Origin of the sequence: Acinetobacter larvae, assembly GCF_001704115.1 — a bacterium.
Taxonomy (GTDB): domain Bacteria; phylum Pseudomonadota; class Gammaproteobacteria; order Pseudomonadales; family Moraxellaceae; genus Acinetobacter; species Acinetobacter larvae.
In genome coordinates this window covers 461,372-576,714 of record NZ_CP016895.1, presented here as the reverse complement: position 1 = coordinate 576,714, position 115,343 = coordinate 461,372, and the positions used below count along the sequence as shown (strand labels likewise).

Genomic DNA, 115,343 nt, shown 5'->3' with positions numbered 1-115,343 from the left:
ACCCGACTTATGCTGAGCTTAATTTTAAAAGTCATGTCAGTGCTCCGGCAGAACAACAATTTGATAATATTGACCGTAAGCTAAAACGTTTTATGGGCGTTTGTGCCATGTACGCCTACAATGCCGCAGTGGATGCCATTGCACACGCGGGTTTAAGCGTAGAAGATTTAGCCAATAACCCACGTTATGGGATCGCAGGTGGTTCGGGTGGAAACTCTACGGCATCTGTGGCTGAAATGGTCAAACTGCTCGAAGAAAAAGGTGCACGTAAAATCGGTCCATTCTTTGTACCGCGTAATATGTCAAATACCATTACCGCCAACCTTGGGGTAGCTTTTAAATTACAAGGTGTTGCGCATTCGATTACCAGTGCATGTGCCACCTCTGCCGACGCCATTGGCTATGCTTACAATCTCATTCAATTGGGTAAACAAGACCTGATGTTGGCTGGTGGAGGTGAAGAAGATCACTGGTCACAAAGCTTATTATTTGATGCTATGGGCGCACTGAGTTCCAAATACAATGACACGCCAGAGCAAGCTTCACGCCCATATTCTAAAGACCGTGACGGTTTTGTCATTGCAGGTGGCGGTGGTTTTGTGGTGCTTGAATCCTTAGAACATGCACAAGCACGTGGTGCCAATATCCTCGCTGAAGTTGTGGGCTATGCCGCCAATAGCGATGGCGCAGATATGGTGGCTCCGAGTGGTGAAGGTGCAACACGCTGTATTTTGATGGCTTTAGAAGAAGCCAAACAACACGGCGTCGATAAAATCGACTACGTTAATACCCATGGGACCTCAACCCCAGCGGGCGACGTCACCGAATTAAAAGCCATGGGGCGTGCTTTTGGTGAAGGTCAAGTTCCGGCACTCAGTTCAACCAAGTCCATGACCGGTCACAGCCTTGGTGCTGCGGGCGTCCAAGAAGCCATTTATAGTATTTTAATGATGCAAAATGACTTTATCGCACCCAATATTAATGTCACAGAATTGGATGAAGGTACCCAAGGCTATGATATCGTACTTGAAAAACGTGACGTAAAACTGAATACTGTGATGAGTAACAGTTTTGGTTTTGGTGGGGTTAATGCCTGCCTAGTTTTCAAGAAATGGGGCTAAGCCTCTAAGTAGGATTTTTCATGGATGCACCTTCAGATGCTTTTTTATGGGTAAAAGCATTACATATTATTGCTGTGGTCTGTTGGTTTGCGGCATTGTTTTATTTACCGCGTTTATATGTTTATCATGCCATGAGCGACGATGCCGTTAGTCATCAACGCTTTGAGGTCATGGAACGTAAACTCTACCGTGGCATAATGTGGCCATCCATGATAGCCACCCTGATTACGGCGCATTATTTGGTGGCTTGGGGTGATCCACTCTACCATTACCATGAGGCGCCGTGGTTTTATATTAAAGTTGCTCTTGTTGGTTTATTGGTGCTTTACCACTTTGTCTGTGGTTATTATCGTAAAAAACTCATCAATAATGCCCACTATAAATCGCATAAGTTTTGGCGCTTCTTTAATGAAATGCCGACGCTAATTTTATTAGCAGTGGTGATTTTGGTGGTCGTCAAACCCAATTTCTAAGCAAGCACCATACGCAACGAAAAAGCCAGTGTATTTTGCACTGGCTTTTTTATATAAAGATGTTTTATCTGGAGATGTTTCTATCAAGTCTATCTCAAGATACGACTGCTTTTTACCTGACTTCGATGCTGAAATCTTAGCCGCAGGCGTTGCGATTGCTTATGTTCAATCTTTTGTTGATGTTTAATCTTTGCTCAGCCAGCGTTGTCGGATCTGACCATTCAAAGGTCGTGCATAATACCGCTCAATCACAGCACTCAATAGGAAAGTCGCAATAAAATAAAGCAATAACAACCATAGTTTTTCCTGTGGCAATGTTGTTTTTGGCACATAAAAGACTTTGAAGATGCCCAAAATGAGCAAATGAAATAAATACATTTCATAACTACGTTGACCAATCCATACCAAAATACGCTGCACCAGATGCGGCTGTTGTGGATTTTTTGCCAATGATGCTGCATAAACCATGACCGCAGCCGCTAAAGCAAATAACGTCATACTCCAAGTACTCACCGCTTTAATCGGTGCATAAAAATACACGCCGAGCATGATCATCACGGCTAAGCCTTGTAGATAAAACGGCAGCTGCGTGCTGCGAGGTCTCGCCTGTGCCCACAGCGCAGTTAAACAACCGATAGCAATGGCATCGAAGCTAGCAAAATAATGATAGAGATAAGCGCCATTTTCATCACCAAAATGCAGCGCACGAAAATAAGGTGCATAACAAATCACCGCCAAGAGTACTAGGGCTAAGGCTTTGACACGCGGCAGCAAAACACAAAGTATAGGAAAAATCAGATAAAAAACTTCTTCAACCGATAATGACCACAGTACCCCAAACGCATAGTTGACCCAGCCAAACTGGATAATCAACAGATTCATCCAGAAACTCAGTGCTGCAAAAACTGTCAGCCCATAAGAGACCGCTATATCATTTGGCGCTTGATTCATAAACGGTTTGAGTTCTAGGGCAGCTAAGCCACTGACCATCAGCACCAAAAGCAATAGACACGGTACGATCCTTGCGATGCGCCGAATATAGAAATTTTTAACTTGAATATTGGCCAATTGACCCTGACTACGCTGAAGACTGTGCTGGGTAATTAAAAAACCAGAAATCACAAAAAATAGTGTGACACCATAATTCCCATTACGTGCCAAGAGCGTACTCAGACTTTCCCCAAAAAGCTCTACCCCTAAAAAGGTATCGTGCAATTTATAGGGAATATTAAAGTGATGGAGCAATACCAATAGAATGGCGATGGCTCGAAGGATGTCAATGCGATAACTGCGCACGTTTTTATTCCATGTTCATTCTTTTCGTCTGGAGCTTATACAGACAAATCAAAGAGATCATGGATTCCATGCGAAAAATCACTCGAGGGTGTAAGTAAATATGTCAATATGGCTATTGTTGAGCTACCCCATCTAAGAAGATGAGGCAATTTTACCCGTTTGATTGATTTTTAAATCTGGCATTTGACCTATAGCGAAACTCATGCAGTTAAGCCTGCCATGACATCACATAATTCGGCAAAACGATCAATGCGATAACGTGGCGCAGCTTGAGTCAACTCTGCCTCACTGCCAAAACCATAATTGACCGCAATAGTATCAATCCCATGGGCGCGTGCAGCAAAAATATCGTGCTCACGATCACCGACCATAAGGCATTCTGCTGGGTTTAATTGTTCTTGTTGTAAAATATAGTCGATTAACTCGGCTTTATGACTTCGCAGCCCAGAGAGCTCACTGCCATAAGCTTGCGTGAAATATTGCAGTAAATGAAAATGATCTAAAATCTGTTTTGCATAAATGATCGGCTTTGCTGTTGCTAAAAACAGCTGATAACCCGATTGCTGCAATTGTGCCAGAGTCACTGCGACATCGGCATAGACTTCATTCTCATATAAACCAATACTGGCAAAACGTTCGCGATAGCCCAGCAAAGCCTGCTCGGCTAAGTCATCCTGCTCAGCGACACCTAAAATCTTGGCCAAAGAAGCTTTTAAAGGCGGACCGATAATCCAATCTAAATCTTCTTGGTCATCAACCACATGCCCTACTTTCGCCAAACCATAACGTGCAGAACCAGTAATTCCCGTTTGGGGATTCGTTAAAGTTCCATCTAAATCTATCAGAATATTCTTAATCACACATGACCCAATCACAGCAAATAGCTGATTTAAAATACGTTATGCCCAATACTCAGCTGCAATGCAGCATGTCGATCACACGGCTTGCCGTCTAATCTTTCTGTTATCTGCGCTAGCATCTGCCACTTAGAACAACAAAATCATCACACCGCATAGGCTGACTCTTGTGCATAAGCCTAGATGAATGCACGCAGTTTCGCTACACTGCATCATAGTTTAACTTTCTCATTGAGTCATATAAGGATATCACGGTGCGTGCTACAGTACTTTGTTTTTCTGGTTTAGACCCTTCTGGTGGTGCAGGCATACAGGCTGATATAGAAGCCATTGGGCAAAGTGGCGCACATGCTGCGATTGCTTGCACGGCATTAACGATTCAGAATTCGCAACAAGTGTTTGGTTTTGAAGCAACATCCAAGGAACTCTTATTGGCGCAGGCCAATGCAGTGGTCGCAGACCTCCCGATCCGTTGTGTCAAATCAGGCATGTTAGGCACCACCGATAATATTGCCGCGCTTGCACATTTCTTGCATGAACATCCAGATTATCAATTTGTTTTAGACCCTGTGCTGGTCGCCAACAGTGGTGGCAGCCTCGGCAATATGGCAACCTTGGTCACTGCTTTTCAAGCATTGATTCCATTAGCCACCATCATCACCCCCAACACGGTTGAGCTGCGAGCCTTAGCGGGTGAACAAGATCTACAGCTTGCCACACAACGCTTATTTGACTTAGGCGCCAAAACAATTCTGGTCAAAGGTGGGCATGAAGATACCCCTAACTACATTTTAAATCAGCTTTATGTTGCTGGTGAATTGGTCAGCGAAAGTCGTTGCCCGCGCTTGGCAGGTGAATATCACGGCTCAGGCTGTTCATTGGCTAGCTTTATTGCTGGTCGATTAGCCCAAGATGATACTTTGGAAGCTGCAGTGCATCATGCAGAGACATGGCTCTTTCAGGTGTTACAGAATGCCGAAACACCCGTTAAAAATGGTCAAAAAATTCCCAAACGGTTTTGATGTATTGTTATAAATTATAAAAATAAATCGGTAATAGCTTTGAACAACATTGTTAAGTATCAATATTCACTGCTATTACCGATTTAACAATCAAAATTATATTTAAAAATAGAAATAAAACCATGAATCATCAAATTGTAGTTGTTGCTTTTGAAGACATCAGTCCATTTCACTTATCTATACCTAGCATTATTTTTATGCACCCCATCCTACAATCTCAACCCAAACATTATGAACTTAAAATCTGTAGTCAATATAAAGGGCTTATTGAAACAAATGCAGGCTTCGCAATTCATATAGATCATGATTATCAAATTTTAGCTCATGCAGATACCATTATTATTCCAGCGTGGTCAAATCAGAATATTCACCCCTCTCCTGCATTAATTGACCAATTACAACAAGCAAAACAAAAAGGAAATCGAATCATAGGCTTATGCCTAGGCACATTGGTTCTAGCCAAAGCTGGTTTATTAGAACACTGTAAAGCCACTACACATTGGGCTTATTTAGATCAATTACAACGAGATTTCCCCAATATCTTATTGCAAACAGATTGTTTATATATTCAAGAACAAAATATTATTACTTCCGCGGGTACCGCCGCCGCCATGGATTGTTGTCTTCATATTGTAGCTCTTGATCATGGGTTAGAGATCGCCAATCAGATTGCACAGCATTTGGTTATTGGCCCTCATCGCATGGGAATGCAAAGTCAAAAAGTGCCTAAACCGTTAAGTAAACAAAAAAATATCGATCAAATCTCGCGTACTATGCAATGGATGTTGTCTAACTTGAACCAGCCACAGTCACTTGAACAACTTGCCAATTACGCACACATGAGTATTAGAAGTTTTACCCGTAATTTTCAAAAACGAACAGGCTGTACAGTTCATCAATGGTTATTACAACAACGCATCCAACATGCTCGCTATTTACTGGAAACACAAAAACATTGGCCTATTGATTATATTGCTGAACAATCGGGTTTTAGCTCAACCATCAACTTTAGACAGCAATTTAGTCGTTACATGGGATTAGCCCCGAGCTTATACCGCAAGCAATTCCACCCCGAATCCTCAACACAGGAATAATCATTCTAATGGCAATAAATTGACCAGATTACATCGTAATCTCGCCCTATTAGCACTCTTGGTCATACCATAATCTATTTAAGCTAATAGACTCACTCAGCCAATAAGTAAAAATCATGTTATATCCTACTATTAGAGCATTATCAGCTGCACCATCTACCAAACAACTTACCCCCCAAAAAACGGCATTACTGGTCATCGACTTTCAAAATGAATATTTTTCTGGTCAACTACCCATACCAGATGGTGCTGTTGCATTAAGCAAGAGTAAGCAAATCATAGCCTTTGCAGACCAACATCAGATCCCCGTCATTCATATCCAGCATCTCAATAAACCGGATAGTTTAATATTTGCTGAAAACCATCATAACTCAGAATTTCACCCTCAAATTCAACCTCATCCCCAGCATCATGTGATTCAAAAAAACATGGTCAGTGTTTTTGCAGGCTCAAATATTAATGCTATTTTAAAAAAATATGCGATCGAACAACTGATCATTACAGGCTTAATGACACACATGTGTGTAACAGCTGCAGCACGTGATGCTGTAGTTTATGGCTATAAAGTGATTGTTGTTGAAGATGCTTGTGCAACACGTCATCTTCCAGATAGTCAGCAAAAAATTATTACACATCATGAACTACACCGTTCAGCGATTGCTGCATTACAAGATGCTTTTGCTGAAATTATGTCTTGCCAACAGCTTATTGACTTACCCATCCAATCTTCAATTTAATTTACGCACATGATCATTAAGCAATAATAAAAAACCTAGGATAAACCCTAGGTTTTTTTAACTTATATGGTCATTTTGCTGCGTTTGTGACGATTGATTTGATACACGCGAAGCGATTTAGCCTAGCTTAAAACTTAGTTCGCCTCAGCATGAGGGTTCATCACCCGCTCAGCAAGGCGGCGTGATTGATTTAAAATAAAAATCTCATGCCTAAACCAGTAAACCAATTGCTTTCAGATTTTTGCTCAACATGCGTTTGCTCTGCCTGTTGTTGCAACTGCTGCTGATAACGATAACCAAACTCCCAGTAAGGCATAAACATTTTGTTGATTTCATAGCGCGTTTGCACGCCCAAGGTAAATTCACTTAAGCCACGATCCAGTGCATGACGTGATGCATCATGCAAAATCACATTCGCCTCTACATAAGGCTGTACAATGAAGCGCTGTGTTAATAACAGATCACGTTCAAATTCGACTGCAACTTGTAGCTGTTTGCCCATATAAAGATGTGCTTTGGTTTCAAAGAAATATGGTGCTAAGCCATTGATACCGATAACAGCATCATAACGATCTGAGGCATTGGGCTGATCCGCTTGATGCCGATAGCGCATCCCCGCTTGCACATCCCAAAAAGTTGTCATATTACGGCTATATAATGCACTCAGACTCTTTTCACTAGGCTCTGATTGTGTTTTCTCGACACTGGCATCCAAATACAGCTTATGTTGATCTGTGCCAATACGGCTTTCTAAACGTCCTTGCAATGTATCATGATCATGTTGCTGAGTTTGCCAGCCTAAGTGCACATCGGTACGTTGATAGACTTCACCACCATGTAAATGTGCATCGCCAGCTGTCGCTGCATGCACGGGGATCGCAGCCAACATCAACACCATAGACATCACCAGCAGCACTATAGCCGCTGCAATACGCCATACATTAGCCCCATAAAGATTTGACAAATAAATACTTTGCCAATGCATGCCTTGCAAACGAATGCTTGTCAAACCAATGCTTTTTAAATGAATCCTATTCATGTGCATGCTGTGCCTCCACCGTTGTGCTGTGCTGAACAGCATGATTGTTCTGGGTTTGCTCATGAACATGGGCAACCACCAATTTATTCATCATGCCAGCAGTCATGTGATAGAGCAGATGACAATGAATTGCCCATTCACCCAATTCATTGGCGGTCAATAACACACTGACGCTTTGTCCAGGTGCAACAATCAAGGTGTGTTTATTGGGCATATAGGCAGCAGATTGACCATTTTCCAACTGCATAAACATGCCATGTAAATGCATCGGATGTGCCATCATACTGTCATTGATAAACTTCAACCGCACGCGTTCACCATAACCAACTTGCAGTGGTGTGGCTTCATGGTGGGTTTTACCATTTAAGGTCCAGATATACCGTTCCATATTGCCATCTAGACGAATTTCCAGCTCACGTGTCGCAGGTCTTTGATCAGGCTGTGGCGTAACGGCCTTTAGGTCCTGATATTGCAATGCGCGATGCCCCGCAGGCGTTGCGGCATTGCCCCACCCCTCAACCGTAGCAGGCTTTATGCTTTGGTGTGGCACAGTTGGCAATTGATCTGACATCGTCAGCACATCAGTAGCAACCATGTTATGTACTGTGCTCTGTGCATCACCAGAATGCGCTTGAGCTTGCATCTGCGACATCGATGAATGATCATGGCTTGAATCGGGCTCGGTATGCAACATCGATGAATGATCATGACTTGAATCGGACTCGATATGCGACATCGATGAATGATCATGACTTGAATCGGACTCGATATGCGGCATCGATGAATGGTTTGTGGCATGTGATCCTTCAGTCTGACCATGTGATGATGTTGGCTGATGTTGCTCGCTATGCGTCTGATCATGTCCATGCATTTCGCCATGCCCCATATCTTGCATGGTCAATAGCGCACGTGGACGCGCTTGCGGTACCGCAAAGGCAACTGGCGCTGCTTGTGCATTTTGTAGACGTGCTAAGGCAAAACCACTACGGTCTATAGACTCTGCCTCTATTTGGTAAGCATCTGCGCTGGGCTCAACCAACACATCATAGGTTTCTGCAGTACCAATACGAAATTCATCAACCGTGACAGGCTGTACGGCTTGCCCATCTGCCGCAACAACCGTCATCTTTAAACCAGGAATACGAACATCAAAAAAAGACATCGCTGAGGCATTGATAAAACGTAAGCGCACTGTTTGTTGTGGCTGAAATAGCCCTGTCCAAGGTTGCGTATTGGGTTGACCATTGAGCAAAAAAGCATAACCGGTAACATCGGATAAATCCGTTCGTAGCATGCGCATTTGATTCCACATTTTGCGCTGTTGCCATGTTGTTTGCCAGCCATCTTGCTGACTTTGACGCCAGACATCACTGAAGGTTTCACGTTGATTCTGATAATAATCGGCTGATTTTTTTAGGTTACGCATAATCTGTTCACCACGACTCGGGTGAAAATCAGATAGCATCATCACATAGTCCTGATCCGCAGCAACTGGCTGTTGAAAATGACCTTTGGGGTAAATCACCAAGGGACCATATAAACCATCTTGTTCTTGGGCACGGGAATGTGCGTGATACCAATAACTGCCACTTTGTCTGATCTTAAAACGATAACTAAAATGCCCATCTGCTGGAATCGCTTGAAAACCATTTAGACCAGGAACACCATCCATAAGGCCGGGCAATAACAAACCATGCCAATGCACAGAACTGTCTTGCTTTTTGAGTTTATTGTGGACATGAATAACTGCTTCATCCCCCTCCTCAAACGCCAGTAAGGGTGCTGTAAACTGATCATTTACCACAATACGTGAAAACGTTTTATCGCCAATGCGTACAGGCTTTTCAGCAATACTTAAATGATATTCGCGCACAGCAGCAACTGCACTTTGTAGCATGATAAAGCTGAGTAACGTTAGCGTTAGCAGCCCTCGAAAAATAGACATAACTGACCTCGAAATTTAAAAAAAGATTGTTTTTAAATCGATGTTATGCCCGAGGCGGTTTTAAAATTTGCTGCCAAAAAGCCAATTGATAATGAGAGATAGGACGCGCATGACGCTGCGCTTCTGGATGTTCCCAAGCCGGCATAGCCCAGCTCTGGGGTGTTGTGCTCACGGCATAAAGCATCTGGCAACCCAGTATGCTGCACTGACTACAGACATCATGCAGGGTGCTGCTCTGTGTATGTGCGCCATCCATACAGTGTGCATGGGCTGGCGTGTCACTTTGCTCGTGATGTGTAGCCTGTGCATGTGCCGCCGAAGATGTGGTAGTCGCTATAACTGTTGGATCAGTAACATCTGTTGCACCCATTTCAGCTTGTGCTTGCGGGGCAGAATTATACTGGCAGATTGTTATCGCCAACTGCGCATAAGCCGCTAAAGTCGATGCTGCTTGCTTCGTAACATTTTGCGTTGACGACACATGATCTGACATGGTCGTCACAGACCTTTGCATCGGCATAAGATGTGCAGCCATCGTTGATGCAGGCAGCACGCTCCAGCTCATACAAATGAGCAGAAGCAATAAGCGTAATGCAAAACAATAACGACTTTTAAACACATCCAATCCTAAGGACTTATTGAGCAGCTTTAAGCTTTAAAGCTGCATGTTAATGATTTATAAACAACTTATACTCAAGCTTATAAACAGAGTTGTCAACAAGGTTATAAACAGAGTTTTCAACAAAGTTATCCACAATACAAATCAATACATTATATTGATCGGTATCGGAGATTTACACGAAATCGTCACGCAGCATTTGCATTAAAGCTCGCGACTACCAACTTTTGCCAATTCATCACGCATCTGTTGAATGGCTACGGCATAATCTGCTTGATTAAAAATTGCAGAACCTGCCACGAACATATCGGCACCTGCCTCAGCAATAGCACGAATGTTACTTGGACCAACACCACCATCAACTTCTAAACGGATATCACGCCCTGACGCATCAATGATTTGACGTGCTTGACGTAATTTATTGAGCGTAGATGGAATAAATTTCTGTCCACCAAAGCCCGGGTTTACGCTCATCAATAACACTTGATCAACTTTATCCAGTACATAATCTAAATAATGTAAAGGCGTGGCGGGGTTAAATACTAAACCAGCTTTGGCACCGCCGTCGCGAATCAACTGTAAAGAACGATCGATATGCGCCGAAGCCTCTGGGTGGAAAGTAATAATATCCGCACCAGCCTCAAGAAAATCGCCAATTAAGCGATCGACTGGGCTGACCATCAAATGCACATCAATCGGTGCTTTAATCCCATATTTTTTCAATGCCTTGCACACCCCTGCTCCAAACGTTAGATTGGGAACATAGTGGTTGTCCATGACATCAAAATGCACGACATCGGCACCTGCGGCAAGTACATTGGCAACGTCTTCACCCAAACGGGCGAAATCAGCAGAAAGGATCGATGGTGCGATAAGATAAGGCTGGGTCATAATTTACCTGGGCTGGATGGATTACACCAGCCGATTATAACAAAATGTCACAGTAATGTCGGCTTTACTGCGCGCTGCTTTGGTGCTGTTGTTGTGCCTCAAAGTCTCGTACCCGCTGGATTCGGTCCGCCGTTGCTGGATGAGAAGACATCAAGTCCATCAGTGGATTATTGACTTTATTTTCACCAGCTTGATCACTTAAACGTTGCAGCATATTGGCATAATGCTCAACAGGCAGCTTTTGTTTAGCCATCAAATCTAAGGCATAATCATCCGCTGCTTGTTCAAAGTCACGTGAATAGTTCGCTCCAACCAAAGCAACAGGCACACTGTTGAGTAAGTCAGATGAATCGCCTGTCATCGCAATATAAATTAAGCTAAACCCAAAACTGGCTAAGGCTTGCTGTAAGCTATGACGCTCTTTTAAATGACCTTGTTCATGTGCCAAGACACCTAAGATTTCTTGGTCACTATGTGCCAGCTCAACCAATTCATCGGTCATAATAATCGTATTGTTAGGAATCGCCAATGCATTGGCACCCAACTGTTGCCCGCGTCTAAATAACAACCGTGCTGGGCGATCTTCTGCAATATATTGCTTATAAAGCTGTTGTAAATGCTGTTGTTGTTGTGGATCTAACTGCGACGGCTTGGTCAGGGTCATTACCAACTCTTCCGATTGATTGCCAATCCGTTGTAAGGTGTTTTCCGGTAAATTATAAGCCACCGTTTTTGCCATCCACGGCACACCCCATTTTAAAAATACCGCACAGAAGATAACCACCACAAAAAAGCTCATGACAATCATGCTGGGAGTTCGTTCTAACTTCCAGATTTTATGATGTAAACCGAGGTTTTTAATCGGTAACCATGTCGGAATATCTGTACTTAAAAATTCGATACGGGCATCATTATCCAGCTCAATCACTGGATGTCTCTGCCCTAAAGCACCGATAAAAGTCATTTGCTTGCGATGAAAACGAACAGTTTTGGGTTCCCGATCCTGATAACGCACCATGATGTGTTCTCGGTCAAGCTCTAACAACTGCGCTTGATGCGGCTTGGAAATTAAACCATCGTAAAATATCACGTCAATCGACTGCATGTATTCAGACCTTTTATCGGTAATTTAGTGTTATGTCTAATATAAAAATAATGATCAGTAGAAGACTTTCACATCGCCTAAGATCTCAAAATCTACAGTGAAATATCAAAGTCAAAGATATCACTGATTTCTTCCGCAATCGCACTCGGGGCAGATTGTAGTAAGTTCAACATTTGATCAGGATCATCATTGAGCTGCAAACTTAGCGATTCTACTTTATATCGATATAAACGTACCATTGCCCAAGGCGTCAATAATCCCAAACTCACAATTTGCAGAACAGTATTACTCAAAATAATCCAGATAAATACTGACTGTTTGCAACTGGTCTTAAATTGGCTATCACCAACTGTGACATTATTCCACGTGGTTATAAAAATACGTGCTTGCACCCATGGTGCAAAAATAAGTAACAAACCAAAGTAGACGACAAAAATCATCATGAACAATGGCAACAATACCGACGGATCAGGCACGGTTCCATTATCATTAATTTGATATATTTGCCCAATAACCGAAGAGAGTATAGGCAACATGCTAAATAATGCGACGATTATGACGCAAAATAAGACCAAGACGGGGACATATACCGCCCCCATATAATTGCCCCAAGTGGCATGTAACTTAAAGCGCAGTTGTCCTGCATAAAGATGATCAAAAGTGTAGCGGTAATATAACCACAGCCCAACCGGTGAAAAAATGCCCAAAGTAAAGATATAAATCAATAAGGCTTTGATTAATTCAATATAGGCTTTACCCGTGGTACCTGAAAAATAAAAACGGCTGTTGGCAAATTTACTATTACGTGCAGTAAAGCTTAGGGTACAGCGAATTAACCAAGGAATCGCAATATAAATAAGGACTAACCCAACCCAGGCAAAACGTGGATCCCAATTGCCAAGTATGGCAAAGACTGCCCATAAACCAATCGCAATTAAACGACCATAAAAGATTTTGACTGGATCGCCGGTAAAGTCAAAACGGCGCTGAGCAAAATCGGTATTTTGATAAAAATAGCGCAGTCGACGGACTTTAGCCCACGGCGCATACAATGTTGCAGTCACTAAGGTCAGGAGGATATTGACAATCCAGATACCGAAGTATTCACCCGCTTTACCATAAAATTTAAATGGCAATATTTTGGTCTCGAAAGGAGCAGGTGCTTGTGGTGGAAAATTAGGTATATTCGATTCACTTTCTCTAGAAAAAGGATCGTTAGAATTAGACTGTTGCATTATGTTCTCTTGTTTTAGTTCAATTTTACTGAGAAAGCTTACAGTAAATTGATGATATGTCATGAAGATTAAAATAAAATTCTATACTGATTTTAGCCATTAAGATTTAAGCACTTAATTTGAAACCAAACACAAAATTTAGGAAATAATAACTTATTTTAGACTAAATAAACATAAACCCCATGACAGGCTGTACATGGGGTTTATAACAAATAGACATTATTCCTGTTCTAAATTCCTGTTCTAACTCGCATTAAAAACGCGCGTTAAAAAACAAAAATTAAAATACGCCAGCCGCCGTAGGATGATCCTGTTGTTGAGGCGCGCTATTTACATGCGCTGTTGCTGCTTGTGGAAATAAATGCTGTTCTAATTGCGGTAGCATTAATTCCATATTTTTCCCAATCACCCATTGTGGTTCAGAATGGGTTAAACCTTGGTTATCTTCCCATTTCTGAATGGTATGCTGTGCTTGTTCAAAAGCGGCTTTTAAACTATTTTGGTCACGCATCGCTTGTTCAAAGAAAGCACGACCAAAATAGGTCGCATCGGCATCGCTATTACAACCAAAAGAATCACGATCTGCCGCAGATGCCGTAATAACCAAGGTATCGGGTGATTGTAATGCGGGTACAAAACTTCCTGAATAACACGCCGAAATCACGATGACTTTCCAACGCACGCCAGATTGATCCAATGCGCTACGTAACCATTTGGGATCGACATTGTCTAAATCGATCGGATCATTGCTTAATTCAAATTGATTGCGTACACCATGTGAGCTCATATATAAAAATAATACGTCACTTTCTGGATTCATTTGCTGACCAATACGTTTTAATGCCATAGCAATACTGGTTTTTGAAGCAATAGGGGTTTTTTCTAATGTTTCAGGATTATTAATCAATGCCAAAGAACGTCCAAAAGTGGCAAAACGCGTATCAAACTGTTCTTTGATGCGCTCGATTTCTAATTTAAATACATCTTGATAATTGGCACCGGCCACCCCCAAAAAATACCACTTGGTTTGTGCGAACTCACCCAATTCAATTTTTGCCAAAGTCTGATTAAGCAACTGGCTCTGTGCATAAAATGCCTGTTCAGAAATACTCGGCGGGCTTTCTGTGGTTTTCCAGATGGGTTGGTCTCTTGCTGAAATTTGCCAGACAATTAAAACAAATAAAGTGGCCAACATAATCAGCCCGCGTTCCCACCATGGCCAATGCAACTCACGCGCAAAAACCCAAACCACAGCTAAGCTTTGCCATACAAATAATACCGCAAAGACAATCGGCAAATAGTCATAGACCCAGTCTGGTAATAAATCTTGTAATAACAAGTACTGTATTAAACTCTGTAAGACTGCAATATGGGTATCTAATACCAACCATAAAACTGCAGGCACTAACATCAAACGGGTATTATCAATCCTTTGCGATAAGAAAATCCCAACGATCAGTGCAATAAAAGGCCATAACGCATAGCTGACCAAACCCTGTGAGTTAAACTGCCCTGCACCACCACTCGATAACCAGCTAAACAGTGTATTGGCACTGCCACCTAAAATACCCCAAAAGATTAACTGTAAAATCGAAGGTCTCACGATCTGTAAAGATTTACGCGAACCCAAAAATAACCACATGCCTGCACGTTGGTTGCTTTTAAAATCGTGCCAAAAATTAATGGAGGGTTTGAAGTCTATCATAGAGATTCTAGTATGGCAGGTGATCCAATCAATGTAAGACGTACACCGATTCTCAGAGTTTAAGCTTAGATCTTATAGATCATTGAGCAAATGTCTAAACGGCATCCAATCATAATCTACAAGCGCTACTATATACCAAATACAACGGTTTTAAATCATAATGCTCAATTCATTCAAAGTTTTAACTTGAACTAAAATAAGCATCAAAACGACAAGCATCACCTAACCATTGATGATCAGCGGCTTGATTGGCTAAAAATACTGCATGACGTGGTCGTTTCACCACCACACGTGTCGCAATCTGCTGCGCTGCTGGCAACAATGCATCACCCAAATCCATGCCCTCTTCTCCCTGCAATAACAGGTGTAAGAGCTGCATTTGTTTTTTGACTTGTGCTTGCTTCTTCGCCGCTTGCTGATTTTGATCACGCTGTGGAAACATCGGGTCAAGGTAGATCACATCATAGTGTTGCCCTAAGGTCAAACTTTGTGTCATATAATCTTGGGCATCGACATGTTGCAGCTGAATACGTTCGGCGGCACGACACAAAAACGGATCTTGTAAAGCGCGTTGTTGGTTATCTTCGAGTAGGCTAAATAAAATCGGATGGCGCTCTAATAAAGTCACCTCAGCACCCAACTGTGCCATCAATAAAGCATCATGACCTAAGCCTGCCGTGGCATCTAACAGCTTCGGTTGCTCGGCAAGTTGGCAAGCACGTGCAATCATTTCGCTCTTTAAACTGGCGCGTTTTAAACGAGCACGCTCAGCAAACCAATCCGGTTGCATTTTCATACCTTGGGCACATAGCCACAGCCCTTGTGCATCACAACATAAGGCCAAATCTGCGTGCTGGCGTAAAAAGCGTGCATTGAGTTGTTCAACCTCAAGCCATTCGACCTGAACACCTCGACTGCGCAAACGTTGCTGATAAAGCTGTGCCGCTACGGCATCTGCGGCAGTGCTATATAAACGCCAAGCACTTACCATAATTTATAGCCGGTCAATGCAAAGAACAAAATAATCAAACCTGAAATAATGCGATACCAAGCAAAGACCATAAAATCACGCTTGGCGACATAGGCGACTAAAACACGTATCAGGAATAAGGCTGAAACAAAAGATACCAATGTACCAAAGCCCAATACCCACCAATCTTGTGCCCCACTAAACACATGATAATTTCGGTAAAGATCGAGTAAGCCTGCGCCAATAATCACAGGAATACCCAAGAAAAAAGAAAACTCAGTTGCTGCTTTACGTGATACGCCGAGCATCATGGCACCAATAATGGTCGCACCAGAACGCGAGGTGCCAGGAATCAATGCCAGTACTTGTATTAAACCAATGTAAAACGCTTCTTTAAAAGAGATATTGTCTACTTCAGCAGCATTCACTTTAGGCGGGTTTTTCTCGACCCACCAAATAATCAAACCACCGATAATCAAACCCATTGCGACAGAAATATCGTTAAATAAATAATCTTTTACTTCTTGACCAAAACTCAGCCCCACCAACATAATCGGAATCGAAGCCAATATCAGACTCAACCCAAGATGCCGACCTTTCTTTTCCCCTGTAACGAGTCCGGTTGCGGCACCCCATAACTTGTTCCAGTATTCATAAATGACCGCGGCAATGGCACCCATTTGAATCGCCACCACAAACACATCACTTTTTTGTTTGGTCCAGAAATCCATTAGTTCTGACGCTAAAATTAAATGTCCGGTACTGGAAATCGGCAAGAATTCGGTAATTCCTTCGACAATTCCCATGATGGCTGCTTGCAGCAGTAGAATAAAGTCCATGCGCGATCCTAATTCAAATTTTATACTGAGGATTTATGTTGTTCAGAAAGCTTTTTCCACGCATTATCACGAAGATAGACAGGTAAAGCCTGCTCAGCACTTAGCCAGTGTTGTTGCGCAGCTTGTGCCATTGCAAGAGAGGCAATATCTTGTGCATCTGCATAAATATGTTGGTATTGTGAGTTACTTAAGTCATGATCCGCCAATAGCGTGATACCGCTCCCCACCGGGGTATACCGTTGATAAGCTGCAGCAGATTGGTAATCTAATAATTTTTCTTCATCCAACAATTGCATCATGCCTTTGGTATCACAGGCATAACTGGCAATATAAACTTCTTTCATGCGTGCATCGCTGATCACTGTAACCTGATCTAGCCCAAACTTCCGATAAGCTGCCTGTGCGGTGGCTTGTAAGGTTGATACAGGAATCACCGGCAAGTCATTGGCCCAAGCCAAAGCTTGGGTCACGGCAGCATTGATGCGCACACCACTAAAAGAGCCAGGACCTCGACTAAAGGCAATTGCAGTCAGCTCAGACAACGCCCATTGCGTTTGTGCTAAGCCCTGATCAATCAACGGTAAAATCGTCTGCGTTTGCGCCTTAGGTCGATCATCTTTTTCAAAATACTGGATCTGCTGCTCATCAATGAGTGCAACAGAACACTGTTCGTTGGCGCTTTCCAATGCCAGCAATTTCATGCACAACCTACGTACGTTCAAAAATATGCTTATTCTACTCCACTCATATTCATCCTGCGAGGGATTCTCTTGGGAAAATCGTTTTAGCGCTTTTTCAACAAGATATCTAAGAATCACGCGCCAAAGAATAAAATCATACTGAGGATTCAAGCGAATCAAAAAGCATTATTCAAAATAATAGGGCTGTAAATCGGTAAAGTTTTGATAATGGCTCGCATAATGCATGGCACTCAGGGTCAGTGCTTGTTCTGCTTGGGCATCGAGCTGGCGAATAACCTTGGCAGGTGATCCGACCACCAGAGAGTTATCGGGAATCACTTTACCTTCTGGCACCAATGCATTGGCACCGACTATACAGTTTTTACCAATCACCGCACCATTCAGAATAACCGCATTGATGCCAATCAAGCTATTGTCCCCAATCTGACAACCATGCAAGGTCGCCTGATGTCCCACCGTCACATAATTGCCAATATGCAACTCAATGCCAGCATCGGTATGCAAGACAGCATTTTCTTGAATATTACTAAAGTTACCAATGCGGATCACACTGTTATCACCACGAACCACCGCACCAAACCAGATACTGACTTTTTCCCCCAATTCAACCTGACCAATCACCGTCGCATTTTCAGCAACCCAACCATCCCATGGTTCAGACATTGCTTTAGGCACATGACCTTTATATTGATACATCATTATTGCGTTTCCTTTTAATGCACGCACTAAGCTGCTCATGCTAACTTCGCATGCTATTCAACAGCAGAGCGCTAAAGATTTAGGATATAACAATGATTTGCGATTATTTTCAAGTCTACTCAGGCACAGAATCAGCCTACAGGCAAGCATGCTCAGTTGACATAGCATTTATTTAGTATGTTTATTTAGTACGTTCATGCAGCGGTGGATTCAATAAAAAGGGCCACTGTTTTTCAATGTCTAAGCCATAGTGAAATAAGGACATTAAAATACGTGCGGTCAGCCCCCACACCACTTCATTTTCAATCTGTATACTGGGAAAATACAGCAAGCGATCAGCAAAACGTACTTCATGTGGCATCGGTTGCGCTTGTAATAAATCATGCAAAGAAGCAAAGAAAATCCGATCAATTTCTGTCGGTTGCGGCATGAGCTCTAAACTGGGAGGAATCAGCCCCACGATGGGCTTGACCAATAGACCACTTTTGGCCTTTTGCATGGGTAAATCACCCAACAAACGCACTGCGAAGGGATCTAATGCTGTTTCTTCCCACGCTTCACGCAAAGCTACACTAACATTACTGGTATCTGTCGGGTCGCGTTTCCCCCCAGGAAAAGCAACTTCACCTGCATGCTGATTGAGTGATAAGGAACGGCGTGTCAAGAGTACCTTGGGATCTGTTTCATCGGTAATCGCGAGCAATACAGAGGCTTGCGCTTCTGCCGTCCGTTTGGCAAAACGTAAACGTTGTTGCAACATTTCTGTATAAGGCAGCCGATCCTTCATCGCTTAAAACAACTCCAAGATTGCTAATATTTTTATCATATATGAAATCGTCACAAAGGGGCGAGAAAAGATGTCAAAGCTTGAATTTTCAGTTATGCTGACAACTTTATAATCGTTTATAAAGACTATGCATTTTTGTACTGTATGTGGACAAACTACACAAGAGAAAATACCTTTGGGAGACTCCAAATTACGTCAGGTTTGTGAGGCATGTGGTCATATCCACTATATCAACCCAAAGGTCATTTGCGGTGCTTTAGCCCTCTGGGAAGATAAGGTGTTACTCTGTCGCCGTGCCATTGAACCACGCTATGGGCTTTGGACCTTACCTGCTGGTTATATGGAACTCAATGAAACCATGGAGCAAGGTGCAGCACGGGAAACACGCGAAGAGGCTGCAGCTGAAATTGATATACAGCAACTCTACTGCATGTATAACATTCCGCGTATTGGCCAAATCTATGTATTATTTAAAGCACAACTCCAACATGGTCAGTTTGGTGCCGGGGAAGAAACCATCGAGTCACGTTTATTTAGCGAGCAAGATATCCCTTGGGCAGATTTAGCTTTTCCTAGCGTCGAACAAACCTTAAGACATTATTTTCATGATCGGAAACAACAAAGCTTTCCGCTTCATCTTGAAACTTTGGGTACGCGTTTGGATCATACCGGTTAAAAGCCCACAGATCCTACGCCTTCCCCGCGCGGCTTAATCTGCGACGCTATACTCGACCTGACCGAATATTCAGCGTAGCCCTAAGCGCCCTCAGGGATAAAAATATGACTGGCAAAAAACGCCGCATTCCCCGTGATTACATTGGCGTCTTCACGGATTGACATACCACAAGCCACATCACCAATCACCCAACTGCCCAAAGTCGGTCGTGTTCCAGCAAAAATAGGGAGGTCATACCATTCATGATAGATATATCCCCATTGATGGTATTCATCCACCACATGACTGCCCTGCCCTAAATGGCTCTGCCCAGTGCTGGCATCATAGCAATAAATATTGGAACCTTCGCGACCATGCACTGCTTTTTTACACCAGCGCCCCTGTAATTGGGTCACTTCAGTCTCGGCATAGGCAGCCAATAAATATGGATGCTGTGGGAACATCTGCCACATTTTTACCAGCATGGCTTTATTGGACAACAAGGCCTTCCACGGTGGTTCAAACCAGATATTGTCTAAACGCTGAATCTCAGCTCCTTCACGGGTTTTAAAGATCCATTCCCATGGATATAACTTGAAAATATGGTTAATTTTTTGGAAGTCCAAATCGACCAAGAAGTCTTGCCCACGATACTGCGCATGACCAATATCTTCCATTAAAATATCTTTGACCTGCATACCCGCCCGATAGGCAGTGTCCATCAAATAAGCCAAATTGCACCAGTCTTCACTGCGAAAAGCATCAGCCTGTGCAAAATGAATCAGGCTCTGCGGCTGAAAGTATTTTTGCCATGTTGCAATCAATTGCTCATCGATGAAATTATATTGAATGCGCTGCTGATCAGGAATATTTTCCGACTGCTGAATAAAATCCCATTGCGCAATCGAAGCCTCAAGCAAAGCAACTGGGGTATCACCATTGTATTCCAACATTTTAATAGCATGTTGTTCTGGTCGATACACCAAATCAAAACGCCCAAGCAAAGAGCGATCAGCGCGACGCCAAGATTGTTCTATACTGCTTTTGGCATAATCTTCTAATTGAAAATAGTCTGGATAATCACCACTTTGTACGATTTCATCGACCATGGCCACGGCCATCTCATGTAATTCCTGTGTGGCAGCCTGAATGTAATCAACCTCAGCTTCCTCAAAGATATAGCAAATACCCTCTTGCCAATACGGCTGCCCGCCCTCGCCTGAGGGTAAATCATAGTGTTCAAAACCAATCTGTCGTAGCTGTTGAATATAATCAGCACGCGGCTCAAATGCAGAACGAATCAAGCCTAACCCCCAAAAGAATGTGCTGAACCATGCGACCCAGTAAAGCCCCCACGATGGACGCTATATGCATCGGTATCTTTGCCTAAATGGGGAACATAACCCTGTGTAGCACTATCCGATTGACTGTAATGTTCGGCATCAACCACCACGGTTGCTAATTTTCTCTGCAAAATACTCGATGCCAAACTTTCTGTTTTGGTAATATTGCTCGGATAATGTGATAGCCAAACATAGAGTGGCATCGAGCGATGCTCAGTCTTGGGATCATTGATATAAGCCTGTAACAACGAATCAGCCGCAATTTTAACTGCTGCTAAATCATTCCAATAACTGTGGGCAAACAGCAGAACAACTTGTTTTTTATAACGCTGCTCTGGAGTATAATGCTGCTGAGCCGTTTGACTGGTCGACTGGGTATTATTGTTCATTTGCTGTGCAATGGCTTCGTTATAAAAAGCACTTTGTTTTAAAATATAATCATGCCACTGTTGCTTAGTGCCCTTAAAATTTAAACGCACTGCATCTTCATATGAAAAATCTAATAACAATGCATCTTTGTCGAGAACCCCCTCAGGAGAGGGCCAGTGTAAAGGAAATGTCAGAGCCTGATGACTTTGACGGAGTTGCAACAATGCATATCTTAACCAAGTTTGATTGGTCAATGCTTGTAGCAATTTGGCTTGATGTGATTCAAGTCTGGCATAGCTGTTATACGATATATTCTGATCAGCTAGCGCAAGCAATGTCTGCCAATCCGTCCTTCTAACCTGTGCATTAAATTGCAATCTGACTTTGTCATAACTATCACGAAATATGGTCTCTTCATACAAATCTTGATGATTTAAATAGAGCAGAAAATCCTTATTGCTTCGTAATTGTTGGCGATCTTCTGCCTCTTTTGAACATGCCTGTAACATCAATAAGGGCAGCACTAAATATATTTTTTTACTTTTATTAAACTTCATCGTGGAAATAACTATTGCTAGGTCGGCTATTATATAGTGCGTGATATTAACTGAATTTTTATTTTAATTAAATATTTAGCATATTGTTGCCCGAATAGGCACCTGATTGGGCAAGCACATCGACCAATACGCATACGCATCCTCCACACCGACCAGCTGTCATTTGTTTTGCCGGATCGGTCTTGTTAGAATTGCCGACAGATGATGGCGTCTATCTACAAATTACGGTTGCGCCTGAGCATTGATCTCCCTTAGCCACGTTAGTATCTCATCCCCCATGTCCGAATCTGTGCTGTTTCAACGTTCTCTGACTTGCACTGCTCCAGCAGCCGAGTTATTAAAACAACTTTCTGACTGGACAGGTTGTGTTTATCTACAAGACCAACAGCACCCTGTACTGGCCTTTTTGCCAGAAAGTTATTGTGTTGTACAACAACAAAAACTACGTTTTTTTCAGCAGCAACAGCATAATCATTATATTGAATATACCCCAGCACAAAGCCTCAAGACATGGATGCAATTTCAGTCACAGCAACATGCAGCAACACCGCCGCTAAGCTTTTGCGGTGGTTATATTGGTTTTATCGACTTTAATTATGCAGCACAGCAATTTGTAGCCTCTCAGACGGCACCTCAACCACAGCTCTACTTCGGTAAATATCACAGCTACCTCAAATGGCAACATCATCACTGGGTGTTTTATAGTCAGTCTAAAGATGCAGAACAGCTTTATCAGCAACTGTTGCAACGCTTCGCCACCACAGCACGCGTTACCACACTGCAACTGGCTCAGCCCATGCAGCCGGATTGGCAAAAAGTACAATATCAACGTGCTTTTGACCGAATTCAAGACTATATCAAAGCCGGCGACTGTTATCAGATTAATCTGACGCAACGTTTTAGCAGCCAAGCCCAAGGCACTTTACTCACTGCCGCACATGCACTGTGGCAACTCACTGCTGCTCCTTATGCCGGTTATTTAAAACTTGGGGAATTTGAATTACTCAGCTGCTCGCCAGAATTATTTTTTCAGTTCGAAGCAGATCATCTACTGCGGACCAAACCCATCAAAGGTACCATGCCACGCTATGCGGACCCCGTACAAGACCAAGCATCCAGACAGCGCTTACAAGATTCAGCCAAAGATCAAGCCGAAAACCTGATGATCGTCGATTTACTCCGCAATGACCTCAGTGTCTATGCCGAGATTGGCAGCGTCAAAACCCCTAAACTTTTTCAAATTGAATCTTTTAATCAAGTGCATCATTTGGTCAGTGAAATACAGGCCACACTACGTCCTGAAATTAATCCCCTAGATGTGTTATTACAAGGACTGCCCGGCGGCTCTATTACTGGTGCACCGAAAATCCGCGCCATGCAAATTATTGAAGAACTCGAAATCGCGCCACGCGGTGGTTATTGTGGGACCTTAGGCTATTTTAATGAGGATGGCACTGGGGTTTGGAATATTTTGATTCGTACTGTACAGAAATACCAAGACCAACTACAGGTCTGGGCGGGTGGCGGTATTACCATTGCCTCTGAATGTGACGCAGAATATCAAGAATGTCTAGATAAAGTGAATGCAATTTTAGCCACCTTAAATCATTATCATAGCGGTGCTACACCGCCATAAAGATCGCGCATTATTCTGCTCTAAAAACGTGAACCGATTAGATAGACAAATTAAATCAGAAAATTCGCTTAGACCCTCAGGCGAAGACCAGATAATGTGAATAATCTTTTTGATTAAGCAACAACATGTATTATTGGAATCAAACCAATTTCGAAGGTCTACAACGTATTGCCGAGTATTACCAAGAGCATCCGGACTTTAAATTATTTGCCGCATATTGTTATTATCGGGAAAAAGGTCTACGTAAAATAGCATTAGAAAAAATCCAAGCATTTATTCAGCACTGCCAAACCGCCAGCATGGCACAACAACTGCATATCGCCCTACAGTTACTCAACTTAATAGCACAGCATCCCAATATTCACCAACTCATGTCGCAGCCATTACAGCAATATTTGCTCAACCTCATGCAACAAGCGATCCAACAATATCCCCATACTGCCTGTTATTACCAATGGCTGGGCTACTTAACACATGATCTTGCTTTATATCAAAAAGCCTACGCTTTAGACCCACAAAATCAAAACTGCCTAGAAAAAATTATCCAGTTTTATATACAACAAATCGACTGGCAAACGCATCATCTTTGTGAATCATTTTTCATTGGTGAACTCAAACATTGCTTAGACAAACTACAGCAACTCAAGCAGTATATTGCTCAATTCAGCCAACAATCGGATAGACGATATTATCAACAACAATATCAATATTACCAAGCACTCATCACAGCATGGCAGCATTATCAGCATCTTGATTTAAATTGCAGTTTCCCGACCTGGTGTGAACAACAACAGTTACATTTTAATTATGATCAAGCGCTGTATTATAGCCGCCCGTAAATGCCTGAAGGGTTACGCCAAAAGGTTACGATGAATGTTGGAAGATCATATCGCGGATTATATAATGCTATGTTTATACAGAATGCTTTACAAGCGCTCAAATTCAGCTCAAATAGACAAATATTACGATCGGTATAATCAGAAAAAATACGCCCCAAAACACACGTTCCCTAGACCATTTCTTGGCATCAAATCTAAAATTTTTGCGATCTAAATAGTTTTCATGCCAGAGTAAAGTACAAATATGTGCACGAGGATTTTTAATGCTGAGCTGTTGTAAAAATGCACTGCATAACTGATGCCGGTTTTTCAATGTGAATATTTTGCGAAAATTTATATCTATGCTAAAAAGTCGTTGCAACTTTTTTTCTAAGCCAGCATCGGCATAATACAATGTCACATCATAGCCCCCTTTATGACTATATAATGACACATAAGAAATATCGGCATAGTCGATGTATTTAATCTGCTCGTTGCTATACACAATCGCCAATGAATCTTCAGCAACGACGTAGTTTTTAACCTGTTGCTTGGCTTTTTGAGTACCGCTAAATTGCCAATATAAAATAGCAATCGGTATAACAACAATAGCCACGGCATAGATCAACCAGAAATAATCTAACCCCGCTTGTGGATTAAACCAAGATATTCTATGCCAGAACGACGCGTCATACACCAATACGGCTGGAAATATCGATAGAACATAAAGTATAACAACAGCAATCGAATATTTAATGAGACATCCTGAAATATAAGCAGGTTGCCCCATGAGAGGTAGAGGATGTTGTTGTTCAATCTGAATTTTAGTCGCTGCAGTAGCCTGTTCAATGGCAGCCATTTCTTGCAACCGCTGCTGATGTTGTTTGAGCTTTAATAAATACTCATAACGCTCTGCATCAAATGGCTTTTTACCGCGCTTCCTAAGTTTAGCCATATTCAAGGAAAAAATAATTCATGAGCAAAGATTATACCTAAGCTATGCTCTGGCTTCATCTCTGTAAGACAATAATCCTACAACAGCATAAATCCAGACATTATGGAATAGCACTCGAAGTACAATACAAATTTCCCATATACTATTTATAAGTCACCATAATCGTCGCTGTAGAGGTTATTTTACCTGCTTGGGTGGGAGTAGAGTCTAACTTATAATATTTAGCATAATAATTACGCCGTGCAGTCGGGTTTACGCCCATCGTGGTTTTACCAAAATCTTGCTCTAGACCAAAACGAACGGGTTGATTGGTGGTGTCTTCATACATTTGTATCGCAACATTTTTAGATGCTTGGCTACTGGCAGTATTCACCAAAATACCGTTTTTTGCATTTGCGCTTTGCGCATCAACATCACTATTATCGACAACAATACTATTTAAGCCAATATTCGCAAGACTCTCACCACAAGTTGCAACTATGGTAAAATTCGTTTTTGCAGCAGTATCACCTTGATTATTTAAGGTGGCAACCGAGATGGTCGGTAAAGTCACGACAGGATTATTTACCGTACAAGTCTTCTCTACTACTGGATTCACGATTAAACGAATTTCGGCTCTTTGTGTCGTCGATGTTGTATAACTATTATCCTGTCCTACTAATTTTTTGGTCCAACTAACATCCAGAGTTCCAATAATAACTGGTACTTCAATCGGATCTATAGGCGCCTTCTCAAAAGCAACTGCTAGGTCATATATGCGTAACCCTTGCGTATATGTATTCTCACCTAAAATACTGCCATTTTGATTCCCGAGCTCATAGGGTCCCTTAGCACTATTATTATTGTCACTATATCTAAAATAGATATAAGCATACTTATTCACAAAAGCATCGGCAGTTCCCACTATTTTATAGAACTTTTTACCATTAAATGTTTTACTTTGACTGTTAATATTACTGTTCGAAAAGGATTTGAATGTTGGCGTTTTAGTTCGAGACTGTGAGTCAAAATCATCACATTTAATCAACTGAGAGCTTTGAATATAACCTTGACCTTGAATAACCACATTGGTTGTTGGATCACTACTGGTCATATCTCGCTTTACATCTTTCTCATGACTGGTATTGGCTGGATGTAATTGACTCGCTACATTACCGCCATTATTACAATTCTGTGCTGCCAACACGTCTGCAGAACCCAATAATACGGTATAACAAAATATATGTTTCATTAGGTTCATTGCTTGCACTCCACATCAATAATTTGAAACTTTTTCGATGATGTTTTTTGATTGCTCAACACGTTCTTAGGAATATCAATCCAACATGTTGTCCGTTGTTGTGCGCCCCACTGCACCGCTAAGCGTTCTTGTAATAAGGCTGCATTTTCTATAAAGAGTTGATTCGATTGACCAAAAGTACCTATTACTGCATCGTCTTGCTGCCGAACTTGTAGACCAATCGGAATCTGTTGCTGACTTGGCGTATGCACGTTAAATAAAATATTGGAGGTTTTTTCTGTCTCGAAGTGAACTAGCGTCGCACTATAACGGCGTGGTACAACTTCTGATTGATTGACTTTTAGATTGACATCAACCGGTAGATTTTTACTGTCTATCGTAATTTCATTCACTTCATATGGGCTTAAACTCGAGTAAATCGCATTACCAAAACGATCTACCTTACCCCCCCAAGCATTATTGACAGCAGCACCTTTAGCATTTTTGGCATGGATAATCGTATAGGTATCATTAATATAATTTGCTGCAGTAATACCATAGCGGTGAGCAACCAATGCACCACGCGCACTTAAACTATATTGATGATAATTTTCACCCACACTCAGCACTGAACCCAATTGTGCTTGTGGCAAGTTATAACCCAGACTGGCGGAAACAACTGCATTATGCCCGGCATTATTATTCCAAGAATTATTGCTTGTTAAACTATAGTTCGCCTGTTGATTTTCTCCTAGCGTGCCAGATACCCCAATCATGGCACTGGTCGGATGACCCGAACTATCGGTATGCTGTATATTAGAGTTTAAATTCATAGGTCTACGGCTATTTGACCAATCTAAAGGTAGACTTAAGCTTAAATACACTCTATTTTCAGAAGGTACACGATCTAAATAATTAAAGATCTTGGAAAATCCGACTGAATAATTTAACTTGCCAATACGATTTGAATAACCAAAGCTGTATTGTTTATACTCTTTTTGCGTATTCCAATAACTGTTACGTGACAAAGACAGGCTCAATGAACCCCAATCTGCATTATTAAAACTCTGATAAATAGACGCATTAAATGTATTTTTTAAACGATATGTCTGAAATAGATAATCTACTTCTGCTTCAGTTAATTCATCATAATTACGTAAGGACATGACATTCGCTAAAGACATAAAGTCTTTGGTTTGATATCCCCCACTGATACTAATATTGGTATTGGATGGTGCATAGTTGTATTGATAAGAAACTTGGTATTTTTCACCAAGATATTTCTGGTCTAAAAGCCCGGCATCAGCATATTCAGCATCAAGATTGATGCCCCCCAAAAAGGTATTGCTACCGACCCCAAACAAATAACTCTTAAAAGGCTGACTTGCATTAAGCCCACCATATAGACTGATGTAGTTAGATAAACCATATTCAAAACTGAATTGACCAATATAATCATTTGTTGTTTTACGATTAATCTTATATTGACCAGAAGCTGCACTAAAATTTAACTGCCCAACACGGACAAGATTCATATTGGTCTGTAGGGGTACAATAAAACTATGTTTCTCCCCACCATTTTCTGTCACTTGTACTGTTAAGTCGCCATTATTACCTAAAGCGGTTAAATCATTAATTTCAAACTGTCCCGCAGGAACAGTACGTTCATAAACTTTACGACCATTTTGAAAAACTGACACCAAAGCATTGGTATTTGCTACACCTTGAATGAGCGGAGCATAACTACGCTGTGACATTGGACGCATGCTCATATCAGTTGCAACTTGAATCCCGCGTATAGATGCTGAATCGATCTTATAGGTTTGTGTATTAAAATCACCGAGCATCAAACGGGCATTGAGTGGCGTAATATCCGTTGATAATACGTTTAAATAGGAATGATAATGCGATAAATCAGTACCGCTTGAATCAAAATTACCAGCATGGCGATAGTTAAAACCTAAGAAATTTATACCACCATTTAAACTTAAATAGTTACTATCTGTCTTCTTTTGATCATCATGTTTGTAATTATAATGGTTAAAATCGTAGGATAAATATGCAGAGCTAACCCCTTGATCAAATCGAGCAGGATTAATATATCCCTTTGGTCTTTGCTTTAAAATAGACAAAGGTAGAGATAAGTGCAAACTTAATACACTTTGATCAAAATCATAAAATGCATCCGGACTTAGCGCCTTTATACTTAAGCAGTCTTGTTGTGCTAGGTTATTTTGAATGTGTTCTTTTAAGTCTAATTGCTTTAATAAGGCAGGGTCGATACACAATTCCACCTGCTGACTGTCTTCAGCATGTTGAAACTTTACCCATTGCCGACCAATTGATTTATCATTCACTGCCGCAATAACAGAATATTCACCAGCAGCAATAAAATCAGAGCGGTTAAACTGGTTTAAATCGATATCCTGACTAGCACCACCAAATAGCGCCCGTGAATCGAAAGAATAAAGCGGCGTATCTTGAATATTAAGTGCTTGAGTTTTCTCTAAATCATTTTCTATAGCGGAAACATGATTATCCGCAAAAATAGTTTGCACCCATAAGCTCGTTATCACGCTTAATAAACATTTTTTCATTCGTCAAACGCTTCTTCTATATTGGTGGTAAAAGCATTACTAGAACCATAATCATTAATAAGCTCATATTTGACTTGATATGGTTTAAACGTCAATTTAGGTTTAATCACTTCATCAGAGAATGGCGCAACCATTAAAGGTTCGCTATAGCGTAAATTATCTTGTTCTGGATTCAGCGATAAGTTCATAAAACTTATATAATAAGGAGACGGGTTGCTAATCTTTATAGATTGATCAGAGTTTAGATACTTAAAACTTAAAGCAGTAAAAGCTTTATCTTGTGTCATATTTAACTTGATAGGTCGATAAAACAATTTAATGCGGGAGCGAATAGAAATATTCAGTTTATTTTTTTCTGAACTATCTGTTGATGTCGGTGGAATATCTAAAATATTAAACCAATATAAGGTTTCACGGTCTTTGGGCAGATGACTGGTATCTTTCGCCAATAAACGAATCATTTGTCCTTTTTGCGGCTGTATTGTTGTTAAAGCGGGCACCAAAATAAAAGGGATTTTATCTGCAGATGGTATAACTTTTGGATCACCATCATCTAACCAAGATTGAATGAGTGCTGGAGTCTTCGCTGGGTTATTCAGCTGCACCGTCACACTATCTTGATTAGAGGGGAAAATAATACGTGTACCCGTAATGGTGACATCGGAATAAACATTTTGTGTCGCCAATATCATCAAAGTAACAGCCAACAACCCCGTACGCATATTAAAATCCCCTACCAACAAAATACAAACTAATTAATTAAAAATCAAAAATTTATAAGACATATTATTTGTAGATCAATTACTTATAAATAATGCTATAACTTAAAGTTCCAGCAACTTTACCTGCTTTCGCCTCATTACTTTTAGCAAAGTATTGGGCATAATATTTATAGTTATATTCATGATTATCCGCATCACCTGTTGCGGTAGATGACAGTTGTGTTGCTGGGTTATCGGTTAAATTAATGACGGTCTGTGCATTATTTAAAATTTGAATATCAATAGCATCTTTGGTAGCTGCTTCGGTATTAATCACACGACCTTCACTATTTACTTTGGCAACCTCTGGTTCAAAATACGGCGTTGCAATTTTTCCATCTACAGCACAATCGGTGTCATTGCTTCCTTTTAAACTAATTGTAAATCCTGTTAAACCACCAGTTGCTTGTGCTTTTGATAATGCCGCAACATTCAAAGTTGGTAACACCACCGTTGCAGTACTGTTGCCAGAACCATTAACTGCATCACCCTCAAGTTTGGGCACACAAGTACCGGAAACCAACTCGCCATTAAAGCTAATTGTGCCATCAACAGCAAATGCTGCTGAAGATAACATTAATAATGATACCAGCGCCAAACCACTTGATTTTTTCATAAAAATCTCCAAAAGATTGAACTCACTTTAAAAAAAATAAACTTACATCTATTAAAACAATGCAAATAGTTTCACTAAATATGAAATATCCATTAAATATTACATGCATTTCAAATTACAAAAAATGGTGAAAATCACGAAATTATTCAATATAGTTACATGTATTTCTTATATTTTTGATAAAACTCAATAATAAAACTAAGAAAATATCCCTTAAAAACAAGGGATGTTAATAAAAATTATTTAAATACAGCAACTTAAATAAATACAAAAATAAATAAAATAACAGTGGAATGCAAACAAACATTACGAATAATTGAATTAAACTAAATTATTGTTTTTTATATTGTTATATTGCTTTTTGTTAATACTTATTAATAGTAGATTTGTTATTTATTTCTCAAACAAAGCCCTAAAATAAAATCCCAGCACATTTTTATTAAATTTTAATAAAGAGTCATATGAGGCATCCCACAATCCTGCTTCTAAATTGAAGGACTCAAAACAACATGAGAAATATTATAAATAAATACAATTACTTAAAAATAAGACGGATTTCAAATGGGCTTTAATTCCATGTATAAACAATTATTGCAACCTAATAACAATGCACCATCGAGGAGCTCGTCATCGCTATAACGAAAAAAATATATACTCTTCTTCAACTGGGTTTTTAGCAGTTTAGAATTCGCTTAAGATTGAGTAATTTTTAATAAAATGAATGACTTTTAACAATGCACAATCGCTATCCATGCTGGCCGCCCTTACAAGCTGAGTACCATCCACTCTGTCAAACAGTAGTCGCTATGCTGCAGCGTGATTTTACAGAGCAGTTACATAGTATCTATTTATATGGTAGCGTCGCACAGGCGCAAGCATGTATAGGTCAGTCAGATATTGATTTTTGCGTGATATTCCATAAACCATTATCCAATATGGAAATAGAAAAACTAAAGCATCTACAAACAGTTCTAGAACAGAAGTTTAAGCTGCTTAGCAAAATTGATATCGATATAGGTGATCTACACACGATCGCTCGCCCAGATCAACAACGGCGCTGGCAGTTTTGGCTACAGCATTTATGTAGACCATTATTTGGACCAAACCTGATGGAAGAATTCGCGCCAATTGCAGTAAATTATCAGCTGGTTTGGGAAATAAATGATGGCTATCAAGAAGATCTAAGCCATTATTTTGAAAAATTATCTGAGGGTATAATTGCCACAACTGATCTGATTAAAAATTATAAATCACTGATTAAACGGTTAATTCGTCTACTTCCTTTGAGCTGACCAACACTTCAACAATGGCCGATGTCGTTGACAGATACCTTAGCACATAGTGCTGACTTATATCCTGAACTACAAAGAGACTTGGATTTTCTAGCGCAGCAATACTCTGTCGATATCACGACCCAAGCTGCCCCAGACTTTAGCCTTACAATACAACAACTGCAACATATTGCAGCACGACTGTAACAATACATTCAAAGGCTGTATCTGCTCCACAGCCCTTATTTTAAAGATTGATCCATGCTGTGCTACGGCTTTAAACTTAATAGCATTTTAAAGCCGTATAGCACAACCATATTTAGCACGATTCAGCATTTAGCACGGCTTAGAAACGATATCCAATGCCCAAATAACTAATAATTGGATCTACATCTAATTTGGTTGAAGAACGAATAAGGCGTTGCGAATTATTGGCATTTACGACATCAATCTGAACTGTTGTACTGAGCTTGGCATAACTGACCGATGCAACAGAAAACCATTGCTCATTGAAATCATAAGTAAAACCTAAACTAATAATAGGCGCAATACTGTCCTCAGACTTTACTTTAACCACAGGTTTTGCATTTGAGCTTTTTTGATCCATCGCCGCACCGGCTTTATCCGTCATAATGTTTTGAATCATATGACCGGCTGCAACCAAGTCATGCCGCGTTTGTTGATGCAACTTAATATGACTAAAATAGGCATACATTAATCCAGCGCCTAAATACGGTCTAAATTTATTAACACCGCGTTGACCAAATTGATATTGGAATTCTAAAGTTGGTGTCCAGGCACGTGCACTAGATACCGTTGCTGGACGTGCCAGATTGGTAATCGGCACGGTATCTTTGATTGGCACATTATGCCCAATATATTCTGCCACACTGCGATTATCGATAATCCCCCAGCCAATCATATTGGCACGAATTGTGCCTTTGCCTCTTACATTAACTTTTGGCGGAATGCCACCTACAAATTTTAAAGACACTTTATCATTTAAATAATAGTTAAAATTCATACCGATGGTATTGGCATTTTTCGCTTCTAAACCGGTATCTTTTTGCCGCCAATATTCTAGCCCACCTACTTGAGCACTGCCGGTCGCTTCTGCTCTTAAATTACCATTACTGTCTTCCAGCCCAGTAAAACGTGCTGCTGACATTGTGGCTGGCGGCTCAGCAACAAAAATACTTTGGATAAAAGGTTTATATGGAGAACCGTCAGGGTCTAAATAAGCCGGATCGATAGAACGTAAAAAAGAGGATGTTGAAATCTGCCCGACTTTCCCAACACGTCCTTCATTCACAAGTGTATTTATCGCCATCGGATTGCTATTTCCTTGTGGGCGGATATGAAACCAACCTGCAGATATTGAGAATTTTTTAAAATCATCTGCATAACAGAGCATACTGGGCATGCTGAACAATATGACTGAAAGTAGTTGTTTAATGCATTTATTATTCATAGGTTTTCCTTTTTATATAATGCTTGATCCATCGCGATTGCGTGTTGTTGTTCTAAATCCAAAGTCATTTTTATTGTTTATCGATGCCCTGTGCATAGCGCGATCATTTTATATTTTCTTTATAAAATATATTTAAAGCATGCACAAAATTTTTTAAATATTTTATCTACATCAATAAAATCAAGCATTTCTTAGTATTTAAAGCAACTTTCGCAAGACTTATACTAACAGCATAATGTAGAAAAATTAAATATTAAACATAATTTTTTCACCGCTGTAGCAAAAATTTCGGATGCAGTTATATGAAGTGGAAGTCTTGAGCTTTGAATTTAAAAAGAAGGTGCATAGACAATCAAGCGACGATGCTTTTCCAAGTCAAAAGTAAGAGACGTATACGCATATTGCTCGACCTGATTGCAATAACGTAAGCGGCGCTGTCCTGTACAGGGTTGATAGATATCGTGCTGAGCCCAAAGCTGTCGAAATGTTGCTGAACGTTGATTTAAGCTTGCAATCATATGTTGTATCTGAGCATGCTGCTTCACGCGAACAAAATCACGACGAAAACTCGATAACAATTGCTCAGCATCTTGTGACCAATCAAACAAACGCTCTTGATACAATGGATTATCAAACAATTGCCATAGAAAATTTCTTTCTGCCAGTGTTGTACTCGAAAATTGAAAATACTGATCTGCCTTTGCGTTAAATGCCAAAACATCCCAATGTAAATTCAAGACATAGCATAGATAGTTTGCTGGAAGGTCCAATAACATACGCTGAATCAGATGTGGAACATCGTGTTCTGTATCCCCTGTTTCTAAGGGTACACGCATCTGGGTCAATAAATACAAATGTTCTCTTTCTGCATAATTCATTTGTAATACTTGCGCCAGACGGTCGAGTAACTGACTAGAAACACCAATATCCCGCCCCTGTTCCAGCCAAGTATACCAACTAACGCCGACACCAGCTAAAGCTGCAACTTCCTCACGGCGTAAACCTGGGGCTCTACGTCTGGCATGTCGAGCAATACCAAATGCTTCAGGGCAAAGACTGGCACGCTTTCTTTGTAAAAAATCAGCCAATTCAGGGCGTACACGTTGTCGCCGATTTTGCATACTATGACTACTTGTACCTGTATAAACTACAAAATTGTAGCAGTTTCCAAGGAAATTTATAGTCAGTACTCGACATTGATTTGAGTGAAATAAATAGCATGACACGACAACAATTTTATGCCTTGAGCGTGCTGATATTGGCTGGCTTTGTGACAATTTTTGATCTCTTCGTCGTGAATGTTGGCATTGTTCGTATTGAAAAAGACCTATCTGCCAACCTCACCGAAATAACACTTATTATTGTGCTGTATGAATTGGGATTTGGTCTATTGTTAATTACAGGCGGGCGTCTAGGAGATATTTATGGGCGTCGCCAATTGTATCAAGTTGGCATGCTTTGCTTTACAGTAAGTTCATTCGCCTGTGCCTTGGCTCCCAATACGCTGACATTGATCATCGCACGCTTGATACAAGGTCTGTCTGCTGCACTTTTATTTCCACAAGTATATGCCAGCATCCGTTTAAATTTTAATGCACAACAAGCCAAATTTGCATTTTCTTGTCTTGGTATGAGCTTAGGTTTAGCTGCCATAGCAGGTCAAGTATTCGGTGGCTGGATCATTCAACTCGACCTATGGGGATTGAGCTGGCGTAATATTTTCTTGGTGAATATTCCAATTGGCATCATTGCACTCTATGGCTCCAAACACTTATTGTCCCACCCCTTAGAACAAAAACTCGGCTTAGATCTGATAGGCGTAATCATTTCAGCACTGGCGTTGATCTTTATTTTAATACCTATTCTCATGCTTCCCGCCATAGGCTGGTCTATGTTGAGTTATGGCAGCATCACTATCGGTGCTGGCATGCTCTGGATATTTTATGTATATGAAAAAAAATTATTGCAGCAGGCACGCACCCCACTCCTTGATGTCAACTTACTCAAGAATAAATCTTTTATATGTGGTGGATTGATTGTACTTGCGGTGTATTCCACATCAAGTGCTTTTCCTATGGCAATGACTATTTTATTCCAGTCGGGTTTTGCATTAAATCCCTTACAATCTGGGCTACTATTTATGCCTGCCAGTATTGGTTTTATTTTAGCATCTTGGCTCACACCACGTTGGCAGCAAAGTTTTGGACAAAAGGTTTTATTGATTGGCGCACTGCTCTACCTATTGAGTTATGTGGCCTTAATTTTCTGTAACCAACAATTTAATTTGCAACAACATATCATTTTATTATTGCCACTGATGTTGAATCTAGGCTTTAGCCAAGGCATGATCATGACTCCACTGTTGAATTGGACGCTCAGTTTTATATGCCCGCAATATGTGGGTATGGCATCTGGGGTACTGGCGACCTTACAACAAATCGGTGCGGCATTCGGTGCAGCAATGGTTGGAAGTTTGTTATATCGGCACTTACAAACCCTGCCCCAAACAAGTCAGACACAGCCCAATTTAGAACACATCCGCGAAGCATTTAACCACGCCTTATCCTTCAATATCGGCATCATGCTTGTAGCATGTATAGTGTTACTCTATTTAATCTGGCACCAATTTAATCTGGCAGCAGCATCGGATTAATTGGTACGCCTAAATAAAGTAAGCGCTATTCTGTTATAGACCTAGCCTTTCCCAGCAAGAAATACTCAATAGCCGAATAGCCCTATTCTCTCCCCTGATTCATCCACTTTAAATGGCAAGCGCAGCATATTTATGATGCGCTCTGCTCTACTGCTACGCTTGCCATACCGACTAAATCATTGCCTGATAGCATTATGGCGTCGTTTTTGCGGCACGTGTATTGGGTAGGAATAAGGTCAACAAGCCCAATAAAGGCAAATAAGAACATAGTTGAAAGACCCATTGAATACCACGGACATCGGCTAAATAACCTAAACTTGCAGCAGCAATACCACTAATGCCAAACATTAAACCGAACATCAAGCCTGCAACCATACCCACTCGTCCGGGCATCGCTTCTTGGGCATAGACCACCATCGCAGAAAAGGCAGAAGACATCACTAAGCCTGCAATAATTGCCAGTACACAAGTCCACAATAAATCTGCATAAGGCATGAGCAATGCAAAGGGTGCCATCGCTAAAAAAGAAACCCAAATCACTGCTTTACGACCAATACGATCACCAATCGGACCACCAACAAAAGTGCCTAAAGCCACCGCAGCCAAAAATGCAAACAAATACAGCTGAGCTTGCTGAATACTGACATGAAACTTATCGATGAGATAAAAAGTATAGTAATTACTGAGGCTGGCAATATAGGTGAACTTTGCTAACATCAAAGCACAAATAACGCTTATGGCACGAACCAAGGTTATCCCTTCTAATTTGACCAAGCCGACTGCAACAGCCGTTTTTTGGGCTTGGGCGGCAGCATGTCGAATCGTCCAGCGACTCACCCGATACAATACCCATACCCCAATTAAGGCAAATAAAACCAACCATGCCGCTGCTGCCTGCCCGTTGGGAACAATAATCGCCGCGGCTAAAAGTGGTCCTATGGCACTTCCTGTATTGCCTCCGACTTGAAAGGTCGATTGTGCTGTTCCAAAACGCCCGCCTGATGCCATCCGTGCCACACGCGATGCTTCTGGGTGAAAGGTCGAAGAACCCACCCCAATAAATGCAGCTGAAACCAATAGCATATAGAAGCTCTGTGCCAAAGCCAGCAATACAATGCCCAATAATGTCACCGCCATTCCCAAGGGCAATAAATAAGGCTTCGGATATTTGTCTGTATATAAACCAATCCAAGGTTGTAATAACGAAGCAGTTAACTGATACACCAGTGAGATCAGTCCAATCTGCGCAAAACTTAATGCAAAGTTAGCACGTAACATCGGATAAATTGCGGGCAAGGAAGCTTGTATTAAGTCATTGAGCAAATGAGCAAATGCTACCGCAAACAGCATCGGCAGTACCATTGTGCTGACCTTGGCTGGTGTGTTTATTGACGTCGACTGCTTTGCATTACTTGGCGATTCCATTATGAAAACCTCAAACTAATCCATAGGAGTGTGCTATTGTAATTTGTCATATACAGCATAATGTTCCATAAATCATTGTATAAGTGACAATCTCTGCTTATAAAAACCTGAGCCCCTTGTTTATGTATGAACAGCGCATCCAGCCTACGCAGCTTCTCATTCCGCTAGAAACTCAGCATGCCTATCAGAGTGTGATTGCTCCACATTGCCATGGTCACGCGCAATTACTTTATCCCTCTGCGGGCAGTATTCGGGTACACACACCTGCGCATGTTTGGATTGTGCCAACCAAATGCGCATTATGGATTCCAGCCCATATTGAACATAGCGTGGTAGCTCTTAGCCAAGTGACGCTCAGCACGGCGCTGGTCACAGCCTCCGTTGCACAAGCCTTGGGATCACAATGTTTCTTATTACAAGTCAGTAATCTACTCCGTGAACTTTTGCTGCGTTTTAACCAATGGGAACAACTCAGTCATCAAAGCCCACAAACAGCGATGGAATTGGGACATGCCTTGCAACAACTTATCTTATATGAGATCCAGAATGCCGATAACTTTCCATTTGAGATTCCATGGCCCACAGATAAGCGATTATTGACAATTTGTACGCAATTATTAGAACAACCACAGCAATTAAAAGACTTGAACCGCCTAAGTGACCAAGTCGGTGCCAGCCCACGTACGCTGATTCGACTCTTTCAACGAGAAACTGGACTATCTTATCGCACATGGGTACAACATCTGCATATTGCACTGGCTATTGCCAAATTAGCACGTGGTAAATCTGTTGCCGACATTGCACAAAGTCTTGGCTATCAGAATGTCTGCGCCTTTAGCAGCATGTTTAAACGCCACATCGGCAAAACACCACAACAGTATAAAAATGAAAAACATGCTGAACATATGCTGCCGAAACCGCCACTGAGGCGCTAGGGTTTGTCATTGAATAGCTGATATAAGATCATTTCTATAACATCATTTTCGCCGCTTGATTAAAAGCAAGGCATTGAAAGTGATCGCTATATTATGATAATACTGTATTGTTACAGTGATTTCTCCCACATCACCACAACATAAAATCTCTACTCCTACCGCAAATCAAACGCCATCTTCTACTGAGGACTAAGTTATTTTGTTTCAAAATTAAGGATTTAAATATGTTGCAGGCTATACCTTCAATAACGCAAATGGATTGGAATGCGGTTTACCAACAGCACATCATCGAATCTGGTGAGCCATTGGTCAATTTGAATGATATGCAAAATTGCCGTATTCAGGTGTCGGCAATTTACCATCAACAAGGTATTCCTTTTGCACAGCCACACTGCTATGCACGTCAATCTGTGGCAGCACGACTTCAAGATGCCAGTACATATTTGCCCGCAGGTTATCATCTACTGATTCTGGATGCATGGCGCCCTTATCTGCTGCAAAAGCAGTTAATCGAATGCTTTCGCCATGACATCATGCAAAAAAATCCCGCAATGAGTGCCGAACAATTGGCAGAAGTTTTGGCACTGTTCGTGGCTGAACCCAGTGAAGATCCCTTAAAACCGAGTCCGCACTTAACAGGTGGATCGGTTGATCTGACTTTATGTGATGAACACGGCACAGCCTTAGATATGGGAACAGCCTTCGACGAAGCCAGTGAATACAGTTGGACAGCAAGCTTTGAACAGACCCAGACCGATCCCACCGTACAACATAACCGCCGCGTGCTCTATTGGGCAATGCGACACGCAGGCTTTACCAACCTACCCACGGAATGGTGGCATTACGATTTTGGTAATCAACTGTGGTGCTACTTTAGCCAGCAAGCACAAGCAATCTACTCAAAAACATCTGTCTAGGAAGGACTGTCGAGAAATCATATGCAAAATTCGTTAAAACGATCATTGAGCTTTAGCGCCTTGGTCATGCTCGGTGCTGCCGGTGTTATTGGTTCAGGCTGGATTTATACCACCAGTAATTTTTTTGCCCAATATGGTGCTGGTGGTGTGGTACTGGGCATGGTGTTGGCAGCCTGTTTGGCGGCATGTATTGCCTTATCTTATGCAGAATTGGCAGCACAATTCCCCAGAGCTGGTGGTGAAATTCTTTATAGCTTTATTGCCTATAACAAAACCTTAGCCTTTATTGTGGGCTGGCTACTGATTGGCGCGTTTATCAGCAGCACGGCTTTTTATATGGCGGCCTTTGGTGGGCTGATTAGCACCGGTATTCCAAGCCTAAAGCCTTTGATGGAAAGCATTCCACTCTATAGCATCAGTGGCAGTCAGGTCTATTTATGGGGCTTGCTGGCAGGTCTAATTTTGGTCATGGTATTTTTTATCCTCAATACCCGTGGTGTTGATGTGGGCGCACGGGCACAAAAACTCTTATTTTTAGTCAAAGTATTATTGGGGGTTGCTTTGGCCGCCGCGGGTATTGTATTGGGGAAATGGGCAAATTTTTGGCCAGCCTTTGCCATACCCGCCGAGCAAAACATGGCAGTACAAGGCACCTTACATACCTTTAAGTTTGTTATCCCAGCACTGACCTTTCTAACAGGTTTTAGTTTGGTTTCCCTTCTCGCCGAAGAAGCGAATATTTCTGCACAAAAAATTGGCAAAGCGGTGGTAGTAACGATTTTCTTAGCGGGTGCTTATTATGTATTGGTCCTACTCGGCACAGCCATGATTATTCCTTGGCAGCAATCTGCTCAGTTAGAATTTGGTGCGATTGCAACCTTCACACATGCAGGCTATCCAGCCTTAGGCTATGCCGCGATGGGCATTGCTTTTTTAGGCATGGCAACGGGATCGTTAGGAATGGCTATCGGCTGTTCGCGTATTATTTTTGCCATGGGTCGCGGCGGGTTACTTCCAGCGTTCTTAGGGCGGCTCAATCATAAAGGTGTTCCCCTCAATGCATTGCTAATGACATTTATCATGACCATTGCTTTGGGCTGGCTCGGCAAAGGCGCCATGATTTGGTTTCTTGACACTGGTGGTATTTATGTTGGGCTATCTTGGGTGGTCACCGTCTTTTGCATGTATAAAATCAGACGGAAATTCCCCAATAACCCTCGTCCCTACCAAACGAAATATGGTTTTTTACCAATCCTTGGTGCCCTAGGTGCATTGGGTATTATTTTAATGACGCTAATCCCTGGTACGTCTTTGTCATTATTGGCGCCCGAATATGTCATTTTGGTGTGCTGGATTTTATTGGGTGCATTTATTTATTGCTTACAGGTCCGTCGTCATGGTTTATCGGATCAAGAGATGCTTAATCAGATGTTAGGTGAGCAAGATCAAGATCATCAGCACTAAAGAACATCTTGATTAACAGTACCACAATCGCTTTATTTAAAAATTTAAATAGCTCATCATCTCTGCCAAATCTGGCTATAGATTTAGCAGAGATGATGTCTATATTGATCTATAGAATAACCTGAGTTCAACATAAATAATATATGCTCATTGCAGAAGGGCAAATAGCGTGTTTATTGTTCGAAAAAATTATCCGGTAATTCAGTTGTGGGGATTAAACCCAATTCAACCAAGGCTAAAGCGTTTTCTTGTATTTTTTTCTTCAAAGATGCTGTTTCGATAAACCAATTTTCATCAAAAACAAGAATTGAACCCTGATTATATTGATTAGTGATATTAATTTGTTGATAAAGATAAGCGAGCTCGTTAGCTTCTATTTTTTGGGGGATATAGCAAATTGGCGTCGTTACAAGTCGATGCGGAAATATATTAGTATCCGCTATAAAATCACTACTCACATATATATATTGAACCCTAAGATAATCTAATATTATTCTAAAAATTTGTACTACTTCTTGCCAATCAATTACTTTTTCAAAGGTCATTCTAATATCGAACGTAGTAAAAATAATACTTGCGAAATTAGAATTATCCTCTCCATTCCATAAGGAAAAAGATTGAAAAATATCCTTCTTCCTTAAATTTAAAAGATAATGATCAGCTTTTTGTGATGGAAAAGGATATTCAAAAAGTGTTTTTTTGTTGGTTGGGTTATTTACATACCATTTTGAAAATACTGGATTAACTAACACTAAATTTTCTATGATTCTTTTTAGAAGAAATAATTGTTCGTTTATATTCTTTTCTTCGCAAGGAAGTCTTTTATAAAATCGTGTATTAAGGAAAAACTCACTCATACTAAGAGCCCTATTGTATTAAAGTGCTATATGCTGCCAAGCTTTTACAAATGAAAAATAAGATCTATAGAATTCCATCATACACAAAAGACAGAACATGTTTTGCAATAAGAGAATGGCGGTGCATGGAGTATGCTATGCTGCATGATCAAGCTCTAAACTCGGCTTTCAATATTCTTGCATTTGCACATCAGCGTCTTGTAAGAGAAATCTTCCTCCATTCGGTCAGAGAAGATGTAAAATAAACACTTGTACAATCTTGCACAATAATATCTATACAGTGGAATAACTTATATGCCTAAGCTCATTCTAAAACACACTTGCCTGCCCCTACTCATTGCAATCAGCCTTGTCATCAGTGGCTGTCAAAGCCATAAATCACTGGGCGAAAATACCCGTACAACCACGCAAAAAATTAAATCACTCATTGGTCTGGGACCCAAAGATAAAATTCCTGAGATTGATAAAAAAGGTGTGGTGGATATTGCCAAAAGTACACAACAGCAAATCCAAGAGTTGCTCATCAATATGCCAACAGGTCAATGGGTATATATTGAAAATGATTTACAAGGCTTATATGACCTACAAAATAAAAATGCCCAGTCTTTTATTTTATCGCTACGGCTAAACTGTAAAATTACCACGCAACGACCAAGTTTTAGCATTCAAAATGCAGACAATCAAGTGGTCTTAAAAGCTTATGATGACAGCGCTGGTGCTATTCAGTTTTTACTGGACAATAAAAACTATGGGAATCCATTTGATCAGCATAATACGAAAAAGCTAGACAGCTTTAAACAAAATATTCTCCAAGCCAAAAACATTAAAATCTTTAATGCTGGAAAGCTATATAGCTTTGATAACCAAAAAAGTGAATTACTCAATAAAGCTGTCAGCTGCAATCCAAACACCTAGTCTTGCACCTGTCGATGCATTGTGACACCAACCCAAACGCCAGCATGTGCTGTTACTGATCAGCAGCAGCACAAGGTCGATTGGTCACATTTTAGACTATTTCATGCTGCACATTACAGCTGTTGCGCCAGAAATTTTTCAATAAATTTAGCAACTTGTGGTGCATGGCGTTGTGCCAGATCATGTTCTCCACCCGCAATAACCTGTAACTGTGCATTCGGCAATTGCTGGCGCAAATAGACTCCCACAGCCACAGGGCTAATCGGATCTTGATCGCCCCATAACAGCAATACTGGGCATTGTACTTGTGACAAATATGGCTCAATGACAGCATGTCGAGCCGTCACAAACCAATCTGGTAAATCCCAATCCTGTTGGTATTGGTCACGCCAATCTGCCACCTGAAAGGGCGTCAAATCAATACCTCCAGAGGTCGCAACCAAAACCAATGCGCGGATTTTACTGGGTTGTTGTCGTGCCATCTCTACAGCAAATATCCCACCCATTGACTGCGCCACTAACACACAGGGTGCTGTGATTTGCGCAGAGACATAACGTCCCAGACTAGCAAAATCATAAACTTGAGGATGTTGTGGACAAGCAGCAAAACCAGGATAAGCAATCACCTGCTGATCCTGATAAGCAGAAAGCTGCTGCATGGCTGCATGCCAAAACTGGGTTTGTCCTGACGCACCGGGCAAATAACGTAATGCGATCTTAGACATCATTCAGCCAACAGTGCATTTTTTTGCATCGCCGTTTGAAATGCTGGACGGGCGGCAAGTCGTTTTAAATACTGCACCAGCGTTGGATACGCGGCTAAGCTATGCTCTGGCAACATCTGCAAAGCAAAAGCCAATTGAATATCTGCAAAACTAAATTGCCCCGCGGCATACTCATGTTCTGCAAAATAATCTGCTATATAGCTTAAATGTTCAGCAAGGCGTGGTGAAATATAGCCAGCTGCAATTGCAGCAGAAAACTCTTGTGCTGCGGCTTGTTCTGAAAAGCGCGGATGCTTGGCAATAGATCGTGTCACCAATCCCATCACCAATAACGGCATCAAAGAGGCTTCACTATAATGCATCCAATATTGATATTGTTGTAACGCCGCTGCATCGGTTGGCTTAAACTGCTGTTGCAGATCATATTGACCTTGTAAATAGTCTAAGATGCATGCCGACTCTACTAGGGTTTGTTCACCATCAGTCAAGATCGGCGCTTTACCTAAAGGATGAATCTTTTTGAGCTGATCAGGCGCTGCAAAACTGGGTAAACGTTGATATTGTAGCAACTCATAAGCTAAGCCGAGTTCTTCTAAAGCCCATATAATCCGTATAGAACGCGATTGCTGTAAATGATGTAAAACGATCATAAAATATTCCCTGCACTGTGCGGCATTTTCAAGATTGAATTTAGCTTTGCTCTAGCAGTATAGGCAAAAAGGACGCCTTAGCGTCCTCCTTTTAAATTAAATCTTTAACTGCTCTAAAACAGCGCTTTTTGAAAACCCGGGCTGCCGCGCGCTAAGCGCTTGTCGTAGCACTTAATAAAATCTGGGCAAAAAGCAGTGCTTTTTGAAAGCCCGATTTTACTCCCATTCAATGGTTGCTGGTGGTTTAGATGAGATATCATAAACGACGCGAGAGACATCTTTGATTTCATTCATGATTCGGTTTGACGTTTTTTCAACTAAATCATAAGGAAGATGCGCAAAACGTGCGGTCATAAAGTCTACTGTTTCCACGGCGCGTAATGCGATGACCCAAGCATAACGACGACCATCCCCCACAACACCAACTGATTTCACAGGTTGGAACACGGCAAAGGCTTGCGCCGTTTTTTCATACCAGCCACTGGCATGAAGTTCTTGCATAAAGATATCGTCCGCTAGACGTAAAATGTCAGCATATTCTTTTTTCACTTCACCCAAAATACGCACACCTAAACCAGGACCTGGGAATGGATGACGATAGATCATGCTATGCGGCAAACCTAAAGTTGTCCCCAATTTACGCACTTCGTCTTTGAACAAATCACGTAATGGCTCAACCAATTCAAAAGCAAGGTCTTCTGGTAAACCACCTACGTTATGGTGAGATTTGATGACATGCGCTTTGCCTTGCTTACTCGCAGCGGATTCAATCACATCAGGGTAGATCGTGCCTTGTGCTAAGAATTTTACGCCATCTAATTTACGCGCTTCTTCCGCAAAAACTTCAATGAACTCACGACCAATAATTTTACGTTTTTGCTCAGGATCAGTCACCCCTGCCAAAGCATTGAGGAAACGCGCTTCAGCATCGGCACGAATAACACGAATTCCCATGTTTTGAGCAAACATTTTCATGACTTGATCGCCTTCATTTAGACGTAACAAACCATTGTCTACAAATACACAGGTCAACTGGTCGCCAATTGCCTTATGCAATAACGCCGCAACCACCGATGAATCAACACCACCCGATAGTCCTAACAATACTTTTTCAGTACCAATTTGCTGACGTAATTGTTCAATACGCAGTTCAATAATATGTTCCGCAGTCCATAGTCCACCACAACCACAAATTTTGTGTACAAAGTTCGATAACAATGCTGCACCTTGTGTGGTATGTGTTACTTCTGGATGGAACTGTACGCCATAAAAACCACGTTTTTCATCAGAAACTGCTGCAAATGGACAACTTGCTGTGCTCGCAGTCACCTGGAAACCTTCTGGAATGGCAGCGACTTTGTCACCATGACTCATCCAGACATGCAGCTGATTTTCTTGGTCCTGTAAATCACCAAGTAATGCATCACGTCGTAAAATATCTACTTCGGCATAACCAAACTCGTGCACAATGCCTGCTTCAACCTTACCACCCAGTTGTTCTGACATGGTTTGCAAACCATAGCAAATTCCCAGCACAGGAACACCGAGCTCAAATACAACTTGTGGCGCACGAGGGCTGCCCTCTGCATGTACACTTTCTGGACCGCCAGACAAGATAATGCCTTTCGGTTGAAATGCGCGAATGTCTTCTTCAGACATATCATACGCATACATTTCGGAGTAAACACCGGCCTCACGCACACGTCGTGCAATAAGCTGGCTGTATTGAGAGCCGAAATCTAAAATGAGGATGCGGTCTTCAGTGATTTGAGTATTGGTAGTCATGACAAACACTATGTATGGCAAACGAAATAAGCGCTGCATTCTAGCATTTTTCTTGCAGAAGCGCACATGATTCCAGCGTTAATCTGTCCAAAACACCTGAAAATCCATTGCAAACTAAATTTAGCATCAGGCAGCAGCAATGCTGCCATCAACGATGAAACAGCATGGCTTGCAATGCCAAGTTAATTTGACTTTTCCAAGAAATGGTCAAGACTTATGCGACCTGCACCATAGAGCGCAATAAAAAGTAGACCACCAGCCATGCTCAAATTTTTCATAAAGTTAATGGCATCATCATGTCCCTCATGAAAAATCAAGGCGGTCAGTACACTAAAAACCGCTAGACCCAAAGCCGCGAGTCGTGTTTGTAAACCCAATAATATTGCGAGTCCACCGCCGAACTCCACAAAAATAGTGAGCGGCAATAAACTCCCCGCAACGCCCATATTTTGCATATAGAGAACGGTATCGGCATAGCTGGTGATTTTGCCCCAGCCCGCTACTATAAAAATATATACCACCAAAATACGCCCTAAAAGGCTAATCAAACTGTTGATGGCGGTATGGTCTAAAGTTTTTTTAATGTATACATTAGGATTTAGCATTTTTAATGTCTCGTCAAAGAATTTGCTTATCTTATTTATAAAAACCCACTGTGAAAATCGCAGTGATCAACACTCAACGTCGCAAAAATAAAACGATTCAGCATTTATTTTATTGCATTTGCATACTGACATTGCCGCAACAGACTGCTAGGATTTGAGCACCTTCTTGTATAGTTTTGGCCTGATGGACTTAATCAATTTTATTTTGCATGTTGATGAGCATTTATTAGAGTTTATTCGAAATTATGGCGTTTGGATCTACGCTATTTTGTTTCTGATTATTTTTGTAGAAACTGGCTTGGTGGTTATGCCTTTCTTACCTGGGGATAGCTTACTCTTCGCTGCAGGAGCATTGGCAGCATCAACCGGTATGATCAATCCATGGTTACTGATCTTATTATTATTTACGGCTGCGGTATTGGGCGATACATTGAATTACCATATTGGCAAATATATTGGACCACGGGTATTTGAAATAGAGTCCAGATTTATTAATAAACAGCACCTCATCAAAACGCAAGATTTTTTCGAACGTCATGGTGGTAAAACTATTATCTTCGCACGCTTTCTTCCATTCGCTCGTACCTTCGCGCCCTTTGTCGCAGGGGCCGGTAGTATGCATTATTCTTATTTTATTCTCTTCAATATCATTGGTGGTTTCTGCTGGGTCAGTTCTTTTATTGTCTTGGGCTATCTCTTTGGCAATGTGCCCATGGTTAAAGACAATTTCACCCACTTAATTTTTGGCATTATTATACTCAGCGCATTACCGGCTGTCGTAGAGTTTATACGGTATAAATTTTTTAAAAAGTCGAAAATCCATTAAACGCCAATACAAACTAAAATAGACGAATAAAAGTCGGGAAAATACACAGCATCAGCAGCATTGCCGATCCCTTATAGAGTCGATCGGTAAGCTTGCTTGAATAACTCTCTTCCAATGCGGCTCGACCAAAATGCAGCCAAAATAAACCGCTTGGAATGGCGCAGGCGCAGAAAGCCAGCATGACCATAAAATAACTTTGAAAAGAGTTCCATGTTTCTAAAGGTAAAATACCCGTGGCAAGTAAAACCGTCTTTGGGTTTTTTAGAATAGACAGAAAGTATTGTTGCGCTTTAATCTGCGGTTGTTGACGGCGATACTGTAAAAGATCTCGATTACGCCAGAAAGAAAATGCAGCCCATAAGACGTATGCCGCACTGACAATATGTAAAATCGAATTTAACATTGGCCAAACAGGTGAGCTTAAATGCATCATTAATGCCCATAAGCCAATCCCATAGACATAGCCTATGATTTCTATGGATAGAAATTTTAATGTTACTGCACGCCCCTGATGATATGCTGCGCTAGCCAATAATGCGTTACTGGGTCCTGGAATGATCAGTACTGCCAATACCGCAAAAATAAATAGCCAACTTTCAATCATCTTGTGCCCTGTTGCCGATTAGGTCGCGCCACCTTATCGGAACTGCACGGCAATTGACAAGATTTATCTTGCTCTCAATCGATCAACAGCCAGCATAAAACGCGGGAGAATCAAAACAAGATATTGATTATAATAAATATTTAAAGGAAATATTTTGATATAAAATCACTCAGACCACAGATTTAGATAATGTGACTTACAACACATTTTAAATGTGCCCCCCAATATAAATATCACTTAACCTTGAAGATGCTCAGCTCAATATAACAGTTGACGGTAAAAGAATAGTCGCCATTCAACTAAGCAAAAGATAAACCGAGCAAAAGATAAACTGGGCAGAAACAATCGAGCAAAAAACAACTGAGTAAAAGTTCAAAAAGCGAATATTTTTAAAAGCCTTGCTGCTATTGCAAGGCTATACCATGCAGCAGCTCAATTATTTTGCTTTTGCCGTGGAACGTTTCGGAACATAGGCACAATTTTTAAATTGCGCGGCTTGGCTAATAGCATCTTGCTGACCATAGAGACGTGATAATTCAGTCTTTTTGCTATTAGACGACTGCCCCATACTGACTGACACAGATGGACCAATCCCCCAGCCCCAGCCACCACTGCCCCAACCTCCGCTTAAACCAACGCCGACACCAACACCCTTACTTTTTGGTGTCTGTACACCACCATCGATATATTGTTGAATACGCGTAAATTCACTGCTTAACTGTGAACAATCATAATTTTGATATTGGCTGGGTGATACATAAGTCGGTTTCACCGCATTACTAGCACAGCCAGTCACCAATACAACGCTACAAATAACAAGAATACTTTGTTTTAATTTCATAATGAGTCTCACGGGGTAAATGATGCTGCTGGCTGTTCTATTTCTTGCCACAGTGCTTGAAAGGCTTGGGTAAGCTTATGCTCTTTGGCAAAATGAATCAGCGGTGCATTCTGTTGATGAGATTGTTTCATAATCACCGATGACGCTAGCTTTTGCGTCAATACCGGTAGACCTTGTGCAGATAATTCAGCAACCACTTCACGCGGTAACTTTGCCTGTGGCTGATACTGATTGACAATAATCCCTTCGATTTCTAAATCTTGATTATGATCATCTTGGGTTTCTAAAATATTTTCAATTAAACTATGTAAAGCACGTTGTGAAAAAACATCACAATCAAAAGGAATTAATACCCGATCTGCTGCGATTAAGGCAGATAAAGTAAAGAAGTTAAAGGCTGGCGGTGTATCAATATAAATACGCTGATAATCATTTGCCAGCGCTTGGATTGCATCACGCAGTTTATATATCTTATGCTTGGATTCCAATGCATGCGCCAGCTCACCTAAAATCGGACTCGCAGGCAATACCTCTAAATCCGGATACGCGGACTGATGAACATAAGCCAATAAACCTTTGCTACGACTTTTTAAAATAGAGCCTAACGCGTTACCCAATAATCCCTTGGACTGTTGATTCCCCAAAACCTCATCAAAAAAATCTTTAATATTCGGTTCCAATGCCGGCTTCTGCGCAGTATAAGTTGCATCATCACCTAAAATATATTGACTGGCATTGGCTTGTGGGTCCAAATCAATCAACAAGGTTTTTAGCCCCTGCGCAGCACTAATGGCTGCCAAATTGACAGTGATGCTTGATTTTCCCACACCACCTTTTTGATTAAAAATAACGCGTGTCAGCATGCTCTTCCTCTTTATTTTAATTCGTTATAGATCACTACACGATCATGACAGCAATATCTGCTTATGCAAAGACTGGCTTAATAACAACCAAGGCAATAATGGCACAAAATGCGACCGCCCCCAATGTTACCCCAGCACGGCGTTGCGCCAAGAGAATAGAGTCACCGGCTCGATAAGCCTTAATCTGTGTAGACAACAACACCAAAAATAAAATGATTTTGGCATAAAACCAAGGCTGAACTTGAAATTGCTTCATCACCAATAAGATGACGCCTGTCAGAATGATCAAGGTATAACCCAAATGCTGTAAGCCAATCACCCATTTGGGTGAAGAAAAGCTAGCTTGCCGGGTTTGTGCGCCAACAAAAAGCGGCAAAGCACGTATAACAAAGACCAACAACGCCAAAGTTACCGCACTCATATGAATGATTTTAGTCAACAAATGTGTATCCATAGCCTTTTCTATCCCGTACTTTTAGGTGCGTGCGCACATTGTGGGCTATCTGGCGCCTGACCTTGCCATTCCTCTGGCGTATAGGCATGAATCGCCAAGGCATGGATTTTTGCCGGTGCGACCAAATCTGCAGCAGCGGCATAAATCATTTGATGGCGTTGTACCAAACGTAACCCAGCAAACTTATCACTGACCAAAACAACTTTAAAATGTGATTCCTTTCCAGGGAAATAGCCACCATGTCCAGCAGATTCATTGATCACTTGTAAATGTTGCGCTTGTAGTGGCTGTAAGGCTGCGATCAGCTGTTGCTCAATCTGCATCGTTCGCTCCTCAATTGGCTAAAAATAATCTGAGTATAACGATTATTGACCCAGAACCCTATGTAAGATCGATATATTTCATCAAGTCACACCGCATATCGATGCTCAGATCGAGCTTGTGATGACAGATTGAATGGTTTTTTACTAGTAATGCTTTTATTTTATCCAAACAGCAAAACAATTCTAAAAAAATAGTTGACCTAATTGCTGAATAAGGTAATATACGCGGCATGCGGGAATAGCTCAGTTGGTAGAGCATAACCTTGCCAAGGTTGGGGTCGGGAGTTCGAGTCTCCTTTCCCGCTCCAGATTCAAGAAAAGCCTCAAGTGAAAACTTGAGGCTTTTTTATTTTATATATCGTAATAAATACTCAGATCATTAAAAGATTTATCTATAGCCATGCCAAACATGTGCTATAGATAAATCCCCAATTCATTAAAATTTAAAATTTACCCCAACGCTATAACGTCGCCCATCTAGAATATAGCTATAACCATCATCTGTGGTTACTTCTTTATTGGCAAGGTTATAAACCCCAGCAGTGAATTTTAAATTGTCGCTATATTTATAAACCGCACCTAGATCAATAAAAGTATAGGCTGGATCTTTCTCATCTGCATTACTACTACCACCGGCGGTTTTACCACGATAGTTGACTTGAGACCACAACAATACTTGATCTGTTACATCCCAATCCAATCCAGCATTAAACATATGCTTTGGAATATCATTTAATGGATTGCCTTTATTGGCACCAGATTTTTGCTCACTATCGGTATAGGTATATGACTGTCTATATTTGAGGTGATCTAAAACTTGATAATCGGTAGTTAGTTCGATCCCTTTGATTTCAGCTTTATCAATATTAATGACATTCTTCCAACCGTTGGCATTATAAGGAAGGTATGGGTTTTTCACGTAAAAATCACTTCCTTCAATTTTACTACCATCGAGTACAGCCGAACTACTGATCTTATCTTTAAAGTCCGTACGGAATGCCGTTAAACTTCCCTCCAAGCCGAGCTCTGGATCGGAATAAGCCAAGCCCAACTCATAGTTTAAACTGGTTTCAGGCTCAAGATCAGGATTACCAATTGAACCACCACCTCTAGAGACAGAGCCAAAATCAGGTGCACCTTGACGTAGCGTTGGTGCTTTATACCCTGCCGTGATTCCCCCTTTTAAATTCAGACCATCCATTAATTTGTATACGGCATAGGCCTTAGGACTAAATTGCCCACCAAAGTCTTCATTATCATCATAACGACCACTTAGGGTTAAAGCCAAATCATGGCTAATATCCCACGTATCTTCAGCAAATAATGACCATTGATAACGGTCAAGCGTTGAAATATCGCCTCCCGCCAAACCATTGGTCGCACCATCTTTCAGCTCTTCTTTTTTATAATTGACACCAACCGTTAACGCGTGTTTATCAAAGAAGTATGAGCCTTGGCTATTGGCGGTGATGGTTTGATTTTCGATGCCATACCCCTTACTCCCCACACGAGATGGGTTTTTATCTTTATCATATTGAATATAAGACTCGATCAATAAACGGTCTTTTTTATATTGATGGGTCAAACTGTAGTTATATTTTTCAAGTTCTGAGCTAGATGGCTCAGTGGTATCAGCAACACTTTTACCTGGTGATGTATTTCGTTCTTGATTTCTATAGTCATACCCAAACTTAAAAGTATTCAGGTCATCTGGCGTATAAACAAACTTAGTGCTCAGCGTTTTTCTTTTAAATTCTGGATCACTCCCCGACTTGGTCGCGCCACCACCGTTATAATCACTTTCATCTTGGTTTAAAAAGCCTGCGGCCAATTGGAAAGATAATAATTTGCTGACCAGCGGTGCATTTAAATACAGATTGGTATGGGTACTGTCGTTATTGACCTTATTGGATGAGTCGGCTTTAATATATTCAAAATTCACACTCGTCGTTAATTGATCAGCATGTTTTTTGGTAATAATATTAATCACCCCACCCATTGCATCTGAACCATATAATGCAGAGGCTGGACCACGAATTACTTCTATACGCTCAATCGCTTCCATCGGTGGTAAAAAGTTAATCGGTGCACCGCCATAACTCCCATTCGGGCTAAAAGCATCATTGCCCTGCATCGGTTTACCATCGATTAAATACAAGGTATAAGATGAACTCATACCGCGAATCATCACCGACTGATTACTACCACCACCGGTCACATAAACCCCAGGAACATTCTTTAAGGCATCGGTAATGTCGGTATAAGATTTTTTCTCGAGTTCTTCAGCAGTAATCACCGAAATTGAAGCCGCAGCATCAGCGATATTCTGTTCATAACCCGTCGCTGTAATCACGATCGTTTCGAGTTTTTTTATATTTTCGTCAGCTTGCTCCTGCGCAGCAAAAATCGCTGTACTTCCCCCAGCAAGCGCCAACAAAATAGACGCCGATAGCGAATTTTTAATCAAGTTTAACTTCATGATATATCCATAATAACAGTTGCATTTAAACGAGCGTTTTCATTAGCTATGCCAGTTGAAATCACAAAGTAGCTCAAAAAAATTATTTTTAATTGCTTATCCCTGCAAAGAAGCCTTTTAAACCGTCGTGTTCTGCAGATTTATTGTACAAAAATTGAATCTTTTTACTGTGATTAATCAATTTTTTAAATACAGTAAACACTAAGACGCTTCATTGTGGTCAAAACTTATGACTAAAAAATGCTGTGTAGTTTGGGCTCCTCATCCTGTACGGCAAGCTCTATCAAAAATGACCGACTTATTTTTAAGACTTATTTTTACAACTTAACCTTAACACTTGATTTTAAATTGATTATTTATATTTAAATCACTTTTATAAATCAAAACAACAAACATTAACGGTTCAAAACGCTTGGAGTTTTCTATGCTAAAAAACGCAATCAATCTCAAAATTCTATTTTGGGCGACTCTTGTTGCAGGCGCGATCAGTTCTTTGGTGAAATGGGGCAGCGAAGTCAACTTCCCGCCACGTACTGCACAAGACATTTCCCCGCCGGCAGCACATATAGAGCAATGGTTTGGCTCATTTGGCTTTCATGCACATTCTTGGGATTATCTCTATCAAGGCATTAATGTATCGGGCGTGGTCACTACATATCACTGGTTATTTAGTTTTGCCTTTGCCTTTGTTTATATTTTTATTTCAGCTTTTTATCCCCAAATTCGCACGTGGTATGGTGCCCTGTACGGTATTTTAATCACCGTTATTATGCATGGTCTGCTCATCCCGTTATTGGGCTTTCGCCCTTTGGCCTATGCCGATGGTCAAACCGGATGGTTATGGAACTTAAATGCTTATGAGCTATTTAGTGAGGTTTTTGGACATTTATTTTGGGCATTTTCTATTGAAATTTGCTTAATCGCAATCTTGGCTATTTTTCTACGTCCAATTCATGGAAAATGGACAAGGTAAATAGATAGCAGCTATTGGGCAATCAAGTCTAGCGTCGCAAAATAAGCTTCTCAAAACCAGTTGCTCGACCAAAGCGTAAATCTGTAGATCTTAAACTGCTGCATAATCAACTACCGACTTTGCGTTATCTCAAAGCCGGTAGCGCAATACAACAATCAATCCCACGTGGTCCAGCATCTTTCAGCTGTCTATTATTTACCGCCAACAACTCGACCAATAACAGTCGCCTCACACACGCAATGAAGTTCTGCTGGTTACTTTGCCGCTTGCACATCAAGAACACAGTATAGACAGCATCTTAATACTCGACCTGATTTGACTATGCTCTTTTTAACGGACCTCTTTTAAACTGAACTCTTTTTAACTAAGCTCTTTTTAACTAAGCTCCTTTAAATTGGGCTCTTTTAAACTAAGCTCTATTTCACTCACTTCGATTGAACCAAGCCCTTTTTAATGAGGCTCTATTTAACCAAGCGCAACTTCATCAAATATGAGACAAATGCTTTTAAAAATCTATTTGCACAGCGAGTTTATAGCTACGTGGCGTACCACTCACCGAGCTAAAACCATTCCAAACACCTGCCCAATGCTTTTTATCAAAAAGATTATCGACGCCTCCTCTTAATGTTACGGCATGTTTTGCAATCATCGTTGTATAACGCGCACTCATATCAACTTCGCTCCATGATGGTATTTTCTGCTGGTTGGCATCATCGGCATACATTGTGCCGGTATAAACCGTATTCGCCCCAAGCGTTAAACCATTTAGATAGGGCACATCCCACTCTAAGCCCAGATTAGATTGCCAATGTGGAATACCCATTGCATCATTACCATCATATGCACCAGCAGCAGTTTTACGCTGTACCGCATCTAGATATGCAACCCCGCCCAATAAACGGACATGCTCAAGCACTTCACCAGCCGTGGTCCATTCCACACCACGGTTACGTTGTTTGCCATCATCACGGTATCGATTACTGCTTAAATCTTTAATGAGGCTGGGTCGTATAATTTGATAGAAACTCAAGGTATTTCTAAATGTGCCAATATCCCATTTACTGCCGATCTCATATTGTTTAGATTTATAGGGCGCAAAAACTTCATTATAGTTACTGGCAGTGGTATCGGAGACACGAGCGCCTTCTGATAAGCCCTCAATATAATTAACATAAAAAGAAAGCTGTTCACCCCAAGGTTTCATTACAATGCCAAGTGCTGGGGTCACAGCAGTCTCATCATATCGATTACGATTAGCCGCAAAATTATCTGATTGCACCCGTTGATAACGCAGCCCCAAAATCAATTGATATTGATCTTCCCGCAAGGACAAGGTATCTGCCAATGCTAAACTCGATAATGTCGTTTCAGAGCTTTTCGGTACTGAACTGGGACGAGCCGCAATTTGTCCTGCAACAGGACGATAAATATTAGAATCCCAAGGTGCGCTGGCATTCATCGCACTATAACTTTCTTGCTCAATCATATTACCGCTGAAGACCCATTGATGCTGTACCGCACCATATTTAAATTTACCGCGTATACCCGTTTCAGCAGCAAGCACATTGGTATCATTCGCCGTCATGCGTGACATGGCTTTATAATCTCCGTTCGGTTGTGCATTCATGCCTAAAGAGTTATTGGCAATTGCACCATAACCTTTCTGTCTTTTACTACCTGCAGTGAAATAAGCCGTCCAAGCAGGCAAAAACTCATATTGCACATTTGCAATAATCCCTTGCGTTTCCGTATGTGCATAATTGCCAGGCTGTGTATTAATACTAGAATCTGGGGCTTTCGGCAGATTGGATGATGCAAAGCTCAGCATCAAAGGTAAACCACCATCGACTTTTTCATGGATATCGTATATATCCAGACTGGCATTTAAACGATCTCCCTTATAATCCAAAGCAATTGCCCCCAAACGGCGATCTTGATCTTGACCATCGATGATTAAATCACCCTGCGATTTTAAGGCATTGACCCGTATTCCAAATTGTTGCTGCTCACCAAAACGTCGTCCAATATCGACATGTAAACCAATATGGCGATCTGAAGCATAACTGGTCGTTAAACGGGTCATATCCTCGCGGGTCGCACGCTTTGGGACGACATTAATCACGCCACCCACCGCACCACCTAAAGACATACCATTTAATAAAGCACTGCTGCCACGAAATACTTCGACACGCTCTAAAAACTCAGTGGGCATGCGATTATGCGGTACTAAACCAAATAATCCATTCCAAGCCAATTCATGACTCTGGGTATAAAAACCTCGAATATTAAAATATTCACCAAGACCATTGGCAGAAAATAAAGTCCGTACCGAAGGCTCGCTTTTTAAAGCCGCCGCAACAGATGTCGCTTGTTGATTTTCGATATATGCAGCGCTATAACCTGTCACGCTAAAAGGAATATCTAATGTGTCCTTTTCACCTAACATGCCCGCTTGGTTTGTTTGAGTAATCTGCCCCTGAGCCAGTTTATCCGCAGCATCTGCCGTTAATATTATCGCGGGTAACTGTGGTGCTGGTGTAACATCAGCGCTTGGATCAGCAGGATCATGCGCAATATTCTGTACGGCAAATACATGCATGCCCTGTAGAAAAAATACAGCAATACATGCCGAAATTATGCTCTTTTTAATGTGCAATCCACTGCTCATTTCTCGCCCTATAATGAAATTAAAATACAAAGTAGCTGCATATTATCAAGAATCATTCTCAAGCAATAAAATTATCAGCAATATGTTTATATAATAAGGAAAGCACTTGTTTTATATATAAAAAAATAGATAAAACCTCAATAAAAGCTATAATATTGATTGACAGCGTAGATATTTTTATATTAATAATTAATTAGTTATATTTAACTTAAGCAATAAAATATGTAGTAGCTCACAATACTACAAATAGACTTCGATCAATTCAAATAGAAAATAGGATTGAAGTACCCAATAACTGAAAAGATGAAGATAAACGCATGGAAATAACTCCTGTTACCAACACAAAAAGCAGTTTAATGTTTTGTTTACCCTCCGCGGGTGGCAGTGCGTCTATGTATCGAAACTGGCAACATCATCCAGCAGCAACACCGTTCGAGATTATCCCCTTAGAATATCCCGGACATGGTTTAAAGATCACACAGCAATTGATTTATCATCCAGAACACTTGGCTGAACATTTATGTCAAGAAATTTTAAATTATGCGATTGCTGATGATTTTATACTGTTCGGACACAGTGTCGGCGCATCCTTATTATGGAGAATCGAAGCCAAATTACGCCATGAGCCGATCTATCAAAAACTACGTTTACTGGTTATAAGTAGCCGCCCTGCGCCCTATTATCTCAAGCAGATGCAGAAATATACCGACCTAGATGATCAGCAATTACTGAGAGTGCTGCAACACTATAATCACTTTCCTGATGAAATACGCAGCAATCCCAGTGCTCTGGCATTTTTTCTTAAAATCATACGCAATGACCTTCACCTCAGCGATGCAATGCTAAATGACGAAATCAGCATTAGTTCAAAAGCTGTGATGAGCGTTTATGGTCAACAAGATCCGTTTATTCCACAGCCTGCGATGATGCAAGACTGGCAAGCGTATTCAACACAATGGCGGCAATGTCATATACTCACAGGGGATCATTTTTATTTTCTAGAACCCGATAACCTAAACCAGCTGTTGTCTGTTATTACTGAGCAGCTACAACAAATCACCTCTTAAAGCTGACATATTTTCCAAAATATATTTTTTTCATACTCGCTACTGATCTATTTCCTTGACTCACTCTATTTATATATACAACAGCAATGACAAAACAACCGATCTATTTCGAACCCGCACAATATAAACAAATCAATGACCAAGGCATTATTCTGCACTATGTAGCCCTGCAGCATAATGAAAATATTGCGCTCCATAAGCTTTATCAGAATTTGAATATTAATATGCCGAATAACATTCAAAAATCGGCGACTAAACGCCAATGTGAATTTTTAATTGGTCGTATAGCAGCAAAATATAGCTTAAGTCATTTAAATTACCGACAGGATTTCACCATTTATAAAGGCAAAGGGGGTGAACCTTTATGGCCAGAACATATTATTGGTAGTATTAGTCATGCCATGTACAACAGCACATCTGGTGTTGCAATTGCCTATACCACAAGAGATAAGCGAAAAATTGTTGGGCTTGATATCGAAATCAAAAACCATAATGGCGTATTCCTCAGCAATAAACTCACCTTGAATCAGTTTTTAAATAAACTAGAAATAAAATATGTAAAAGATTTTATTACACAAGAATCTCATATTTATCTTCTACTGTTCTCTGCCAAAGAAAGCCTGATCAAAGCCATTTATCAGCGTTACTTATTCTTCGTTCGTTTTAGAGATATTCAATGCTTACATATCAATCTACAGTATAACTTTATACTTTTTGATATCGCCTGCCTTGAGCGGCAAGAGAAATTTATGGTCAACTTTATTCATCTAGAACAAGAAATCATCACCTACTGCATCGATGATGACACAGTAGCTGAAACAGCTGCAGCGCAGTTGATTTAAAAGAACAAGTTGATGTGCTTTTATGAACGCGGTTTTATTGATGCGGTTTTATTGCTGTATTGACAGTCATGTTGCTGCACTGTCGAGCGTATATTCTACGAACACAATGCGGTCTATTGCATCAACTGACGACGAATATCAGCTAAATTCATCTGCTTTCCAGCCGCAATTGCAACCAAACAATGTAAAACGCGTTGAACCACGGCTTGAATATGTGCAATCTGTGCTGTGCTATACCGGTAAATCCGATAGTTCAGCACGACGCTTAGCGGCTGTTGCGCAAACCCTGACGCTTCATATACTGCAAAATGCAGACCATATTCCGCCAAGTCTCGATCGGGCTCAAGCAAAGAAAATTTGATCTGATGTCCATCATCACATTGAAAATCCCCCGTTAAAGCATTTTTGGCATGTAACTGAATATAAATTTCATATGGACTATCTTGCGAAACTTCATCATCGGCACGTACCAATCTTTCCACCATAGCTACGGGCACATCGGCATAGTGGCTGGCTTCCAGAATATTGTGCTGCACCAACTGCACCAAATCTTGTAGCGTGTTGCATTGACTAAAATCGGTATGATGCATCACGACATTGCTAAAATATCCTAGCGTATCCTGATAATCGACATCATTCCGACCAGCAACAGAGGTGGCGGTGAGTACCCGTTGCCCAGCACCCAACACATGACAAGCCAATACAATTGCTGCATACATTACATAAAAAATCGAAGACTGATATTGTTTGGCTAAACCATACAATGCCGCATTTTCTTGCTCATCCAGATCAAATGCTATTGCAGCGCCCGCGCTACTTTCTGCCAAATGCGGGTGCTGCTGTAAATATGCCGTCCCCAATAGCGGCGGGCTTTTTTTAAGTTTGCCGAGTTTATCCGACCAATACTGCATCTGGGTTTGCAACGCAGCATTGTGCTGCGCCACGGCATATTGATGAAATTGTCGTGGTGTATTGTTCCACTGCACAACGCGCCCTGCTCGCCTTGCCTGATATGCTTGCATCAATTCCTTGATAAAAATCGCGCTAGACCAACCATCCATGGCGATGTGATAAAACAACAACGATACAATATGCCGCTGCTGTTCATCATGCATAAAACGAACCCGTATAGGAAACTGTTCTGTCAGTACAAAAGAATGCTTGGCTTCTTGCCTTAAGATCTGCTTCGCTGATGCTGACTGTGCTGGTATTGAATAGAAAAACCATGGATAATCATCTATTTGCTGCATAGCAATCACGGTCTGATCATATTTAATCTCGCCATCTTGCACACTGGTTGTTTGCACAAACAGACTGCGCAGTGCATGGTGTCTTTGTAACAGGTCACGGCAGGCGAGATAAAATGCCTGTTCATCCAAATCCTCACTAAACGCCAAGGCATAGGGAATGTTATACATCGGATTACGACCATGGTCTGAAACACGCATCAGTTCCTGTTGTAGTCGGCTTAAGGGTGCAACGATACGCGCTTCAACTTGCAGCTGAGCGGGTTGTGGTTGCGTTACTGTCGGCACAATGGGCCGTACATAGTGTGCCAGCGCGGCTGCAGTCGGTGCTTTAAAGAAATCTGCAATATCGATATACATCTGTTGGTCACGCTGTAATTGACCAATGACCCGTGTTGCCAAAATCGAATGCCCACCAAAATCAAAAAAATTGTCTTCAACCGTTAATGATGCTTGCTCAAGTATATTTTTGAAGGCTTGTAAAATCAGCGCACTGTATTGCTGTTGCTTGATTGTCTGATCAGAAAATTTAGCCTCAGGACCATCTGACACAGCAGTAGGCTGCGGATGCACGACGACATCTAGATCAGATGCTGCACCAATGCTTGGCGCAACACCGTGCGTAGCGGCTGTGTCTATCTGTAGTGTCTGCGGTGATGTCTGTGGTGGTGTCTGCTGTGGCGACGAACACCACGGTGCACAAGATACCGCTGCACGCAGAAAATCTTGCTGTAAAAAGATCGCAAAACGTTCCAATAACAGCGCGCCTATACTAGGCGTCAAGCGCTCTGATGTGGTGAGTTCTAGCTGAATCTGCTCATGCGGCTGTAACTGAAATGCCAAACTCACATCATAGTCCGCAGCAATCGGTGGAATAGACAAAGCCTGAGCGTGAATCCCCTCTAAATGTAAAAACTGCGCAGCATCGACAAACTGTGTCACTAAAATATTTGGTAAAGTCGTGCGTGGGCTATGGGTCGCCGAGAGGATATGTTCAATGGCAACATTATGTGCCATGCCTTGTAAAATTTGATTACGCATCTGCATCATACGACTGAGCATGCTGCAATTGGCATCATCTTGTTGTTGTAAATGGATGGGTAAAAGATTAGAACGAGATTCAATCTGTGATAATTCAACCACGCCATACTGTGTGACCACGGGCAACATGAGATCAACGCGATCAACAGCCAAAATCCGGCACAGATAATCGGCAAATAAACCCACCATACAATGGAGCAAGGATGCTTGCGCCGCCTGACTTAAGGCTTGAATTCCCTGCGCTGCAATATGAGTCTCAAAACGTTTAACCCCACTGACTGCCGAATACTCTGCGCGATAGCCCTGCGTATGCACCAAAGACGGGGTGCTGTTTGGTGCTGCCAAGAAATAATCAGGCCAAGCTAGCGCCCGAAAACCATGGGGAAAATGCTCACGCCAATAATGCAACTGTTGTTGCTGATCGCGCTTAGGCAATACTGGCGCTGGATTAACTGCCAATGCGCTTGGACTTTGCTGGTAGCTTAGATTTTGCTGATAGCTTGGACTTTGCTGATAAAAGTGACTTAAATGACACAAAATACTTTGCCAAGCGCTGTCATCCAATAAAATATGATGTCCCACCATACCAAGTATCGCGGTCTGGGCATCTAAACGAAATAGATAAAACTGCAAGGCGGCTTCCTGCGCCAAATCAATAGGTCGTTGTATCCGCTCAAGTAAATACTGAATCGCAGCTTGAACATCACCAACAGACTGCAACACCAGCTGTTGATCAGCATCAGGCTCGTGATGCTTGCTCAATCGCCCCTGATCATCCATACAATAACGCCAATTTAAATTGGAATCTGCCTGATATAACTGAGCTATAGCGGCAAGCAAACGTTGATATTGCAATGTACCCGTGAGCTGTAATGCATGCAGCAATGTCCCAGACGCCGCCAAGGGATTTTGTTGATGCAGCATCCAAGCACGTTGTTCTACAAAAGTCAGGCTGTCTCCTGCGGTATTATCGGATTGATCTGGGACTGATATTTTACTTGTGGGCAGAAGGTCTTGGACACTTTGGTCTTGGTCTTGGTCTTGGTCTTGGTCTTGGTCTTGAATAGCATTTTCAAACAAGCGAAACAATGCTTCACTCATGATGTGCTGTTTAGAATTCATAGGGCTCTCTCTGCACAATGTAGTGGGTGTTGCATACGGATGTGCTCAATCAATTCAGCAAGGGTTTTACACGCCAATAATTTTTTAAAATCAATAACCAAACCATCTGCTGTACGCAGCATCGTGGTCAATTGAAAAAGCTTTTGTGGGTTTAACCCCATGCTGATCATGTCACTATGCAAAGACAGAGCATGGCTTGGCGTTGGTATCAGCTGTTGTATATAGTGCAATATTTGCTGCTCAAGTTGTTGATCTTCCGACTGTACAGCGGCTTGTGCGGTCCATGTTGTTGTGGCTTGATAGCCTTGTTGCACACTTTGCTGCGCCAATTGTCGAATCGCTTTACGATCTAACTTCGCATTCTGGCTCAGAGGAAAATCTGCTACAGCCAGCCAACGCGTCGGGATATGTGAATCTGGCAAAGACTGTTGTAAAAACTTTTTAAACATCGCGGGTGCAGTCGCCTCTGTCTGATGCGTCGCCTCTGCTTGATGCATTGTGGCAGGCGTTTGTCTGCGATATACAGCCATCAACTCCTGTTCTTCATAGCGTGGATTAACCACCGTACACACCACACATTCTAAAATTTCTGGATGTTGCAGCAGCGCTGTTTCTACATCTAACGCCGCGATACGCACGCCGCGCACTTTTAAATAGCCCTCTTCTCGCCCAGCGAAAATAATTGAGCCATCCTCCCGCCAATACCCTTTATCACTCATGCGAAAAGCACGTTTTTTTTGCCCATCGGGCAGGGTCAAATAGACAAAGTCTTTTTGATTCAGTTGACCATCCAACAAATAACCATTGGCCAAATTCAGCCCAGTCATATACAACTGCCCCACCACACCTGTCGGACAAGGCATGCCATAAGCATCTAAAATATAAAACTGATTATGGCTAAGCGCTTGACCATAAGGAATTACACTACGATCACTTGGCTGAATCTCATGCCAGATACTCCAGATCGTGGTTTCTGTTGGCGCACCGAGTGACATCATGGTGACATCGGGTAGGTGTTGCCGATAAGCCTGCACCATGGTCGCTTTGATATAATCTCCCCCTTGGCAAATCAACCTTAAGCTTTTTAATTGCTGCGGCTGTGCTACACTCAGCAACATCTCAGCCATAGCTGGCACCGTACACCAAATACTAACTTGATGCTGCGCAATCAGCTCTGCCCACGCCACGGCATTTTTCTGTTGCTGTTGCTGTGGAATCACCAGACTTGCTCCAACCGATAATGGCGCCATAATGTCAAAGATGGACATGTCATGATGAAACGGCGTTGCTGCAAAATGGACGTCATCTTGTTGCAGATTCCAACGTGCTATGCTTTGTTGCAAGACGTTGGCTGTGGCCAGATGATTGAGCACAACACATTTGGGATTGCCTGTGCTCCCAGAGGTATAAAGATAATAAGCAGGAGAGCCATCAAATCGATACCCACAGGGATGCTGCTGACGGTCATCTTCGACAATAGACGACCAAGAGAACCTAGAGAATACAAGGGGCGTAGAGGATGTAGGAGACTTAGCAGCGCCAGCCGATGTTGTTGACCTAAAAATCTGTGCACTGTTTAAATAGGCAATCTGCAACTGTGTATGTTCAACATCAGTCTCGGGTGCAATGATCCAGCTCACCGCACTATTTTTGAGCATATAATCTCGTCGTGCAGGCGGCGCAGCAAGATCTATCGACAACCATACAATGCCTTTCAGTGCGCAGGCCAATAGGCTATAGATAAATTCTGGACTTTTAGCAATACAAATAGCCACGACGTCGTGTTGACAGACACCCGCTGCATCTAAAGCCTGAGCCATACGACGCACCTGCTGTGCCAGTTGCGGATAACTGATTTGCTGTCCAGCATAGATCAGAGCCGTTGTATGCAGCGGCTTTAAATATAGATGCTGTTCAATCTTTGCCAGATAATTTTCAATCTGCACTATTGGCTCAGATGGCTCAACACCCAGTTCAAGCGCATCAACTCTTTCGTCTTTATTTGCTTGTTTCCCGTTTGCTTGTTTCTTGTCTTCCTGTTTCTTATTTTCCGCCTTTATTTTCTTTAACTCATTCCCAGCTGTTCTAGTATAGGCACCAGCATCTAGACGCTGTGATAGATGACCAAGGTCTAACAAGGTCGAGATGCGTTGTGCCAAAGCCTGCAACATCTGCTCAACCATGTGGTCAGACAGCGCTTCCACCACATAGTCCATTTCAATACATAAATCATCCTCGGCAGACCGACTTAAGCGGATATCCAGTGCCAACTGCGGTGTCTGGGTTTGACCCGTCACATAATGCAGTGTTGTTGATCGCGGCAGCTTCTTCCAAGTCAAGCCATTGGTTAGGGCGATAGGGAGTACCAGACTTTGCTGAGTTTTTTGCATCAGATACTTCGCAATCTCAAGCCCCGAAAATGAACGGTGTGCCATGGCATTTAAAATATCGTGCTGGGTCTTATAAGCTGCATCTAACACATCTTGTGTCGGGTCAAACTGATAGTTCAATACAATAAAGGATGAATCGTTGCCCACCGCACCATCTAAGGTCGCTGTTGAAGTCGGCAGTGACAGTAGAAGCCGGCGTTCGGTATTCCAAGCTGACAATACGTCTAAAATCAGACTGCTCAATAAACAACTCGGCAAAACCTTATGTTCTACCGCCATGTGCGATAACTGCTGCCAATGCGACTGGGCAATACTATAAACCTGTCGCCGATAATGCGGCGTGCTGATTTTATCTAGCGCAGTGAGCCACGGTAATGCAGGAATATCATTCACCTGTGCCAGATACTGCTGCCAAAACTGACGATCCGACACAGAAGCTTGGACATCTTCACAATGAGGTGCTAGCGTTGCCGGACTGGCGGTAATACTTTGCAAGTCCTGATAGAGCAAGGCATCAAGCAAAACAGAAATGGCATAGCCATCCACGATCAAACCATCAAAACTACTAAAAATAACCAGTGCATGTGCTGCATCTGCTGGCAATTGCACGACAGCAATTTGCCAAGGTGGAATGTCCAAGGCATGGCGATAATGACAAAACTGTTGTTCTATCTGCGTCAATTGCTGCATGGCTACTGTGCATGGCAGAGTTGATAGATCAATGATTTGCAAATGATCAGTAATCTCAATGTATGGCAAAACCCGTTGTTCTAAACGCAACTCATCAATTAAGGTACGTAAAGCAGCATACTTCTGCACCAAGGCCTGCAACCGTATGCCTAAAGCCGCTAGATCAACCCAACCATGAAAAACCCGAAAATCATGCATCGATGATTGACCGAGAGGAAAGAGCCCTGATTTTCCCAATAAATAAGCGTTTTGCATTGCGCTCAGTGGTCTAGTGATAGCATTCATGAGGCATGCTCCAACATTGAGCAAAAGATTTTTGCAATATGTTCAGCGCGTTGCGGGAGCTTTTCTTCAATATGAGCAGCAAACCGCTGTACAGTGCGCAACTGAAAGACATCAATTATGTTAATTTGACAATTTTTAAAATATTGATTGAGTGCTGCAACAAAATGTATTGCCAACAAAGAGTCCCCACCTTGATCAAAAAAATCAAAATTCAGGTCAGGTTTATTCACAGGCTGCCCCAATACATGCGCCATAAGCAAAAATACTGCATGTTGTACCGGGCTCATGCGAACAGCTTGTTGTGCCAATTGTTCTAAAGCCAGATGGCTGCTACACCATGCCGTCAAATCAATCTGCTGTAGTTCTGCAACAGAAACTTGATCTGGCTCAAGCACATAACTTCGAGTCGGCCACAAAGAGGTAGCAAAGCGCTGACGATAAGCTTCCTGCAAATACGCCAAGCTCAATTGTGCCGTTGCATCACAGCAGAACAAGGCGACACAATGCTGTTGCCCCGCCAAGCTCAGCTGCCCCACCCGTGCCGCACGCACCCCTGCGATATTTTCCAGTGCAGATTGGAGCAACTGTGCATCAACCCAATAACCATTTTTTTGCCACAAACTGCTCGGCTCAAAATAAATATGCAGTGTAGATTGATCATCAAAATAAGCTTGATAGCCTGTATCGACCCAAGTCCGAGTACTCAAATCAAGTTGAGATTGATCGATAGAATCTGTCTGTGTCACCTCCAGAGATGCTGCCCCATGCTGTTGTAGCGCTGCTATAGACTTGACATATAAGCGACCAATTACCCAATCTGGGCAATCCATCAAAGCCCCCTGACAGACCCGAAATTGTTGTGTAGTAGCAGTGTTTGGCATCTTTTCTGCCCATAACTGCAATAGCGCTGGGCTTTGTTGCGCGCGCGCCATCATTTGTGTGCTATCTAAACGAAATGACCAAGCTTGTTCTAACATGGCAACGCCATCACGCAACAGTTTTTGAATGCTGGCAATATAATGGTCAAACATGGCGGCAGCCACTTTGGGTAAAAAAGCTTGCCGACGAATATCCCAATTTACCACCAAGCCCTGATTGTAATAGGCAACCTGTGCATCGAGATCGACTTTAGGACCTTGAGAGATACACCAAATCGGCTGCCCCAAAGACTGCTGTACAGACGTTGAGAAAAGTTCACCAATATCCAGCATTGAACTAAAAACAATCGGTGCGCTTTCTTGTTGTTGATGATGTTTGGACAAATCTCGTAGTACATCAATGCCCGTATAAGCATCATGTTGCGCGAGTATTTGCCTTGTCTGTGCCAAAGTCTGAATCGCCTCAGCCAAACTTGCCGATTGACTAAAATCCACACGCAAGAGATCAAATTGTGAGAAATCGCCAACCACCCTTGCACCGCTAACACCGCCATCAAAGTGCTTAAAGCGCGGTAAATTCAAACGAAATGGCTGGCAACCCGACCAAAATGCTATGGTCTTAGCAAATAAAGTCAGCAACACTGTCTCGACATCAAGTTGCTGTGCCGTACACAATTGTTGTAACTTGACGCGATCTGCTGGATCAAACTGATGGACCAAACGATCAAATTGCCTAGCATCATGGCGTAGACCATCGACCAGATACGGTAAACGGGGCACCGCTGTGATCTCATGCAAATGTTCTCGCCACCATTGCTGATCTTGAGAGACTGCTTGTAAAAATTCAGGCTGCTGCTGTTGCTGAAGATAATCAAAATACAATACCCGTCCAGCAGCTTGATCTACAGATGCCACATCGCCTGTGGGCATCGGATCTAAATCTTCGATTTGCTGTTGCTGACGGTATAACATAGCCAAATCTTCTAGCACAATCCTTAGGCTAGGTGGATCAATCGCAGTCATATCACTATCAATATGTAGCACATACTGTTGTTCAGGCAATAAGCTGAGTTGCAATTCAAAGACTTGAGCTGCTGCAACAGCCAATTGTTGGTGACTCAAACGTTGCCGCTTCTTTGACAACAAAACACAGCTCTGCGCTGTACTCTGATCGCGCCAATCTTCGACCTGCAATGTCGACTGCTGTATCGATGGGATGTGCTGTTGCGCATTGGCGATAGCAACATTGAGCATGGGATGGCGTTGCCGTAGCAACTGGTAGGCACGTTGCAATTGTGCGACATCGATATGTTGTCCTTTCAGTTCGAGATATAAATGTGCTGCAATCCCTTCACTTTGACGCCCAGCCCAAGAAGCATACTGCATCGCCGATAAAGGCACTGTCTCAGATGGGCATGTCCAAGTCGCTATCACCGTAGACGCGGTATCTGTTTGATCTATCTGATCTGTTTGCAAAGCCGTTTGAATTAAAGCTTGCCAATCTTGCAAGGTCGGCGACATCGCAAAATCGACATATTGCAGCGGTTTTTTATATTTTTTCTCAAATACATCAACAATCTGCATAATTGCCAAAGAATCTAAACCATGAGCAATTAAATTATCATCGGCCTCGATCTGCTCGATATCGACCGCCAATACAGCCTCGAGTTGTTTCATTATTTCTTGCTGTAAATGCATGGTTATACTGCCTTTTTAAACTTATTTTCGGGATTACAATATGACTGCGTCACGACGATTCTGTTCTCACAACCCATCATCACAACCTTTTCTGCAACGGAATTTTTTTCAATGCAGATGATTTAGTAGCTCTTCTACTCTAGATAACTCAAGCACCCAATAAGCAAATACACTATTAAGATTTACTTCATTATGAATTTTATACTCTGATGCTTTGCTAGATTTTTCAGTAGGTGCAGCGCGCCACAAACTAGCCCTTGCTATAGGGCACACAAAACCATAAGCATCATGCTTTTTTGAAATCAATAATGTGCTAAAGCAAATGGATTTAAGCTTTCTTTAGATCACAAGCCATGATTGGAGAACGCATATTTTTTAGCAATAGCAGATTAAAATGCGTAGGATGATACAGAGATAGACTGGGCAACAGCACTGGAATAGCCAAAGCAGAATGCACGCCTCAACACCAATAATGCAGGACGATGCGATGAGAATAAATCACTGTCTTTGCTAAAAAAATAGGGAGTTTTTTCACTGCATTAAGACCCTTTGCTACGGCAAAGTACAACATCATAAACACCCTCGCTCCAGTCTGGATTAAATCGCATATTATTGATTTCGATCGCTATAGATGCTATTGAGAATAATTTAGATTTACCAGAATGGATCGGGAATTTTTAAAATAACTTAGGGAATATATTTGATTTTTAAGATTTAATAATTAGCAATATGGTATATAGAAAACTGCCCAGCTTATTAAAATTTGCGCTATTCACAGCAATAATTGAGCATCAGCTTTCGACAAGTGCTCTGCATTAAGTAGTCTATTTTCAATCTATTATGTTTATTATATTTTATATTTTCTTAACAATATGTATTGACATCTCAACGGGTTTTCATAAGAATTAAATATCATTTATATTCAAAAAGAAGCAAAAAAATGCCAATATATATTGATTTGCATCAAGCAATGCTTAAACAAGTCGGGGATGTTTTTTTAGATACACAGTCACAACTTCCAAACCATTATCTCAATCGGCTTAATCCGGCTCAGGGGAATGGCTATCGTGAACGCTATGACTTTGGTAAATTATGTGTGGGTAAAGGTAAATATTGGCTACATCACCCTTTGACAATCAAGACTAAAGTCAGTACCCATATTTTTGGTATCACGATTTTATTATCAGGCACACATTATATTAAAAACCACCAAAGCAATATTAAATACGAAATACGCTCTCCAATGATCATTTTACGTAAAGGTAATCTCGGCGTACAAACCATCTACCTACCAGCCAACAAGAATATGTCACTCATTAGTTTAGACTTCAATGAGTCTCTCTTACCCGTGATTGGGTCGACCTTTGAGCAACATGAGCTCGCAACTTTTTTCCTCAATACCAGCATGCCTGCTATAAAGACTATTCATATTCCCAATAAAGATGTTTTACATCAAGCACACTATTTACTAAATGCTCCACCAGCACAAAGTTCTATCAATTTACTGCATTTAGAAGGTGCGGCTTTAGAATTACTGAGTTTAATTTTGCATAAAAATACCCAGATCGACCAAATCCCTGCACTGATTCAAGAAACGATTAATATTTTAGAAAACCAATTTGAAAATAAGATCACCATTCGCCATTTATCAAAAATGGTCGGTACCAATGAATGCGACTTAAAACGATTATTTAAAGAACACACGGGCAAAACCATCGGTGAGTTTTTACTGAGTATTCGAATGCGACACGCACAAATATTATTAAAAGAGGGTATCTCTGTAGAAAATACAGCCAATCGTATTGGCTATAGCAGTTCACAATATTTTAAACAAATTTTTGAACGTTACTTTGGCTATAGTTTTTAACCTGTCATGTTAAGCCCATAATCTCCCCACCCACTCATTTCCCTTGCTATGCATGCCAGCACCATCGCCAGCACTTATCTTAATTCAAGTCTTAATTAAAGTTCATCACCTCTACGCTCAAATAAAATAAAATGTCATCTATAAACGCCATTTTAAATATAAAAAATGAAGTATATGAACAAGATATATGCAATTTTGATCTTTTTTACTAAAAAGTGATTTTATTTTACGCAATCAATCATTTGTCCTCAAAAAAAATCTTGACCGAATAATTTCATGCTGTATTATAGGCGGCATGCGGGAATAGCTCAGTTGGTAGAGCATAACCTTGCCAAGGTTGGGGTCGGGAGTTCGAGTCTCCTTTCCCGCTCCAGATTCAAGAAAATCCTCCATCGAAAGATGGGGGATTTTTTTATGCTGAATTATAACAATGCTATTTTATTTAGAACGGGACAAATACTAAAATAAAAACAAATAACGCTAGATACAGTAAAAATCCCTCATCAACTTATCGGCTGCACGACTAGGATTGGGATATGAATCCACATCATAACAGCCGACTAGAATAATCAAAAAATTGCAACAGCGGTTTAGCATTCAATGATGATCATCATCACCAATACACCTAATCACACTCATATTTTAAGCTGCCATTAAATATTTTTGTTTCAATGGCTGTATTCAGCGCATCAACCTTATCTGATCGTGACGCGATATTCGAGGGTAAATAATCGACTGCACAATTATTCCAAGCATCCGTTAAATTTTTCTTTGCATAAAATAATGGATTTTGAGAGGTATATTCACGCTTAAAGTTATTTTCAAATAGATTGGCAGAATACTGCTCACCTTCTTTTAAATACCTAGCTATTTTTGCCTTCTCAGCATCATGCCAGCTTTGTATAATCTTTTTAGCATCTGATTGATTGAGTTGTTTAGCAATTGCCAAACATTTGTCACCATACTGTGTGGTCAGTAAGCGGGTGGGATCTTGCGTGCTGTGTACAATTCTAAGGTTAATATCATAACTCAGATCAAGATCACCTAAATACATCGTTCTTAACTGCTGTACTTCAGGTAAATTCACTAATTTTTTTTGCTGTAAGGCACGCTTTTCTTGTTCATACTCTTGCTTCATCATCTGACTGACTTTTGCCAAGTTAAGCTTTTCCCAATTTGTCGGCGGTAGAATAATCGCACCACTGTCCCGAATAAATCTCATGGTATTTAAGACTTCATCCGTCTTAAATTTATTGGTGTCAAACTTTCCCTCTACATCACACATAGCATCATCAAATTTGATGGTTTTTTGCTGTGCAAAACTATTCATTGCAGCCATACACATGACAATGACCATGCCTGTCTTTATAAACTTATCCATCATCTAAATAATCTTTTAAAATAATAAAATGTATATTAGTGACATATTTAAAATTTGTGAAGTTTTTCGTCCTGACTGCGGAAAGTTTTAGCAAGCGCTATGCGCCACACCAAACACCGTCAAAATGAAAAATGAAAAATGAAAAATGAAAAATGAAAAATGAAAAATGAAAAACAGAGATTATTCTTAAATTAAATCATAGCAATTGATCATTTATATAAGTTCAATAAATCCAGTATGATGCAAACTTAGCATAGCGTTTCAGGATGAACCGTGAATTTAAAAAATTTAGAAGCCTTTTATTGGGTGGTTAGTTTAAATAGTTTTAATAAAGCCGCTATTAAATTACAAACCACCCAGCCTGCCATTTCTCAGAAAATTACCGCTCTAGAAAAAAGCTTGGGCTTTAATACGCTTGACCGGAGTAGTCGCCAACTGAAACCCACACACAAAGGTATGACTTTATTTCGCTATGCCGAAAAGTTTATGCGACTGGAAACGGACTTAATCGCAGAACTGGCAGAAGACCATTATTTAACGGCGACAATTCGTTTGGGTGTTTCTGAAACCATCGTTTATACATGGCTGGTTGAATATATCGAAGCTGTACAGCTGGCTTTTCCCAAAGTTTCGGTGGAAATTGTGGTTGATCTTACCCCCAATTTACAAGAAAGTGTCCGCACAGGTCATTTAGATATGGCTTTTTTGCTGGGTCCAACCTTAGCCTTTGAATGTATTGAGCAGCCCTTATGTGATTTTGAATTAAGCTTCTTAGCCTCGCCCTTATTGCAAGGGACTATCGGACAAATGTCTTTAAGCAACCTTATGTCACATACGATTTTAACCTACCCTAAAACAACTTATCCCTATAAAGAACTTAAAATAAAAATAAAGCAGCAAGCTATTGATGAGCCGTGCTCCATTACCAGTTATTCGTTGGCGACATTATTACGCTTGGCGGTACAAGGTTTAGGTATTGCTGTCGTACCAACTTTAACGGCATTAAAAGAAATTCAGCAGGGTCAGTTAGAAATTATTAATACCCCTGTGCAACTACAAAAATTTGATTTCACCGCAATTTATGTGCAAGGTCGCGATACCGTGCTAAAAGAAAAACTCACCACGCTCGCGATCTCTGTCTCACAGCATGCCATGCAAGCATTGCTTGCAAAAATTCCCAAATAACTTAAACCCTCAAAGATGAGAGCAACGCAGGAGAAAGATATGCTTTATAAGATTTAAAACAATATCAATTACCTAGCCTATGATAACCAGGACTTATCAGCATCGATAAGGATTGATTATCTCCAACAAACACAACCCAATAAAACATTAAAACTCAACAAGTTAATAAAAATATCGCGTTATTGTACGATGCCTTGCACTATGGTCTTATTAAAAATAGGCAATAAGGATTCAAAGCCATCATCAATGCAATGATTGCAACGAGCAAAGAAAGACTCTTTATTACTGGACAAGGTCAAACAAAATTCATCGATGATGATGCATTTGGTCTTATTAAAAAAATCGCGTTATGAAGCTCAAACGGATGAGGAACGCAGCCGATGTCTTTACTTAAATCTTCTTTTTTATCAGACCGCCAATGGGCGATTGTCGCATCAATTTTTATGATGGCGACCTCTGCGATGGGGCCTGGTTTTTTAACCCAAACTGCTGTATTTACCGTCAAACTCGGTGCAGCCTTTGGTTTTGCTATTTTAATTTCTATTTTGATTGATTATGTGGTTCAACAAAATATATGGCGTGTCGTGACCTTAACGCAAATGCGTTCATCCGATATTGCCAATAAAGCCTTACCTGGAAGTGGCTATCTGTTAGCCTTTCTGGTGATTTTAGGTGGTTTTTTCTTTAGTATCGGCAACATTGCTGGTGCTGCCTTAGGTTTAAATGCCTTGTTTGGTTTAGATACCAAATGGGGAGGCATTTTAAGTGGCGCGCTCGCCATTTTGATTTTCGCCTCACGTAAAGCTACCTTGGCGATGGATAAGAGCATGATCGTTCTGGGATTACTTAAAATTATCCTGATCATCATTGTTGCGGCTATCGTCATGCCCCCGATGGGAGAAGCAATACATCAAACCTTTGCCCCAGAACAAATTGATTTTGCCATTATTACCACCATTGTCGGTGGCACAGTGGGCGGTTATATCTGCTATGCCGGTGCTCATCGCTTGTTGGATAAAGGCGCTGTAGGTCCTGAAAATATTGATGAAGTAGCCAAAGCTGCGACCAAAGGCATTGTCGTGGTTGGTATTATGCGTTATGTGCTCTTTCTCGCATTTTTAGGGGTCGTTGTGAGTGGTGCAAATATTGATTTGGCCAGCCATGATGCCAACCCAGCCGCACAAGCGTTTCAATATGCTGCGGGTGTGTTTGGCTATAAATTATTTGGTTTGATTTTCTGGGCTGCCGGCATCAGCAGCACCATCGGTGCTGCCTATACGTCTGTCACATTCTTTAGTGCCTTCAAGAAAAATATTACGGCAAAACAAAGTAATTACGTCACCATCAGCTTTATTGCCCTCGCCTTACTGATTTATGTAATTCTGGGTGCAACACCTGCCGGTTTATTGATTTTTGTAGGTGGGTTCAACGGCTTAGTATTACCCATTGGTCTCACTATTTTTGTCTATGTCGCTGCTTGTCGTAAGGATATGATGAACAATTATAACTACCCGAAATGGCTCATTGTACTGGGTGCAGCAACCTGTTTATTGACATGGTGGATGGGTTATATGTCTTTCTCAGCGATCTTTAATTATTTGACCAAGCTTTAATGGTTCCAAGCTTTAATTGTTCATTGCATAGCAATGCAAACCAAATCATTTTAAAGCTCGATCTGTACTGTTGTGTGTTGTGACCACAACAGTACAAGACACAGCAAAAGGAGTAATGCCATGTTTATCGACTTAAATAGCGATCTCGGTGAAAGCTATGGTTCATGGAAGATGGGCAATGACGAACACATTTTACCGATTGTCAGCAGTGCCAATATTGCTTGTGGTTTTCATGCTGGTGACCCTCTGGGTATCTTCAATACGGTCAAAAAAGCCGTCGCCTTAAATGTCAGTATTGGTGCCCATGTCGCCTATCCAGATTTAGTTGGCTTTGGTCGCCGCAATATGGACCTCTCAGCAGCAGAGCTGACGGCTGATGTACTTTATCAAATCGCCGCGCTCGATGGGCTTGCCAAAGTTGCTGGGAGCAAAGTGCGCTATGTCAAACCACATGGTGCGCTCTATAACACCATTGCGCATGACCCCAAACAGGCAGCTGCCGTTATTGACGCCATTCAAAGCTATGATCAATCATTGATCTTAGTGGCTTTGGCTGGATCCCCTCTTATCCAGCAAGCACGACAAGCGGGCTTAAGTGTAGTGGCTGAAGCCTTTGCCGATCGTGCCTATCATGCCGATGGTCGCTTAGTCTCACGCCGTCTAGAAGGCGCAGTTTTACATGATGCAGAGGTCGTTGCCAAACGTGTCGTCAGTATGCTGCAAGAAGGCGGTGTACCCTCGATTGAAGGGACATTTACGCCTATTTTAGCCGACAGCATTTGCCTACATGGCGATACTGCTGGTGCGCTACAGATGGCGAATGCCATCAAAAGTGAACTTCTTCAACATCACATTAACATTCGTGCTTTTGCCCAAGCTACAGAGGTCAACTAACATGCATAATCAACAACAACGCATCATCGCAAGTGCCGCACAACGTGAGGCTGCACAGGCTGCACGTTTAAAGATTCGTGCTGGTTTTGATCGTTCAACGGCTGGGTTAGCCGCAGGAATGACCCAAGTCAACATGATCTCTGTCGCCAAAGACTGGGCCTATGATTTCTTACTTTATGCACAGCGCAATCCGCAGAGCTGCCCGATTTTAGATGTACTAGAACAACAGCATTATCACAGTATTTTAGCGGCAGATGCCGACATCCGAACCGACTTTCCACGCTACCGCGTGTGGCAACATGGCGAAATGGTTGATGAAATTACAGATGCAACAGCAATCTACACGGCACATCCTGAGTTGGTCACCTTTTTGATTGGTTGCAGTTTTTCGTTTGAGACCGCCTTACAAGACGCAGGGATTCCGATTCGACATATCGAAGACCAACACAATGTGCCAATGTATTTAAGCAATATTGCCTGCCGCCCTGCGGGTCGCATCTCTGGCAATATGGTGGTGTCTATGCGCCCAATTGCCGCAGAACGGATCAGTGAAGCAGTACAAATTACAGCCAAAATGCCCAGTGTACATGGTGCGCCGATACATATTGGGCACCCTGAGAGCTTGGGAATCACAGCAATTGACCGCCCAGATTTTGGCGATGCATCACGTATTGCAGCCGATGAAATCCCGGTTTTCTGGGCCTGTGGTGTGACACCGCAAGCAGCCATTATGCAATCTAAAATTCCATTTGCGATTAGCCATGCACCCGGGCATATGTTGATTACCGATATTCCTGATCGTGCATGGATGAACTAGTCCAATCTCTATAAAAAACTCAAAGGAATGAACATATGCGTTTTTTATCGGTGAATATAGACAGTTTTTTAATTGAGCTGCCCAGCCCTGAAGAGACCTTAGCACTCTACCGAACGCTATCCAGTCATAAGACTCTGGCAATTCAAGAACTGGTGCCTGCTGCACGCACGATCTTAGTGATCTTTGATGACTTAAGAACTAATACAAAAACTTTAGTGCAACAGATTCAACAACTGCAATGGGATCGTGCTGATCAGCAACACGCGCAAGAATGTGTTATTCCAATCTGTTATGACGGTGAAGACTTGGCACAAGTTGCTGAATTACAAGGACTAAGCATTGCAGAGTTAATAAGTCGACACCAACACAGTCTGTGGCAGGTTGCTTTTATAGGCTTTGCGCCAGGCTTTGCTTATCTGAGTAGCCCCGATCGACCTTTTAGTGATATTCCACGTTTAGCCACGCCACGCAAAAAAATCCCAGCAGGTGCGTTAGGTTTAGCAGGGCAATATTCGGGGATCTACCCCAAAGACAGCCCAGGTGGCTGGCAACTCATTGGTTCTACCACAACCGCAATGTGGGATTTATCACGTTCTAAACCGGCATTACTCACACCTGGCATGTCGGTCATCTTTGAAGATGTCAGCCATGCACCAAGTCGTGTAGCAGTTAGCACAACGTTAAGCAGTACAACGCTTAGTCCATCTTTAAACAGTGAAACTGAGACGCTAAAAAATACTGACATCGCCACAGCCACACACACGCAAACGCAAGTAACTCAGCATAACGCGTCTCTCGCAATGCTAAGCATTACAGCAGCAGCGCTACAGATGCTAGTGCAAGACGAGGGTCGTTTTAAGCAAGCACATCAAGGTGTTAGTCATGCTGGTGCGATGGACCGATTTGCCATGCACAGTGCCAATCGCATGGTGGGTAACCCACCTCAAAGTGCGGTAGTAGAAATCCTCAATGGCGGCTTTAAAGCGAACATCCATCATGCCACCGTTATTGCCGTAACGGGTGCTCAATCCGACATCAAGGTTTATTTTTCCGATGGTCGTAGCGCACAATTTAGCAGCTACCAAAGTATTGCGCTGGATGCAGGCGATGCGTTTTTGATTCAAAACCCACATGCAGGTCTACGCCATTATCTGGCAATTCGTGGCGGGATTGCTGTGCCTGCGGTTTTAGGTAGCTGTTCCTACGACAGTCTGGCAGCCCTTGGTCCTGCCCCCTTACAACTGGGCGACACTTTATATTCTGCACAGCTCAACTGCCAGCCTATTAGTCCTTATGAAGCAGCAATGCCGCAATTACCCAAAGTGGGTGATGTGGTTGAGTTAGACCTGGTGCTTGGACCAAGACCAGACTGGTTTAGCCCTGAGAGCATCAAGCTATTATTCCAGCAACATTGGCAAGTCAGTCACGACAGTAATCGTGTCGGGCTCAGACTACTGGGTGAGCAAGCATTACAACGCAAAATCACCCATGAACTCGATAGCGAAGGCACTTGTATTGGTGCACTACAAATTCCACCCAATGGTCAACCAGTATTATTTATGCATGACCACCCACTCACGGGAGGTTATCCCGTCATTGGCGCAGTCGCCAAACATCATTGGAATTTAGTGGCCCAAATCCCCGCTGGCTGTCAGATCAAATTTAACTTATTCAGCGACATTACAGCTTTTGAGAATGCATTATGAATACTGAACAACAAACACATCATCACTCATTGCCAAAAAACCAGATGACTGCAAACAACAATGCAGAGAAACTGCTCATCGCCAATCGGGGTGAAATTGCCGTCCGTATCATTCACGCCTGTCGCGATATGGGCATTCCCTCTGTTGCGATTTACGCCGATGATGATATCGACAGCTTACACGTTGAGCTTGCCGATGAGGCTTGGGGGCTGGGCGGTGTTACTGCACGTGATAGTTATTTAAATATTGCCGCTATCTTAGAAATTGCACGCAAGTCTAAGGCAACCATGATCCATCCAGGTTATGGTTTCTTATCTGAAAGAGCGGAGTTTGCACAAGCAGTGCTTGATGCGGGCTTAAAATGGGTCGGACCATCACCGCAAGCCATTGAACAGCTCGGTGATAAAATCGCAGCACGTAAACTGGCAGCTTTGGTGGGTGCGCCACTGGTACACGGCACCCAAGAGCCCTTACAACATGCTGATGAAGCCGTTGCTTTTGCGCAACAATATGGCTTACCCATTGCCATCAAAGCGGCTTTTGGCGGTGGTGGTCGCGGCTTAAAAATTGCTTGGCATTTAGAAGATGTCAAAGAACTTTATGAAGCGGCAGTACGTGAAGCCATTGCCGCCTTTGGTCGTGGTGAATGTTTTGTAGAACAATACCTTGACCAACCACGCCATCTGGAAGCACAAGTCATTGCTGACCAACATGGCAATATTGTGGTCTTGGGTACACGAGATTGTTCTTTACAGCGCCGTAATCAAAAACTGGTTGAAGAAGCACCTGCGCCTTTTATTTCCAAACAAATTGAACAGCAGATTTTAAGCTCAGCGCATAATATCTGCCAAGCCGCACATTATGTCGGTGCTGGCACTGTCGAGTATTTATTAAGTCGTGATGGCAAGTTATCCTTTTTAGAAGTCAATACCCGTCTACAGGTCGAACACCCTGTCACCGAAGCCACCAGCAACATTGATTTAGTCGTCGAACAAATACGTATTGCCTTGGGCGCAAAGCTCTCGATAGACAGTACGCCCATCGCACAAGGACATGCCATCGAATTTCGCATCAATGCTGAAGATCCGGCACGTGGTTTTATTCCCGCATTTGGTGTGCTCAGCCGCTTTGAAGCACCATTTGGGATAGGCGTGCGCGTCGATCAAGGGGTCCGTACTGGCTCACGAGTCTCGCAACACTTTGATTCCCTCATGGCAAAACTTATTGTGACGGGTCCAACACGCGACATTGCCATTGCCCGTGCCAAACGTGCACTGAAACAATTTCAGATTGAGGGTGTTGCATCGGTGTTAGATTTTCATCGTGCTGTGCTTGAAGAAAAAGACTTTTGTGAGGACTTTAAAGTTCATACCCGCTGGATCGAAAATGACTTCCAGCATAATCTGACCAGTAGCACACGCAGCATTCCAGCAGCTCAACAAGCTCTACTACTCAGTTATATTGAAATCGATGGCAAGCTACATCGTCTCGGACTTCCAGCACAACTATTTGCTCAGCAAAGCGCTACAGCGCAGCTCACAGCAAGCCAAGACAATGTAGAACACAGCAATGCAAGCGATATTCTTGCCCCTATGTCGGGTGTCATCAGTGCATGGAAAGTCCAATCAGGTGAACACGTCAGCACTGGGCAAACCATTGCTATTATGGAAGCCATGAAAATGGAAGTACCTGTTGTGGCACAACAAGATGGCAATATCGACATTAAGGTACAACAAGGAGCCACCTGCCAAGCCGATCAAGTGATCGCAAGCTATCATGTCGAGGCGACTGGGTCGATATAAATAAAAAAACGCCTAGGCATATGAGCTTAGGCGTTTAATTTTTCTTAAAAATTTTAATTGGTTAAACATAAAAATTTAAATAATGCTTATATCCGTGGTCTAAATCGATTCAAACCGCCAAATAATCCAGAATTCCTTCAGCCGCTTGGCGGCCTTCCCAGATTGCGGTAACCACCAGATCAGAACCTCGCACCATATCGCCACCCGCAAAGATTTTCGGATTGCTGGTTTGAAATTTATAGGCTTGCTGCTCTGGGGCAATAACCCGTCCAGCACCGTCTATATTGACCTGTACATTGCTAAACCACTCGGCAGGGCTGCATCGAAAACCAAAGGCTAACAACACTGCATCGGCAGGAAGCACTTCTTCTGATCCAGGTACAGGTTCTGGACTGCGGCGCCCACGGCTGTCTGGCTCACCTAGCTGGGTGGTCACCACTTTAACCCCTGTCACTCTGCCATTATCACCGACAATCTCAATCGGCTGACGGTTAAAAAGAAACTGAACGCCTTCTTCTTTGGCATTACCTACTTCGCGACGTGAGCCTGGCATATTGGCTTCATCACGGCGATAGGCACAAGTTACTTCGGCTGCACCTTGGCGAATGGAGGTCCGATTACAGTCCATCGCGGTATCACCACCTCCCAGTACGATCACTTTTTTACCCTCAACGCAGATATATTCGCTCGGATCTTGTTCCCAGCCCTGACAACGGTTGACATTGGCAATCAGAAAATCGAGTGCATCGTAAACGCCAGCAAGATCTTCACCGGCAAAACCGCCCTTCATATAGGTATAGGTCCCCATTCCCATAAAGACCGCATCATACTCAGCCAGCAATTGTTCGATACTGACATCGACGCCAATGTCTGTATTGAGACGAAACTCAACCCCCATACCCGTGAAAATTTCACGACGGCGTTTCATTACGTCTTTTTCCATTTTAAATTCTGGAATACCAAAGGTTAGCAGCCCGCCAATTTCTGGGCGTTTATCAAAGACCACGGCTTTCACACCATTACGCACCAAAATATCGGCACAACCTAATCCAGCAGGTCCTGCACCAATGATGGCAACTTTTTTGTCCGTCCATTGTACCTGTGACATATCGGGACGCCAGCCCAAAGCAAAGGCAGTATCGTTAATATATTTCTCGGCATTACCAATGGTTACGGCACCAAAACCATCATTGAGCGTACAAGCCCCTTCACATAAACGATCTTGTGGGCAAACACGACCACAGACTTCCGGTAGGGTATTGGTTTGATGGCAGAGTTCTGCTGCTTGAAAAATGCGACCTTCGCTAATGAGTTTTAACCAGTTGGGAATATAGTTGTGTACCGGGCACTTCCATTCACAATAGGGATTACCACAGCCCAGACAACGGTGCGTCTGATCACTGACGACTTCATTACTAAATGGCTGATAAATTTCCACAAACGCGGTAGTGCGTTGTTGCAGATCTATTTTGTCTGGATCTTGGCGCATCACATCCAAGAACTGGAAATCGTTGTTAAGGCGTTCTGCCATGTTGCTCTCCGTGGGTCAGTGTGGAAAAGCTCTCACTTATCCACACCTGCCTAAAATCTGATCTATCTATTGACGCAATAACCGTATTTTATTGTGGGTCTGCTTGTGTCGTTTTCAGTAAAGTTTGTAAATTGGCAGCCTTGGGTGTGACCAACCAGAACTTACGGCTATAAAAGTCAAATTCATTACGAATTTTATAAGCCCACGCACTACCCGTTTCAGCAATATGCTCATCTAAGATGCGGCGTAAGAATGCTTGGTAATCTTCCATCGACTCGGTAGAAATACGATTCAGCTCAATCAACTCATGGTTATAGTGGTCAACAAAGTCATTCTCTAAATCGAGAACATACGCAAAACCACCCGTCATACCGGCACCAAAGTTATGCCCCACTTTGCCCAAGACTGTAACCACACCACTGGTCATATATTCACAACAATGGTCACCGGCACCTTCAATCACCGCGAAAGCACCGGAGTTACGTACTGCAAAGCGTTCCCCTGCGGTACCTGCGGCAAACAATTTCCCACCGGTAGCGCCGTACAGGCAGGTATTACCAATAATTGCAGTATGTTGGCTTTGAAATGGCGAGCCTTGCGGCGGGAAAATGGCAATACGACCACCAGCCATGCCTTTGCCCACATAGTCATTGGCATCCCCCTCTAGACGGATATGTAAGCCGCCAGCATTCCACACCCCAAGAGACTGACCAGCTGTGCCAATCAAGTTCATCACCACAGGATGTTCTTCCATGCCTAAGTTGCCATAACGACGGGCGATTTCACCTGAAATACGTGCGCCAATGGAACGGTCACAGTTGCCCACTTTAAAGCTAAATTCTCCAGTCTGACCTGCTTCAATTGTGGCAAGCATTTCACTGACCATTTGCTCAGCCAAAATCCCTCGGTCAAACGGCGCATTACCCTGTACTTGGCAATACTGTGCCTTACCCTCAGCCGCCGGATGTGAGCTTAATAAAGCAGACAAATCGAGGTGTTGATGTTTGTCGGTTTCACCGGGCAAAATTTCCAGTAAATCTGTGCGACCAATCAAATCGGCTAAACGTGACACCCCCAGTACAGCCAACCATTCCCGCGTTTCTTCTGCAATAAACTGGAAGAAATTAATCAGCATTTGTGGCTCACCGATGTAGTGTTCGGCACGCAAATGATCTTGCTGTGTTGCCACACCTGTTGCACAGTTATTGAGGTGACAAATACGAAGATATTTACAACCCAAAGCAATCATCGGTGTTGAGCCAAAACCAAAGCTTTCGGCACCTAAAATGGCAGCTTTCACCACATCTAAACCGGTTTTTAAACCGCCATCAGTTTGTACTCGCACCTTGCCACGTAAGTCATTGACACGTAATGCTTGATGCGCCTCAGCCAAACCAAGCTCCCAAGGAGAACCGGCATGGTGAATCGATGACAAAGGTGAAGCCGCCGTTCCACCGTCATAGCCTGAGATGGTAATAAAATCGGCATAGGCTTTGGCCACTCCTGCCGCGATGGTGCCTACACCTGGCTCAGATACCAGTTTGACTGACACCATTGCCTGCGGATTGACTTGTTTTAAATCAAAAATCAACTGTGATAAATCTTCGATCGAGTAAATATCATGATGCGGAGGCGGTGAAATAAGCGTTACCCCCGGCACGGAATAACGTAACCGCGCAATCAGGCTATTGACCTTACCGCCTGGTAATTGCCCACCTTCACCCGGTTTAGCACCTTGCGCCACCTTGATCTGTAAAACTTCAGCCGACGTCAAATACGCAGGTGTGACGCCAAAACGACCAGAGGCAATTTGTTTGATTTTAGAGTTACGAATGGTGCCATAACGGGCAGGGTCTTCACCGCCCTCACCAGAGTTGGAACGCCCACCAATGCTATTCATCGCAATGGCAATCGCCTCATGCGCCTCAGGTGACAAGGCACCTAATGACATTCCTGCGGAGTCAAAGCGCGGCAAGATGTCGGCAATGGATTCAACCTGATCAAGCGCAATCGATTGGTCAGTTTTGAGTTTAAATAAATCACGAATGGTTGCTACAGGGCGTTGATTGACCAATTCCGCATAAGCTTTAAAATCGGCATAGTCTCCTGAGCGCACAGCTTTATGCAGTGCATTGATCACATCAGGGTTAAACGCGTGATATTCCTTACCAAAAACAAATTTCAGCATGCCACCTTGGTCAATCGGTTTACGACTTTGCCATGCCAATTGCGCCAATTTTTTCTGGTCATTTTCTAAATCATCGAAGGTCGCGCCTTGGATACGACTCGGCACACCGACAAAGCACAGATCAACCACGGCTTTGGATAAACCAACCGCTTCAAACAGTTGCCCACCACGATAGGAAGCAACTGTTGAAATACCCATTTTAGATAAGACTTTGAGTAGCCCTTTTTCAATCCCCTTACGGAAATTGGCTTGGGCATGGATTGGATCACCCAGTAACTCAGCTTTGGCGACCAAATCATTGATCACATCATAGGCTAAATAAGGATAGATCGCAGTCGCACCAAAACCCAATAAGACGGCAAACTGGTGTGCATCACGTGCCAAAGCAGTTTCAACAATTAAGTTGGCATCTGTGCGTAGCCCTTGTGCAATCAAATGATGATGTACCGCACCCGTAACCATATGGGCATTGGCGGGTAAATAGCCCGGACGAATTTTTTTATCACTGAGCAAGAGTAAAGTTTTACCGGCACGAATCTCTGTTGCGGCTTGCGCACAAATACGTTGAATTGCTGCGGCTAAACCCTCAGATTCAGGATAATTTAAATCGATATCCGCTATCTCATAGCCTGCACGCCCCAGTGTGCGTATTTGCTGCATTTTTGAGTTCGACAATACTGGGCTAGAGATAATCAAACGCTCGGCATGTTCAGGTCCTTGTTCAAAGACATTTTGCTCACGTCCCATACAGGTTTCCAAGGACATCACAATCGACTCCCGCAATGGGTCAATTGGAGGATTGGTCACTTGAGCAAACTGTTGTCGAAAGTAGTCTGATACATGGCGAACTTGACGAGACAATACCGCCATTGGAGTATCATCCCCCATGGATCCAACAGCTTCTTGACCGCTTTCGGCAATTGGGCGTAATAACTGATCACGTTCCTCAAAACTGACCATAAACATTTTTTGTGCTGCTTTAAGCTGTTCGCCCTTGAGCCCTTGTTCACTTAGATATTCTTCTAACTCGGGACTACCTTGAATCCGAATCGCATTGTCACGTAACCATTGTCTATAAGGGCGCATTTTACTTAAATGACGATTGACCTCGGCGGTATCGAGCATTTTTCCAGTCTGGGTATCAATCACCAAAATTTGCCCTGGTCCAACGCGACCTTTAGACAAGACATCTTCTGGGCTATATCCCCATACGCCAATTTCTGAGGCCAGTGTGATATAGCCATTTTTGGTGATCACCCAACGTGCCGGACGTAAACCATTGCGATCCAACATACAAATGGCATGACGACCATCTTGAATCACCAAGCCTGCTGGACCGTCCCAAGCTTCCATATGTTTGGAGTTGAACTCATAAAATGCGCGTAAGTCGGCATCGAGTGTTTCTACATTCTGCCAAGCCGGTGGAACCAGCATTCGTAAAGCACGAAATAAGTCCATGCCACCACTGGCTAAAATTTCAAGCATATTGTCTAAGCTAGAAGAGTCAGACCCCGTACGGTTAATGATCGGATTGAACTCGGTTAGACCCGGCAATAATGGATTGGCAAATTTAGGACGACGTGCCATCGCCCAATTTCGGTTGGCGGTAATGGTATTGATTTCCCCATTATGTGCCAAATAACGAAAAGGCTGAGCCAAAGGCCAACGTGGCAAAGTATTGGTTGAAAACCGTTGGTGAAATACCACAATATGAGATGCCAAACGCTCATCGGCTAGATCGGTATAAAAATCAGCAATCGCTGCAGGCATCATCAAGCCTTTATAACTGATCACGGTAGAGCACAAGGTGGTCACATAAAATAATGGGTCTGCACTTAATTGTTGTTCAGCACGGCGTCGAGCCAAGAACAATTTACGGTTAAATTCAACTTCAGTCAGCCCCATCGGACAATTAACAATAATCTGTTCAAAGACTGGCAAAGACTGCAAAGCAATTTCACCCAGTACACTTTGATTGGTTGGTACCACACGCCATGCCAAGACACGCAGACCTTCGGCTTCAATCTCTTTGTTTAAAATAGACTTGGCTTGCTCTGCCATATGTGGGTCGGTATTTAAAAATACGGTTCCCACCGCAAAAATTTCACTCAGGGTAATATCGCTTAAACGCCGTGCTTCATCACGAAAGAATTGCTTCGGCATGGCCAACAATAAGCCACAACCGTCACCTGTCTTGCCATCTGCTGCAATACCACCACGGTGCGTCATACAACTTAAACTATGAATTGCAGTTTGCACCAAGTCATGACTGGCGGCACCTTGCATATGTGCAATAAGGCCGAAACCACAGTTGTCTTTGAACTCATCCGGTTGGTATAAACCTTGCGCGGGAGCTACAGTATTAGGCGATGGCATGTGCATAGCGTACCCTTCTTAAACAGTAAGATATAAACGATAAAGTCTGAGAACGAGCTCGTTATAAACTGTTGATAGCGATGGGCAATGACCAATATGCTGACAATGTGGGCGGTTCACCACAGCCCCTCCAACACTACGATTGCGCACCGTTATAAAGCAAACAGCTCATGACTGAGTCCGTGCCAAGTCGCTCAATTTGCGCCAAAATAGGGATTATTTTCACGACCAGCACTTGATTAAAGCAAAAAATGTGCCAATTTATATCGATTCAAAAATCATTAAAGTTGTCGTACATTTTTTGTTTTTCAAAGCGATCTGCTATCGAGAATTTCTAGGATTCGCACTGGATTTGTGCATTTTTTATCATGTGGATGGCGGGCTTGCGCTATTTTAGTTCAGGATAGTTGATCAAAGCTTGAACAAGCATAACTTGCCTCCAAGATAACATGCACCTTGGTTTGATACACAGGCAATCGATTAAATTTTGTGTCAGCCTGTAAAATAATCAGCCGGCAGGACTGCTAAGCAATGGTCAAATCGCTACTTGGTCTATGGTTTTAAGCGCTAGTAACCGATGATGGCAGTGAATAAATTCCGCGATAATGCTTGATTTCTACCGTAAACGACCTTACATCTAGCTATAATATTTGCAATGATATGGCACACTACAATGACGACAGCAACTTTACCAGTTCCCCGTTTTGATCAAATTCAACTCAGCACCTTAAAACAACAAATCGAAGAGACCATCCAAGAAGGACAAAATTTTTTAACGACATTCGATCAAGTCCCGACGGAAAGTGCAGCTCAACTTGCCGTGGTGGCGCGTCTAGACCAACTCGAAAATCAGATGAACGAAGCTTGGGGGATCTTATCTCATCTCAATGCAGTGATGAATAACCCAGCAACACGTGAGCTGTATCAGTCGCTCTTACCGGCACTGAGTGAGTACTATACTGCGCTTGGTCAACACCACACACTCTATCAAACCTACCAACAACTGCATGATGCACCAATATTTACCCGTTTAAGTCCCGCCCAACAAAGTGCCATTAAACTTGCCTTGCGAGATTTCAAACTTTCTGGTGTTGCTTTAGAAGGTGAAGCAAAACAACGTTATGCTGAAATTTCTGCACGCCTCTCTCAGCTCAGTTCAGACTTCTCCAATCATGTATTAGATGCCACACAGGCTTTTTACTTGCCGCTCACAGCACAGCAGCTCCAAGGTCTACCCGACAGTAGCATTGCGCTACTCAAACAATATGGTCAACAACGCGAGCTAGATCAAGCGGTCGCAACACTGGATATTCCTTCTTATTTAGCCATCTTGACCTATGCTGAAGACCGTGCCTTACGCGAACAGCTCTATAAAGCCTATACCACACGTGCTTCAGATCAATCTGATCAGCCTGAATATGACAACAGCGGCATTATGCACGAAATTCTGACACTCCGTCAGGAAATGGCGGTGCTCTTAGGCTTTCAAAATTTTGCTGAATATTCACTGGCCAGCAAAATGGCGCCTGATGTTGCCACGGTAGAAAAGTTTTTATTTGACTTGGCTGAACATGCACGTCAACCTGCAGCCCAAGAAATCGCTGCACTAAAAGCCATTGCCAGTGCTGATGGTATTGAGGATTTACAAGCCTGGGACAGCGCTTACTATGCTGAAAAACTTAAACAACAGCAATTTAATCTGTCTCAAGAATCCTTAAAACCTTATTTCCCGGCACCCAAAGTGATCGAAGGGCTATTTCAAGTTGCACATCGCCTATATGGCATTGATATTGCGCAGCGTGAAGCTCCCGTTTGGCATACTGATGCCAAGTATTATGAAATTTCAGAACAAGGCAACGTACTGGGTGGGTTTTATCTTGATCTTTATGCCCGTAATGGCAAGCGCGGTGGCGCATGGATGAGTGGGTTTAGATCACGTATGCAAACACCAGATGCTTTGCAAAAACCCATTTGCTATATCGTTGCCAACTTTACCCCACCCGTTGCAGGGCAAGCAGCACTGCTCACACATGATGAAGTCATTACCTTATTCCATGAATTTGGTCATGGTCTACATCACCTACTCACTGAAGTCGACCAGATTGCTGTGGCAGGAACACATGGTGTGGCGTGGGATGCCGTAGAACTTCCAAGCCAGTTTATGGAGTTTTGGGCATGGGACAGCCAAAGTCTCAATGCACTAAGTGAGCATATCGAAAGCGGAGATAGCCTACCCCAAGATTTATTGGATGCGCTGTTGGCTGCACGTTTCTTCCAATCGGGAATGCAAACTTTAAGACAACTCGAATTCGCCCTATTTGATTTAGCGATTCATCAACACAACCCAGCACTGGATAGCACCGCAATTCAGAGTACACTACAAAACATTCGTCAAAAAATAGCCGTTTTAACAGCACCTCACTATAACCGCTTTGCCCATAGCTTTAGCCATATTTTTGCAGGCGGTTATGCTGCTGGCTATTATTCCTATAAATGGGCTGAATTACTTGCCAGTGATGCTTTCGATCGTTTTGAGCAAGAAGGCATTTTCAATACCCAAACTGGCGCAGATTTCCGTCGCAGCATTCTTGCAGTCGGTGGTAAAGACAGTGCTTTAGATGCGTTTGTAAACTTCCGTGGTCGCCAACCACAAATCGATGCATTATTGCGTCACCAAGGTTGGACTACAACCGGAGCGGCTTAAGCCGTTGACCATAGCGCTTGTCACAAAGTGCTATGGTCTTTAAACTGAGAACATTATTTTTTTCCAAAACAGGCAAAATTGATTATGGGGATTAAACGTCGTTTTATTGCAGGTGCGAAATGCCCCAAATGCCAAGCAATGGACCGTGTCGTCATGCTCAGTGACAGTTTACATGATGCGGAATGGATCGAGTGCATTGAATGTGGCTATTCTGAAAACCGTCCCACCCACGTAGAACCGAGCACACCAGAACCTGCCGATGATATTGGGGTTATTCAGTTTAAACCTCGTCCAGCCAAACACTAAGCGCTAAGCCCTAACCACTTGAGCGCTGCAACGGATCAGCGCTTAAATAAAATAACTTTTGGTATCAATAGCTTGCTTCTAAAACCGCTCTGAGTAACTATTCAAGAGCATGATGCCGTTGATATTGACGATAACCCAACCAAAGTGCCGTGCAAATAACACCCCACCACGCACCAAGCAGATGCGCTTCAATTAATACCGGACTACCTATCATGGTGGCAATCTGATCATGTGCAGCAAAAATATTTTCCCAAAACAATTTAAGCCCGACCACAGCCAGCAATAACAAGGCAAAGCGACGTTCCGATGCAATGGTTAAGGCATCTAATGCAGCTGCAATATACAAACCATGCAAAACCCCAGATAGTCCAGCATAGACTTCAACCTCAGGAAAATAATAGTAAAAACTAATACTCACCAAGGGCGGCAACACCAGCAGTAAAGCCGCTAAAACACTTAGTCTCAAGCGTGGAAAGATAAAGGGCAAACAGATAAAAGCAAAGATATTGAGAAAATAATGTATCCAATTCACATGCACCCAATGTGCAGACCACCAACGCCACGGCTCACTCCAAAAAGCCCAACGCCAGTACACGCTTTCCGCTTGCAACAGTTGTAAGAGCGCAGAAATAACCATACAACATGCTACGAAAAGCAATCTTTTCATCAAGATATGATTGACCATACGACTTGACTCCTTTGTGATGCTCAATTGCAATGAGCGACTCAGGCTAAGGATGAAAAGTGTTCTAACAAAAGAGTAATGGTTAACAATATGTTGCGCTCTGTGCTGTTTGCACGCTATACGCAACAAAAAATGAAGGTCTGAAAAGAGATTATGACTGAAATTGAGATAAAAAAAAGTAGCATTGCGACGGTTCAGCACATGCTACTTATCAAACGGCAAATCCCCAGTCGGGATTTATATTGGCGTTAAACTCTACTAATGTCACGCCCCCATTTGCGCAGTTACCTGTGCTGAACGACCATCCGTGATCTTAGTTGGAGATTAACTAAATTGCTATCTAGAAAATCTTCGTTAAAAACAATGTAGCATATGTTTGTGTTTTCAGCGGCATGATTGTCTAACAATTTGATAAATTGGCATTTTCTTGAATATATGTCTGACAATTTTTAATGAATGTTAAAATATTAATATTAAACTATTGATTTTAAACTATTTATTACAAACAAAGTATTTTAGCGCTGTCTAACAATTATCTGAGGTTTGCGCACACTTTTAAATTTTTCCACTGTTGGTAACTCACTTGATCATACCAAATGATTAATGGTGCGAGCTTAGCTTCCTGAAAATACAACACTATATAGGCTTGATGATCCAGCCATTTCAAAATATGGACCTGTCGAGGCTGTGACACAGCTTGATACTGTAGAACCCACAAGTTGTCATCCAGAGCCTGTAAAGCAATTACTTTATTTGATTTATTAAATTGCCAATATATAAGTAACAATGCCACACAGCACAAGAGCATCAACATGCCATCTAACAAGTAATAAAATAGCCCAGCCAAGCATGCCATCATGCCCCAAACAACAATGACAGCAACTCGACTAGGCTTTAGCTGATAGGGTCCAGCGTAGTTATTGGACACGATCTGATGCGTGGACATAATGCTTAAGCTTATTGATCAAGTCTTTGAGCGCAGGTTTTGGCGGTTGACTCACCTCCATAAACCAATCCAATAAATCTGGGTCTTCTTGTTCAACCAATTCAGCAAACAGGGCTTTTTCGACCGCATCTGCTTTTAAGTAATATTGACGAACATAAGGATCAAAATACACATCAATTTCTTTAAGACCGCGACGAGCACGATAAATAACTTTACGTTCTTCTAAACTTAAATCGTCTGACATGATGTATCCTCACTCTAAAATAGCACTTAGTTTAACTGATTCAGCCAGAAAAAGGAGCGCTTCTAGACCGCTAACAGCATGATCGGCATCTCATCCTTTCGAGTCCGCCATCATCGTTTAGCTCTACCTCTGCACTTTAAAATTTATAGCGAACCGTAAAGACCGCATTACGTGGATCACCATAACTGCCCATAGGGAACCAGCCCATATCTGAAGCAATGCCTCGATAGTATTCTTTATCAAAGACATTATTAATATTTAACTGTAGATCAAGGTTTTGATTCCACTGATAAGCCACCATCAAGTCTAATAAAGCATAGGCTTTTTGCTCCACGCGATAATCAGTTGCTGCCCCCATATTGGTGACATTATTGAAAATTGTATCCTGCCAATACAGCGTACCACCTACGCGCCAATTATTATTTTCAGTTGGTAAAATATAAGAGCTGGTCAGTTTAAAAACTTTTTTCGGTGCATTACTTTCAAATATCTGTCCAACTTTTGCAGGGTCTTTATCTTTTTTATACCGTGCTTTGACATAACTATAGCCCGCGCCCAATTGCCAAGCAGAGCTCAAAGCACCTTGCAACTCTAAATCAAAACCATCACTGCGTACCAGACCCGATGCTTCGGCACATGAGTTATTTAAATCTTCTGGGCAAGCACTCTGATCGGCTAAAGTTTTCGCACGATTCTCTTGATTGATTCGAAATAATGCTGCACTGGCATTTAAAGCGCCATCAAAGTATTCACCCTTAATACCCAGTTCATAGTTATTGCCGGTGATGGGTTTGATGATCTTACGATTTATATCTTTGTTATTTTGTGGCTGAAAAATCGTCGTATAACTCGCATATACCGCATGATTGGGATTGAGATCATAAATGATGCCGGCATAACTGGTCAGTTCATCCGAGACTTTATAACCGCTGCTGCCGGCAAAATCTTTATATTCATACCAGTCTATGCGTCCACCTAAAATCAGTTTTAAAGAATCTGCTAAATTCAGACGAGTCATGGCATTAAAACCATGTTGTGCAATTTCAGTCGTTCTAGAACCGCTATATTGAAAATCCGGTTTAGCAATTTTATCAAGATTCAATGGATCAAGATGGTCACCATAAAAACCACCGCCCGAATAATTATGGAGCTTGCTACGGGTACTGCGTTGACTTAGACCAAAACCAGCTTCATGGCTACGCCCAAATAACTGATAAGGTCCATTTAAAAACACATCAACGCCTGTGTTATTAATATCATATTTGCCTTGATAAGCCGAATAAGCAAAACCCCGTGCCGGCGTATAATTTAAATACGTACCAGAAAATATACCGTCATTCCATGATTTCATGACCGCTGCGCGCAATTTCCAGTCATTATCAAAACGATATTCTAAGTCTGTAAATAATGTGGTTAATCGTGTGGTTTTATCTTCCCAATCATTCGCAGGATTGGTTGAGCGAGGAACTTTGATGTGTTGTCCATCTGCTCCAAGTGGAATACCACCCCAGAAACTATTGTTATAATCTTTTTGATAAGAAATCCCTGTCAATAAAGTTGCTTGTGGGCTTAAATCTATTTCAAGTGCGCCATAAAGTAGACCATGCTCTGCTTCTTCACCCTCTCTAAACGTATCTTGGTCTTGATAAGAGCCAACTACACGACCACGGACACTACCGCTGCTATTGAGCTTAGATGAGGCATCGATTTCACCGCGATAGTTATTCCAACGTCCAACACTGCCGGTTAAACTCACTTTCGGCTCAGCTGTTGGTCGTTTACGTACCACATTAATCGCCGCAGAGGGATTACCTGTTCCGGTAATTAAACCTGTTGCACCACGCACCACCTCAACCCGATCCAACATCGCCATATTGGTACTGACACCGACAGCAATCGGATCATATTGTGAAGGTAGACCATCATACATAATATTATCGATATCAAAGCCACGTGCACGAAATACTGTTCGTGATGGCCCATTACTGCTATCAACAATTAATCCAGGCGCACTTTGCACCATATCATTAATGCTGGTCATGTTCTGATCATCAATACGCTGTTTGGTAATCACTGTCGTCGATTGCGGTGTTTCTTTCATGGATAAATTTAACCGCGTTGCCGTATTCATTTGCGATGTGGTATAGCTATTTTTACCTTCTGTAATACCCGAACGTGTTGCAACCAAACTAATCACCGGCAGTGCTTGCGTGTCCTCATCAGCATGATTTTGTAGCAGCGTTGTGGTATTTGGCGTTACAGTATTTTTATTTTTCTCTTGTAAGCGATAACCATGAGCGGTCTGTTTCACTTCAAAATTAGTATGCTGTAATAGTGCAGCAAACCCTTGTTCTAGCTCATATTTTCCTTTTAGACCTGCACTACGATGACCACTTAAAGCTTGGCTATCCAATACAATATTCACACCGGTCTGTAGTGCGTATTGATTTAAAACCTGAGCCAAGCTTCCTGCCGGTATATTGACCGCAATAGCCTCAGCAAAACTCAGACTCGGCAATAGTGCCAAAGAAACCGTCGCCAGATGAACTGCAAATACCAATGGTTTTAATTTTTTTGGAAATGCAACACGATGTGCCATCATATTTTCCTTCATTTTCAGATTGTCTACTTACTTAGACGCACCAGAATGCTGAAACGGAAAATTTAATTGTTATTTTTTGCTTTAATCCATGTCAGCAACGAACCAACAGGATAAATCTGCAAAGAAAGCTGTTCTTGTAATAACGCCAAAGCCGTATCGGTTTGATCAAGTGGCAGTACGGCCGTGACTTTGTACTGACTTAAGCGCTGACGATTATAGAGATACTTACTATTTTGGTATTTCTCCAACATGGTTAAAACTTGATCTAATGGCATATCGTTCACCACCAATTTTTTTTGTTGCCATGCTTGTGCAACCTGCTTTTGATCAATATTTTGCACACTGACCTGTCCATCATGGATACGCGCGCGCTGCCCAGTATTGAGTTGGAAGCTTTTAAATTGTTGACTGGCAGAATAAATTTTAGTCTTAGATTCCAGCATGTTGACTTCAAGCTGTTGGGCATCGCGACGGATTACAAATTGTGTGCCTAGCGCTTCAATCTGCACATCCCCAACCGACACAATAAACGGTCGCTGATGATCTTTGGCAACATCAACCCAAATATCACCTTCTAAAAGTTGAATTTTTCTCTTTTGATTTGAATAATCAATATTATAAGCAGTCTTCCCAGCCAATAAAATCTGACTATGATCGCTCAATATTTGCTGTTGCCATTGCTTAGCAGCATTCAACTGATCGGCCCGCCAACGTTGTATCGGCAACTGATAAATCAAACCCGCAGCAACAATAAATAATAAGAGTGATTTAGCAGCAGTTTTGCTCAACGATTTTTTCTTTACGATATGCTTGCGAATTAGTGGGTGCTGACTTTTAATTTGTTGCTGTTTTAAGACATCTAAACCTTGAATAAACTGTGCCATTTTATCAAAAGCTTGCTGATGCTGAGGGCTTTGCATTTTCCATTGTTGCAATTGTTGTAGCTGCTCAATATCTAGATCGTCATGACTTAATCGCAGTAACCAATCGGCAGCCTCATTCAGCAGTTGATCTTGATCTTCTGGATTCTGATGCAGTTCAGACAATGAGATATTCCTTTGCGCACGATGGCGAATTCAATGTAGTACTTTATAGCAGTGTGTTAATGCATAAACCAAATCATGGTGAATGGTTTTACTACTGACCCCTAAACGTGCTGCGATTTCTTTTAAACTTAAGTCATCGATATAATGCCATAAAAAAGCCATTTTCATACGATAGGACAAATCTTCTAAGGCATAAGCAAGCCGATCTAAACTGTCTATTGCCATCACAACTTGCTCAGGACTAATCTCATAACTCAGCGCTGCTTGCGTTAAATAATCTAAATAAGCCTGTTCAATTTTAGCGCGCCGCGCACGATCAATCAAAATACGTTTTGCGGTTGTGGTCAGAAAAGCTTTGGGTTGTTGAATCTGAAACAGTTCCTGACTACGAATAATTCTTAAAAATGTATCGTGTAAAACATCTTCAGCCGTGTCTACCGAACCTAATTTTTGATATAGCCAACCATATAACCACCCCTTATGGTTTTTATAAAGTTCCGCGACATAATGAGCCATTATCTGTTCTTGACCAGCTGCCATAAGTCTTTGCCAGTAGCAATGAAATTTGGTTAATTTACCAATAATAGTAATTATTATCAATTAAAACACAGCAACAGCCGCCCAAAACAAATGACCTAAAGCTTATGATTGAAACTTTAAAATATCATCCTCAAAACTAGCATTCTTCAATACTTTACGATCTAACAAATAGTTATGGGTATTTTTCCAAGGTGCAGCTTTTCCTTGTTTCGGCATATGCGCAAACGCACGCTGAATATAACCCGCACTTAAATCACCCATAACCGTGAGGTCAGTTTTATCTGAATCTTGATGGCCTGCTACCACTTGGCGAAAATGATGCTGCTGCATATAGTTGAGTAAACGACAAACATAATCTGCAGCGATGTCTACTTTTAGGGTCCAAGATGCATTGATATATCCCATCATCATGGCAAAATTCGGCAACTGACTGACCAATACACCTTGATACAACAGTTGATCTGCTGGATTTACTGCTTGTCCATCTATACTTATCTTAATTCCACCCAAGACTTCTATATTTAAGCCTGTAGCCGAAACAATAATATCTGCATTCAGCAAAGTGCCAGACTGAAGTAAGATGCCATCTTCGGTAAAGCGTTCAATATGATCGGTCACAATACTCGCTTGTTGACGATTTAATACTTCAAATAAATCTCCATCTGGAATAACACATAAACGTTGATCCCAAGGATTATAGTTAGGCTTAAAATGTTTTAAGTTCTCTTTATCTTTGAGTTGTTTTTTAATGCGCTGTAATAAAATCGCGCGTACCAATCTTGGATATTTTTGAGATAAATAATAAACAGCACGCTGCACTGCAATATTACGAACTCGAGTCAATTGATAAGCATGTTGAGCGGGCAAATATTGTCGTAATTTCTGGTATATAAAATCTATTCCTGCAACAGATACCACATAGGTTGGTGAACGCTGCAACATGGTTACATGAGCGGCTCCACCTGCCACCAAGGCCGGTAGTAACGTCATAGCGGTAGCACCGCTGCCAATCACCACAATGTTCTTATTGCTATAATCAAGCTCTTTTGGCCAATGTTGTGGGTGAATAATAGTACCCTGAAAAGTATTTTGATGGGGAAAACGAGGTAAATAGCCCTGTTGATAGTGATAATATCCGGTACAACTGACAATAAAATTGGCATGCCATAATTGAGCTTGACCAGTTGAATCTAATAATTCCACACACCATTTTTGCTGCTGACGATCAAAATTGGCACGTTCTACCTGATGGTTAAAATGGATTTTATTTTCTAGCCCAAACTCATCCACGACTTCCTGTAAATAATGACGTATTGAAGCACCATTGGCTAAAAAGCTATCGCGTTCCCATGGCTTAAATTGATAACCAAAGGTCGTCATGTCTGAATCGGAGCGAATACCCGGATAACGAAATAAATCCCACGTTCCACCAATATTATTACGACGTTCTAGAATGGCAAATTGTTGCTTAGAGCATTTTTTTAACAAATGTACAGCCATACCAATTCCAGATATACCCGCACCAATAATCAATACATCTACAAACTTATCCATGTTGCTTGCCCTGTCATTCTTCATCCTACAATGCAAGTTATTAAAACACATTACTGACAATATCACTTGTCAATATTTGTTTAATTTCAGCTAGATTGAAGTGTGCAGTAGGGCGAAATAAAATCTTTATTTAAAAATGATGGGCAATAAAAAGGCCAGCTTTAACACTGGCCTTCGCAAATAATGTTAAACATTATTCAGCTGAAGCATTCACTTCACGATCTACTAGCTCAACATAAGCCATCGGTGCAGCATCACCTGCACGGAAACCAGCTTTAAGAACACGTAGATAACCGCCATTACGTTCTTTGTAACGAGGGCCTAAAACGGTAAATAATTTACCAACAGTTGCAGCGGAACGAGTACGAGCAAACGCTAAACGACGGTTTGCTACAGTATCGTTTTTCGCAAGCGTGATTAAAGGCTCAGCAACGCGACGTAATTCTTTTGCTTTAGGCACAGTTGTTTTGATCAACTCATGCTCAATTAAAGAATTCGTCAAGTTTTGGAACATCGCTTTACGATGGCTGCTGGTACGGCCTAATTTCACACCACTATTACGATGACGCATGGTGATAGTCCTACTTAATTAGCGGCTACGATAGGCGAAACGATCGTCCATACGGAGACTAGCTGGTGGCCAGTTCTCTAAACGCATGCCGAGTTGTAAGCCTTTTGAAGCCAAAACATCTTTAATCTCAGTCAACGATTTCTTACCTAAGTTAGGCGTTTTTAATAGCTCAACTTCAGTACGTTGTACAAGATCACCAATGTAGTAAATATTTTCTGCCTTCAAACAGTTAGCAGAACGAACAGTTAGCTCTAGATCATCTACTGGACGAAGCAAGATCGGGTCAACTTCTTCACGAGGTTCTTGTGCAACTGGTGCTTGATCTTTCTGAAGATCAACAAAAATTGCAATTTGTTGTTGCAAGATTGTTGCCGCTTTGCGGATTGCTTCTTCGGGATCAACGGTACCATTTGTTTCAAGATCGATAACAAGTTTGTCCAAATCGGTACGTTGTTCTACACGCGCATTTTCTACGGTATAGGACACACGCTCAACTGGGCTATAAGACGCATCTAATTGTAAACGACCCACTGGGCGAGTTTCGCCTTCAGGGAAACGTGAATCAGATGTTTCATAACCACGACCTTGAGCTACTTTCAAACGCATTTTCAATGCGCCTGATGCACTCAAAGTACCAATTAAGTGATCTGGATTAACCACTTCAACATTATGAGGTAAGCGCAGGTCTGCCGCAGTGACATCACCTGGACCTTGTTTCTCTAATGTTAAATATGCTTCGTTTTGATCGAACAGCTTAATAGACAACCCTTTTAGGTTCAGCAAGAGCTCGACGATGTCCTGCTGCAAGCCTTCTAAAGTACTGTACTCGTGTTCGACACCTTCTATTTCAACTTCAACCACAGCAGCGCCAGGTAAAGAAGACAATAGGATGCGACGTAAAGCATTACCCAAAGTATGGCCAAAACCACGCTCTAAAGGTTCCAGAATCACTTTTGCCGAGGTCCCGCTTGCCGCTTCGACCTTGATCGCTTGCGGAGTAAGAAACTCGTTTGCAGTACGCGTCATTATTGCTACCTCAAGGATTATTTAGAATACAATTCTACAATCAAGCTTTCGTTGATTTCAGCAGGTAAATCAGAACGATCTGGAGCAGCTTTAAATGTACCTTCAAGTTTAGAGTGATCTACTTCCATCCACGAAGGAATACCACGTTGAGCTGCTAACTCAATTGCGTTTTTAATACGTAATTGTTGTTTAGCACCTTCGTGAACTGCAATTACATCACCAGCTTTCACTTGAATAGACGCGATGTTAACACGACGACCATTTAGCGTAATGCTGCGGTGAGATACAAGCTGACGAGCTTCTGCACGTGTAGAACCAAAACCCATGCGATAAACGACGTTATCAAGGCGGCTTTCAAGCAATTTCAACAAGTTTTCACCTGTTGCACCTTTTACACGAGCTGCTTCTTTATAGTAATTACTAAATTGACGCTCTAACACACCGTACATGCGACGTACTTTTTGTTTTTCGCGTAATTGTAGTGAATACTCAGATTGTTTTGCACGACTTTGACCATGTTGGCCAGGCGCTTTAGCATGTTTTTTAGTTTTGACGTCAAATGGTTTAACGCCAGATTTGAGCTGCAGGTCTGTCCCTTCGCGACGAGAGAGTTTGCATTTTGGACCAATATAACGAGCCATGAATGTTTCTCCTTACACGCGACGTTTTTTAGGTGGACGGCAACCGTTGTGCGGAATCGGAGTCACATCGGTAATGCTGTTAATCTTATAACCCACTGCACCTAATGCACGAACCGCAGACTCACGACCAGGACCAGGACCTTTTACAAGGACGTCCAAGTTTTTCAAACCGTAATCTAAAGCTGCTTTACCAGCAACTTCAGCAGCTACCTGAGCAGCAAACGGAGTTGATTTACGTGAACCACGGAAGCCTTGTCCACCTGAGGTGGCCCAAGCCAATGCATTACCTTGACGATCGGTAATCGTTACAATGGTGTTATTAAAAGACGCGTGAATGTGTGCAACACCTTCAGAGACGGTACGAGTGACCTTCTTGCGTGCGCGAGTATCTTTTGCCATCTTTTAGCTTCCAGAAATCTTACTTTTTAATAGGTTTGCGCGGACCTTTACGGGTACGTGCGTTAGTTTTGGTGCGTTGACCACGGACAGGCAAGCTGCGACGATGACGAAGACCGCGGTAGCAGCCTAGATCCATTAAACGTTTGATGTTCATGGAAATTTCGCGACGTAAATCACCTTCGGTAGGAACCTTAGCAACTTCTGCACGAATCGCATCAAGCTGAGCATCATCCAATTCACGGATTTTAGTAGTCGGTGCAATACCCGCAGCAGCCAAAATAGTCTGAGCAGTATGACGACCTACACCAAAGATGTACGTGAGAGAGATAACAGCGTGCTTGTTATCCGGAATGTTTACACCGGCAATACGAGCCATTCAATTTTCTCCAAAAAGGCAGTAGAGATAATCAACCGCCCCACAAAAAGCTTTGAGGGGCGGATATTAACCTAATTTGCCTACTGAAATCAACAGGTCTTAATTAAATTAACCTTGACGCTGCTTATGACGAGGTTCTGCGTTACAAATTACGCGGATAACCCCATTACGACGGATAACTTTACAGCTACCACATATTTTCTTTACAGAAGCTTGTACTTTCATGATGAAACCTCTAAGTGCGCTTATCCCTTAGGATGAGCAGTCGTTTTCTTCATTAGTGTTTGGTTGTCATATTGATGCGAAGTGAGATGCGCCTGTAGCTGAGACATAAAGTCCATCACGACAACAACAACGATCAGCAAAGAAGTACCACCCAAATGGAATGAAATACCAAAAGAACTTTGCAAGACCATCGGCATCAAACAAATTACAGTAATGTAAATTGCACCGATAAAAGTCAAACGACTAAGAATATGATCTAAATAACGAGCAGTTTGCTCACCTGGGCGTATACCAGGCACATAAGCTCCGCTACGTTTCAAATTCTCAGAAACCTCTTTAGGGCTAAATTGCAATGCCGTATAGAAATAACAGAAGAAGATAATTAACGCACCGAATAGCACCAAATATAAAGGCTTGCCAGGCGATAAAACTAAGGCCAATTCTTGCAAGGTCTGTCTTACAAATCCTGCATTCGGATCTGTGCTACCCAACCATTGACCTAAACTTGCGGGAAATAATAACAGCGAACTTGCAAAAATTGCTGGTATCACCCCTGCCATGTTAATTTTTAGTGGTAAATGGTTTTTTTGTGTAACGACATGACGACCTTGTTGCTTTTGAGCATAGCTGACAGGAATGCGTCGTTGTGCTTTTTCAATAAACACCACAGCAGCAAGTACAGCGATCGAGAGTACACCAAAAATCGTTAAGCCAATTAAGCCAAGGTTACCACCGCTATCTGCAGATGAAATCGCCTGCAAAATTAAGTTTGGTAAACCGGCTACAATACCAGCAAAAATGATCATGGAGATCCCATTACCAATGCCACGTTCGGTAATTTGTTCACCTAACCACATCAGGAACATGGTACCTGCAACCAAAGAGGTGACAGCTGGAACAAAAAATGCGACGCCTGTGCTGAGGGTAATCCCTTGGCTAATCAGACCTGCACACATCCCGACCCCTTGTACCAAGGCCAGAAATAACGTGCCATAACGTGTATATTGGTTAATCTTACGCTTACCCTGCTCACCTTCCTTTTTCAAGGCTTCCAGTGAAGGTACCACGGTTGACATCAACTGCACGATAATCGATGCAGAGATGTAAGGCATGATACCCAGCGCAAAAATTGACATGCGTTCCAATGCACCACCGGAGAACATGTTAAACAAGCCCAAGAATGTACCTTCATTGTCCTTGAAAAACTGTGCTAGGGCGACATTGTCAATACCTGGCAACGGAATATGCGCTCCTAGTCGAAACACAACCAAGGCACCAATCAAAAACATTAACCGGCGTATGATTTCACGATATTTCACGTAAAATGGTTGTCCTTTCATCAAATGTACATGATCGGAAGAACTAGGAGACATACTCACTGGCCATTACTCCTCGACTTTACCGCCAGCTGCTTCAATCGCAGCTTTAGCGCCTTTAGTCACAGCAACACCTTGTACAGTGAATGCACGAGTGATTTCACCTGAAAGCACGACACGCGCACGCAACATATCTTTACGTACAACGTTAGCCGCTTTTAAAGTCTCAAGGCTAACGATGTCGCCTTCAACTTTAGATAATTCAGACAAACGCACTTCAGCAGTTTTCAAAGCGATTTGGCTGGTAAAACCGAATTTAGGTAAGCGACGGTATAATGCTGTTTGACCACCTTCGAATCCTGGACGGACACCACCACTTTTACGTGATTTTTGACCTTTTACACCACGACCACCAGTTTTACCAACACCAGAACCGATACCACGACCTACGCGAAGATTTTCGCGTTTAGCACCTTCTGCAGGTGCAAGTTCATTTAAACGCAGAGTCATGGCTTATTCCTCTACAGTAACCATATAGTAGACTTTGTTGATCATACCGCGGTTAGAAGGCGTATCTTGCACTTCTACAGTATGACCAATACGACGCAGACCTAAACCTTGTAGGCAAAGTTTATGATTTTTTAAACGATGCGAAGAAGATTTAGTCTGGGTAACTTTAATCGTTTTCATGATTGATTACCCTAAAATTTGTTCTACTGAAAGACCACGTTTAGCAGCCACCTTTTCAGGTGTAGTCATATCACGCAGACCATTGAAAGTCGCGTTTACAACGTTTGCAGCATTCGTAGAACCATAACATTTCGTCAATACGTTACGCACACCGGCAGCTTCCAATACAGCACGCATAGAACCACCAGCGATTACGCCAGTACCTTCAGATGCAGGTTGCATGAAAACACGGCTAGCGCCATGACGAGCATGAATTGGGTGTTGTAAAGTGCCGTCAGCAAGCTCGATAGAGATCATGTTACGACGAGCAGCTTCAAGTGCTTTAGAAATAGCAGCTGGAACTTCACGTGCTTTACCACGACCAAAACCTACACGACCATTACCATCGCCAACAACAGTCAATGCTGTGAAGGAGAAAATACGACCACCTTTTACCACCTTGGCTACACGATCAACGGCAACCAGCTTTTCAACGAGACCTTCGTTTTGTTCAACTTTCGCCATGATTAGAACTCCAAGCCGCCTTCACGGGCAGCATCAGCCAAGGCTTTGATACGACCATGATATTTAAAACCAGAACGGTCAAACGCAACTTTGGTTACGCCTGCTGCTTTCGCACGTTCTGCGATTAAAGCACCTACTTTAGTCGCTGCTTCAATATTACCAGTTGCGCCAGCACGCAATGTAGCGTCCAAAGTAGAAGCTTGCGCCAATACTTTGCCACCATCTGCTGAAATAACTTGCGCATAGATGTGACGCGGAGTGCGGTTTACACACAAACGAGTCGCACCCAATGCACGGATGTGCAAGCGTGTGCTTTTCGCACGACGCAAACGGGATTGTTTCTTTTCGTTCATAAGAACCTCGCGCCTTATTTCTTCTTAGCTTCTTTACGAAGAACAACTTCATCCGAATAACGAACACCTTTACCTTTATATGGTTCTGGTGCGCGGTATGCACGGATTTCAGCAGCCACTTGACCTAACAATTGTTTGTTAGCCGATTTAAGTACAACTTCAGTTGCACTTGGCGTTTCTGCAGTTACACCTTCAGGAAGGGTGTAATCGATTGGGTGAGAAAAACCAAGGTTTAGGTTAACAACGTTACCTTTAACCGCAGCTTTATAACCAACACCAATCAGTTGTAACTTACGTTCAAAACCTTCGCTAACACCTTTTACAAGGTTGTTCAATACAGCGCGAGCAGTACCAGCTTGCATCCAAGCGTCTTTCGACTCTTTTGCAGGAGCAAAGCTTAATGTACCGTCTTCCTGTTTAAGCTCGACCAGCGCATGCAGGTTGAAAGACAATGTACCTTTGCTGCCTTTCACTTCGACCTGCCGGCCGTTCTGAGTAACTGTTACACCATTTGGTACAGTTACTGGGGCTTTAGCCACACGAGACATGAGGAATCACCTATTAAGAAACAAAAGCAACAACTTCACCACCAACACCAGCAGCGCGTGCTGCACGGTCAGTCATGATGCCTTTGCTTGTAGAAACAATTGCAATACCCAAACCTTGCTTAACGCTCGGTAGATTATTTTTACCGCGATACTGACGTAGACCTGGGCGGCTTACGCGTTTCACAGTTTCAATAACTGGCTTGCCTTCGAAATATTTTAAAGTAATCGTTAAGGTTGCTTTACCGTCTTCTTCACCTACTGCAACATCAGAAATATAACCTTCTTGTTGTAGTAGATTTGCGATAGCAACTTTTAACTTTGAATTTGGCATAGAAACAGTTTGTTTTTTTGCCATTTGAGCGTTACGAACACGGGTTAGCATGTCGGCAACAGTATCTTGCATACTCATTTATTGTCGCCCCTTACCAGCTTGCCTTAACCACGCCTGGTACATCACCCTGCATTACTGTGTCACGTAATTTGTTACGGCTTAAGCCGAACTTACGGAAATAACCATGTGGACGACCAGTCAGACCACAACGGTTACGTAGACGTACAGGAGACGCATTACGTGGCAATGCTTGTAACTTTAACATCGCTTCAAAACGCTCTTCGTCGCTTGCATTGATATTTGCAATCGTTGCTTTTAATTCAGCACGTTTTGCAGCAAATTTAGCAACTGTTTTCTCGCGTTTTAATTCGCGATTAATCATACCTTTCTTAGCCATATCGACCTCTTATTTGAACGGGAAGCCGAATGCACGCATAAGCGCACGGCCTTCGTCATCGGTGCGAGCAGTAGTAGTGATAGTAATATCCATACCACGAATACGATCAATCTTGTCAAAATCGATTTCAGGGAAAACGATTTGCTCTTTCAAACCCATAGAGTAGTTACCACGACCATCAAATGATTTCGCAGAGAAACCACGGAAGTCACGGATACGCGGGATTGTGATTGAGATCAAACGGTCCAAGAATTCGTACATTTGGTTGCCGCGTAAAGTTACTTTACAACCGATTGGCCAACCATCACGGATTTTGAAACCAGCGATTGATTTACGTGCAAGTGTAAGCACTGGTTTTTGACCAGCAATTGCTTGCATGTCCGAAAGCGCACCATCTAATAATTTCTTATCAGCTGCAGCAGCACCTACACCCATGTTAAGGGTGATTTTGGTAATGCGAGGGATCTGCATTACATTCTCTAGGCCCAATTCCTTTTGTAATTGAGCTTTGAGTTCTTCGTTATAGCGTGTTTTAAGTCTGGCCATTGCCTATTCAACCTATTACTTCGCTGTCGCCACTGATTCACCAGAAGATTTGTAAACACGTGTTTTCACACCGTCAACAACCTGATAACCAACACGATCAGCCTTTTGGGTTGTAGCATTTAAAATTGCCACATTAGAAATGTGAAGCGAAGCTTCTTGTGTCACGATACCGCCTTCGGCGCCAGTTACACGATTCGGCTTTTGATGCTTCTTCACCAAATTAAGACCTTCGACCTTAACTCGATCATTTGAAATAGACAAAACAGTCCCCTGTTTGCCTTTTTCTTTACCTGCGATCACGATTACTTGATCGCCTTGCTTAATCTTAGCCATGATTGCCTCTATTATAGAACTTCAGGAGCCAATGAAATGATTTTCATGAACTGTTCAGTACGAAGTTCACGTGTCACTGGTCCAAAGATACGAGTTGCAATCGGAGCCTTATTGTTGTTCAAGATTACAGCAGCATTGTCATCAAAACGGATCACTGAACCGTCTGGACGGCGCACGCCGAACTTTGTACGTACAACAACAGCATTCATCACGTCGCCTTTTTTAACACGGCCACGAGGAATCGCTTCTTTTACAGTAACTTTAATAATGTCGCCAACAGAAGCGTAACGACGATGTGAACCACCTAGTACTTTAATACATTGTACCCGGCGCGCACCGCTGTTATCTGCTACGTCGAGCATACTTTCGGTCTGAATCATTGCCCTACTCCAAAACCGAGCATCACCGGTCACAATTTCGAAAGGAACAAAGAATACTCGAAACTGTCCGATGATGCAACAAGAACGTCTAATTACTCAGCAGCTGCTTCAACCACTTCAACCAAAGTCCAAGCTTTAGTTTTAGAAATTGGGCGGCTTTCTTTAATGGTCACAACATCGCCTAATTTAGCAGTGTTGTTCTCATCATGAGCGTGTAATTTTGTTGAACGGCGAAGTAATTTGCCATACAACGGGTGTTGAACGCGGCGTTCAATAAGAACAACAATAGACTTGTCCATTTTGTCGCTTACGACTTTGCCGGTTAACGTGCGGACTGTATTTTCACTCATTGTCCGTTCCCCTGTTTTTCGGTAAGGAGGGTCTTAATACGAGCAACTGCTTTACGAGCAACTTGCACTTCGTGCGATTTGCCCAATTGACCAGTAGCTTTAGCCATACGAAGACGGAATTGGTTCAACTGCTGCTCATCAAGCAAAGCTGTCAACTCTTCTACCGACTTTTCACGTAGATCTTTAGTTTTCATTACATTACCGTCCGAGTCACGATAGTGGTTTTAAACGGAAGTTTAGCAGCAGCAAGCGCAAACGCTTCTCTTGCTAATTCTTCGTTCACACCTTCCATTTCGTACAGGATCTTACCTGGTTTGATTTCACAAACCCAGTATTCCACACTACCTTTACCTTTACCCATACGTACTTCTAATGGTTTTTGTGTAATTGGTTTGTCTGGGAATACGCGGATGAAAATCTTACCACCACGTTTTACACGACGGCTGATGGTACGACGCGCTGCTTCAATTTGACGCGCAGTCATACGACCACGTTCAACTGATTTCAATGCGATAGTACCAAATGATACTGTACTGCCACGATTTGCTAGACCAGTGTTACGGCCTTTTTGCACCTTGCGGAATTTAGTACGTTTAGGTTGCAACATGGATTATTCTCCTTTTTCAGCAGAACGATCATTGCGACGACCACGACGCTCTTGACCTTCACCACGACCGCGACCGCGTTTAGCTGGACGTTCTTCAGCTGGTGCTGGGTTCATGACTTGTTTCATGCCACCCAAGATTTCACCACGGAAAATCCAAACTTTAACACCAATCGTACCGTAAGTTGTTTCTGCACGCATAGTTGCATAATCGATGTCTGCACGAAGCGTATGTAAAGGTACACGACCTTCACGATACCACTCAGTACGCGCAATCTCTGCACCACCTAAACGGCCTGAAACTTCAACTTTGATACCCTTCGCACCAGCACGCATGGTGTTTTGTACCGCACGCTTCATCGCGCGACGGAACATAACACGTTTTTCAAGTTGAGAAGCAATAGCTTCAGCAACAAGACGTGCGTCTAAGTCAGGGCGATCGATTTCATTGATGCTTACTTGCGCTGGAACACCCATAATTTGAGTAAGTTCGCGCTGTAATTTTTCAATATCTTCGCCTTTTTTACCGATCACGATACCAGGACGAGCAGTACTAATGGTTACTTTAGCTGCGCCTGTTGGGCGTTCGATAAGAATATTGCTTACCATCGCATTCTTAAGTTTTTTAATTAAAAACTCACGAACTTGAAGATCTTTAAGCAAGTATTCAGCATATTGTTTCGGATTCGCATACCAGTTAGCGTTATGACGTTTCACAACACCTAGGCGGATACCGATTGGATGAACCTTCTGACCCATATCAAACCCCTACCTTAACGGTGATGTGACAAGTACGTTTGGTAATACGATCTGCACGGCCTTTAGCACGTGGCATAATACGTTTCAGGCTAGTGCCTTCGTCAACGTAAATCGTAGAAACCTTAAGATCGTCTACATCTAAACTGTTGTTATGTTCAGCGTTAGCAATTGCAGATTCCAAAGCTTTTTTCACAAGAACAGCAGCTTTTTTGTTGCTGAAGTTCAAGATGTTTAAAGCGTGCGCAACAGATTTGCCGCGAATAAGGTCTGCAACCAAACGTGCTTTTTGTGCCGAGATGGCGGCACCGCGTAATTTAGCAGTTACTTCCATTGTGAGCACCTTAACGTTTAGACTTCTTGTCAACACCGTGACCACGATAGGTACGAGTTGGCGCGAATTCACCGAGTTTATGACCAACCATATGTTCAGATACAATCACTGGAACATGGTTACGGCCATTGTGAACAGAAATTGTTAAACCAACAAAATCTGGGAGGATCATCGAACGACGCGACCAAGTTTTGATCGGCTTACGAGAATTACTCGCTACAGCCGCTTCAACCTTAGCGAACAAGTGCGCATCGACGAATGGGCCTTTTTTCAGAGAACGAGGCATTGTCAGATTCCTTTACTTGTTACTTAACGCGACGGTCGCGAATGATCATCTTAGTCGTACGCTTATTGGTACGTGTCTTGTACCCTTTCGCTTTTTGACCCCATGGGCTTACAGGTTGAATACCTTTGTTACGCCCTTCACCACCACCATGTGGGTGATCAATCGGGTTCATCGCCATACCACGAACGGTAGGACGAACACCACGCCAGCGTGAAGCACCAGCTTTACCCAATGAACGTAGGTTGCTTTCTTGGTTAGAAACTTCACCAATTACAGCACGGCATTCAACGTGTACTTTACGCATTTCGCCTGAACGCAAACGAATGATGGCGTAAGAACCGTCACGACCCAACAACTGAACCGAAGTACCAGCTGAACGAGCAATTTGCGCGCCTTTACCAATCTTAAGTTCGATATTGTGTAGTGTAGAACCGATTGGCATGTTGCGTAGTGGCAAGCAGTTACCGGTACGAATTGGTGCATCGTTACCAGATTGTACTTTATCGCCAGCACGTAAACCTTTCGGCGCAATAATATAACGACGTTCACCGTCAGCATACTTCAACAATGCGATGTGTGCAGTACGGTTTGGATCGTATTCAATACGCTCAACAACAGCTGGAACGCCATCTTTATTACGTTTGAAATCGACAAGACGATAGTGTTGCTTATGACCACCACCAACGTGACGAGTTGTAATATGACCGTTGTTATTACGACCACCAGTACGTTTTTTAGCTTCTACCAACGGTGCATATGGCGCGCCTTTATGGAGATGTGGATGAACCACTTTCTCTACAAAGCGACGTCCTGGAGACGTTGGCTTACATTTTTGAATCGGCATAATTTTCGTCCTTATTCCGCTGCGCTTTCAGCGGTATCGCCCAAGTCAGCCATTTCAACATCTTGGCCAGCTTTCAGGGTGACGTATGCTTTTTTAACATCAGAACGACGTCCTAATGTTTTACCAAAGCGTTTAGTCTTACCTTTAGTGATTGTTGTGTTTACTTTCACAACTTCAACACCAAATAATTGCTCTACTGCTTTTTTAACTTCAAGCTTAGTTGCATCAAGTGCAACAGTAAAAACTTGAACACCAGCAGTGTCGCCTAAAACTTGTGCTTTTTCTGAAATCACTGGTCCTTTGAGGACTTGATATAAACGTTCGTTGTTCATCCGAGTTCTACCTCAATTTTCTTAGCAGCAGCAACAGACATAACAACTTTATCAAACGCAATCAAACCAACAGGATCGATAGCAGTCGCATCAACCACATCAACGTGTGGAAGGTTACGTGCAGCTAGATATAGGTTTTCATCTACAGCGTCAGTAACGATCAATGCACGAGTAGCGTTCAAGTCGTTTAGTTTTGCAAGCAATTCTTTAGTTTTAGGTGCTGTAACAGCAAACTCTTCAACCAATACAAGACGATCTTGGCGAACAAGTTCAGCTAAGATACATTGCATTGCACCGCGGTACATTTTGCGGTTAACTTTTTGAGACCAATCTTGTGGACGAGCAGCAAAAGTTTTACCACCACCCACCCAGATTGGGCTACGAATAGAACCAGCACGAGCGCGGCCAGTACCTTTTTGACGGAATGGTTTTTTACCACCGCCAGATACGTCTGCACGTGATTTTTGAGCGCGAGAACCTTGACGACCACCAGCTAAATAAGCTGTAACCACTTGGTGTACAAGCGCTTCATTAAATTCGCGTCCGAAAGCAACTTCAGACAATTCAACAGCAGAGCCGGAAACAGTTTTTAAATTCACGTTATTTCCCCTCAGGCCTTGATTGTAGGACGAACGATAACGTCACCACCTGTTGCGCCAGGAATTGCACCTTTTACAACGAGTACTGAACGTTCAGCGTCGATAGAAACAACTTCAAGACCTTGAACTGTAACGCGTTCTGCACCTAGGTGCCCAGCCATTTTCTTGCCTTTGAACACGCGTCCAGGTGTTTGGTTTTGACCTGTAGAACCTAAAACACGGTGAGAAACAGAGTTACCATGTGTAGCATCTTGGGTACGGAAGTTCCAACGTTTAACACCACCTTGGAAACCTTTACCTTTAGACTGACCAGTTACGTCAACAACTTGACCTACTGTAAACAAGTCAACACCGATAGTACCACCAACTTCACGACCTTCTAGGTCAGCTTCAGTAGCACGGAATTCTTGAACCAAACGACCAGCAGCAACACCCGCTTTCGCAAAGTGACCTTTCTGAGCATTTGTTACACGAGATTCGCGACGTTCGCCTGTAGTAATCTGAATCGCTTGATAACCATCAGTTTCAAGCGTTTTAATTTGAGTGATACGGTTTGGATCAACTTCGATCACTGTTACAGGCACAGAGACGCCGGCATCTGTGAAGATACGGGTCATACCGCACTTACGACCGACTAAACCAATAGCCATGTGTGTAAACCTCTTAAAAAGCGGCTTAATTAACTTAGAGTGTTAATTAACCGAAAGCCTTAACCCAATGCGATCTGAACATCAACACCAGCTGCTAGATCTAATTTCATCAACGCATCAACAGTTTTGTCTGTTGGCTGCACGATATCGATCAAACGTTTGTAAGTGCGGATTTCATATTGATCACGCGCATCTTTGTTAACATGCGGTGAAGTTAGAACGTTGAAGCGTTCGATGCGAGTTGGCATCGGGATTGGACCACAAACTTGTGCGCCAGTACGCTTAGCGGTTTCTACGATCTCTTGAGAAGATTGATCAATCAGACGATGATCAAAAGACTTAAGACGGATACGGATTCTCTGGTTAGACATACCAGTAAACTCCAAGCCAAATATATAAAGAATCACCCTTGACGCACCTCACCCGTTGGCAAGTGTCAAAGGCAGTGAAAATCACTAGGGTCGTGATCGATGCCACGACTGTAACGATCTAAATAATCCACTTATTGTGTGATTATTTACCCCTCATCATAAAAGGGCTGCTCATTATAACCACTATTGCAAGCGATAGCAAATGATATTCGCCACTCTTTTTAAATCCTTGGCTCGCACAGCACTATGATATTTTTTTCAAATAAATCAATTTATTAAACACTTAAAACCCAAGGAGCAACGCTATAAACTTGCAGTAGACTTGATTGACAAAAATAGCAACTTCTCTGTATGTAAAATAATCAAAATCAGGACTTCACAACAGACTTCACCACAACAGTTGCCCAAAGCAGATATTTGCTCTTTTATGATGCTACGAACATGCTGCCTTAAAACTGTATCTCCAAGTATCTCGAATATCTCCCATATGGCTCAAAACAACATCCCCAGCCCATGGGATGAAGCTTGTCAAAAACAGACTGGTGATTGCTAAGCTAGCATTTGACATGTTTTTGCCGAGAATAAGACAACACATAGTCAATGGCACGTTGCAATAACAAAGCTCCTTGTCGGCAGCCCATGAGCACGGCTTGGTGATCATCTTGTGCCAAAGCATCTTGATGACTTACTTGATCATTTACTTGGTCATTTACCTGACGATTTACTTGATGACTTAACTGATCATTTACTTGGTCATTTAGCTGACGATGTACTTGATGGTTTACTTGCTTACATTCGAGAGAACTTAAAGACTGAGCAGCATTATCTTTTAGTTGCTGTGACTGTTCTTCACATAGGCTTTGATAACGCTGTGGTGTGATCTCAGGATGAAATTGAAATGCCAAAACATGCTGCTCAATCTGAAATGCTTGGTGATGATAATCATGACTATAGGCCAAAGCAATTGCACCACGTGGCAATGCATAGCCCTGTTGATACCATTGTAAGACCTGTGTCTGCTGTGGCATCTGAAAATGTGCTACGCGCTGTACGCGATCTGCATAAGCATAAACCTGTTGCCAGCCACAGACCATCAGCTTTCGATCAGATGCAATTGCCCCTAAACTCTGGGCCAAGACTTGTGCACCAACCCCCACCGCAATCAATGGCTTTTTACTTGCCAAATAACGCCTAAGCCAACGCTTTTCTGTTTTAAGCCATGGATAATACAGCTCATCTTGCAATTGCAATAAACTACCCATCACAATCAATAAATCGACATCATCAATCTCAGGTAAAGCATCAAGTTCGATATCGAATAAAGATGGCAGGGCAAAAAACTCAGTACTACTGAGCTGAGCACCTAGACTGTGTAGATAATCCTTACAATTCCCAAAACCTTCATCGGCTGCATGTTGGAAAAAATGTACCTGTATGTTATTCATCATAATGGTCCTTATGCCTGATCAGTCGGTCTGGCGAATAACCAGAATAGTGATACTGAACTAGCAAAATTAAGACCAAGCTATGTCACGATTTGGTATCTAAGTATAAGCTGCGCTTTTTGTTGCTTTTTGTTTTAGATTTCACTTTGCCTCACAGATAAAATATGTTTTTCTTAAGCTATTCTTATTGTTGATTTTGATCGTCTAATGTCTAAAAAATATAGCCCCCAAACCCAACTTCTACATGCTACACGTTTAGCACCACAATACTTAAATACAATTCAACCGCCACTGTATCGTGCATCAACAATTATCTTCTCAGATATTGCTGCACTAGAACAACGCCACTGGACGGATCCTTATGATTATAGTTATGGCACACATGGCACGCCAACAACTTACACTTTGGCCGATCAAATCGCACAAATCGAAGGCGGCAAATATACATTATTAGCACCCAGTGGTTTATCAGCCATTAACCTCGTCAATAGCTGCTTATTAAAACAGGGGGATGAAGTTTGGATTCCCGATAATATCTACGGTCCCAATCAAGAACACCTACAGTATTTATCGGAACACTACAATATCCATGTAGGTATTTATAACCCAATGGCGATTGATAGCTTCCAACCCAGCGCACAATGCAAGCTCCTTTGGCTAGAAGCTGCGGGTTCGGTCAGCCTTGAATTTCCAGACCTGCTTGCTTTTATTCACAAAGCCAAACAAGCCAATATTTTAACTGCACTCGACAATACTTGGGGAGCTGGGTTAGCTTTTAATCCCTTTGATCTCGGTGATGCACACAGCGCTGTCGATATCAGTGTCCATGCACTGACCAAATACCCCAGTGGCGGTGGCGATATCCTCATGGGTTCAATCACCACCACACACCGCCCGCTGCATCTGCGTTTATTAAAAATGCATGCTTTACAAGGTATTGCTGTCTCCGGCGATGACTGTGCGCAAATCCAACGCAGCCTATCCTCCATGCGTATACGCTATCAACAACAATGTCAAAGTGCATTGCAATTAACTAACTGGCTCAAGACGCAAACTGCTTTTGCCCAAGTCTTGCATCCTGCCCTGCCAGATAGCCCAGGTCATCAACATTGGCAACAACTCTGCCCAACAGGGCTCGCCGCAGGTCTGGTCAGTGTTATTTTTAAAGCAGACTATAGCTTGGCACAGGTCAAACAATTTATTGAACAACTGCAGTTATTTAAAATCGGCTTTAGCTGGGGAGGACCAATTAGCCTAGTGATGTATTACCAAATCCATAAAATGCGTGCATGCGAACACGCTCATCTGAGCGATGGCATATTGGTCCGCTTCTGTATTGGGCTTGAACAAACAGAGGACTTAATCGCAGATATAGAACAAGCCTTGACCCGCATAGTCTAGCCAAAGATCGAATAACAATGTCACCAGCACAAGCAGCGACAAGCCGTTGCGACTTGTGCTGTACTTTGGATTGAATAGATTGATTACACGTATGGTATGTTCCCATTTCAGGTACTTAAACCAATTAAGACACACCCAGCAAGCTTGCAATCATTGGCAATCGTTCTTTTAATGATCAATCCAACTAACTGTGTTATAAATCACAATACATTCCAACAAAATATAAGAGTTAACAATGGGAACGCCTCTGATCATCGCCAAAGAAAGTGCTGATACAACAAAAAATATTGTTTTATATTCACAACTTGCCAATCGTCATGGGCTTATTGCTGGTGCAACAGGCACAGGCAAAACCATCACACTCAAAGTCCTCGCCGAAAGCTTTTCTCGGCTTGGTGTACCGGTCTTTTTGGCCGATGCCAAAGGTGATGTGTCCAGTCTTGCCATGGCTGGCAGTCATCATGAAAAATTTGATCAACGCCTTAGCTTACTCCAAGTCCATGAGATTGAGTTTGCAGCGGCACCCGTGCTCTTTTGGGACTTATTTGGCAAGCAAGGCCATCCTATACGCACCACGATTTCCGAAATCGGACCACTCTTATTGGCACAGATTTTAAATTTAAATGATACCCAACAAGGCGTATTGTCTGCGGTATTTCGTATTGCAGATGATCAAGGCTTATTATTGATTGATTTTAAAGACCTTAAAGCCATGCTCAGCTATGTGAGTGAAAACGCGAGTCAACTCAAAAATGAGTATGGCAACCTTTCTGCCGCTAGTCTTGGTGCGATACAGCGTAATTTATTGGCACTGGCGGATCAGGGTGGTGAATTATTTTTTGCTGAACCCAGTTTGGACATCATGGATTTTCTGCAAACAGACAGCAAAGGACATGGCTATATCAATGTGCTGGCTGCAGATCAGCTCATGAATACCCCCAAGCTCTATGCCAGTTTTTTGCTATGGATGCTCTCCGAACTCTTTGAAAAACTACCTGAAGTTGGTGATCTAGAACAACCTAAACTGGTCTTTTTCTTTGATGAAGCACATCTATTATTTGCCAATCATAATACTGCATTACAACAAAAAATTGAGCAAGTGCTACGCTTAATTCGCTCTAAAGGTGTCGGTATTTATTTTGTCACGCAAAATCCCTTGGACCTGCCTGAAACGATCTTAGGTCAATTGGGTAATCGTATCCAACATGCCTTACGTGCCTTTACTCCAAAAGAGCAGAAAGCGGTAAAAAGTGCAGCACAAACTTTTCGTGCCAATCCTGCATTTGATGTCAGTGAAGTGATCACCCAACTGGCTGTTGGCGAGGCACTGATCAGCTGCCTCGATGAAAATGGTACACCGCAAATCGTACAACGCGGTTGGATTATGCCACCCTATACTAGTTTTAGCCCTATCAGCCCACAACAACGCCAAGATTTTTTAGCAAATAGCATCATTGCTGGGGTTTATGAAAAAGTGCTGGATCGAGACAGCGCCTATGAAATGTTACAGCGCAAAGTCACTGAGCAAGAACAACAACGCCAAGCCGAAATAGCCGCCAAAGCGACGAGCAAGCAACAACAAATACTTGATAAAGAGCAAGAAAAACAACTTAAACAACAGATCAAAGCCGATGAACAAGCAGCACAAGCCCGCTCCAAATTGAGCGAAGATGTACTGAGTACCTTTGCTAAAAGTGCCGCGCGCAGCCTCGGTGGACCTACAGGGCAAAAACTGCTTCGTGGCATACTCGGCTCACTTTTTGGCAAAAAATAGCGCAACATAGCAGCTGAAATCTATGCATAGGTCTGTACGCGAATCATAGCGAAAGATGTATCTACTACGGTTTTTATGCGTTCTAAGTACATTGCGCTCTTCGCAACATAGACTTCAGTGCGATTTCAGGTAGACTTCGCGCTATCTGGATGATCAAACAGGATGGTTTTAAAATGAATTGGAATTACAACAGTCTATCAGCCGAAGTCTACCAACTCGACAAAGCCATTGGCACAAGCTTCGGTGATGTTGAATATTATGCGCAACGTCTACAAGGCATAAACGGTAAAATCTTAGAAGCTGGCGTAGGTACGGGGCGTATTCTTATTCCACTCCTGCAACAAGGTCTTGATGTGCTGGGTTTTGATTATTCCAAACAGATGCTAGATTATTGTCAAAAAAACCTAGCCAGCCAGCAACTCGCGCAGGATTGTGTACAACAATTTAGTTTTACCGACTTTGACTATAATGATGTCTTTGATGCCATTATTGTGCCGACAGGCACCATTTTACTGTTGCAACATGCACAAGATTTTACCGAGTTTCTACAGCGTAGCTACCAGCACTTAGCCGATCAAGGGCGCTTAATTTTTGATATTTTCTTCCAGCACAACTTTCAAGTCGGTCACACCACCACACGTACTTTTCACACCGAAAACAACGATTTAATTACCCTACAAATCACCCAGTCTGCCATTGATTATGTCCAGCAAACCACCACTACCCACCACCGCTATGAGAAATGGCGCGACCAACAGATCATTCAAAGTGAATTTGAAATCTTTAGTCTGCACTGGTATGGCATTGCAGAACTGAAACAGTTGCTCAGCCAAGCTGGCTTTAGCGATATCCAATTCTGTTCTGATTATGATCCACAGCAAGCGCCACACAATGATTCTGAAATCATTACGGTAGAAGCTTATAAAAAATAAGCTTTAATAACAAATAATTAGATCATTGTTTTGCAATGGTCTAATTTTATTTATAAAGATGTATTGCAAATACATCTTTAAATATGTATTTTAAATATATCTTTTAAATATAGCCAAGAGAGATCGCCAATGACTCCACAGCAAATTGATTTGGTCAAAGCAACTGTTCCTGTACTTCGTGAGAATGGTGTTACGCTTACCCAGTATTTTTACAACCGTATGCTTGGTAATAATCCTGATTTAAAAGAGGTATTCAACTTAGGGCACCAACGTAGTGGCGCGCAGGCACAAGCATTGGCGGGTGCGGTTTTGGCTTATGCAGAAAATATTGAAGATCCATCTGTGCTGTCTTCAGCCATCGAGTTAATTGCGCATAAACATGTCAGCTTAAATATTCAAGCACCGGACTACAACATT

At 42.2% G+C, this 115,343-nt stretch carries 109 protein-coding genes, 2 tRNA genes and 1 pseudogene (2 of these 112 running past the window's edge); 34 read left to right on the top strand and 78 right to left on the bottom strand.

Going from position 1 to position 115,343, the window contains the following annotated elements; genetic code table 11:
* Window positions 1-1,121: the 3' portion of a beta-ketoacyl-ACP synthase II gene (locus BFG52_RS02590; protein WP_067552239.1), read on the top strand. The gene continues 109 nt to the left of window position 1, outside the view; the window shows 1,121 of its 1,230 coding nt (coding positions 110-1,230); its start codon lies off the left edge, out of view; the stop codon is at window positions 1,119-1,121.
* Between the two features lie 20 nt (window positions 1,122-1,141).
* Window positions 1,142-1,594 (top strand): protoporphyrinogen oxidase HemJ, encoded by a 453-nt coding sequence (gene hemJ / locus BFG52_RS02585; protein WP_067552236.1) that lies wholly within the window; start codon window positions 1,142-1,144, stop codon window positions 1,592-1,594.
* Between the two features lie 183 nt (window positions 1,595-1,777).
* Here hemJ and BFG52_RS02580 read toward each other — a convergent pair whose 3' ends face one another.
* Both BFG52_RS02580 and BFG52_RS02575 read right to left on the bottom strand, forming a co-directional pair.
* Window positions 1,778-2,890, bottom strand: a complete 1,113-nt coding sequence (locus BFG52_RS02580) for an acyltransferase family protein (RefSeq protein ID WP_067552233.1) — start codon at window positions 2,888-2,890, stop codon at window positions 1,778-1,780.
* A 200-nt stretch (window positions 2,891-3,090) separates the two neighbouring features.
* A complete protein-coding gene (locus BFG52_RS02575) occupies window positions 3,091-3,750 on the bottom strand; it encodes an HAD-IA family hydrolase (protein ID WP_067559034.1) in 660 nt (219 codons plus the stop codon).
* A gap of 251 nt (window positions 3,751-4,001) precedes the next feature.
* On the opposite strand from BFG52_RS02575, the gene BFG52_RS02570 reads away from it, so the two are divergent.
* From BFG52_RS02570 to BFG52_RS02560, 3 genes are all read left to right on the top strand, one after another.
* Window positions 4,002-4,769, top strand: a complete 768-nt coding sequence (locus BFG52_RS02570) for a hydroxymethylpyrimidine/phosphomethylpyrimidine kinase (RefSeq protein WP_067552230.1) — start codon at window positions 4,002-4,004, stop codon at window positions 4,767-4,769.
* 122 nt (window positions 4,770-4,891) lie between these two features.
* Window positions 4,892-5,863, top strand: coding sequence for a GlxA family transcriptional regulator (locus BFG52_RS02565; protein WP_067552226.1), 972 nt, complete (start codon window positions 4,892-4,894; stop codon window positions 5,861-5,863).
* A 116-nt stretch (window positions 5,864-5,979) separates the two neighbouring features.
* Window positions 5,980-6,600: a cysteine hydrolase family protein gene (locus BFG52_RS02560; RefSeq protein ID WP_067552223.1), complete on the top strand. Its 621-nt coding sequence runs from the start codon at window positions 5,980-5,982 to the stop codon at window positions 6,598-6,600.
* A 190-nt stretch (window positions 6,601-6,790) separates the two neighbouring features.
* Here the strand turns inward: BFG52_RS02560 and BFG52_RS02555 are convergent, their stop codons facing one another.
* The 12 genes from BFG52_RS02555 to BFG52_RS02500 all read right to left on the bottom strand — a co-directional run bounded on the left by BFG52_RS02555 (window position 6,791) and on the right by BFG52_RS02500 (window position 19,135).
* A complete protein-coding gene (locus BFG52_RS02555) occupies window positions 6,791-7,645 on the bottom strand; it encodes a copper resistance protein B (protein WP_218921014.1) in 855 nt (284 codons plus the stop codon).
* The gene (locus BFG52_RS02550) at window positions 7,632-9,584 is read right to left on the bottom strand and encodes a multicopper oxidase domain-containing protein (protein ID WP_067552217.1); all 1,953 of its coding nucleotides are present in this window, start codon (window positions 9,582-9,584) and stop codon (window positions 7,632-7,634) included. The genes BFG52_RS02555 and BFG52_RS02550 overlap by 14 nt, the downstream gene beginning before the upstream one ends.
* A gap of 43 nt (window positions 9,585-9,627) precedes the next feature.
* Window positions 9,628-10,203, bottom strand: coding sequence for a hypothetical protein (locus BFG52_RS02545; RefSeq protein WP_067552213.1), 576 nt, complete (start codon window positions 10,201-10,203; stop codon window positions 9,628-9,630).
* A 204-nt stretch (window positions 10,204-10,407) separates the two neighbouring features.
* A complete protein-coding gene (gene rpe / locus BFG52_RS02540; protein WP_067552209.1) occupies window positions 10,408-11,094 on the bottom strand; it encodes a ribulose-phosphate 3-epimerase in 687 nt (228 codons plus the stop codon).
* 64 nt (window positions 11,095-11,158) lie between these two features.
* A complete protein-coding gene (locus BFG52_RS02535; RefSeq protein WP_067552206.1) occupies window positions 11,159-12,199 on the bottom strand; it encodes a M48 family metallopeptidase in 1,041 nt (346 codons plus the stop codon).
* Window positions 12,200-12,291: 92 nt separating this feature from the next.
* Window positions 12,292-13,434: a YjgN family protein gene (locus BFG52_RS02530; protein ID WP_067559032.1), complete on the bottom strand. Its 1,143-nt coding sequence runs from the start codon at window positions 13,432-13,434 to the stop codon at window positions 12,292-12,294.
* 280 nt (window positions 13,435-13,714) lie between these two features.
* On the bottom strand, window positions 13,715-15,139 hold the full coding sequence (locus tag BFG52_RS02525) for a C13 family peptidase (protein WP_067552203.1): 1,425 nt from the start codon (window positions 15,137-15,139) through the stop codon (window positions 13,715-13,717).
* Between the two features lie 181 nt (window positions 15,140-15,320).
* Window positions 15,321-16,130 (bottom strand): class I SAM-dependent methyltransferase, encoded by an 810-nt coding sequence (locus BFG52_RS02520; protein WP_067552200.1) that lies wholly within the window; start codon window positions 16,128-16,130, stop codon window positions 15,321-15,323.
* Complete coding sequence (locus BFG52_RS02515) at window positions 16,124-16,948, bottom strand: undecaprenyl-diphosphate phosphatase (protein WP_067552197.1); 825 nt, start codon at window positions 16,946-16,948, stop codon at window positions 16,124-16,126. Before BFG52_RS02515 ends, BFG52_RS02520 begins: the two co-directional genes overlap by 7 nt.
* Window positions 16,949-16,968: 20 nt before the next feature.
* Window positions 16,969-17,649, bottom strand: coding sequence for a tRNA (adenosine(37)-N6)-threonylcarbamoyltransferase complex dimerization subunit type 1 TsaB (gene tsaB / locus BFG52_RS02510; protein WP_067552194.1), 681 nt, complete (start codon window positions 17,647-17,649; stop codon window positions 16,969-16,971).
* 165 nt (window positions 17,650-17,814) lie between these two features.
* A complete protein-coding gene (locus tag BFG52_RS02505) occupies window positions 17,815-18,348 on the bottom strand; it encodes a gamma carbonic anhydrase family protein (RefSeq protein WP_067552191.1) in 534 nt (177 codons plus the stop codon).
* A 181-nt stretch (window positions 18,349-18,529) separates the two neighbouring features.
* A complete protein-coding gene (locus BFG52_RS02500) occupies window positions 18,530-19,135 on the bottom strand; it encodes an NUDIX hydrolase (protein WP_067552188.1) in 606 nt (201 codons plus the stop codon).
* Between the two features lie 127 nt (window positions 19,136-19,262).
* Between BFG52_RS02500 and BFG52_RS02495 the strand changes: the two genes are divergently transcribed.
* Window positions 19,263-19,811: an NUDIX hydrolase gene (locus tag BFG52_RS02495; RefSeq protein WP_067552184.1), complete on the top strand. Its 549-nt coding sequence runs from the start codon at window positions 19,263-19,265 to the stop codon at window positions 19,809-19,811.
* Window positions 19,812-19,891: 80 nt separating this feature from the next.
* Here BFG52_RS02495 and BFG52_RS02490 read toward each other — a convergent pair whose 3' ends face one another.
* Window positions 19,892-21,094, bottom strand: coding sequence for a glutathionylspermidine synthase family protein (locus BFG52_RS02490; protein WP_067552182.1), 1,203 nt, complete (start codon window positions 21,092-21,094; stop codon window positions 19,892-19,894).
* 2 nt (window positions 21,095-21,096) lie between these two features.
* Window positions 21,097-22,059: a hypothetical protein gene (locus BFG52_RS02485; RefSeq protein WP_067552179.1), complete on the bottom strand. Its 963-nt coding sequence runs from the start codon at window positions 22,057-22,059 to the stop codon at window positions 21,097-21,099.
* A 277-nt stretch (window positions 22,060-22,336) separates the two neighbouring features.
* Here BFG52_RS02485 and BFG52_RS02480 point away from each other — a divergent pair, with 277 nt between their 5' ends.
* Both BFG52_RS02480 and BFG52_RS02475 read left to right on the top strand, forming a co-directional pair.
* Entirely contained in the window at window positions 22,337-23,695 is a 1,359-nt protein-coding gene (locus BFG52_RS02480) for an anthranilate synthase component I family protein (protein WP_067552177.1), read from the top strand.
* Between the two features lie 125 nt (window positions 23,696-23,820).
* Window positions 23,821-24,534, top strand: coding sequence for a hypothetical protein (locus BFG52_RS02475; protein WP_067552174.1), 714 nt, complete (start codon window positions 23,821-23,823; stop codon window positions 24,532-24,534).
* A 103-nt stretch (window positions 24,535-24,637) separates the two neighbouring features.
* On the opposite strand, the gene BFG52_RS02470 is transcribed toward BFG52_RS02475, so the two are convergent.
* The 5 genes from BFG52_RS02470 to BFG52_RS02450 form a co-directional block, all read right to left on the bottom strand.
* Window positions 24,638-25,468, bottom strand: a complete 831-nt coding sequence (locus tag BFG52_RS02470) for a hypothetical protein (RefSeq protein ID WP_067552171.1) — start codon at window positions 25,466-25,468, stop codon at window positions 24,638-24,640.
* A 142-nt stretch (window positions 25,469-25,610) separates the two neighbouring features.
* On the bottom strand, window positions 25,611-26,708 hold the full coding sequence (locus tag BFG52_RS02465) for a fimbrial protein (protein ID WP_067552168.1): 1,098 nt from the start codon (window positions 26,706-26,708) through the stop codon (window positions 25,611-25,613).
* Window positions 26,705-29,245 carry a fimbria/pilus outer membrane usher protein gene (locus BFG52_RS02460; RefSeq protein WP_228703798.1) on the bottom strand — a complete coding sequence of 847 codons (2,541 nt, stop codon included), beginning with the start codon at window positions 29,243-29,245 and terminating at the stop codon, window positions 26,705-26,707. The genes BFG52_RS02465 and BFG52_RS02460 overlap by 4 nt, the downstream gene beginning before the upstream one ends.
* 35 nt (window positions 29,246-29,280) lie before the next feature.
* The gene (locus tag BFG52_RS02455; RefSeq protein WP_067552162.1) at window positions 29,281-30,006 is read right to left on the bottom strand and encodes a fimbrial biogenesis chaperone; all 726 of its coding nucleotides are present in this window, start codon (window positions 30,004-30,006) and stop codon (window positions 29,281-29,283) included.
* A gap of 79 nt (window positions 30,007-30,085) precedes the next feature.
* Window positions 30,086-30,661 (bottom strand): fimbrial protein, encoded by a 576-nt coding sequence (locus tag BFG52_RS02450; RefSeq protein ID WP_067552159.1) that lies wholly within the window; start codon window positions 30,659-30,661, stop codon window positions 30,086-30,088.
* A gap of 734 nt (window positions 30,662-31,395) precedes the next feature.
* On the opposite strand from BFG52_RS02450, the gene BFG52_RS02445 reads away from it, so the two are divergent.
* Together BFG52_RS02445 and BFG52_RS17040 are read left to right on the top strand one after the other, a co-directional pair.
* On the top strand, window positions 31,396-31,953 hold the full coding sequence (locus tag BFG52_RS02445) for a nucleotidyltransferase domain-containing protein (RefSeq protein WP_067552157.1): 558 nt from the start codon (window positions 31,396-31,398) through the stop codon (window positions 31,951-31,953).
* 21 nt (window positions 31,954-31,974) lie between these two features.
* Window positions 31,975-32,139: a hypothetical protein gene (locus BFG52_RS17040; RefSeq protein WP_157758062.1), complete on the top strand. Its 165-nt coding sequence runs from the start codon at window positions 31,975-31,977 to the stop codon at window positions 32,137-32,139.
* 139 nt (window positions 32,140-32,278) lie between these two features.
* Here BFG52_RS17040 and BFG52_RS02440 read toward each other — a convergent pair whose 3' ends face one another.
* Both BFG52_RS02440 and BFG52_RS02435 read right to left on the bottom strand, forming a co-directional pair.
* Complete coding sequence (locus tag BFG52_RS02440; protein WP_067552153.1) at window positions 32,279-33,403, bottom strand: OmpW/AlkL family protein; 1,125 nt, start codon at window positions 33,401-33,403, stop codon at window positions 32,279-32,281.
* Between the two features lie 329 nt (window positions 33,404-33,732).
* Complete coding sequence (locus BFG52_RS02435; protein ID WP_067552151.1) at window positions 33,733-34,524, bottom strand: helix-turn-helix transcriptional regulator; 792 nt, start codon at window positions 34,522-34,524, stop codon at window positions 33,733-33,735.
* Between the two features lie 98 nt (window positions 34,525-34,622).
* Between BFG52_RS02435 and BFG52_RS02430 the strand changes: the two genes are divergently transcribed.
* On the top strand, window positions 34,623-36,056 hold the full coding sequence (locus BFG52_RS02430; RefSeq protein WP_067552148.1) for an MFS transporter: 1,434 nt from the start codon (window positions 34,623-34,625) through the stop codon (window positions 36,054-36,056).
* Window positions 36,057-36,248: 192 nt separating this feature from the next.
* Here the strand turns inward: BFG52_RS02430 and BFG52_RS02425 are convergent, their stop codons facing one another.
* Window positions 36,249-37,418 carry an MFS transporter gene (locus BFG52_RS02425; protein WP_228703823.1) on the bottom strand — a complete coding sequence of 390 codons (1,170 nt, stop codon included), beginning with the start codon at window positions 37,416-37,418 and terminating at the stop codon, window positions 36,249-36,251.
* Window positions 37,419-37,603: 185 nt separating this feature from the next.
* Here BFG52_RS02425 and BFG52_RS02420 point away from each other — a divergent pair, with 185 nt between their 5' ends.
* The 3 genes from BFG52_RS02420 to BFG52_RS02410 all read left to right on the top strand — a co-directional run bounded on the left by BFG52_RS02420 (window position 37,604) and on the right by BFG52_RS02410 (window position 40,797).
* Complete coding sequence (locus tag BFG52_RS02420) at window positions 37,604-38,416, top strand: AraC family transcriptional regulator (protein WP_067559029.1); 813 nt, start codon at window positions 37,604-37,606, stop codon at window positions 38,414-38,416.
* Window positions 38,417-38,640: 224 nt separating this feature from the next.
* Window positions 38,641-39,333 carry a M15 family metallopeptidase gene (locus tag BFG52_RS02415; protein WP_067552141.1) on the top strand — a complete coding sequence of 231 codons (693 nt, stop codon included), beginning with the start codon at window positions 38,641-38,643 and terminating at the stop codon, window positions 39,331-39,333.
* Between the two features lie 21 nt (window positions 39,334-39,354).
* Window positions 39,355-40,797, top strand: coding sequence for an APC family permease (locus BFG52_RS02410; RefSeq protein WP_067552138.1), 1,443 nt, complete (start codon window positions 39,355-39,357; stop codon window positions 40,795-40,797).
* A gap of 173 nt (window positions 40,798-40,970) precedes the next feature.
* On the opposite strand, the gene BFG52_RS02405 is transcribed toward BFG52_RS02410, so the two are convergent.
* Window positions 40,971-41,654: a hypothetical protein gene (locus BFG52_RS02405; protein WP_067552137.1), complete on the bottom strand. Its 684-nt coding sequence runs from the start codon at window positions 41,652-41,654 to the stop codon at window positions 40,971-40,973.
* Window positions 41,655-41,948: 294 nt separating this feature from the next.
* Between BFG52_RS02405 and BFG52_RS02400 the strand changes: the two genes are divergently transcribed.
* Window positions 41,949-42,569, top strand: coding sequence for a hypothetical protein (locus BFG52_RS02400; RefSeq protein WP_067552134.1), 621 nt, complete (start codon window positions 41,949-41,951; stop codon window positions 42,567-42,569).
* 113 nt (window positions 42,570-42,682) lie between these two features.
* Here the strand turns inward: BFG52_RS02400 and BFG52_RS02395 are convergent, their stop codons facing one another.
* The 4 genes from BFG52_RS02395 to BFG52_RS02380 form a co-directional block, all read right to left on the bottom strand.
* Window positions 42,683-43,297 carry an alpha/beta fold hydrolase gene (locus BFG52_RS02395; protein WP_228703797.1) on the bottom strand — a complete coding sequence of 205 codons (615 nt, stop codon included), beginning with the start codon at window positions 43,295-43,297 and terminating at the stop codon, window positions 42,683-42,685.
* Window positions 43,294-43,944 (bottom strand): glutathione S-transferase family protein, encoded by a 651-nt coding sequence (locus tag BFG52_RS02390; RefSeq protein WP_067552131.1) that lies wholly within the window; start codon window positions 43,942-43,944, stop codon window positions 43,294-43,296. The genes BFG52_RS02395 and BFG52_RS02390 overlap by 4 nt, the downstream gene beginning before the upstream one ends.
* Before the next feature lie 216 nt (window positions 43,945-44,160).
* Entirely contained in the window at window positions 44,161-45,729 is a 1,569-nt protein-coding gene (gene guaA, locus BFG52_RS02385) for a glutamine-hydrolyzing GMP synthase (RefSeq protein WP_067559020.1), read from the bottom strand.
* 182 nt (window positions 45,730-45,911) lie between these two features.
* Window positions 45,912-46,334: a DoxX family protein gene (locus tag BFG52_RS02380; protein WP_067552128.1), complete on the bottom strand. Its 423-nt coding sequence runs from the start codon at window positions 46,332-46,334 to the stop codon at window positions 45,912-45,914.
* 184 nt (window positions 46,335-46,518) lie between these two features.
* Here BFG52_RS02380 and BFG52_RS02375 point away from each other — a divergent pair, with 184 nt between their 5' ends.
* Complete coding sequence (locus BFG52_RS02375; protein WP_067552125.1) at window positions 46,519-47,160, top strand: DedA family protein; 642 nt, start codon at window positions 46,519-46,521, stop codon at window positions 47,158-47,160.
* Between the two features lie 13 nt (window positions 47,161-47,173).
* Here the strand turns inward: BFG52_RS02375 and BFG52_RS02370 are convergent, their stop codons facing one another.
* The 5 genes from BFG52_RS02370 to BFG52_RS02350 all read right to left on the bottom strand — a co-directional run bounded on the left by BFG52_RS02370 (window position 47,174) and on the right by BFG52_RS02350 (window position 50,245).
* The gene (locus BFG52_RS02370; RefSeq protein WP_067552122.1) at window positions 47,174-47,764 is read right to left on the bottom strand and encodes a LysE family translocator; all 591 of its coding nucleotides are present in this window, start codon (window positions 47,762-47,764) and stop codon (window positions 47,174-47,176) included.
* A 436-nt stretch (window positions 47,765-48,200) separates the two neighbouring features.
* Window positions 48,201-48,605 carry a hypothetical protein gene (locus BFG52_RS02365; protein ID WP_067552119.1) on the bottom strand — a complete coding sequence of 135 codons (405 nt, stop codon included), beginning with the start codon at window positions 48,603-48,605 and terminating at the stop codon, window positions 48,201-48,203.
* Between the two features lie 8 nt (window positions 48,606-48,613).
* The gene (locus tag BFG52_RS02360) at window positions 48,614-49,468 is read right to left on the bottom strand and encodes a ParA family protein (RefSeq protein WP_067552117.1); all 855 of its coding nucleotides are present in this window, start codon (window positions 49,466-49,468) and stop codon (window positions 48,614-48,616) included.
* A gap of 61 nt (window positions 49,469-49,529) precedes the next feature.
* Window positions 49,530-49,922 carry a SirB2 family protein gene (locus tag BFG52_RS02355; protein ID WP_067552114.1) on the bottom strand — a complete coding sequence of 131 codons (393 nt, stop codon included), beginning with the start codon at window positions 49,920-49,922 and terminating at the stop codon, window positions 49,530-49,532.
* Between the two features lie 8 nt (window positions 49,923-49,930).
* The gene (locus tag BFG52_RS02350; RefSeq protein ID WP_067552110.1) at window positions 49,931-50,245 is read right to left on the bottom strand and encodes a BolA family protein; all 315 of its coding nucleotides are present in this window, start codon (window positions 50,243-50,245) and stop codon (window positions 49,931-49,933) included.
* A gap of 232 nt (window positions 50,246-50,477) precedes the next feature.
* Here BFG52_RS02350 and BFG52_RS02345 point away from each other — a divergent pair.
* Window positions 50,478-50,553 (top strand) — tRNA-Gly (locus tag BFG52_RS02345).
* A gap of 128 nt (window positions 50,554-50,681) precedes the next feature.
* Here BFG52_RS02345 and BFG52_RS02340 read toward each other — a convergent pair.
* The gene (locus BFG52_RS02340) at window positions 50,682-52,724 is read right to left on the bottom strand and encodes a TonB-dependent receptor domain-containing protein (RefSeq protein ID WP_067552107.1); all 2,043 of its coding nucleotides are present in this window, start codon (window positions 52,722-52,724) and stop codon (window positions 50,682-50,684) included.
* Between the two features lie 424 nt (window positions 52,725-53,148).
* On the opposite strand from BFG52_RS02340, the gene BFG52_RS02335 reads away from it, so the two are divergent.
* On the top strand, window positions 53,149-53,697 hold the full coding sequence (locus BFG52_RS02335) for a YagU family protein (protein WP_067552104.1): 549 nt from the start codon (window positions 53,149-53,151) through the stop codon (window positions 53,695-53,697).
* Between the two features lie 505 nt (window positions 53,698-54,202).
* Here the strand turns inward: BFG52_RS02335 and BFG52_RS02330 are convergent.
* Complete coding sequence (locus BFG52_RS02330) at window positions 54,203-56,365, bottom strand: TonB-dependent receptor (RefSeq protein ID WP_067552101.1); 2,163 nt, start codon at window positions 56,363-56,365, stop codon at window positions 54,203-54,205.
* Window positions 56,366-56,682: 317 nt separating this feature from the next.
* On the opposite strand from BFG52_RS02330, the gene BFG52_RS02325 reads away from it, so the two are divergent.
* The gene (locus tag BFG52_RS02325; RefSeq protein WP_081408597.1) at window positions 56,683-57,432 is read left to right on the top strand and encodes a thioesterase II family protein; all 750 of its coding nucleotides are present in this window, start codon (window positions 56,683-56,685) and stop codon (window positions 57,430-57,432) included.
* 86 nt (window positions 57,433-57,518) lie between these two features.
* A complete protein-coding gene (locus tag BFG52_RS02320) occupies window positions 57,519-58,274 on the top strand; it encodes a 4'-phosphopantetheinyl transferase family protein (protein ID WP_067552095.1) in 756 nt (251 codons plus the stop codon).
* 113 nt (window positions 58,275-58,387) lie between these two features.
* Here the strand turns inward: BFG52_RS02320 and BFG52_RS02315 are convergent, their stop codons facing one another.
* From BFG52_RS02315 to BFG52_RS02305, 3 genes are read right to left on the bottom strand one after another with little or no spacing between them, the layout of a single operon-like run.
* Window positions 58,388-61,684 (bottom strand): condensation domain-containing protein, encoded by a 3,297-nt coding sequence (locus BFG52_RS02315; protein ID WP_067552092.1) that lies wholly within the window; start codon window positions 61,682-61,684, stop codon window positions 58,388-58,390.
* Window positions 61,681-65,049: a non-ribosomal peptide synthetase gene (locus BFG52_RS02310; protein ID WP_067552089.1), complete on the bottom strand. Its 3,369-nt coding sequence runs from the start codon at window positions 65,047-65,049 to the stop codon at window positions 61,681-61,683. The genes BFG52_RS02315 and BFG52_RS02310 overlap by 4 nt, the downstream gene beginning before the upstream one ends.
* Window positions 65,046-67,604 carry a phosphopantetheine-binding protein gene (locus BFG52_RS02305; RefSeq protein ID WP_169817558.1) on the bottom strand — a complete coding sequence of 853 codons (2,559 nt, stop codon included), beginning with the start codon at window positions 67,602-67,604 and terminating at the stop codon, window positions 65,046-65,048. Before BFG52_RS02305 ends, BFG52_RS02310 begins: the two co-directional genes overlap by 4 nt.
* Window positions 67,605-68,565: 961 nt before the next feature.
* Here BFG52_RS02305 and BFG52_RS02300 point away from each other — a divergent pair.
* Window positions 68,566-69,492 carry a helix-turn-helix transcriptional regulator gene (locus BFG52_RS02300; RefSeq protein WP_067552083.1) on the top strand — a complete coding sequence of 309 codons (927 nt, stop codon included), beginning with the start codon at window positions 68,566-68,568 and terminating at the stop codon, window positions 69,490-69,492.
* Window positions 69,493-69,789: 297 nt separating this feature from the next.
* Window positions 69,790-69,865, top strand: a tRNA-Gly gene (locus BFG52_RS02295).
* Between the two features lie 252 nt (window positions 69,866-70,117).
* Here BFG52_RS02295 and BFG52_RS02290 read toward each other — a convergent pair.
* Window positions 70,118-70,876, bottom strand: coding sequence for a hypothetical protein (locus BFG52_RS02290; protein ID WP_157758061.1), 759 nt, complete (start codon window positions 70,874-70,876; stop codon window positions 70,118-70,120).
* A 270-nt stretch (window positions 70,877-71,146) separates the two neighbouring features.
* Between BFG52_RS02290 and BFG52_RS02285 the strand changes: the two genes are divergently transcribed.
* The 6 genes from BFG52_RS02285 to BFG52_RS02260 all read left to right on the top strand — a co-directional run bounded on the left by BFG52_RS02285 (window position 71,147) and on the right by BFG52_RS02260 (window position 78,890).
* Complete coding sequence (locus BFG52_RS02285) at window positions 71,147-72,058, top strand: LysR family transcriptional regulator (protein ID WP_067552077.1); 912 nt, start codon at window positions 71,147-71,149, stop codon at window positions 72,056-72,058.
* A gap of 380 nt (window positions 72,059-72,438) precedes the next feature.
* A complete protein-coding gene (locus tag BFG52_RS02280) occupies window positions 72,439-73,671 on the top strand; it encodes an NRAMP family divalent metal transporter (RefSeq protein ID WP_067552075.1) in 1,233 nt (410 codons plus the stop codon).
* A 120-nt stretch (window positions 73,672-73,791) separates the two neighbouring features.
* A complete protein-coding gene (locus tag BFG52_RS02275) occupies window positions 73,792-74,565 on the top strand; it encodes a LamB/YcsF family protein (protein WP_067552072.1) in 774 nt (257 codons plus the stop codon).
* Between the two features lies 1 nt (window position 74,566).
* Window positions 74,567-75,382, top strand: a complete 816-nt coding sequence (locus BFG52_RS02270; protein WP_067552069.1) for a putative hydro-lyase — start codon at window positions 74,567-74,569, stop codon at window positions 75,380-75,382.
* Window positions 75,383-75,417: 35 nt separating this feature from the next.
* On the top strand, window positions 75,418-77,088 hold the full coding sequence (locus BFG52_RS02265; RefSeq protein ID WP_067552066.1) for a 5-oxoprolinase subunit B/C family protein: 1,671 nt from the start codon (window positions 75,418-75,420) through the stop codon (window positions 77,086-77,088).
* A 44-nt stretch (window positions 77,089-77,132) separates the two neighbouring features.
* Complete coding sequence (locus BFG52_RS02260) at window positions 77,133-78,890, top strand: acetyl/propionyl/methylcrotonyl-CoA carboxylase subunit alpha (RefSeq protein WP_067559017.1); 1,758 nt, start codon at window positions 77,133-77,135, stop codon at window positions 78,888-78,890.
* A 109-nt stretch (window positions 78,891-78,999) separates the two neighbouring features.
* On the opposite strand, the gene BFG52_RS02255 is transcribed toward BFG52_RS02260, so the two are convergent.
* Window positions 79,000-80,421 carry an FAD-dependent oxidoreductase gene (locus tag BFG52_RS02255; protein WP_067552063.1) on the bottom strand — a complete coding sequence of 474 codons (1,422 nt, stop codon included), beginning with the start codon at window positions 80,419-80,421 and terminating at the stop codon, window positions 79,000-79,002.
* Between the two features lie 88 nt (window positions 80,422-80,509).
* A complete protein-coding gene (gene gltB / locus BFG52_RS02250; protein ID WP_171257339.1) occupies window positions 80,510-84,985 on the bottom strand; it encodes a glutamate synthase large subunit in 4,476 nt (1,491 codons plus the stop codon).
* A 655-nt stretch (window positions 84,986-85,640) separates the two neighbouring features.
* Between gltB and BFG52_RS02245 the strand changes: the two genes are divergently transcribed.
* The gene (locus BFG52_RS02245; protein ID WP_067552059.1) at window positions 85,641-87,689 is read left to right on the top strand and encodes a M3 family metallopeptidase; all 2,049 of its coding nucleotides are present in this window, start codon (window positions 85,641-85,643) and stop codon (window positions 87,687-87,689) included.
* A 90-nt stretch (window positions 87,690-87,779) separates the two neighbouring features.
* Entirely contained in the window at window positions 87,780-87,995 is a 216-nt protein-coding gene (locus BFG52_RS02240; RefSeq protein ID WP_407639239.1) for a YheV family putative zinc ribbon protein, read from the top strand.
* A 97-nt stretch (window positions 87,996-88,092) separates the two neighbouring features.
* Here BFG52_RS02240 and rrtA read toward each other — a convergent pair whose 3' ends face one another.
* The 36 genes and pseudogenes from rrtA to BFG52_RS02065 form a co-directional block, all read right to left on the bottom strand.
* A complete protein-coding gene (gene rrtA / locus BFG52_RS02235; RefSeq protein ID WP_067552055.1) occupies window positions 88,093-88,680 on the bottom strand; it encodes a rhombosortase in 588 nt (195 codons plus the stop codon).
* A 532-nt stretch (window positions 88,681-89,212) separates the two neighbouring features.
* On the bottom strand, window positions 89,213-89,626 hold the full coding sequence (locus tag BFG52_RS02230) for a hypothetical protein (protein WP_067552053.1): 414 nt from the start codon (window positions 89,624-89,626) through the stop codon (window positions 89,213-89,215).
* Complete coding sequence (locus BFG52_RS02225; protein WP_067552051.1) at window positions 89,598-89,870, bottom strand: FAD assembly factor SdhE; 273 nt, start codon at window positions 89,868-89,870, stop codon at window positions 89,598-89,600. Before BFG52_RS02225 ends, BFG52_RS02230 begins: the two co-directional genes overlap by 29 nt.
* A 136-nt stretch (window positions 89,871-90,006) precedes the next feature.
* The gene (locus tag BFG52_RS02220; protein WP_169817557.1) at window positions 90,007-92,472 is read right to left on the bottom strand and encodes a TonB-dependent siderophore receptor; all 2,466 of its coding nucleotides are present in this window, start codon (window positions 92,470-92,472) and stop codon (window positions 90,007-90,009) included.
* Between the two features lie 62 nt (window positions 92,473-92,534).
* The gene (locus BFG52_RS02215; protein ID WP_081408593.1) at window positions 92,535-93,518 is read right to left on the bottom strand and encodes a FecR family protein; all 984 of its coding nucleotides are present in this window, start codon (window positions 93,516-93,518) and stop codon (window positions 92,535-92,537) included.
* Window positions 93,519-93,548: 30 nt separating this feature from the next.
* A complete protein-coding gene (locus BFG52_RS02210) occupies window positions 93,549-94,034 on the bottom strand; it encodes a sigma-70 family RNA polymerase sigma factor (RefSeq protein WP_228703796.1) in 486 nt (161 codons plus the stop codon).
* Between the two features lie 126 nt (window positions 94,035-94,160).
* Window positions 94,161-95,612 (bottom strand): flavin-containing monooxygenase, encoded by a 1,452-nt coding sequence (locus BFG52_RS02205; RefSeq protein ID WP_067552046.1) that lies wholly within the window; start codon window positions 95,610-95,612, stop codon window positions 94,161-94,163.
* A 193-nt stretch (window positions 95,613-95,805) separates the two neighbouring features.
* Entirely contained in the window at window positions 95,806-96,183 is a 378-nt protein-coding gene (rplQ, locus tag BFG52_RS02200; protein ID WP_067552042.1) for a 50S ribosomal protein L17, read from the bottom strand.
* 18 nt (window positions 96,184-96,201) lie between these two features.
* Window positions 96,202-97,209, bottom strand: coding sequence for a DNA-directed RNA polymerase subunit alpha (locus tag BFG52_RS02195; RefSeq protein WP_067552039.1), 1,008 nt, complete (start codon window positions 97,207-97,209; stop codon window positions 96,202-96,204).
* A gap of 17 nt (window positions 97,210-97,226) precedes the next feature.
* Complete coding sequence (gene rpsD / locus BFG52_RS02190; RefSeq protein ID WP_034587451.1) at window positions 97,227-97,850, bottom strand: 30S ribosomal protein S4; 624 nt, start codon at window positions 97,848-97,850, stop codon at window positions 97,227-97,229.
* Between the two features lie 12 nt (window positions 97,851-97,862).
* Window positions 97,863-98,249 carry a 30S ribosomal protein S11 gene (rpsK, locus tag BFG52_RS02185; RefSeq protein WP_004281491.1) on the bottom strand — a complete coding sequence of 129 codons (387 nt, stop codon included), beginning with the start codon at window positions 98,247-98,249 and terminating at the stop codon, window positions 97,863-97,865.
* Between the two features lie 19 nt (window positions 98,250-98,268).
* The gene (rpsM, locus tag BFG52_RS02180) at window positions 98,269-98,625 is read right to left on the bottom strand and encodes a 30S ribosomal protein S13 (RefSeq protein ID WP_067552032.1); all 357 of its coding nucleotides are present in this window, start codon (window positions 98,623-98,625) and stop codon (window positions 98,269-98,271) included.
* A gap of 108 nt (window positions 98,626-98,733) precedes the next feature.
* Window positions 98,734-98,850 carry a 50S ribosomal protein L36 gene (rpmJ, locus tag BFG52_RS16560; RefSeq protein WP_017395330.1) on the bottom strand — a complete coding sequence of 39 codons (117 nt, stop codon included), beginning with the start codon at window positions 98,848-98,850 and terminating at the stop codon, window positions 98,734-98,736.
* A gap of 20 nt (window positions 98,851-98,870) precedes the next feature.
* Window positions 98,871-100,190, bottom strand: coding sequence for a preprotein translocase subunit SecY (gene secY, locus BFG52_RS02175; protein ID WP_171257356.1), 1,320 nt, complete (start codon window positions 100,188-100,190; stop codon window positions 98,871-98,873).
* A gap of 45 nt (window positions 100,191-100,235) precedes the next feature.
* On the bottom strand, window positions 100,236-100,676 hold the full coding sequence (gene rplO, locus BFG52_RS02170; RefSeq protein ID WP_067552023.1) for a 50S ribosomal protein L15: 441 nt from the start codon (window positions 100,674-100,676) through the stop codon (window positions 100,236-100,238).
* 3 nt (window positions 100,677-100,679) lie between these two features.
* The gene (gene rpmD, locus BFG52_RS02165; RefSeq protein WP_067552021.1) at window positions 100,680-100,856 is read right to left on the bottom strand and encodes a 50S ribosomal protein L30; all 177 of its coding nucleotides are present in this window, start codon (window positions 100,854-100,856) and stop codon (window positions 100,680-100,682) included.
* Between the two features lie 6 nt (window positions 100,857-100,862).
* Complete coding sequence (gene rpsE, locus BFG52_RS02160; protein WP_067552019.1) at window positions 100,863-101,360, bottom strand: 30S ribosomal protein S5; 498 nt, start codon at window positions 101,358-101,360, stop codon at window positions 100,863-100,865.
* A gap of 2 nt (window positions 101,361-101,362) precedes the next feature.
* Window positions 101,363-101,713, bottom strand: a complete 351-nt coding sequence (gene rplR, locus BFG52_RS02155; protein ID WP_067552017.1) for a 50S ribosomal protein L18 — start codon at window positions 101,711-101,713, stop codon at window positions 101,363-101,365.
* Between the two features lie 14 nt (window positions 101,714-101,727).
* Window positions 101,728-102,261: a 50S ribosomal protein L6 gene (rplF, locus tag BFG52_RS02150; protein ID WP_067552014.1), complete on the bottom strand. Its 534-nt coding sequence runs from the start codon at window positions 102,259-102,261 to the stop codon at window positions 101,728-101,730.
* A gap of 13 nt (window positions 102,262-102,274) precedes the next feature.
* The gene (rpsH, locus tag BFG52_RS02145; protein WP_067552012.1) at window positions 102,275-102,670 is read right to left on the bottom strand and encodes a 30S ribosomal protein S8; all 396 of its coding nucleotides are present in this window, start codon (window positions 102,668-102,670) and stop codon (window positions 102,275-102,277) included.
* A gap of 13 nt (window positions 102,671-102,683) precedes the next feature.
* On the bottom strand, window positions 102,684-102,989 hold the full coding sequence (gene rpsN / locus BFG52_RS02140) for a 30S ribosomal protein S14 (RefSeq protein ID WP_067552010.1): 306 nt from the start codon (window positions 102,987-102,989) through the stop codon (window positions 102,684-102,686).
* Window positions 102,990-102,998: 9 nt separating this feature from the next.
* The gene (rplE, locus tag BFG52_RS02135; RefSeq protein WP_067552008.1) at window positions 102,999-103,535 is read right to left on the bottom strand and encodes a 50S ribosomal protein L5; all 537 of its coding nucleotides are present in this window, start codon (window positions 103,533-103,535) and stop codon (window positions 102,999-103,001) included.
* Window positions 103,536-103,550: 15 nt separating this feature from the next.
* Window positions 103,551-103,868, bottom strand: a complete 318-nt coding sequence (gene rplX, locus BFG52_RS02130; protein WP_067552005.1) for a 50S ribosomal protein L24 — start codon at window positions 103,866-103,868, stop codon at window positions 103,551-103,553.
* A gap of 11 nt (window positions 103,869-103,879) precedes the next feature.
* Window positions 103,880-104,248 carry a 50S ribosomal protein L14 gene (rplN, locus tag BFG52_RS02125; RefSeq protein ID WP_067551997.1) on the bottom strand — a complete coding sequence of 123 codons (369 nt, stop codon included), beginning with the start codon at window positions 104,246-104,248 and terminating at the stop codon, window positions 103,880-103,882.
* Window positions 104,249-104,340: 92 nt separating this feature from the next.
* Window positions 104,341-104,598, bottom strand: a complete 258-nt coding sequence (gene rpsQ, locus BFG52_RS02120) for a 30S ribosomal protein S17 (RefSeq protein ID WP_067551995.1) — start codon at window positions 104,596-104,598, stop codon at window positions 104,341-104,343.
* The gene (gene rpmC, locus BFG52_RS02115; RefSeq protein ID WP_067551992.1) at window positions 104,595-104,792 is read right to left on the bottom strand and encodes a 50S ribosomal protein L29; all 198 of its coding nucleotides are present in this window, start codon (window positions 104,790-104,792) and stop codon (window positions 104,595-104,597) included. The genes rpsQ and rpmC overlap by 4 nt, the downstream gene beginning before the upstream one ends.
* The gene (gene rplP, locus BFG52_RS02110; protein ID WP_067551990.1) at window positions 104,792-105,205 is read right to left on the bottom strand and encodes a 50S ribosomal protein L16; all 414 of its coding nucleotides are present in this window, start codon (window positions 105,203-105,205) and stop codon (window positions 104,792-104,794) included. The genes rpmC and rplP overlap by 1 nt, the downstream gene beginning before the upstream one ends.
* Window positions 105,145-105,961, bottom strand: a pseudogene (rpsC, locus tag BFG52_RS02105) (30S ribosomal protein S3). The gene rplP and the pseudogene rpsC overlap by 61 nt, the downstream one beginning before the upstream one ends.
* A 1-nt stretch (window position 105,962) precedes the next feature.
* Entirely contained in the window at window positions 105,963-106,292 is a 330-nt protein-coding gene (gene rplV, locus BFG52_RS02100; protein WP_067551984.1) for a 50S ribosomal protein L22, read from the bottom strand.
* A 10-nt stretch (window positions 106,293-106,302) separates the two neighbouring features.
* On the bottom strand, window positions 106,303-106,578 hold the full coding sequence (rpsS, locus tag BFG52_RS02095; RefSeq protein ID WP_004869548.1) for a 30S ribosomal protein S19: 276 nt from the start codon (window positions 106,576-106,578) through the stop codon (window positions 106,303-106,305).
* Between the two features lie 19 nt (window positions 106,579-106,597).
* The gene (rplB, locus tag BFG52_RS02090; RefSeq protein ID WP_067551980.1) at window positions 106,598-107,422 is read right to left on the bottom strand and encodes a 50S ribosomal protein L2; all 825 of its coding nucleotides are present in this window, start codon (window positions 107,420-107,422) and stop codon (window positions 106,598-106,600) included.
* An 11-nt stretch (window positions 107,423-107,433) separates the two neighbouring features.
* Window positions 107,434-107,754 (bottom strand): 50S ribosomal protein L23, encoded by a 321-nt coding sequence (rplW, locus tag BFG52_RS02085; protein ID WP_067551977.1) that lies wholly within the window; start codon window positions 107,752-107,754, stop codon window positions 107,434-107,436.
* Window positions 107,751-108,353: a 50S ribosomal protein L4 gene (rplD, locus tag BFG52_RS02080; RefSeq protein WP_067551974.1), complete on the bottom strand. Its 603-nt coding sequence runs from the start codon at window positions 108,351-108,353 to the stop codon at window positions 107,751-107,753. The genes rplW and rplD overlap by 4 nt, the downstream gene beginning before the upstream one ends.
* A gap of 11 nt (window positions 108,354-108,364) precedes the next feature.
* The gene (gene rplC / locus BFG52_RS02075; protein WP_067551970.1) at window positions 108,365-109,003 is read right to left on the bottom strand and encodes a 50S ribosomal protein L3; all 639 of its coding nucleotides are present in this window, start codon (window positions 109,001-109,003) and stop codon (window positions 108,365-108,367) included.
* A gap of 59 nt (window positions 109,004-109,062) precedes the next feature.
* Window positions 109,063-109,374 (bottom strand): 30S ribosomal protein S10, encoded by a 312-nt coding sequence (rpsJ, locus tag BFG52_RS02070; RefSeq protein WP_004725677.1) that lies wholly within the window; start codon window positions 109,372-109,374, stop codon window positions 109,063-109,065.
* A gap of 554 nt (window positions 109,375-109,928) precedes the next feature.
* Complete coding sequence (locus BFG52_RS02065) at window positions 109,929-110,822, bottom strand: type 1 glutamine amidotransferase (protein ID WP_081408592.1); 894 nt, start codon at window positions 110,820-110,822, stop codon at window positions 109,929-109,931.
* Window positions 110,823-111,026: 204 nt separating this feature from the next.
* Between BFG52_RS02065 and BFG52_RS02060 the strand changes: the two genes are divergently transcribed.
* The 4 genes from BFG52_RS02060 to hmpA form a co-directional block, all read left to right on the top strand.
* A complete protein-coding gene (locus tag BFG52_RS02060; RefSeq protein ID WP_067551964.1) occupies window positions 111,027-112,220 on the top strand; it encodes a PLP-dependent transferase in 1,194 nt (397 codons plus the stop codon).
* A 235-nt stretch (window positions 112,221-112,455) separates the two neighbouring features.
* A complete protein-coding gene (locus BFG52_RS02055) occupies window positions 112,456-113,994 on the top strand; it encodes a helicase HerA-like domain-containing protein (protein ID WP_067551962.1) in 1,539 nt (512 codons plus the stop codon).
* Window positions 113,995-114,167: 173 nt separating this feature from the next.
* Window positions 114,168-114,926, top strand: coding sequence for a class I SAM-dependent methyltransferase (locus BFG52_RS02050; protein ID WP_067559009.1), 759 nt, complete (start codon window positions 114,168-114,170; stop codon window positions 114,924-114,926).
* Between the two features lie 129 nt (window positions 114,927-115,055).
* Window positions 115,056-115,343, top strand: the beginning of a protein-coding gene (gene hmpA / locus BFG52_RS02045) for an NO-inducible flavohemoprotein (protein ID WP_067551960.1). It continues 921 nt past the right edge of the window; only the first 288 of its 1,209 coding nucleotides appear in the window; it begins with the start codon at window positions 115,056-115,058; its stop codon lies beyond the right edge, outside the window.

Excerpts from the sequence above, each read along its gene's own strand:
- rpsM (WP_067552032.1), bottom strand. The coding sequence starts at position 98,625 with ATGGCTCGTATTGCCGGTGTAAACATTCCGGATAACAAGCACGCTGTT.
- BFG52_RS02370 (WP_067552122.1), bottom strand. The coding sequence starts at position 47,764 with ATGATTGAAAGTTGGCTATTTATTTTTGCGGTATTGGCAGTACTGATC.
- BFG52_RS02065 (WP_081408592.1), bottom strand. The coding sequence starts at position 110,822 with ATGATGAATAACATACAGGTACATTTTTTCCAACATGCAGCCGATGAA.
- BFG52_RS02425 (WP_228703823.1), bottom strand. The coding sequence starts at position 37,418 with ATGGTACTGCCGATGCTGTTTGCGGTAGCATTTGCTCATTTGCTCAAT.
- BFG52_RS02495 (WP_067552184.1), top strand. The coding sequence starts at position 19,263 with ATGCATTTTTGTACTGTATGTGGACAAACTACACAAGAGAAAATACCT.
- BFG52_RS02380 (WP_067552128.1), bottom strand. The coding sequence starts at position 46,334 with ATGCTAAATCCTAATGTATACATTAAAAAAACTTTAGACCATACCGCC.
- BFG52_RS02290 (WP_157758061.1), bottom strand. The coding sequence starts at position 70,876 with ATGATGGATAAGTTTATAAAGACAGGCATGGTCATTGTCATGTGTATG.
- rpsJ (WP_004725677.1), bottom strand. The coding sequence starts at position 109,374 with ATGTCTAACCAGAGAATCCGTATCCGTCTTAAGTCTTTTGATCATCGT.
- BFG52_RS02260 (WP_067559017.1), top strand. The coding sequence starts at position 77,133 with ATGACTGCAAACAACAATGCAGAGAAACTGCTCATCGCCAATCGGGGT.
- rpsD (WP_034587451.1), bottom strand. The coding sequence starts at position 97,850 with ATGGCTCGTTATATTGGTCCAAAATGCAAACTCTCTCGTCGCGAAGGG.
- BFG52_RS17040 (WP_157758062.1), top strand. The coding sequence starts at position 31,975 with ATGTCGTTGACAGATACCTTAGCACATAGTGCTGACTTATATCCTGAA.
- BFG52_RS02440 (WP_067552153.1), bottom strand. The coding sequence starts at position 33,403 with ATGAATAATAAATGCATTAAACAACTACTTTCAGTCATATTGTTCAGC.
- BFG52_RS02390 (WP_067552131.1), bottom strand. The coding sequence starts at position 43,944 with ATGATCGTTTTACATCATTTACAGCAATCGCGTTCTATACGGATTATA.
- BFG52_RS02530 (WP_067559032.1), bottom strand. The coding sequence starts at position 13,434 with ATGCAACAGTCTAATTCTAACGATCCTTTTTCTAGAGAAAGTGAATCG.
- BFG52_RS02205 (WP_067552046.1), bottom strand. The coding sequence starts at position 95,612 with ATGGATAAGTTTGTAGATGTATTGATTATTGGTGCGGGTATATCTGGA.
- rpsS (WP_004869548.1), bottom strand. The coding sequence starts at position 106,578 with ATGCCTCGTTCTCTGAAAAAAGGCCCATTCGTCGATGCGCACTTGTTC.
- rpe (WP_067552209.1), bottom strand. The coding sequence starts at position 11,094 with ATGACCCAGCCTTATCTTATCGCACCATCGATCCTTTCTGCTGATTTC.
- rpsN (WP_067552010.1), bottom strand. The coding sequence starts at position 102,989 with ATGGCTAAGAAAGGTATGATTAATCGCGAATTAAAACGCGAGAAAACA.
- BFG52_RS02305 (WP_169817558.1), bottom strand. The coding sequence starts at position 67,604 with ATGAAACAACTCGAGGCTGTATTGGCGGTCGATATCGAGCAGATCGAG.
- rplF (WP_067552014.1), bottom strand. The coding sequence starts at position 102,261 with ATGTCTCGTGTGGCTAAAGCCCCAGTAACTGTACCAAATGGTGTAACA.
- rpmJ (WP_017395330.1), bottom strand. The coding sequence starts at position 98,850 with ATGAAAGTACAAGCTTCTGTAAAGAAAATATGTGGTAGCTGTAAAGTT.
- BFG52_RS02335 (WP_067552104.1), top strand. The coding sequence starts at position 53,149 with ATGCTAAAAAACGCAATCAATCTCAAAATTCTATTTTGGGCGACTCTT.
- BFG52_RS02270 (WP_067552069.1), top strand. The coding sequence starts at position 74,567 with ATGCATAATCAACAACAACGCATCATCGCAAGTGCCGCACAACGTGAG.
- BFG52_RS02435 (WP_067552151.1), bottom strand. The coding sequence starts at position 34,524 with ATGCAAAATCGGCGACAACGTGTACGCCCTGAATTGGCTGATTTTTTA.
- rplO (WP_067552023.1), bottom strand. The coding sequence starts at position 100,676 with ATGACTCTGCGTTTAAATGAACTTGCACCTGCAGAAGGTGCTAAACGC.
- rplX (WP_067552005.1), bottom strand. The coding sequence starts at position 103,868 with ATGGCTAAGATTAAGCAAGGCGATCAAGTAATCGTGATCGCAGGTAAA.
- BFG52_RS02445 (WP_067552157.1), top strand. The coding sequence starts at position 31,396 with ATGCACAATCGCTATCCATGCTGGCCGCCCTTACAAGCTGAGTACCAT.
- BFG52_RS02365 (WP_067552119.1), bottom strand. The coding sequence starts at position 48,605 with ATGAAATTAAAACAAAGTATTCTTGTTATTTGTAGCGTTGTATTGGTG.
- BFG52_RS02055 (WP_067551962.1), top strand. The coding sequence starts at position 112,456 with ATGGGAACGCCTCTGATCATCGCCAAAGAAAGTGCTGATACAACAAAA.
- BFG52_RS02255 (WP_067552063.1), bottom strand. The coding sequence starts at position 80,421 with ATGGCAGAACGCCTTAACAACGATTTCCAGTTCTTGGATGTGATGCGC.
- BFG52_RS02475 (WP_067552174.1), top strand. The coding sequence starts at position 23,821 with ATGTATTATTGGAATCAAACCAATTTCGAAGGTCTACAACGTATTGCC.
- rplN (WP_067551997.1), bottom strand. The coding sequence starts at position 104,248 with ATGATTCAGACCGAAAGTATGCTCGACGTAGCAGATAACAGCGGTGCG.
- rplC (WP_067551970.1), bottom strand. The coding sequence starts at position 109,003 with ATGGCTATTGGTTTAGTCGGTCGTAAGTGCGGTATGACCCGTATCTTC.
- BFG52_RS02500 (WP_067552188.1), bottom strand. The coding sequence starts at position 19,135 with ATGAAGGATCGGCTGCCTTATACAGAAATGTTGCAACAACGTTTACGT.
- BFG52_RS02300 (WP_067552083.1), top strand. The coding sequence starts at position 68,566 with ATGCCAATATATATTGATTTGCATCAAGCAATGCTTAAACAAGTCGGG.
- BFG52_RS02225 (WP_067552051.1), bottom strand. The coding sequence starts at position 89,870 with ATGTCAGACGATTTAAGTTTAGAAGAACGTAAAGTTATTTATCGTGCT.
- BFG52_RS02515 (WP_067552197.1), bottom strand. The coding sequence starts at position 16,948 with ATGGACTTTATTCTACTGCTGCAAGCAGCCATCATGGGAATTGTCGAA.
- BFG52_RS02050 (WP_067559009.1), top strand. The coding sequence starts at position 114,168 with ATGAATTGGAATTACAACAGTCTATCAGCCGAAGTCTACCAACTCGAC.
- rpsQ (WP_067551995.1), bottom strand. The coding sequence starts at position 104,598 with ATGAGTGAAAATACAGTCCGCACGTTAACCGGCAAAGTCGTAAGCGAC.
- BFG52_RS02265 (WP_067552066.1), top strand. The coding sequence starts at position 75,418 with ATGCGTTTTTTATCGGTGAATATAGACAGTTTTTTAATTGAGCTGCCC.
- tsaB (WP_067552194.1), bottom strand. The coding sequence starts at position 17,649 with ATGAAATTGCTGGCATTGGAAAGCGCCAACGAACAGTGTTCTGTTGCA.
- BFG52_RS02400 (WP_067552134.1), top strand. The coding sequence starts at position 41,949 with ATGCCTAAGCTCATTCTAAAACACACTTGCCTGCCCCTACTCATTGCA.
- BFG52_RS02340 (WP_067552107.1), bottom strand. The coding sequence starts at position 52,724 with ATGAAGTTAAACTTGATTAAAAATTCGCTATCGGCGTCTATTTTGTTG.
- BFG52_RS02350 (WP_067552110.1), bottom strand. The coding sequence starts at position 50,245 with ATGCAGATTGAGCAACAGCTGATCGCAGCCTTACAGCCACTACAAGCG.
- BFG52_RS02245 (WP_067552059.1), top strand. The coding sequence starts at position 85,641 with ATGATATGGCACACTACAATGACGACAGCAACTTTACCAGTTCCCCGT.
- BFG52_RS02275 (WP_067552072.1), top strand. The coding sequence starts at position 73,792 with ATGTTTATCGACTTAAATAGCGATCTCGGTGAAAGCTATGGTTCATGG.
- rplV (WP_067551984.1), bottom strand. The coding sequence starts at position 106,292 with ATGGAAGTAACTGCTAAATTACGCGGTGCCGCCATCTCGGCACAAAAA.
- BFG52_RS02565 (WP_067552226.1), top strand. The coding sequence starts at position 4,892 with ATGAATCATCAAATTGTAGTTGTTGCTTTTGAAGACATCAGTCCATTT.
- BFG52_RS02320 (WP_067552095.1), top strand. The coding sequence starts at position 57,519 with ATGACAAAACAACCGATCTATTTCGAACCCGCACAATATAAACAAATC.
- BFG52_RS02430 (WP_067552148.1), top strand. The coding sequence starts at position 34,623 with ATGACACGACAACAATTTTATGCCTTGAGCGTGCTGATATTGGCTGGC.
- BFG52_RS02405 (WP_067552137.1), bottom strand. The coding sequence starts at position 41,654 with ATGAGTGAGTTTTTCCTTAATACACGATTTTATAAAAGACTTCCTTGC.
- BFG52_RS02555 (WP_218921014.1), bottom strand. The coding sequence starts at position 7,645 with ATGCACATGAATAGGATTCATTTAAAAAGCATTGGTTTGACAAGCATT.
- rpmC (WP_067551992.1), bottom strand. The coding sequence starts at position 104,792 with ATGAAAACTAAAGATCTACGTGAAAAGTCGGTAGAAGAGTTGACAGCT.
- BFG52_RS02505 (WP_067552191.1), bottom strand. The coding sequence starts at position 18,348 with ATGATGTATCAATATAAAGGTCATGTGCCTAAAGCAATGTCTGAACCA.
- rplP (WP_067551990.1), bottom strand. The coding sequence starts at position 105,205 with ATGTTGCAACCTAAACGTACTAAATTCCGCAAGGTGCAAAAAGGCCGT.
- rplR (WP_067552017.1), bottom strand. The coding sequence starts at position 101,713 with ATGAACGAAAAGAAACAATCCCGTTTGCGTCGTGCGAAAAGCACACGC.
- BFG52_RS02195 (WP_067552039.1), bottom strand. The coding sequence starts at position 97,209 with ATGACGCGTACTGCAAACGAGTTTCTTACTCCGCAAGCGATCAAGGTC.
- rplW (WP_067551977.1), bottom strand. The coding sequence starts at position 107,754 with ATGAACAACGAACGTTTATATCAAGTCCTCAAAGGACCAGTGATTTCA.
- BFG52_RS02280 (WP_067552075.1), top strand. The coding sequence starts at position 72,439 with ATGTCTTTACTTAAATCTTCTTTTTTATCAGACCGCCAATGGGCGATT.
- BFG52_RS02550 (WP_067552217.1), bottom strand. The coding sequence starts at position 9,584 with ATGTCTATTTTTCGAGGGCTGCTAACGCTAACGTTACTCAGCTTTATC.
- BFG52_RS02060 (WP_067551964.1), top strand. The coding sequence starts at position 111,027 with ATGTCTAAAAAATATAGCCCCCAAACCCAACTTCTACATGCTACACGT.
- rpsK (WP_004281491.1), bottom strand. The coding sequence starts at position 98,249 with ATGGCAAAAGATACTCGCGCACGCAAGAAGGTCACTCGTACCGTCTCT.
- BFG52_RS02415 (WP_067552141.1), top strand. The coding sequence starts at position 38,641 with ATGTTGCAGGCTATACCTTCAATAACGCAAATGGATTGGAATGCGGTT.
- BFG52_RS02220 (WP_169817557.1), bottom strand. The coding sequence starts at position 92,472 with ATGATGGCACATCGTGTTGCATTTCCAAAAAAATTAAAACCATTGGTA.
- BFG52_RS02420 (WP_067559029.1), top strand. The coding sequence starts at position 37,604 with ATGTATGAACAGCGCATCCAGCCTACGCAGCTTCTCATTCCGCTAGAA.
- BFG52_RS02485 (WP_067552179.1), bottom strand. The coding sequence starts at position 22,059 with ATGAAGTTTAATAAAAGTAAAAAAATATATTTAGTGCTGCCCTTATTG.
- BFG52_RS02360 (WP_067552117.1), bottom strand. The coding sequence starts at position 49,468 with ATGCTGACACGCGTTATTTTTAATCAAAAAGGTGGTGTGGGAAAATCA.
- BFG52_RS02465 (WP_067552168.1), bottom strand. The coding sequence starts at position 26,708 with ATGAACCTAATGAAACATATATTTTGTTATACCGTATTATTGGGTTCT.
- BFG52_RS02450 (WP_067552159.1), bottom strand. The coding sequence starts at position 30,661 with ATGAAAAAATCAAGTGGTTTGGCGCTGGTATCATTATTAATGTTATCT.
- rpsE (WP_067552019.1), bottom strand. The coding sequence starts at position 101,360 with ATGGCGAAAGTTGAACAAAACGAAGGTCTCGTTGAAAAGCTGGTTGCC.
- BFG52_RS02325 (WP_081408597.1), top strand. The coding sequence starts at position 56,683 with ATGGAAATAACTCCTGTTACCAACACAAAAAGCAGTTTAATGTTTTGT.
- rpmD (WP_067552021.1), bottom strand. The coding sequence starts at position 100,856 with ATGAAAACGATTAAAGTTACCCAGACTAAATCTTCTTCGCATCGTTTA.
- rplE (WP_067552008.1), bottom strand. The coding sequence starts at position 103,535 with ATGGCCAGACTTAAAACACGCTATAACGAAGAACTCAAAGCTCAATTA.
- BFG52_RS02560 (WP_067552223.1), top strand. The coding sequence starts at position 5,980 with ATGTTATATCCTACTATTAGAGCATTATCAGCTGCACCATCTACCAAA.
- BFG52_RS02355 (WP_067552114.1), bottom strand. The coding sequence starts at position 49,922 with ATGGATACACATTTGTTGACTAAAATCATTCATATGAGTGCGGTAACT.
- rrtA (WP_067552055.1), bottom strand. The coding sequence starts at position 88,680 with ATGGTCAATCATATCTTGATGAAAAGATTGCTTTTCGTAGCATGTTGT.
- BFG52_RS02375 (WP_067552125.1), top strand. The coding sequence starts at position 46,519 with ATGGACTTAATCAATTTTATTTTGCATGTTGATGAGCATTTATTAGAG.
- BFG52_RS02210 (WP_228703796.1), bottom strand. The coding sequence starts at position 94,034 with ATGGCTCATTATGTCGCGGAACTTTATAAAAACCATAAGGGGTGGTTA.
- BFG52_RS02330 (WP_067552101.1), bottom strand. The coding sequence starts at position 56,365 with ATGAGCAGTGGATTGCACATTAAAAAGAGCATAATTTCGGCATGTATT.
- BFG52_RS02535 (WP_067552206.1), bottom strand. The coding sequence starts at position 12,199 with ATGCAGTCGATTGACGTGATATTTTACGATGGTTTAATTTCCAAGCCG.
- BFG52_RS02480 (WP_067552177.1), top strand. The coding sequence starts at position 22,337 with ATGTCCGAATCTGTGCTGTTTCAACGTTCTCTGACTTGCACTGCTCCA.
- secY (WP_171257356.1), bottom strand. The coding sequence starts at position 100,190 with ATGAAAGGACAACCATTTTACGTGAAATATCGTGAAATCATACGCCGG.
- BFG52_RS02310 (WP_067552089.1), bottom strand. The coding sequence starts at position 65,049 with ATGAATGCTATCACTAGACCACTGAGCGCAATGCAAAACGCTTATTTA.
- BFG52_RS02230 (WP_067552053.1), bottom strand. The coding sequence starts at position 89,626 with ATGTCCACGCATCAGATCGTGTCCAATAACTACGCTGGACCCTATCAG.
- BFG52_RS02395 (WP_228703797.1), bottom strand. The coding sequence starts at position 43,297 with ATGATGTCTAAGATCGCATTACGTTATTTGCCCGGTGCGTCAGGACAA.
- rplB (WP_067551980.1), bottom strand. The coding sequence starts at position 107,422 with ATGCCGATTCAAAAATGTAAGCCAACGTCTCCAGGACGTCGCTTTGTA.
- gltB (WP_171257339.1), bottom strand. The coding sequence starts at position 84,985 with ATGCCATCGCCTAATACTGTAGCTCCCGCGCAAGGTTTATACCAACCG.
- BFG52_RS02455 (WP_067552162.1), bottom strand. The coding sequence starts at position 30,006 with ATGCGTACGGGGTTGTTGGCTGTTACTTTGATGATATTGGCGACACAA.
- BFG52_RS02315 (WP_067552092.1), bottom strand. The coding sequence starts at position 61,684 with ATGAATTCTAAACAGCACATCATGAGTGAAGCATTGTTTCGCTTGTTT.
- BFG52_RS02520 (WP_067552200.1), bottom strand. The coding sequence starts at position 16,130 with ATGGTAAGTGCTTGGCGTTTATATAGCACTGCCGCAGATGCCGTAGCG.
- BFG52_RS02410 (WP_067552138.1), top strand. The coding sequence starts at position 39,355 with ATGCAAAATTCGTTAAAACGATCATTGAGCTTTAGCGCCTTGGTCATG.
- BFG52_RS02525 (WP_067552203.1), bottom strand. The coding sequence starts at position 15,139 with ATGATAGACTTCAAACCCTCCATTAATTTTTGGCACGATTTTAAAAGC.
- rpsH (WP_067552012.1), bottom strand. The coding sequence starts at position 102,670 with ATGAGTATGCAAGATACTGTTGCCGACATGCTAACCCGTGTTCGTAAC.
- BFG52_RS02470 (WP_067552171.1), bottom strand. The coding sequence starts at position 25,468 with ATGGCTAAACTTAGGAAGCGCGGTAAAAAGCCATTTGATGCAGAGCGT.
- hemJ (WP_067552236.1), top strand. The coding sequence starts at position 1,142 with ATGGATGCACCTTCAGATGCTTTTTTATGGGTAAAAGCATTACATATT.
- rplQ (WP_067552042.1), bottom strand. The coding sequence starts at position 96,183 with ATGCGTCATCGTAATAGTGGTGTGAAATTAGGCCGTACCAGCAGCCAT.
- guaA (WP_067559020.1), bottom strand. The coding sequence starts at position 45,729 with ATGACTACCAATACTCAAATCACTGAAGACCGCATCCTCATTTTAGAT.